Genomic DNA, 111,039 nt, shown 5'->3' on the forward strand with positions numbered 1-111,039 from the left:
CCCCCGGGTCACGTGACCAGTCGGCGGTGAGGTCCGGGGCCGGGGGCGGGTCAGTAGCGGCGGAGGCGGCCGGCGATGGCGTGGCCGATGAAGAGGTGGACGACGGCGGCGAGTCCGTAGCCGGCGACCACACGGGCCCACGCCTCGTCGAAGGTGCTGTGTTCACTGGGGGTGCCCCCAGACCCCCGGGTCACGTGACCAGTCGGCGGTGAGGTCCGGGGCCGGGGGCGGGTCAGTAGCGGCGGAGGCGGCCGGCGATGGCGTGGCCGATGAAGAGGTAGACGACGGCGGCGAGTCCGTAGCCGGCGACCACACGGGCCCAGGCCTCGTCGAAGGTGAAGAGGTCACGGGACCAGGTGGCCAGCCAGTTGGCCGCGTCGTGGACGAACCGCACCAGGTCGTTGCCCCGGTTGGCGTCCAGCAGGTACATCAGAATCCAGAGTCCGAGGATGACGGCCATGATGTCCGCGATCACCGCGATGACCGTCCCTGCGGAGTTGGAACCAGTGCGATATCGAGGGGACATACTTTCCGACTGGCCCCGAACGGGCGGATGAAACCCGGAACGTCCGGGGCCGGCAAGGAAGTTCGGCGTGGGTTCAGCGGTGGGTGAGCAGCAGGCGCCACGCCTCCGGGCCGCGCTGCCGGTAGTCCACCGCGAAGACACCGGGGTGCCGGTCCTCGATCTGCCGCAGCAGCGGCAGCGGGTCGTGCGGTGCCACGAGCACCATGGCCCGCCCGGCCGGTACGGCACCGAGCGCGCCGAAGACCGTGGCGTGCCGCAGCGCGTGCGGGACGTCCCGGACGTCGAGTTCGGGTACCTCCACGTCGTCCGGTCCGCCGCAGCCGCACGTGCCGCCGCAGCCACCGCCCGTGGACTCGCCCGCGGCTTCCTCGCCACCGCCGAGCAGTTCGCGCATGCCGCCCAGCGAGATGTCCGGGGCACCGGCGAGCGCGTACGGATCTGGGTGCTGACGGCGGGACCGAACGTGCCCAGTGCCTTCCACGTCGTGGGCGGCCAGTTCGACACGGTGTTCCGCGAGGGCGCGTACGACCTGCGGCCGGGCAACGCGGAACGCGGCGGCGCGCAGGTCCTCGATCTCGCCCCCGCGTCGGGCGGGTTCGTCGAGCTGTCCTTCCCGGAGGCGGGCGACTACCCGTTCGTCACCCATGTGATGACCGACGCGGAGCGCGGCGCACACGGCGTCGTCCGCGTCGGCTGAACACGCCGGGCCCCCGCCGTACGACAGCGGCCCCCCGCCCAAAGGGCGGGGGGCCGTGATGGGGAAGGGCCGGATCCGGTCAGCCTCGCTGGATGCCCGAGGTGTCCTGGAGGACGCCGCGGCGGCCGTCCTGGGTCTGGGCGACGAGGGCCGGACCGCGCTGCTCGACCGCCAGGTACCAGGTACCGGGGGCCAGTTCGGCGATCGGCGTGGGCGAGCCGTCCTCCGGGAACAGCGGACGGGGCACCGGCACCGCGAACCAGAACGGCGAGAAGTCACCGGCGGGCGCCGCGGCGGGCTGACCCGGCTGCGGCTGACCCGGCTGGGGCTGGCCCGGGAAGGGCTGCTGCGGCTGACCGCCGAACGAGGCCTGCGGCGCACCCGGGTAGCCGTAACCGGCGGGCGGCTGGGCACCGTACGGCTGCGGGGCTGCGGGACGGGCGGCCGGGAGCAGGGCACCCTTGAGGGCGGGCACCAGGGGGGTGGCGACGGCGGCGGCGGCCAGCAGCAGCGCGGCGATCAGGCCGAGGATGAGACCGGCGCCGGTCTCGGGCTCATCGCCCCCGAGGCCGGAGAAGAGGTCGTCGAACGCCCCCAGCGGGTCGATGATCGACCAGAAGGACGTCCACGCGGCGAAAATCGTCAGGGCCACTCCGAGCTGACCGAGGTCGAGGCCGACGACCTTGGGCGGCTGGGGAAGCGCACGGGCCACGACGATGAGGGCAGCGCCGGCGATACCGGCGATGTACATGCTCATCAACAGGCCGAGGTTGTCCCAGGCGTTGGGGATGTCGTCGCCGTCGCCGCCGAACGTGGCGAGAAACGACGCGATGAACAGCAATACCGCTGCTCCGATCACCACGCCGTCGCCTCGAGTGAGAGAGCGGATATTCACTTCAGGTCCTTCGTAGGTCGTCTCGTCGTCGGAAGAGGCGTCGCTGTCACCATGTCGCCCGAAGGCCCCGGTGTGAAGCGCGGGGGTGGCCCCTCATCGTCCGGACGACACTACCGTCCGTGCGATCGGGCTGTCCGCCCGGATCAGCGCGCTGATCCCTACCCGCGCAGGAAACTCACGATTCCGTCGGAAATCCCTTGCGCCGCTTTCTGCCGCCAGGCACCGCTGGTCAGCAGTGCCGCGTCCTTGCTATCGCGCATGTTGCCGCACTCGATGAACACCTTGGGAACCGTTGACAGATTGAGACCGCCCAAGTCCTTACGCGTGACGAGACCGGTACCGCCGCCGACGTAGTTGGAGGGCGCGCTGCCGGTGACGCGGACGAAGTGGCCCGCGATGCGCGTACCGAGGTCCTCGGACGGCCCGACGATGGCACGGGTGTCGGCGGCACCGGCGTCGACGGTGCCGGGCAGGATCACATGGAAGCCGCGGTTGCCGGTGCCCGAGCCGTCCGCGTGGATCGAGACGGCGGCGTCGGCCTTCGCCTCGTTGCCGATCCGGGCCCGCTCGTCCACGCACGGGCCGAACGGCCGGTCCCCGTCCTGGGTCAGCTTCACGGTGGCGCCCTGCTTCTCCAGGAGCGCGCGCATCCGGTGGGCGACGTCGAGGGTGAAGTCGGCCTCGGCGTAACCGTCGTTGGTGGACGTGCCGGTGGTGTCGCACTCCTTGCGGTGGGTCCCGATGTCCACCTGACGGTTGATCTCGGCGGTGTGCTCGAAGTTCTCCGGGTTGTGCCCGGGGTCGATGACGACGACCTTGCCCGCGAGGGGACCGTCCGCGGCAGCCGGGGTGCCGGGCTTCTCGTCCTCGGGACGCGCGGACGGTGCCGGCGACGACGTACGGGGGGAGGCGGGAGCGGATGCGGAGGGAGAGGCGGAAGCGGCGGTGCTCCCCGGCCCCTCGTCGTCCCCGGACCCGCCCACCGCGGCGTACACCGCCCACCCGAGCAGCGCGCCCGGCACCAGCGCGGCGAGTGCCACGGTCAGGGGCCCGCGCCGGGACCGTCGGGGCTGGGGCGGATCGAAACCGGGACCTGTGTACGACACGCAGTCACCCTAGCGGTGTCAGATGCCCGTGCCGGTACGGCGCAGCACACGCAGGGAACCGGTGGCCGAGACCTCGGTGAACGCGCCGGACGCGAGGGCCCGGAGGTGGACGCGGTAGGGAGCCTGGCCGGTGAACTCGTCCACCGGGTCGGGGAAGACGTCGTGGATCACGAGGAGGCCGCCCTCGGCCACGTGCGGGGCCCAGCCCTCGTAGTCGGCGGTGGCGTGCTCGTCGGTGTGGCCGCCGTCGACGAAGACGAGGGCGAGGGGGGAGGTCCACAGGGCGGCGATGCGCGGGGAGCGGCCGACCAGGGCGACCACGTGGTCCTCCAGGCCCGCCCGGTGCAGGGTGCGCCGGAAGGCGGGGAGGGTGTCCATCAGGCCCAGCTCGGGGTCGACCGTCTCCGGGTCGTGGTACTCCCAGCCGGGCTGCTGCTCCTCGCTGCCGCGGTGGTGGTCCACGGTGAGCGCGGTGACACCGGCCGCGCGGGCCGCGTCGGCGAGCAGGATCGTGGAACGGCCGCAGTAGGTGCCGATCTCCAGGAGCGGCAGCCCCAGACGGCCGGCCTCGGCCGCCGCCGCGTACAGGGCCAGGCCCTCGTCCACGGGCATGAAGCCCTTCGCCGCCTCGAACGCGGCCAGGATCCCGGGCCCGGGTGCCGTCGACATGGGGCTTGCCTCTCCCGAGGGGGTACGTGTGTGCACGGGCACCATGCTGCCGTACCCCCTGTGCGGGTGGTGCGACAGGGGGTACCGGCGGGTAACAGGGGGCGGGCGTACGGGCTCCGCGCAGGGCGGCCAGGGCGTACGGGCCCTACGCGGGGACGGCCAGGGCGTACGGGCCGTCACCGGCGGAGACGGCGGCGCCCGCCCGGTGGCCGTGGCGGTCGGTCAGCGTGACCTCGGCGCGGGCGACGGGCGCCCGGCGGCGTCCAGGGCCCGGTCCCGCAAGCCGCCGCGCAGGGCCGCCTCCGCGCGTTCCAGGTTCGCGTCCTCCTCGCTGCTCGCCCGGAGCCGCGAGCGCTGCTCCGACGGGCGCCGGCCGGGCAGGAACAGGGCCAGGACCAGCCCCACGGCCACCGCCGCCGTCGCGATCAGGAAGGAGATCCGGAAGCCGTGGAGGGTCGGGATCTCCACCCCGCCCACGGTGTCCGCCGTGTTGGCCAGCACCATGCCGATGACGGCGCTCGACACCGACGTGCCGATGGACCGCATCAGGGTGTTGAGGCCGTTCGCCGCGCCCGTCTCCGAGGCCGGCACCGCGCCGATGATCAGCGCGGGCAGGGAGGAGTAGGCGAGACCGATGCCCGCGCCGATGACCACCGAGGTGACGACGGTCTGCCAGGCGGCGTCCATCAGGCCGAGGCCGCCGCCGTAGCCGATCGCGATGATCACCAGGCCGAGGACGAGGGTGGTCTTCGGGCCGTACCGGGCGGAGAGACGGGCGTAGACGGGGGCGGTGAACATCATCGTCAGGCCCAGCGGGGCCACGCACAGGCCCGCGACCACCATCGACTGGCCGAGCCCGTGGCCGGCGGGGAGCTGGAGGAGCTGGGGCAGGACCAGGGAGACGACGAAGAAGGAGACGCCGACCATGATCGACGCGAGGTTGGTGAGCAGGACCTCGCGGCGGGCGGTGGTGCGCAGGTCCACCAGGGGCGCGGGGACGCGCAGCTCCATCAGGCCCCAGAGGAGGAGCACCACGGCCGCCGCGCCGAACAGGCCCAGCGTGGTGCCGGAGGTCCAGCCCCAGTCGCCGCCCTTGGAGACGGGGAGCAGGAACAGCACCAGCCCGGCGGACAGGCCCAGCGCGCCCGGCAGGTCGAAGGTGCCCTTCGCGCGCACCGGGGACTCCGGTACGACGGCCAGGGTGAGCGCGATCGCGAGGACGCCGAGGCCGGCGGCGCCGAAGTAGAGGGCGTGCCAGTCGGAGTGCTGGGCGACCAGCGCGGCGGCGGGCAGCGCGAGACCGCCGCCGACGCCTATGGAGGAGCTCATCAGGGCCATCGCCGAGCCGAGGCGCTCGCGGGGCAGCGTGTCGCGCATCAGGCCGATGCCGAGCGGGATGGCGCCCATCGCGACGCCCTGGAGCGTACGGCCGGCGATCATCAGGAGCAGGTCACTGGTGAACGCGCTGACCAGCGCGCCGGCCACCATCACCGCGAGGCTGGTGACCAGCATCCGCCGCTTGCCGTGGAGGTCGCCGAGGCGGCCCATGATCGGGGTGGCCACGGCGCCGGACAGCAGGGTCGAGGTCAGTACCCAGGTCGCGTCGGCGGGGTTGGTGTCCAGCAGTCGCGGCAGGTCCTTGATGACCGGGACCAGCAGGGTCTGCATCACCGCGACAACGATGCCCGCGAAGGCGAGCACCGGGACCACGGCCCCCGCTCTGCCGGAGGGGCGGTCGGTCGTCGTCTGCGTCATGGAAAGGTGCCTCCAGGGCCGGCCGTGTGCGGGGTACGTGCAGTCCGAACCCCGTACACCGAGGCAACTATTCCGATGCTTCGAGCCACTAACGAATTCTTGACCGTTCCTTTGGTGTCGACCGGTGCCGATCCACCCGGTTGAAGTTGAAGCGGAAATCAAAAAATTCCTTTCATTTCTCATATTCATGTCTTTTGAGGGGAGAAAGGGGCACTACGGACGGTGCGAAAGCGACTGCTGGGACCACTGAGATGAGGGAGACAGCAATGCGCAAATTCGTAGGCACCGTCGTCATCGGCGTCCTGCTCGCCATCGCCCCGGTCGGCGCGGCGTTCGGCCAGACCACCGAGCAGACGGCCCAGCCGACCACCGCCACGGTCGTACAGGCGCAGGACGACAACAACGACGACGACGGCGGCAACGGCGGACTGTGGGGCCTGCTCGGCCTGCTGGGACTGGCCGGGCTCATCCCTCGTAAGAACAAGCGCGAACACCGGAACACCAGCGGCGCCACCCGCATGTGACCGCCGGCCCCCGCTCCGACGGGGAATCCCGACCGCCCCCGGCCGGCCGGGGGCGGTGAGTCCGCGTCCGGGCCCGGAGACCGGGTCCGGAGGCCGAGTACACGTCGTACGAAAAGCCGATGCCGGGGCGGGGCCCGGTTGAGAGCATGGCGCACATGCTCGAAACCACCGACACCGCCCGCGGGTCCGCCCGCGCCACCCCGCCCGCGTGGCTGGTGGTGGCGCTCGCCTGTGCCGGGCAGTTCCTCGTCGTCCTCGACATCTCGGTGGTGAACGTCGCCCTGCCGTCCATGCGCGGCGGGCTGGCACTCGACGAGCAGGGCCTGCAGTGGGTGGTGAACGCGTACGCCATCGCCTTCGCCGGATTCATGCTGCTCGGCGGACGCGCCGGCGACCTCTACGGGCGCAAGCGGATGTTCCTCGTCGGTCTCGGCCTGTTCACGCTGGCCTCGCTGGCCGGCGGGCTGGCCCAGGACGGCTGGCAGTTGCTGCTGGCGCGGGCCGTGCAGGGACTCGGGGCGGCCGTCCTGGCACCCTCCACGCTCACCCTCGTCACCTCGGCCGTGCCGGAGGGCGCGGCCCGCGCCCGGGCCATAGCGACCTGGACGGCCGTCGGGGCGGGCGGCGGCGCGGCCGGCGGATTCGTCGGCGGGGTGCTGGTGGAGGCGCTGTCGTGGCGGTGGGTGCTGCTGATCAACGTACCCGTCGGAGCGCTCGTGCTGGCCGGGGCCGCCCGGTGGCTGACGGAGAGCCGGGCCGGGGACGGACGGCGGCTCGACCTGCCGGGCGCGCTGCTGGTGACGGCCGGCCTCGCCACCCTCGCGTACGGCATCTCACAGACCGAGTCCGAGGGCTGGACGGCGGCGGCCACGCTGGTGCCGCTGTGCGCGGGGCTCGTCCTCCTCGCCCTGTTCCTCCTCGCCGAGGCGCGGGCCAAGGCCCCGCTGATGCCGCTCGGACTGCTGCGGCTGCGGTCGGTGGCGTCGGCGAACGTGGCGATGCTCATCAGCGGTTCCGCCATGTTCTGCATGTGGTTCTTCATGACCCTGTACGCGCAGAACGTGCTCGGCTACACCCCGCTGGAGGCCGGACTGGCGCTGGTGCCGAGCTCGCTCGCCGTGGTCATCGGCTCCAAGCTCGCGCCCCGGCTGATGCGCGCGGCGGGACCGCGCACCGTGGCCGTGCTCGGCACGCTGATCGCGGCGACCGGCTTCGGCTGGCAGTCGACGATGACCGCCGACGGGGCGTACCTCACCGCGATCATGTTCCCCGGCATCCTGATGATGCTGGGCGCGGGCATCGCCGCCACCCCGCTGGCCTCGCTGGCCACGTCCGGCGCGGCGCCGGAGGAGGCCGGCCTGGTCTCCGGGCTGGTCAACACCTCCCGCACGATGGGCGGCTCCCTGGGACTCGCGATCATGTCCACGATCGCGGCGGCCCACACGGGCCCCGCCCGCACGCCGCACTCCCTGACGGAGGGCTACGCCCTGGCCTTCCGCACCAGCACGGCACTGCTGGTGGCGGGAGCGGTGGTGATGTGGCTGTGGCTGCCGAGGAGGACGAAGGAGGAGCGCTAGCCTGCGCAACCGTGGGCAGTTGTACCGCTGGGGCGGCACAGGTGGGCGCGACGTCACCGACAAGCGCCGGCGGAGCGACCCGCCCCCACCCCCGGGAACGACGCGACAGGAGCCCCCGTGCCCATCGACGCAGCCAAGGCCCTGGCCGCCCCACCCCGCACCGCCGACATCTCCTGGACCCCCGAGGACGTCCTCCTCTACCACCTCGGCATCGGTGCGGGCCGCCCCGCCACCGACCCCCACGAACTGCGCTACACCCTCGAATCCCGGCTGCACGTCCTGCCGAGCTTCGCCACCGTCGCGGGCGGCGGCCCGCCCGGTGTGACCGGCGCGCTCTCCCTCCCCGGCATCGACGTGGACCTCGCCCACGTCCTCCACGCCGGTCAGTCGCTCACCGTGCACCGCCGCCCCCTGCCGGCCGAGGGCACCGCCACCACCACCGCCCGTATCACCGCCGTCCACGACAAGGACACGGCGGCCGTCCTCGTCATGCGCACCGAGGCCGCCGATGCCGACGGCCCGCTGTGGACGGACGAGGCGCGGATCCACGTACGCGGCGAAGGCGGCTGGGGCGGAGACCGCGGCCCGTCCATGCGGCACGAGCCGCCCGCCGGGAAGCCGGACCGGATCCTCGAACGCGCCGTCCGCGAGGACCAGGCCCTGCTCTACCGCCTCTCCGGTGACCGGAACCCCCTGCACGCCGACCCGGAGTTCGCCGCGCGCGCCGGGTTCGAACGGCCCGTCCTGCACGGCCTGTGCACCTACGGCATGACCCTCAAGGCGGTCGTCGACACCCTGCTCGACGGCGACGTCACCCGCGTCCGCTCCTGTGCCACCCGGTTCGCCGGGGTCGTGTACCCGGGCGAGACGCTGCGGATCCGGATGTGGCGCGGGGACGGCGCGGTACGGGTGGTCGTCGGTGCCGTCATGGGGGTCCCCCCGCTCGAGCGAAGCCGAGAGTGGGGGAGCGGCGACGCGCCGGTGCTCGCCGACACGACGGTCGGACACGACTGAGCCGGGCCCCGGCCGTCATCGAGGACGGCCGGGGCCCGGCTCGGTTGCGGATCGGTGCCCGACGTGGGGTCAGGCGGCCGATCCGGCGTACTCGTTCACCTGTTCCGGCCTGCGGTGCCGGCCGCGCGGGGACGCTTCCGCGTCCTGCGTGGAGACCGGACCCCGGTGCTTGCCGTGTCCGACAGCGGCCTGTCCGTCCTCGGTGGACCGCGACTCGTTCGTGCTGACGTCGTTCATCGGAAGGAACTCACCCCGTAAACATGATCTTTCCTACAGCCGGGCGAGTGTAACCGGCACACCACCACCCGGATCCAGGCGGCCACGCCGACCGCCACTACTTCGTTACAAGCCGTCCCAGAGGCGCCTGTTGCAAGGGGACCGGACGGGGCGCGGAGGGGGCGCCGGGGTCGTGGTGCGCCGGGGGCTCGACGTGGGGCGGGAGCAGGTGGCCGATCATGTCCCCGGAGCAGTAGGGGAGTTGGGATGGAAGGTCCTCGTGCGTGGGCTCGTCGGGGGAGGGCGCCCGGCCGTCCGTCACCGTTCCGGGCCCGAACCCCGCACGCGCCGGGCCCTCGCCGGAACCCGGAGCCTTTGGGCGGTCCACCGGTGGACGGACGTCCAGGCCCGCCCGCCGCCGCTCCTGTCCGGGAGCCCGCAGGCCGGCCACACCGCACGGCACCGCCCCGGTGGCGTACGGCAGCCGCAGCACCCCGTCCGCGGTCCACAGCCCGGCGCCGGCCAGCCACCCCGCCGGCGCCGGGAAATGGTGCACCTGCCGCTCCGCCGGCCGCCACACCCCGACCCAGCTGCCGAACGCGCCGTCGACGCGCAGCGCCACCGCGCAGCCCTCCGGCGTCAGCATCTGCCCCGGCTGGATCGCGAACGGCGTGACCGCGCAGTCCGCCAGCCGCAGGCACTCCGGGAAGCGCACCGGCAGCGTGCTGCCCAGCACCCCCCAGCCCAGCCGGCTCCGCCCGGGTGACGGCGCGTCCGAGCGGATCAGCAGCAGCCCGCTGTCCGGGTCGGCCAGCAGCACCCGGTCGTCGCTCCCGTCGGCGATCTGCAGCAGCGGGGACATCTCGCCGCCGCGCTCCAGGTCCACCACGACCGCCTTGGTGCGCCCGCCGCTCTCCCGGTCCAGCGCCAGCATCCGCCCCTCGCGGTCCAGCCACACCCCGCCCGAGCAGCGCCCGGGAACCTCCGCGAGCTGCTCGGGCCCGAACGCGCCGCCCGCCACCAGCCACACCACCGTCGACCGCCGGCCCACGGCGAGGGCGTACGCCCGCTCCCCGTCCGGCGCGGGCGGCAGCAGCCGCAGCCGGGTGCCCTCGTCCGGGCACTCGACCGTGCCCAGCAACAGCTCACCGGTGCCGGGGCCGGTCGGGTACAGCAGGGAGAAGGCGTGCCGTCCGCCCACCAGCCGGTGGATGAGGACCCGCCCGTCACTCAGGGGCTGCACCTCGGTGCCGGGTTCCTCGGGCTGGTTGCCGGGCAGCGGCACCGCGTAGGGCTCGGGGCCGTCCAGGGTCCAGCGCTCCGGGAAGAAGGAGTCGCCGGCGAGGGCGAGGCGTGCGGCGTAGGAACCGTCGGCGGTGATGGCGCAGCCCGCCCGTCCGGCTCCCTCCTCGTGTCCCGCCGCGGGTTCGATGGCACAGACCGTCATCGTTCGGTCACCTCCGGTGACGAAAGTAGGTCGCGCACGCACGGACGGCGGACCGGTGGGCCCGCACTTCACACGTAAGGGTGCTCCAGGAACGATTCGCCTGAGGGAGAGGCGGACGTGTGCTCCAGGGGTCGTGGCGCCGGCCGGCGAGGGCGGCGCCGGTTCGGGCGCACAGGGCCGCCCAGGTAGCCTTGGCAGCGTGCCCCGTCTGTCAGAAGTCATCGCCGCGCTGGAGAACCTGTGGCCCGCCGAGCGGGCCGAGTCCTGGGACGCGGTCGGCACCGTCGTGGGCGACCCCGATCAGGAGGTCACGCGGGTCCTGTTCGCCGTCGACCCGGTCCGGGAGACCGTCGACGAGGCCGTGAAGCTGGACGCCGACCTGCTGGTCACCCACCACCCGCTCTACCTGCGCGGTACGACCACGGTCGCGGCCTCCACCTTCAAGGGCCGCGTGGTGCACACGCTCATCAAGAACGACATCGCGCTGCACGTCGCCCACACCAACGCCGACACCGCCGACCCGGGAGTCTCGGACGCCCTCGCCGGCGCGCTGGACCTCAGGGTCGTACGCCCCCTGGTGCCGGACCCGGCCGACCCGGACGGCCGCCGGGGCCTGGGCCGCGTCTGCGAGCTCGACCACCCGCTGACCGTCCGCGACCTCGCCGCCCGCGCCGCCGAACGCCTCCCCGCCACCGCGCAGGGCATCCGCGTCGCCGGCGACCCCGACGCGCTCGTGCGCACGGTCGCCGTCAGCGGCGGCTCCGGCGACAGCCTCTTCGACCACGTCCGGGCCGCCGGCGTGGACGCCTTCCTCACCGCGGACCTGCGCCACCACCCGGCCTCCGAGGCCCGCGCCCACAGTCCTCTCGCGCTGCTCGACGCGGCGCACTGGGCCACCGAGTGGCCCTGGTGCGAGCTGGCGGCAGCCCAGCTCGACGAGATCTCCGACCGCCACGGATGGGACCTGCGGGTCCACGTCTCCAAGACGGTCACCGACCCCTGGACCGCCCACGCGGCGTCTCCCGCCACCACCGACACATCTGGAGCCCCCAACTGAACGCCGCGCCCGCCGACCAGATCCGACTCCTCGACGTCCAGGACCTCGACGTCCGCCTCCAGCAGCTCGCGCACAAGCGGAGGTCGCTGCCCGAGCACGCCGAGATCGAGTCGCTGAACCGGGACCTCACCCAGCTCCGCGACCTGCTCGTCGCCGCGCAGACCGAGGAGAGCGACTGCGCCCGCGAGCAGACCAAGGCCGAGCAGGACGTCGACCAGGTGCGCCAGCGGGCCGCCCGCGACCAGAAGCGCCTCGACTCCGGTGCCGTCTCCTCGCCCAAGGACCTGGAGAACCTCCAGCGCGAGATCACCTCCCTCGCCAAGCGGCAGGGCGACCTGGAGGACGTCGTCCTGGAGGTCATGGAGCGCCGCGAGTCCGCGCAGGAGCGGGTCGCCGAACTGACCGAGCGGGTCGGCTCCGTGCAGGGGAGGATCGACGACGCCACCGCGCGCCGGGACGCGGCCGTCGAGGAGATCGACGGCGAGGCGGCCTCGGTGACGAAGGAGCGCGAGGTCGTCGCGGGTTCCGTGCCCGCCCCGCTGCTGAGCCTGTACGAGAAGCTGCGTGCGCAGCAGGGCGGCATCGGCGCGGCGAAGCTGTACGCCCGCACCTGCCAGGGCTGCCGCCAGGAGCTCGCCATCACCGAGCTGAACGAGATCCGCTCCGCGGCGCCCGACACGGTGGTGCGCTGCGAGAACTGCCGCCGCATCCTGGTGCGTACGTCCGAGTCGGGGCTGTAAGGGCTGCCGGGGGTGCGGGAGTTCATCGTCGAGGCGGACGGCGGGTCGCGGGGCAACCCGGGGCCCGCGGGCTACGGGGCCGTGGTGAGCGACGCGGCGACGGGGGAGACCCTGGTGGAGGCGGCCGAGTACCTCGGTGTCGCCACCAACAACGTCGCCGAGTACCGGGGCCTGCTGGCCGGCCTGCGCGCCGCCCGTGAACTGGACCCTCAGGCACGGGTCCACGTCCGGATGGACTCCAAGCTCGTCATCGAGCAGATGACGGGCCGCTGGAAGATCAAGCACCCGGCGATGAAGCCGCTCGCGGCTCAGGCGGCGCTGGTCTTCCCGCCGGAGCGGGTCACCTACGAGTGGATCCCGCGCGCACAGAACAAGCACGCCGACCGCCTGGCCAACGAGGCGATGGACGCGGGCAAGCGGGGCGAGGCGTGGTCGGCGGCGGCCTCCCGCGCCGCCCTCGACCTCCCCCGCCCTGAACCGTCGGGCCCACCGGGCGACGCCACAGCGGGTGCGGCCCGCGCCCGGGCGGCGTTGGCATCGGCGTCCGGGGGTTCCGCCGCCGACGCCCGGCCCGCGGAAGCGACCCCCACGCCCGGCGAAACCGCCGGGCCCGAAGCCGCGTCCGTCGGGGCCACCGTTGCCGGGCCCGACGGCGTGAGAGCCGACGCGGAGGCGCGGGCCGCGCGGGCGATCGGAACCGGCGCCGCACCCGCCTCCGGGGCGGCCGGGACGGGGGCCGAGGCCGAGGGCGCGCGCGCTTCCGGGGCCACCGGTGCCGACGCGGACGCGCGGGCGGCCGGAACCGGCGCCGCACCCGAGGGCACCACCGTCGCCGAGGCCGCCGGCGCCGCCTCAGGCGCGACCGGAACCGGCGCCGCACCCGAGGCCGCCGGCGCCGAAGCCAAAGCCGACGCCGATCTCCGTGCCGCGCGGGCCGTCGCCACGCCCACCGCCGGCTGGGCGCCCGCCGATCTGGGAGCGCCCGCCACCTTCGTGCTGCTGCGGCACGGTGAGACCCCGCTGACCCCGCAGAAGCGCTTCTCGGGCAGTGGCGGCAGCGACCCCTCCCTCTCCTCCGTCGGCCGGGAACAGGCCGAGAAGGCCGCCGAGTTCCTCGCCCGGCGCGGCACCGTCCAGGCGGTCGTCGCCTCGCCCCTCGCCCGGACGCGCGAGACCGCCGGCATCGTCGCCGCCCGGCTCGGGCTCGACGTGACCGTGGAGGACGGGCTGCGCGAGACGGACTTCGGCGCGTGGGAGGGCCTCACCTTCGGCGAGGTCCGCGAACGCCACCCCGACGACCTGAACGCCTGGCTGTCCTCCCCGGACGCCGAACCCACCGGCGGCGGCGAGAGCTTCACGGCCACCGCCGCCCGGGTCGCCGCCACCCGCGACCGGCTGACCGCCGAGTACCGTGGCCGTACGGTCCTGCTCGTCACCCACGTGACACCGATCAAGACCCTCATACGCCTCGCCCTGGGCGCCCCGCCCGAGTCCCTGTTCCGCATGGAACTCTCGGCGGCATCCCTCTCCGCCGTGGCGTACTACGCCGACGGCAACGCCAGCGTCCGCCTGTTCAACGACACCTCGCACCTGCGCTGAGTCCCGCCGCCTCCCGCGCCAGCGCCTCGACCCGCCCCCAGTCCCGGGCGGCCACCGCGTCCGCCGGAAGCATCCAGCTCCCGCCCACGCACCCCACGTTGGGCAGCGCGAGGTAGTCCGGCGCGGAATCGGGGCCGATGCCCCCGGTCGGGCAGAAGCGGGCCTGCGGCAGCGGACCGGCGAGCGACCTCAGGTACGCCGTGCCGCCCGCCGCCCGCGCCGGGAAGAACTTCATCTCCCGCACCCCCCGCTCCAGGAGCGCCACCACCTCCGAGGCGGTCGACACCCCCGGCAGGAACGGCACCCCGGACGCCCGCATGGCCTCCAGGAGTACGTCCGTCCACCCCGGGCTGACCAGGAACCGCGCCCCGGCCGCCACCACCTCGTCCACCTGCGCCGGCGTGATCACCGTCCCGGCGCCGACCACGGCGTCCGGCACCTCGCCGGCGATCGCCCGGATCGCGTCGAGCGCGGCGGGCGTCCGCAGGGTCACCTCGATCGCGGGCAGCCCGCCGGCCACCAGCGCCCGCGCCAGCGGTACGGCGTCGGCGGCGTCCTCGACGACGACGACGGGCACGACGGGGGCGAGGTCCAGCACGGAGGAGGAGTCCGGGGAGGGCAGGGGAGAGCGCATGACGTCATCCTGCCCACACCGATGCGCACCGCGCAAAGCTCATTGCAGATGATGCAATGGATGAGTCAGTGCACCTCGTCCACCAGCACGTCCAGCGCCCACGCCGCCCCCGCCCTGGCCGGCGCCGTCGCCTCCACCTCGTACCCGAGGTCCCGCAGCGCCTCCACCAGCCCGGCGGGGTCCTCCGGCGCGGCCCCGGCGGTCAGCAGGCTCCGTACGATCCGCCCCTTGGTCGCCTTGTTGAAGTGGCTGACCACCTTCCGCGTGGGCGCGTGCAGCACCCGTACGGTCGCCGTCCGCGCCGCCACCTCGCCCTTCGGCCTCCAGGCCGCCGCGTACGCCGCCGACCGCAGGTCCAGCACCAGCCCGTTCCCGGCCGCCTCGGGCAGCACCTCGGCCATCGGCGCACGCCAGTGCCCGCCCAGCGCGCCGAGGCCGGGCAGCTTCACGCCCATCGAGAGCCGGTAGGAGGGAATCCGGTCGGTGACCCGCACCGCGCCCCACAGCCCGGAGAACACCAGCAGGGACGCCGCCGCCCGCCGCTTCGCCGCCGCGTCCAGGGACGCCAGGTCCAGGGCGTCGTACAGCACCCCGGTGTAGATCTCCCCGGCGGGCCGCGCCCCGGCGGTCCGCAGCTCCGTGTTCTTCGCGACCTCGCCCCGCAGCCCCTCGCTCAGCCCGAGCACCTCGCGCGCCTTGTCCTCGTCGCCGGCGCACAGGTCCACCAGTTCGGCGAGGACGGCCTCCCGCGCGGCGGCCAGCCCCGGCAGCGACAGCGACTCGGGCTTCAGCGGGGCGCCGCGGCCGGAAGCGGCCTTTCCCTCGGACGGCGGCAGCAGGACAAGCACGCGTACTCCTTCGATCGAGCTCGACGTCAGCGTACGGCGTGTGCCGGCCGGGTCCGGTTCGGCTCCCTGCCCTCGCCCACCACGTGCCGGGTCCCTCCGGCAGCCGTCCGGCGAGACGCCGTCAGCCGAGGGGAGCGGGTGCGGCGAGCGCGCGGACGAGGTGTACGAGCCCGTCGGAGTCGTCCGCGTGGAAGCGGACCACACGGATCTCACGGGGACGCCCGAAGAAGGTGACGTGGGTGACCGGCTCGGCGAGCTCGACCGTGACGGTCGTCTGCGCACCGACGGCGAGATCGAGTTCCCCCTCCGCCGGCTCGTGCGTCATCCGCAGCTCACGCCGGACCGAGGCGATCCGCCCGAGGGGTATCCGCAGGTCGACGTGGACGGCCCGGCGCACCCGCAGCACACCGTCACCCACCACATGGGGCCGTACGACGGACGCGGCGTGCAGCGCGACGACGAAGACGACGGTGTACACGTCCAGGAAGAGCACCACCGCGTGCACCGCCGGCCAGTCGTCCAGCAGCACGGACATCGCCATCGTCTCGACCACGCACACGAACGCGAACCCGTACGTCATGGCCGCCTGCCCGCGCGCGTACCCGAACGCCGTCCCGCCGCCGACCCCGTGCCTGCGCCGGGCCACCCACAGCCAGAGGCTCATCATCAGCCGCAGCTCGTGCCGGACCAGCGCCCCCGCCACCCGCACACCCTTCATGACCGCCCCTCCGTGACGATCCGCAGCATGCGGCGGAACACCTCCGCCTGGGCCGGCGCGAAGTCGGCGTAGAGGGCCCGCAGGAAGCCGTCGGCCTCACCGAGGCCGGTCCCCTCCGGGACCAGCCCGTCCGGCACGGACGCGGCGAGCGCCCGGGCCGCCTCCTCCACCCGCGGATCGTCCGGCTCGGCGTCGGCGAGCGCGTCGAGCATCCCGTACAGGGCACGTGCCCGCTCCGCCCCGCCCGGCGCGCTCACCACCCCGCCGAGCAGCCCCATCAGCCGCTCCCGCTCCTCCGGCGGCGCCGCGGTCTCGAGGAGCGCGAGCATCTCGCGGTCCTTGACGGCCATGGGGGAGTCGGACAGATGGGCCGTCTCCCGGAACAGCGCGGCCAGCTCCGGCGAGACCGGCCCCTCGGCGCTCGGCCCGCCTCCGCTCTCCAGCAGGGTCCGCAGCCGCGCCCGCCGCTCCCGGATCGCGGCCTCCTGCCGCGCCAGGTCCTCGTCCAGCTCCGTCAGCACCTCGACGAGCTCCTTCCCCGCCTCGTCCGCGAGCACGTCCCGCACCTCGGCGAGCCCCAGCCCCAGCTCGCTCAGCCGCCTGATCCGCGCCAGCACGACGGCGTGCCGCAGGGTGTAGTCCCGGTACCCGTTGCCCAGCCGCTCCGGCTCCGGCAACAGCCCCAACTGGTGGTAGTGCCGCACGGCCCGCGTGGTGACACCGACGGCCGCGGCGAGTTCTCCGATCCTCATGGCCCCAGTAGAGACGTTGACGCTGCGGCAGGGTCAAGCGAACCCCGTCGAGTGAACGACTTCCGTCCGTCCCCGAAGTGAGCCCTCCCTGCGCCAGTCTGGCCGACGACCGAAAGCGAGGCACAGCAGCGTGATCACATACGACCCGATCTCCGAGAACCTCCTCCTGGACTGGTTCGCCGGTCTGAACATCCCGGAGGGTTTCCGGGCAGAACTCGTCGAAGGAGAGTTCCTCCTCAGGCCACTGCCGGACGGGTCGCACGAGCACTGCCTCAGCCGGATCGCGAGCCGGATCCACACCGGCTCCCGCACCGCCATGGCCTTCTCCGGGAACAAGGGCCTGAAGCTGAAGAGCGCGCACGCCCGCCCACAGGACCATGTGATCCCGGACGGCACCCTCGCCCCCGGGGACCTACGGCTCTACAGGGGAGCCGGTCCCTGGATGCCCTGTGCGGGCGTCGCCATGGTGGTGGAGGTGACCGATGCCAGACCCGAGATCGACCGCGAGACCAAGCCGCGCTGCTACGCCCGCGGAGGCATCCCCCTCTACCTCCTCGTCGACCGCGAAGCCTCCTCGATCACGCTGTTCAGCGACCCGGAGAAGGACGAGTACCGCGAGCGGTGCACCCGCCCCTTCGGCAAACCGATCACCCTCCCCGCCCCCTTCGGATTCGACCTGGACACCGCCGACTTCCTCTGATCCCCTGTGAGCGGGGGTGCGCGGTGACGGACGTACGGGAAGAGGCCCGCTGGACCAGGGCGCGGCTCGGGCGGTGCGGTCCTCCCCTCGACCTGCTCACCGCCCGCTTCAGCCGGCACGAGTACGCCCCCCACGCCCACGACGAGTTCACGGTCGGCGTCACCGTCGGCGGCCTGGAGACCATCGCCTACCGCGGCGGGCGCATCGTGTCCGGACCGGGCTCGATCGTCGTCCTGGAACCCGGCGAGACGCACACCGGCGGCCCCGCCGCCCCCGACGGCTACTCCTACCGCGCCCTCTACGCCGCCCCCGCCCTCCTCACCGACGGCACCCTCGGCGGCAGCGGCCTCCCGCACTTCCGCGAGCCCGTCCTCGACGACCCCGAACTGGCCGCCGCCCTGCGCCGCGCCCACACCGACGTGAGCTCCCGCCCGGACCCCCTGGAGGCGGAGTCCCGCATCCCCTGGCTGCTCACCGCCCTCGCCCGCCGCCACTCCACCGCCCGCGCGGACGACACGGCGGTCCCCGGCGCCGGCACCGTCGCCCTCGCCGTCCGCGACCGCCTCGCCGACGAACTCCTCGCCCCGCCCTCCCTCGCCGCCCTCGCCGCCGACTTCGGCCTCTCCCGCTACCAGCTCCTGCGCGCCTTCCGTACGGAGACGGGGATGCCCCCGTACGCCTGGCTCGCCCAGTACCGGGTGACCCGGGCCCGCGCCCTCCTGGACGCCGGATCGCGTCCCGCCGAGGTGGCCGGCCTCGTCGGCTTCGCCGACCAGGCCCACCTGACCCGCTGGTTCCGCCGCGTGCTCGGGGTGACCCCGGCGGCGTACCGCAACAGCGTTCAAGACAGCGCCCGCTGACCCGGCCGACACTCACCGCATGACTGCACGCGGCTGGGCCCTGTTCTCCCTGATGGGAGTGGTCTGGGGCATCCCCTATCTGATGATCAAGGTGGCGGTGGACGAGGTGTCCCCGTCGGCGGTGGTGTTCACGCGCTGCGCCCTCGGCGCCGTCCTCCTGCTCCCCTTCGCCCTGCGCCGGCCGGGTCTGGCCCGGAACGTGCGGGCGCACTGGAAACCGATGCTGGCGTTCGCGGTCATCGAGATCGTCGGCCCCTGGTACACCCTGACCGACGCCGAACGCCATCTGTCCAGCTCCACGGCGGGTCTGCTGATCGCGGGCGTACCGATCGTCGGCGTCCTGCTGGCCCGCTCCTCCGGCGCGGCGGAGTCGCTGGGCGTCCGCCGGATCACGGGCCTGGCGCTCGGTCTCGGCGGCGTCGGTGTCCTCACCGTCCCCCACCTGACCGGCGGCGACGCCCTCTCCCTGGCGGAGGTCCTGGTGACGGTGGTCGGCTACGCCACGGCCCCCCTGATCGCCGACCGCCACCTCAAGGACGTCCCGACACTGCACCTCATCACGCCCTGCCTGGCCCTGGCCGCCCTGGTCTACGCCCCCGCGGCGGTCGCGACCCGCCCGGCGGCCCCGCCCTCGGCCGAGAGCATCGCCGCCCTGGCCGCTCTCGGCGTCGTCTGCACGGCGATCGCCTTCGTCGCCTTCCTGGAACTGATCAAGGAGGCCGGCCCCCTGCGCGCGTCGGTGATCACGTACGTCAACCCGGCGATCGCGGTGGCCGCCGGCGCGCTCTTCCTGGACGAGCCCCTGACCGCTTCCGTCCTGGCCGCCTTCGCCCTGATCCTCACCGGCTCGGTCCTGGCGGCGGCCGCCGCACCGAGGCCCCGCCCGCGCCCGGTACCATGGTCGGCACGGCAGACGAGCCGGGCGGGCGGCCGCGTGGAGTCCCTCACGGGACTTCCCGAGGAACGTCCGGGCTCCACAGGGCAGGGTGGTGGCTAACGGCCACCCGGGGTGACCCGCGGGACAGTGCCACAGAAAGCAGACCGCCGGGGACCTCGGTCCTCGGTAAGGGTGAAACGGTGGTGTAAGAGACCACCAGCGCCTGAGGTGACTCAGGCGGCTAGGTAAACCCCACCCGGAGCAAGGTCAAGAGGAGACGCCTCTTCGGAGGCTTCTCTGCGCGGACGTTCGAGGGCTGCCCGCCCGAGTCCGCGGGTAGACCGCACGAGGCCGGTGGCAACACCGGCCCTAGATGGATGGCCGTCGCCGGCGGGCCCGCGAGGACCCGCCGGAACAGAACCCGGCGTACAGCCCGACTCGTCTGCCGCCAAGCGGCTCGGTGGCGCCCATGAGTACGGAGACCACAGCCGCGATTCCCGCAAGGACCGGTACGACAGCCGGCAGGCACGCGCCTTGTCGGCAGCAACCCTTCGAGCCCGCACCCATGTTCCTCCGGGAGACCCTCATGCCGCTGCCGCTGCGTTCGCCGATGCGCCCAGCCCGTTCGACCGCACTGCCCACCGCACTGCTGCTGGCCGGCGCCCTCGTGGCCGTCGGCCTGACCGGCTGCTCCTCTCTGTCCCCGTTCAACACCTGCGAGGGGACCGAGGCGCGGGTGAAGGAACTGAGCGCGCAGCCCATACTGACCTCCGTCCCTCCCGGTGCGACCGTCCCGAAGGACTTCGCCTCGGTGGACGCGGAATGCCTCGACGACAGCGGTGACGCCTGGTTGTACGCCGAGCGCACCTACGCCTTCCCCGGCTCCCGGCAGGAGGTCGTCGACTTCTACCGCACCACCGCCGAGGCGGGCGGCTGGCACCTGCGGTCCGACCCCATGGACCCGGACGTCGCCGACACGGAGGCCGGACTGTGCTTCACCAAGGGCGGGGACGGCGATGCTCTGATGCTGACCGTGCGGTTCACGACCGCCCGCCAACTCAAGATCGAGTACGACTACGACGCCGGGCCGGAGTTCGACTCGGGCTCCGGATTCCACATCGCGGTCGACTCCGAGACGGACGGGGCGAAGACCGGCTGCTGGAACTGAGGTTCTCCGGGAACCGGAGTGCAGGAGCGGGCCGCGTCCCGCACCGACCGCCGGACGGACGTCCGCTCCGTCGACCGGTCCTTCGCGCGCTCCCGCTGGACGGCCTCTCCCAAGGCGGCGTTCCCGGCGAGACGCCGGAGGGCGAGCAGGCCCGCGGGGGCAGGGGAGGACAGCCGCTCGACGGCCGGCGACCGCCCGGCGGGACGCGGGAGCGCGGGCCGGGCCGGCCGGATCCCGTCGCGGCCCTGTTCCTGTTCACGAGGGGGCGCCACGCTGCCACCGGCTCTCCCGATTCGCACGGACATGACGTCCCGGCATCCCCGGTCCTGGAGCATGCCGCGTGAAGACCCCTCCGGCCAGGAATGCGCGCAGACCCGGGGCACCCGCGCGACGCGCTCCCGGTTTCCGCCGCCCCGGCGAGACGATTCCCCCGGCGTGCGGCTCGGCTTTTCTCCCGCTCCCCACGGGCCGCCGTCACGGAACCTTCACGATCGGCGGAATTCCCGCACTCCGGCGGTCATGCCGTCACGAAGACCCGTGTACGCGATGGATCCGGCGTACGCATGGTTGTCCGAAACTCGACCCTGTGTGCGGGCGAGAGAGCCGGTGGACCCGGGCGGGGAAAGCGATGTGTCCCTGTGTCAGGAAGCGTTCCGCGTGTATTTCCGCCCTCCGGCCGGACTCCTCCGGCGTCGTCCCGGATACCACAGCGGGACGTGCGAGCGATGGGTTCACGACGAACTCGTATTGCTGACGGGCTGTGCAACAAGCGGGGCCTTCTCGCACATCAGGGTGATTAGCATGAGTCGTACGTGGTCGGAAGATCGCCTTCCTGTTGGCTGACCTCCTTCCCGGCCCGCGGCTGCGTCATGCCGCCGCCTCCTGATTCCCCTGTTCTCACCGACCGAGGGACCGCTCCATGCCAGTGCCTGCTTCGCCCAGCCAGCACCCGCCGGCGGAGGTGCCGCGCACCTCGTTCACCGCACGGGCGGCCGTACTGGTGGCGAGCGCCGCCGCCGGCGGCGCGGCGCTCGCCCTGGCGCCGTCCGACGCCACCACATGGGCCCTGGCCGTGGTGGCGGCCGGCTGGGTGTGCGTGGCCGTCACCGTCCTCGTCGACCACCGGCTCGTCCGCCGGGCCCGCGGCGCGGCCGCCGAGCGGGAGTCGGAGAACAGCCGCCTCAAGGCCGAAGCGGCCCGGCTGTCGGCCGAGATGTCCCACCTGGCCGGCGTGACGCTGCCCGCCGTGGCCCAGCGGCTGCGGGAGGGCACGGGCGCGGCCGACGTGCTGGGCAGCGTTCCGCCGCCGTCCGACCCGCAACTGCGGCGGCTCACGCACACCTTCGCCGCCACCGTCGAGGAGGACGTGCGCCGGGCGGCCGCCCTGGACGGCGAATACCGCAGGATGCGGAGCGAGGTGGAGCAGGCGGCGGCCGAGTACGAGCACTTCGTGAAGGAGGCGCTGCCCGCCGCGGTCGCCCGGCTGCGCGACGGCCGGTCCGCCGACACCGTGCTCGCCGAGACCGACCTGCCCCGGCTGCCCGCGCTGCGCGCCCCGGCCGAATCGTTCATCCGCGAACTCGCCCACAGCGAGCGGCGCGCCGCCGCGGCACAGGCCGCCTCCGCCAAGGCGCTCAGCCGCGTCCAGGCCAAGGCCGTGCGGATGCTCGCCGACCTGCGGGAGATGCAGGAACGGCACGGCGAGGAGGTCTTCGGCGACCTGCTGAAACTGGACCACAGCACCTCCCAGCTCGGCCTGATGACCGACCGGCTGGCGCTGCTCATGGGCGGCCGGTCCAGCCGGGCCTGGAACAAGCCGATCGTGATGGAGAGCATCCTGCGCGGCGCCGCCGGCCGCATCGCCTCCTACCAGCGGGTCCGCCTGCACTGCTCCACCCGCGCCGCGGTCTCCGGCTTCGCCGCCGAGGGCGTGATGCACCTGCTCGCCGAGCTGATGGACAACGCCGCGAACTTCTCCCCGCCCATCGACGAGGTGCACGTCTACGTCGAGGACCGCAGCGCCGGCATCGTCGTCACCATCGAGGACAGCGGCCTGAAGATGGCCGACGCGGCGATGCGCCGCGCCGAGGAGGCCGTGACCGGCCGCGTCACCGACCTCGCGTCGCTTCAGGGCACCCGGCTCGGCCTGGCCGTGGTGGGACGGATCGCGGCGAAGTACGGCATCAGCGTCAACTACCGGCCCTCCTCCCGCGGCGGCACCGGCGTCGTCGTCCTGCTGCCGCTGGACCTGCTCGCCCAGCAGCGCGACCTGGTCCCGCACGAGACGACCCCCCGGCCCGAGGCGACGCCCGCCCCCGCCCCCGCCGCGCTCGCACCCGCCCCGGCCCCGCTGCCCGACACCACCGCCCGTCCCGAGGCCGCGGCACCGTCCCCGGCCGCCGGGCACGCGGCCGCACGGCCCGAACTGCCCCCGGCCACCGCACGGCCCGAGCTGCCCGAACCTGGACGGCACCGGCAGCCCGACGGCACCACGCCGAACGGCCTGCCGGTCCGCGCCCCCGGCCGCACCATGGCCGAGGCGGAACGCGAACGCGAACAGCGCCAGGCGGCGTCCGCCCAGGCCGGCGACACGGCGTCGACGCGGCGCCCGGCACGCGACGCGGGCGCGCGCTTCGGCGCCTTCCACCGGGCACGGCGGCCCTCGGGCGACACCGCCGGACCGGATGCCCGGCCCGGGTCACAGCCGCCCGCGGCCCCGTAGTCCCACCCCTTCCCGTACGGGGGCGAGTCCCTTCCTCCCGTACGGCGTCCGGGGCGACGGCGCCCCTTCCCGCTCGAGCTCGTGAGATAGGAGGAACGGGCCGGTGACCGGTCAGCCGGACGACACCACCGTCCCATCACCCACCATGCAGACCACCGACAACAGCCTCACCTGGCTCCTGCAGAACCTCTTGGAACAGACCCCCGGCGCACGTCACGCCCTGGTCCTGTCCCGGGACGGCCTGAAGCTCTGCTGGAGCGAGCACCTGACGCTCGACCGGGCCGACCAGCTCTCGGCGATCTGCTCCGGCATCCAGGCCCTCGCCCAGGGGGCCTCCATGGAGTTCGGCGACGGCACCGGCGGCGTCCGGCAGTCGATGACCGAGTTCCACGGCGGCCTGCTGTTCATCGTGGAGGCCGGCGAGGGCGCGCACCTCGCCGTCGTCGCCCGGGAGGACGCCGATCCCGGAGTGATCGGCCACCAGATGACGGAGCTGGTCGAGCAGCTCGGCGAGCACCTGCGGGCCGAGCCGCGGAACCAGTCCGGAGGGAACGGCACGTCATGACGCGCAAACCCGTCGACACGGGTGACCCGGACCGGCTCTATATCGTCACCGGCGGACGCAGCCGCGCCGACGACTCCTTCGACCTGGTCACCCTCATCGTCAGCGAGAGCGGGCCGGTACCGGGGATGCAGTCGGAGCACGCCCGGATCCTGGAGCTGTGCCGGCACCCCGTCGCCGTCGTCGAGATCGCCGCGGAGCTCGGGCTGCCGGTCACGGTGGTGCGGATCCTGCTCGGCGACCTGCTGGACACCGGCCGCATCACCGCCCGCCATCCGCGCGCGGCGCCGTCCGTCGCCTCCCTGCCTGATTCCGCCCTACTCCAAGAGGTGCTCCATGGGCTCCGCAACCTCTGAGCCGCCCTCCCACCGCACACCGCTGAACGACGCCGCGGAGACCGGTCTGAAGATCGTCGTCGTGGGCGGGTTCGGCGTCGGCAAGACGACCCTGGTCCGCTCCGTGAGCGAGATCCGGCCGCTCAACACCGAGGAGGTGATGACCCAGGCCGGCGTGGGCGTCGACGAGACCGGCGCGGTGACGTCGAAGACCACCACGACGGTCGCGTTCGACTTCGGGCGGATCAGCCTCAACGACCGCATGGTGCTGTACCTGTTCGGGGCACCCGGCCAGGAGCGCTTCTGGTTCCTGTGGGACCGGCTGTTCTCGGGAACGCTGGGCGCCGTGGTCCTCGTGGACACGCGCCGGATGGACGACTCCTGGTACGCGATCGACAGACTGGAGCACCACCGCACCCCCTTCGTGGTGGCCGTGAACCGGTTCGACGGCGACACCGACCGCTACTCCCTGGACGAGATCCGCCAGGCGCTCGCCCTGCCCGCCCACGTGCCGATGGTCGACTGTGACGCACGGGTCCGGCAGTCCGGCAAGGACGTGCTGATCACCCTGGTGAACCACCTCCACGACATGGCCCTCGCCGAGGAGGCGACACTGTGACCGACCCAGGCGGCCCTCACGCGCACCCGGCGCCCCCGGCGTCCTCGGCGCCCCCGGGGTGCCCCGCCCACGCCGGCGCGGTGCCCCTGGCGGGGCTCGAGTACCAGCAGACGCCGTCGCAGCTCTACCGCGCGCTGCGCCGGGAGCACGGCCCCGTCGCGCCCGTGGTGCTCGACGGCGGCATCCCGGCCTGGCTGGTGCTGGGCTACTCCGAGCTCACGTACGTGACCGGCCACGACGAGCTGTTCGCACGCGACTCGCGGCGCTGGAACCAGTGGGAGAACATCCCGCCGGACTGGCCGCTGCTGCCCTTCGTCGGCTACCAGCCGTCGGTGCTGTTCACCGAGGGCGAGGAGCACCGGCGGCGGGCCGGGGTGATCACCGAGGCACTGGAGGGGGTCGACCAGTTCGAGCTGTCCCACGACTGCCTGCTGATCGCCGACGACCTCATCGCCCGGTTCGCCGGCAGCGGCCACGCGGAGCTGATGGCCGACTACGCGCACGCCCTGCCGATGCGCACCGTGGTGCAGCTGTGCGGGATGCCCACCTCGGGCGAGGACACCCGCCGGCTCGTCGACGACCTGCGGATCTCCCTGGACGCCGGGGAGGGCGACGACCCGGTGGCGGCGTACGGGAGGGTCGGCGAGCGGCTGCGGCGGCTGGTGGAGGAGAAGCGGGCCGCCCCCGGCCCGGACGTCACCTCGCGCATGCTGACCCACCCGGCCGGTCTGACGGACGAGGAGGTCGTCCAGGACCTGATCTCCGTGATCGCGGCGGCGCAGCAGCCCACGGCCAACTGGATCTGCAACACGCTGCGGCTGCTGCTGACGGACGAGCGGTTCGCCGTGAACGTGTCGGGCGGCCGGCTCAGCGTGGGCGAGGCGCTCAACGAGGTGCTGTGGCTGGACACGCCGACGCAGAACTTCATCGGGCGGTGGGCGGTACGGGACGTCCAGCTCGGCGGCCGGCAGATCCGGGCCGGCGACTGCCTGGTGCTGGGGCTGGCCGCGGCCAACACCGACCCGCAGATCTGGCCGGAGGGGCACGTGGGCGCGGAGAACGCCGCGCACCTGTCGTTCAGCAACGGCGAGCACCGCTGCCCGTACCCGGCCCCGCTGCTGGCGGACGTCATGGCGCGCACGGCGGTCGAGACGCTGCTGGAGCGGCTGCCCGACCTGGTGCTGGCGGTGGACCCGGGGGAACTCACCTGGCGGCCGTCGATCTGGATGCGGGGGCTGTCGGAGCTTCCGGTGCGGTTCACGCCGGTGGTGCGGTAGCGCGGGTCTCCGGGCCCACGGCGATGGGCCCGGAGACCGGCGGGTCGGGGTCGGTGGACGCGTACCGGCCGGTACGGGTCAGCCGCCCACGGGAGTGAACCGCACCGGCAGGCTCTGCGGTCCCCGGGTGAACACGCCCTGCTCGGCCGGCTCGAAGCCGTCGGCGAGGCGTACGTCGGGCATGGCGTCGAGGAGCTGGCCGACGCCGATCTCCACCTCCGCCTTGGCCAGCAGCGCGCCGACGCAGAAGTGCCGGCCGAGCGCGAACGCGAGGTGGTCGGCGGCGGCGGAGAAGGCGGTCGTGGTGGTGAGGTCGTCGCGGAAGACGTCGAAGCGGTCGGGATCGGCGTAGCGGCGCTCGTCGCGGTTGGCGGCGCCTATCAGACAGGTGACGGTGGCGCCCGCGGGCACGGTGCCGCCGCTGAGCTCCACCTCCGTCGCCGACTGCCGCATGATCATGTGGACGGGCGGGGTGAACCGCAGGGTCTCGGCGAAGGCCCGCGGGATCAGCGAACGGTCCGCGCGGACGGCGGCGAGCTGGTCGGGGTGGAGCAGCAGGTTCGCGAAGATGCCGGCGATGGCCTTGTCGGTGGTCTCGCCGCCCGCGGCGAGCAGCAGGCTGCAGAACGCCTTGACGTCCTCGTCGCTCATCCGCACCCCGTCGACCTCGGCGGCGCACAGCACGGACAGCAGGTCGTCGCCCGGCTTCTCACGGCGCTCCCGGATGATCGGCAGCATGTACTCGGCGAACTCCACCCGGGTCCGCTCACCCGCCGCCGTCACCTCGGGATCGCCCGACAGGTTCCCGAGGAAGGCGATGACGGCCGTGTACCAGCGGTGGAAGCGCGCGTGGTCGGCCTTGTCCAGGCCCAGCATGTCGGCGATGACGTTGACCGGGAAGCGGGTGGCGTAGTCGGCGACCAGGTCGGCGGAGCCGGTGTGCCGGAAGCCGTCGATCAGCTCGCGCGAATTGCGCTCGATGACCGGCAGGAACTTCCGCTCCAGTTCGCTGCCGCGGAAGGCGGGCGCGACGAGGGCCCGCCGCACGGCGTGCTCCCGCCCGCTGAGCTGGAGGATCGTCTTGCCGTGCACGGGCTCGAGCTGCCAGGCGTAGTTGTCGGTGGTGAACTCGCCCGCCTTGTCCTTGAAGACACGCTCGACGTCCTCGTAGCGCGAGACGATGTAGCTCTTCGTGGCCTCGTGCCAGATGAGGGGCGCGGTCTCCCGCATCACCCGGTAGGCGGGATAGGGGTCGGCCGCGAACTCGGGCGAGAGGATGTCGGGCACCTGCTGGGCGGTGGACATGGAGCTCCCTGCGATCGTGACTTCGTGTACTACGCAAGGTTATTGATCAAGCGTCAACTACAACAGGGTGACCGGGACACCGACCGGCCAGGTGCGCGGGCATTGGCCGAAAACCGTTCCTCGTGGGTGCCGTCCGCGAGAGGAGACCTCCAGGAGCGTGAGGCCCGGGGCACCACGGCCCGGCTCTCACCTCGCGTCACCGTGCGCAGGTCACCGGTCGTCGGGCCAGGAGCGGAAGGGATCGGGGTGAGCCGGCTCATGGTGCCGGGGGAGCGGGACGAAGCCACCCCTGTCCGAGACCAGGGCGCGACGGCCGAAGGAGCCGTGCTCGTGCCACTTGACCGAGCCGACGAACCCGATTTCGCGCGCCGGTGACCGGTCCGCTCCGACGAGGTCGACCTCGGGCTTGCTCATGTTGAACATACTCAAGTGAGCCATAGTGTGGAGAAGAGGAGTAACGGTCTCCTCGCTCAGGGTGATGGGTACGGTGTGCCCTGCGGACGCCCCGCCGGTGCGGAGCTCGCCTGCCGCCGATGTCACATGGCGGCGTCGCCGCCGTCGGATCCGGACTCCAGGCGTTCGAGCCAGGTGTCGAGGTGCGGGCGGACGGCACGCAAGGGGTCCAGGCCGAGAAGCTCGATCGCGTCCGGGCCGTCCACGACCTTGCGGTAGGCAGGGTGGGCCTTCAGGAGCCGTTTCGACGGCGCCGTATCGGGTCCGTCGTTGACGAGTTCAGGGCCGCCCGCGTCAGTCACATGGCAACGCAATACGTCGGCCGGCTTGGGTACGGCGACCAGCTCGGCGAGTTCATCCGCGGCCGCCAGTACCCAGGCCTCTGTCTCATGCAGCACGAGGAAGGGCAGAAACCGCTGGTCACCGATGGCCTGCGCCATCGCCTGCTCCACATGACCGACCCGCGCGTACGCGTCCCCGGTCGGGGCGTCGGAAAGTCCGGGAGTGTCGGAGGGCAGCCCGTACAGGTCGAGCATCGTGGTCACCGTGTCGACGGCGGAATTGCGCAGCAGCGCGCGGATGTCGTGTTCGATCTTGGGTCATCTGCTGACACCGCCTTTGTCGTGCGGCCGGCCCGCGGCTCGCCGGGTCTTGAGCGTGACCGGCGTGAGCCAGGTACCGCGCAGCACGAGTTCCTGCTGGAAGACCTGCTGTACCAAGCGCTCCTCGGTGACGCCCTCCACCAGCACATGAACCTGACGCATGGTCTCGACCTCACCGCTTCCGCTCGGGCCGGGGGCGACCACCCAGCAGGTTCTTCAACCACAGGTCACCGAGCGAGTAGCTGTCGAGCCAGGCCCCGAGAGCCCCGCGATCGGGCCGGTCCAGTCGTGTGGAGCCGTCCACGCGCTCCGCGACGACGAGTTCATCGAGCTCGAACTGGTCGACCAGGGTGACGGACTGAGTGGCCGCGAGAATCTGGCTGTGCGCGGACGCCGACCGGAACAGCTCCGCCAGAACGGTGATGACGAAGGGGTGCAGGCCCAGTTCCGGCTCGTCGAGTACGAGCAGCGCCGGTGGATGCGGCTGAAGCAGGAGGACAGCCAGGCAGATGAAACGCAGGGAGCCGTCGGACAACGCGTCGGCTGGAAACACCGTGTCGGATCCGGACTGCTTCCACCGCAACAGCACACGTCCTGCGGCGTCCTCGGTGAGGACGAAGTCGCGGAAGAAGGGCGCTACGGAGCGCACCGTACGCACGATTTGCTGATAATCCGCCGGATGCTCTTCGCGCAGGCGCATCAGGAACGCGGCCAGATTGCGGGCGTCCGGGTGCAAGTTCTCGGTATCCGTGGCGTAGCCCGGCTGCTTCACCGGGGCGCCCGGTGTCGTGTCGTGGAAGTGATAGACGCGACAGCCCCGCAGTATCTCCAGTGTGTGACGAGCAACCCCCACACTGGTCTCGAACGGGGTCCTTTCCGCGGCTTCGGCGAGTCTCGACTCGCGGTGGCCCCGGCCGATCTCCTCCCTCAGCGGCTGCTCGAAGCGCTGAGTGTCGTGGAACTCCACCACCTCGCGCTGAAGACCAGCTCACCCCGATGCGAGGGCACCAGTTTCGCCTCGTAGGCGTTCACGAGGGAGCCGTCGTCGGCCTCGACCCGCAGTTCGATCCCCGCGGACCCCTTGGCCACGTCATGCAGGAGTGCCGCGGCTCCTCCGAGCCTTCCGACCGCCTCTCCCAGATCACCGTCGGCGATGAACCCAAGCAGTTCGACGGCCCCGATGAAGTTGCTCTTGCCCGCACCATTGGGACCGACGAGCACGGTGACCGGGCCCGGAGTCAGCTCGACCTGATCGATTGACTTGCAGCCGCTGACAGTGATGCGTCGAAGCCTGCGTGACATGGGCCTCAATGTAATCGAGGCGCCGGGTCGACAGAGGCGTGTGACACCGACGCCCGGTGTCTTTCGCGCAGTGTCTTCGGTCCGGGCCCGGGGTGAACCGGCTCAGGCTCACTCACAAGCGCGGAAGGCCGGGCACTCGATCTGGTGAACCGTGGTCGTTCACCGGTTCCTCCGTGTACCGGGTCCTGGCGTTGACGCCGGTGAGGGGCCGACCGGGGGTGTTGTACGCGTTCCGACGGCGTGTGTAGGCGGGGCGGGCCGTGCCCTCCGGTGAGGCGGGGGAGTTGGGCGAACCGGCCGATGGGTGGCGGAGGTGTGCGGGCGATGAGCGAGCTGGTGAGTGAGCCGGGGGAGACGACGGCCGGGGAGGGGGAGCAGGAAGCGGCTTCTCCGGAGCCGGGGACGGGGATCCTGCGGGTGTTCGGACGGCAGATGAAGCGGTTCCGGCTGCGGGCGGGGCTGGAGCGGTCGGATGTCGGTGCGCGGACGGGGTATTCGGCGTCCACCATCGCGTCGTACGAACAGGGGCGGCGGATTCCTCCGCCGAGGTTCATCGACGTGGCCGACGAACTGCTGGACGCGGGTGGGGTTCTCCAGGAGATGAAGGAGGAGGAGGTCGCGCGGGCGCAGTACCCGACGTTCTTCCGGGACGCGGCTCGGTTGGAATCAGAGGCCCTGGCGTTGTCCGCCTATGACGCGCAGGTCGTGAACGGGCTGTTGCAGACCGAGGAGTACGCGCGGGCGGTGTTCTCGACCATGCGCCCGCCCTTGGAGGACGGAGTCATCGAGCAGAGGGTGGCTGCGCGTCTGGCGAGGCAACGGATTTTCGACCGGCGGCCGACGCCCTTGGTCAGCTTCATCATGGACGAGTCGGTACTTCGGAGACCGATCGGAGGGTGCGGCGTACTGCGTGGGCAGTTGGAGCAACTGCTCCTTATCGGCCAGAAACGCACGGTTGAGCTACATATCTTGCCGTCGAGTCGGGAGCAGAACGCGGGCCTTGCTGGCCCCTTCATGCTGTTCGATACTCAGGAGGGCGCAGGATCGCGTACGTCGAGGTGCAGAACGTGAGTCACGTCCACGCGGAACAACACCTCGTCCGAGGACTGGAGACGAAGTACGGCACTCTTCGCGCCCAGGCTCTCAGCCCCCAAGAGTCGCTGGCCTACATCGAGAATCTGCTGGGAGGGACATGAACGCCCGCTACAGCGCGTTGCCCGACCTTCCCCTGGCCTGGCGCAAGAGCAGCTACAGCAGCGAAGAGGGCGGCGCGTGCGTCGAGGTGGCCACCCGCCCGCACATCGTGCGCGTACGGGACTCGAAGGACGTGAACCGTCCCGGTCTGGCGGTCGGTTCGCAGGCGTGGGCCGTGTTCGTCGGGTTCGCCGCCGACCGGGGCGGCTGAGCCGGGGCGACAAAAAGGGAGTGCGGGCGTTCGAGCCGGTGGGATACGTTCCTGTCTGTTCGAAGGGGGGCCCGACATGGCGAAGCTGAACCAGATCATCGCGGTCGAGAAGGGTGTCAAGAGCAGGTCGCTCCAGGACATCAACGCCGCGCACACCAAGGTGCAGAAGCCGGCGCTGCTGGCCGGCATCTCGCGCACGTACCAGCCGAAGGACGAGGAGGGCGAGCAGTTGCCGCCCGAGTCGACGCGGGTGCAGGTGCAGGCCGAGGACGTGTTGCGGGAGATGTCCGCGTCGTTGACGCGGCTGTTCGACGTGACCGCGACCAAGGACTGGGCGAACTGCGCGGCCCGCGCGGACGTCACCGTCGACGGACGGACGATCGTGGCCGACGTGCCCGTCAGCTACCTGCTCTTCCTGGAGAAGCAGCTCGCCGACCTGCACACCTTCGTCAAGAAGCTGCCCACCCTCGACGCCGCCGAGTCCTGGTCCCACGACCCGTCCACGGACTGGTGGAAGACGGACCCGGTGCGCACGATCCGTACGAAGAAGGTCCCGCGCAACCACGTCAAGGCGGAGGCGACCGAGAAGCACCCGGCGCAGGTCGAGGTGTACTACGAGGACGTGCCCATCGGATACTGGACCACCGTGAAGTTCTCCGGGGCGCTCCCCGCGCGGCGGGTGAACGAGCTGCTGGAGCGGGTCGAGAAGCTCCAGCAGGCCGTGAAGTTCGCCCGCGAGGAGGCCAACGGCGCCGAGGTCACCGACCAGCGGATCGGCGACGCGGTGTTCGGCTACCTGTTCGGCTGACGCCGGCCGAGGTGGCCACCATGATCGCCCCCGCGTGCGAGCGCGGGGGTGCGCGACAGCGCGGGCCGGAAATGAGGACCGGTCCGCGTAAGGAGCGCAAGCTGACACTGAAGTTCAGCCTGAAGAAGCGGCCTGCCGAACCGGCGGCCGCGGTCAATCTCAGACTCTCGCTCCAGTCTCAGCATCGCCGCCGATCGCCGGACCGACCGGGGACGGACGAACGCCGTCGGATGCGAGTTCGACTCTCGCCTGCGCCTCTTGCCTGGCGCGGTAGTTCAAAGGAAGAACACGACGGCATGATGACTGATCCGTCCTCTTAAACGCCGCCGGCGTGCGCAATTGGGTGGCATCCCCAGGGGCCCGGGAGCTGGATACGACTCCCGGGCTCCGCCACGTCCGGCGACCCGCGGCGGGCCCCGTTCCGGCCACCACGGGATCACTGTCCGTGCACATAAGGTTCGAATGGGTGAAAATGCTGACGTCCCCTACGTGACGGAGGCCGGATGTCCTGGCGCCCTGCGCGGCTGCGGCTGCGACTGTTGCTTCCCCTGGTGATCGCGGGTTTCCTGCTGCCCGCGGAGGGCTCCGTGGCGTACGCCGGCGGGGGCACCCCGGCACCGCGCCACGGTGCCCGGGTCGTCGCCGAGGAGGACGTCGGGGAGCGCCTGGTCGACCTCACGGTCGACTCGCCCGCCCTGGGGCGCACCGCGAAGGTCCGGCTGCTGACCCCGGACGGCTGGGAGGACCGCCGGCCGGACCGGAGCTGGCCGGTGCTCTACCTCCTGGTCGGCGGTGACGGCAACCACAAGGCCTGGACGGAGGACTACGAGGCCCGCCTCCAGGAGCTGCCCGAACTCCGGGACGTGCTCGTGGTGATGCCCGAGATGCCGCTGTTCGGCCTCTACAGCGACTGGTACCACGACGGCCGGGGCGGCCCGCCCGCCGTGGAGACCTTCCACCTCCGGGAAGTGCGCCCCCTCCTGGAACGCCACTACGGCGCCGGGACCCACCGTGTGGCCGCGGGTGAGTCGCAGGGCGGATTCGGCGGGCTCTCCTATGCGGGCCGCCATCCCGGGCTGTTCCGGGCGGTGGCGAGCTACAGCGGTTTCGTGCACCCCTTGCAGCATCCGCACGCGGTCCGGGCCGGGATGACCGCCCTGGGGCTGGACTGGAAGGCGGTGTGGGGAGACCCGGTCGCCCAGCGCGTGAACTGGGAGGCCCACGATCCGTACCACCTGGCCGACCGGCTGCGCGACACCCCCGTGTACCTTTCCAGCGGCGACGGCAGGGCAGGCGTGTTCGACCCGCCGGGCACGCGGCCCGACCCGGAGATCCCCGGCCTTGAGGACCCGTCCGACCCGTTCCCCGACGACGTCATCTCGCCCACCGAGACGATCATGGAGCGGGAGTCCCGTGCCCTGGCCGCACGCCTGGAGTCCGTCGGAACCCTGGTGACGACGCACTTCTACTCCGGCACACACGACCCGCCCTACTGGGTGAGGGAGTTCCGCAGGTCCCTGCCCATGCTCCTGCACGCCCTGCGCGACGCCACCGGCCACGACGGCTGAACGACCGCGGTGCCCGCCCGGGGGCGGTGTCCGGTCGTCGGGTCACCTCGTCGGAGGCGACCCGACGAAGTCCGTCACCCCTGGGCGGGCAGGTCCGCCATCGCCTCCGTCAGGCAGGCGACCGGGTCCTCCTCCATGACGCAGGTGACGAGCGGTTCGAGGAGCTCGGGGAGATCGAGGAGCTCGAGGAGTTCGGGGAGCTCACCGCTGGAGACTTCCTCCGGGAAGCCGATGTGTTCCAGCAGCAGGGGTACTCGGTCGAGCAGTCCGAGGAAGCAGTCACCGATGTCCTCGGGTGCCTCCGCTTCGGGGCAGAGCGAACTGCTGATCAGTCGCGGATGCTGGGCCAGAACGCGGTCCAGGGCCGTACGGACGGCCTTCTCGCCGGCCTTCATCATGGCGGGGTCCGGGACGGCCAGCTCGGTCTCGGGGAAGATCCAGTGGCCGATGCCGCTGCCGTCGCGCCCGTAGTCCTGTGCGGTCTTCTCGATCGTCCCGGCGTTGGCCCCGAAGAGGACCCACCATTTCGTTCCGTCGCCGTAATGGTCGGCGGCGATCTCCCACAGGGTGTTTCCGCTCGCCACGGTATGGGTCTCGTGGCGCGTCGTCCGGTCCTTCGCGTGCCCGGCCGGCCGGTGCCGCTGGGCCGGGTCCTCCGTGGCCGCCGCCTGACTCGTGGCCAACAGCATCGAGACGGCCGCCAGGCCGCTGATGAGGGGCAGAGCCAGACCGCGGCAGCGTATGTGCCGCATGTGTCGCCTCCCGAGGTGAACGCATACTGTGACAAAGCCTCACGCTAGGTCGCGGTGCATGGTGCGGCGCGGCCACTGAGCCGGTCGGCCGCGTTCGTCGATTTCCTTCGGGTGAACCTTTGGCCGTTCCCGAGTATCGGCATGGTCCGGACGCAGGCGCTGAGGTCCGGGCCCCTCTTCCGTTCACCCGGTCCCGGCCGGGCCGTCGGCCGGGCGAAGGCGCGGCGCGCGGCGCACTGTCGGATCTGCCGGGCCCCTGGTCCACCGGTCCGTCCACGTCGTGGAGGACCGTGCCGGTGAGGTCCTGGCCGGAGGGGCTGGGAGGGAGCGGGAGGGACCGGAGGCTGGAAGGGCCGGAGGCGACCGAGGTGCCCAGGCCGGTCCAGGTGTCCGCTTCAGCCGCCGAGCGAGCGTCGCTTCACCCGCTCCAGGTGGCCGGTGAAGACCTCGCGGGCGTCGGGGGTGAGGGTGCGCAGGGCGATCAGCGCCGTGAGGGCGACGTCGCACAGCTCCGCCTGGACGTCGTCCCAGGTGTGCGTGGTGCCCTTGCGCGGGTTCTGGCCGGTCGCGCCGATCACCGCCTCGGCGACCTCGCCGACCTCCTCGGACAGTTTGATGATCCGCAGCAGCAGGCCCTCCCGGCCGTCGGCCGGACGGTTGGCGTCCAGCCAGCCGCACAGGTCGTCGATGGAGTCCCAGAGGCCGGCGGCCGGGGGAGGGGGCGGGGGCAGGTGGTCGCTCATGGGCGCCGAGCCTGGCACACGGCACTGACAGGCCCCGCCGCCGAGCCGGCGGCTTGCCTTCGCGCGCACTCCAACTCCTAGCATTCCGGCGCATGGAGACCACACGGACACTGGGACGCAGCGGTATCGAGGTCAGCGCCGTCGGGTTCGGCTGCTGGGCGATCGGCGGTGAGTGGCAGGACACCACCGGACAGCCCCTGGGATGGGGCAGGGTCGACGACGAGGAGTCGACGCGGGCGATCCGGCGCGCGCTCGACCTGGGGGTCACCTTCTTCGACACGGCCGACGTCTACGGGACGGGGCACAGCGAGTACGTCCTCGGACGGGCCCTCGGACGGCACCGGGACGAGGTCGTCGTCGCCACCAAGTGGGGCAACGTCTTCGACCCGGACTCCCGCACCCTCACCGGTGGCGACGACTCCCCGGAACACCTGCGCCGGGCCCTGACCGACTCGCTGCGCCGCCTCGGCACCGACCACGTCGACCTGTACCAGCTCCACCTCGCCGACGCCGACCCCGAGCGGGCCGCCCGGCTGCGGGACGCCTGCGAGGAACTGGTGGCGCAGGGGCTGATCCGGGCCTACGGATGGAGCACCGACGACCCGGCCCGCGCCGCCGTGTTCGCGAAGGGGCCGCACTGCACCGCCGTACAGCACGCGCTCAACGTCCTCACGGACGCGCCCGAGATGCTCCGGCTGTGCGAGGAGGCGGACCTCGCCTCCGTCAACCGCAGTCCGCTCGCCATGGGCCTGCTCACCGGGAAGCACTCAGGCCGGCGGACGCTGGAGGCCGGGGACATCCGCAGCCGGCCGCCCGCCTGGCTGCGGGGTTTCGGTGCCGGGTCCGGCGCGGACCCGCAGTGGCTGGCGCGGGTCGACGCGCTGCGGGACGTCCTCACCAGCGACGGCCGCACCCTCGCCCAGGGGGCCCTCGCCTGGCTGTGGGCGCGCAGCCCGCGCACGGTGCCGATCCCCGGTTTCCGGTCGGTCGCCCAGGCGGAGGAGAACGCGGGGGCGCTGGAGAAGGGCGCGCTCACCGGCGCGCAACTGGCCGAGGCCGAGCGGATCCTCGCCGCCCGGTAGCGGGCCCGGCCGTTTCGCGCGGCAGCCGTTCCCCCACCGGTGCGCACCCGCGGTCCCGCGCGGGTCCACCCCCGCCCCGGTGGCGTGGAACGGCTGCCGCCTCCCCCCTGGACATGGCCTGCGGAAGCTGTCCGCTCCAACTGTGAAGCTTTGGTGGAGGAGAGTTGAGCATAAGTCCGCGACCGGTCGCGATGGTACGGATTATCAAATTCCGTTTGTGTGGGGGCCGCTGACCGATCGCCCTCAGCCCCGGCCCACGTACGGCATCGTCGTCGCCAGTACGGTCGCGAACTGCACGTTCGCCTCCAGCGGCAGCTCCGCCATGTGCCGCACCGTACGGGCCACGTCCGCGACGTCCATCACCGGTTCCGGGGCGGTCTCCCCGTTCGCCTGGAGCGCCCCGGTCCCCATGCGCCCGGTCATGTCGGTCGCCGCGTTGCCGATGTCGATCTGGCCCACCGCGATCCGGTACGGACGCCCGTCCAGCGAGAGGGACTTGGTGAGGCCGGTCAGCGCGTGCTTGGTCGCGGTGTAGGCGACCGAGAGGGGGCGCGGCGTGTGCGCGGAGACCGAGCCGTTGTTGATGATCCGGCCGCCCTGCGGGGCCTGCTCCTTCATCCGCCGGTACGCCGCCTGCGCGCACAGGAACGCCCCGTTGAGGTTGGTGTCCACCACGTGCCGCCAGGCCTCGTACGGCAGTTCCTCCACCGGCACCCCGCCGGGGCCGAACGTCCCCGCGTTGTTGAACAGCAGGTCCACCCGGCCGAAGCGCTCGACGACGGCCGCGAACAGGGCGTCCACGTCCTGCGGGCGCGACACGTCCGTCCGTACGACCAGCGGCTCGCCGCCGGGCTCCCGCTCCTGCGCGGCGAGCGCCGCCGTCCCCTCCAGGGTCTCCTCGCGGCGCCCCGCCAGCGCCACCGACCACCCCCCGCGCGCCAGCTCCACCGCCACCGCGCGCCCGATGCCGGAGCCCGCGCCGGTGATCACGGCGATCCTCGTCCGTCCGTCCGTCTGCTGCCTGGAAGTCATGAGGCCGGAGCGTAGGGGAGGGGGCCGGGGTCCGGGCAGGCTGCCCGGACCCCGGCTGCCGGGTGGCGGGTGTCGCTCAGCGGGTCTCGCCGGGGTAGCGGACACCGACGCGGTCCCGGATCGCGTCGAGCGTCCGCATCACGGCGAGGGTGCCGTCGAGCGGGACCAGCGGGGACTCGGTCTCGCCGGCCCGCAGGGCCCGCATCACCTCGGCGGCCTCGTGCCGGAGGCTGTCGCGGGGGCCGTCGGCCAGGTCGGCCGTGAACTCCTCGGTGTCACGGCCGTCCCGGTGCAGCACGAACCGCTCCGGGAAGAAGAAGCCGGACGGAATGTCGATGCGGCCCTGCGAACCGGTGATCGAGGCGTAGGTCGCCGTACCGCCCACGATGGAGCAGTGCACCGAAGCGAGAGCGCCGCTCTCCCACGAGAGCAGTGCCCCCGTCTGGAGATCGACGCCCTCCTCCGAGAGCATCGCCCGCGCCGTGACGTCCGACGGCTCCCCGAGCAGCAACTGCGCGAACGACACCGGGTACACGCCCAGGTCCAGCAGGGCGCCCCCGCCCAGCGCCGGGTCCCGCAGCCGGTGCGACGCCGGGAACGGGCCCGAGAGGCCGAAGTCCGCCTGCACGTGGCGCACCTCGCCGATCGCGCCGTCGTCGACCAGTGCCTTCAGCCGCCGCACCATCGGATGGCAGTACGTCCACATGGCCTCCATCAGGAAGCGCCCGCCGCCCCGCGCCAGCGCGACCAGCTCCTCCGCCTCCCGCGTGTTCAGCGTGAACGGCTTCTCGCACAGCACGTTCCGCCCGGACTCCAGCATCAGTCCGGCCGCCGCGCGGTGCGCCGTGTGCGGAGTGGCGACGTAGACGACGTCGACCTCCTCGTCGAGCGCCAGCGACTCCCAGTCGCCGTACGCCCGCGGTATCCCGAACCGCTCGGCGAACGCCTTCGCCGGCTCCGCCGACCGCGACGCCACCGCCACGACCTCCGCGTCCGGCACGTCCGCCAGGTCCGCGGTGAACCTCGCGGCGATTCCCCCGGTCGCCAGGATTCCCCAGCGCACCTTCTGCTCTGTCATGCGTCCCACCCTGCTCGTGTCGTTCGTCACATCCTGAACGGATGTGGATGGAAGCGCTCCCATGACATCGCCGTTGACGCCGAGCACTCCGTACGAGCTGAGAGCATAGGGAGCCGATGGCGTGAAAAGGGAGGGGCCACATGCCCGAGGGTGGGGCGTCCATATCGAACCCGACAGCGAACTCGACAGCACGCCCGGCGACGAACCCGGCAGCGAACCCGGGAGCGGACAGGGCACCGGAGACGGCCGTCCCGGACCTGACGGCGGACGGGGCGGCGCTCCGAACGACCGCCGGCCGTCGCGCCAGCCTCCTGGTCACACTCGTCCTCGGCGGTCTGACCGCCACGCCCCCGCTGGCGATGGACATGTACCTCCCCGCCCTGCCGGCGGTCACCCGGTCCCTGCACGCGCCCGCCGCCACCGTCCAGCTCACACTCACCGCCTGCCTGGCCGGCATGGCGCTCGGGCAGATGGTGGTCGGCCCGATGAGCGACCGGTGGGGCCGCCGCCGGCCGCTGCTCATCGGCCTCGCGGTCTACGTCGTCGCCACCGCGCTGTGCGCCTTCGCGCCGACCGTCGAACTCCTCGTCGCCTTCCGGCTGGCGCAGGGCCTCGCGGGCGCGGCCGGGATCGTCATCGCGCGGGCGGTCGCCCGTGACCTGTACGACGGCGTGGCCATGGCCCGCTTCTTCTCGACCCTCATGCTGATCTCCGGGGTCGCGCCGATCGTGGCGCCGCTCATCGGCGGGCAGATCCTGCGGGTGACGGACTGGCGGGGCGTGTTCGTCGTGCTGACCGTCGTCGGGGCGCTGCTGACGGCCGTCGTCTGGGCGAAGCTGCCGGAGACGCTGGCGCCCGCCGACCGGCACGGCGGCGGGATCGGCGACGTGCTCGGCTCGATGCGCCGCCTGCTCGCCGACCGTGCCTTCACCGGCTACATGCTCGCCGGCGGTTTCGCCTTCGCGTCGCTCTTCGCGTACGTCGCGGCCTCCCCGTTCGTCATGCAGGAGATCTACGGCGCCTCCCCGCAGACCTTCAGCCTGCTGTTCGGGCTCAACTCCATCGGCCTGATGATCATGGGGCAGGTCAACGGCAAGATCCTGGTCGGCCGGGTCCGGCTGGACAAGGCGCTCGGCCTGGGGCTCGTCGTCGTGGTCGTCGCGGCGGTCGTGCTGCTGCTGATGTCGCTGGGCGTGTTCGGCGAGGTCGGGCTGGTGCCCATGGCCGCCGCGCTGTTCGTGCTGATGTCCGCGATGGGCGTCACCCTGCCGAACACGCAGACGCTCGCCCTGATGCGCACCAAGCACGCCGCCGGCTCCGCGTCGGCGCTGCTCGGTACGACGTCCTTCCTCATCGGCGCGATCGCCTCCCCGCTGGTCGGGATCGCCGGGGAGGACACCGCCGTCCCGATGGCCGTCGTCCAGCTCGTCGCCGCCCTCGTGGCGCTGGCCTGCTTCCTGGGAATGTGCCGTCCGCGCGACGGATGGGCCGGTGCGAAGGGCGGGGGCATCTGAGCGCGCCCAGACTGCGCCACGGCACACCGGAACGGGCCGGGCTCGACGCACCGGAACTCCGTCATCTGGTCCGGGAGGTCCATGCCCGGACCCGTGGCGAGCGGCCCTGGGCGGCGGGCGCCGTCGTGGTCGTCGGGCGCGGCCCGGTGCTCGCCGTGTGGGAGGCGGCGGGCTGGGCCGTGCGCTACGCGGCGTACGACGAGGAGACGGACACCCCGGTCGAACTGCCGCCGGCCGAACGCGTCCCGATGACCGTGGACACCCCCTTCGACCTGGCGTCCCTGACCAAACTGTTCACCTCGGTGGCGGCGGTGCAGCAGATCGAACGGCGCACGCTGGGCATCGACGCGCGCGTGGGCGCGTACCTGCCGGACTTCACCGGGGCGGCGCGCCACGGGATCACCGTCCGCCAACTGCTCACCCACACCTCCGGGCTGCGCCCCGAACTCCCGCTGTACGCCTGCGCCGACGACGCGGAACGGCTGGCGCTGCTGCGTGCGGAGCGGCCCGTCGGGGTGCCCGGCACGTACTGCTACTCCGACCTCAACATGCTGCTGCTCCAGCACGTCCTGGAACGCGTCACCGGCCGCACGCTCGACGTCCTCGTGCGCGACGGCATCACCCGGCCGCTCGGCATGACGGCGACCGGCTTCGGGCCGTGCCCGTCCGCGGCGGCGACGGAGGACCAGCGGCGGCCGTGGGCCAAGGCGGACCGGGGGATGCTGCGGGGCGAGGTGCACGACGAGAACGCGTGGGCGCTGGGCGGGGTGGCGGGCCACGCGGGGCTGTTCTCCACGGCCGGGGATCTGGCGGTCTTCTGCCGCACGCTGCTGGCGGGCGGCTCGTACGGTCCCGCCCGCATCCTCGGTCCCGACTACGTGGACCTGCTGTTCACCCCGCCCGGTCTGGGCTTCGCCCTGGACCAGCCGTGGTTCATGGGGGAGCTGGCGGGGCGGGGGGCCGCGGGCCACACGGGTTTCACGGGCACGTCCCTGGTCCTGGACCGGGCCACGGACACGTACGTGATCCTCTTGGCCAACGCGGTCCATCCGCGCCGTTCCTCGACCCCGGACAACACGCTCAGGGCGGGGGTGGCTACGCGGGTGGCTCGTGCGGTGAGAGGGATGTGAGCGGTGCTCTCAGTAGTGATGGGCGCTCTCGATGGTGAGCGGTGTTACCGATGGCGGGCGATGCCATCGTGGTGAATGGTGCTCTTAAAGGTGAGCGCCGCTCTCCTGCGTGAGTACTGCCCTCTGGTGTGAGCACTGCTCTTCGGTGTGAGCACTGCTCTCCGGTGTGAGCATCGTTCCCAAACGCGAGCGGTGCTCCGACCTCGTCCGTCCTCGTAGAATCGCCGGGTGAACGCCCCCGCCCCGCCGCCCACCGCCGACACCCTCCGTACCGCCCTCGCCGGGCTGCTCGACGGGATTCCGGCGCGGCAGGCCGCGCAGGCCGTCGAGCGGCTGATCGCCAATTACCGGGGCGCCACCCCGACCGAGGCACCGATCCTGCGGGACCGGGCCGACGTGGCCGCGTACGCCGCCTACCGGATGCCCGCGACGTTCGAGGCGGTGCGCTCCGCGCTGGAGGCGTTCGCGGACGCCGTGCCCGGGTGGGTGCCCGGCGACCACGTGGACGTCGGCGGCGGCACCGGCGCGGCGGCCTGGGCGGTGAGCGCGACCTGGGACGGGGAGCGCCCCGTGACCGTCCTCGACTGGGCCGAGCCCGCCCTCGCCCTCGGCCGGGAACTCGCCGCCGCCCACCCCGCCCTGCGCGGCGCCCGCTGGCACCGCTCTCGCATCGGAGCGGCGCTCACCATCGAGAGCACTGATCTCGTCACCGTCTCCTACGTCCTCAACGAGCTCACCGCCCCCGACCGCGCCGCCCTCGTCGACGCCGCAGCCGCCGCCGCGCAGGCCGTCGTGATCGTCGAACCCGGCACCCCCGACGGCTACGCCCGCGTCATCGAGGCCCGCGACCGCCTGATCTCCGCCGGCTTCCACGTCGCCGCCCCCTGCCCGCACAGCGCCGCCTGCCCCATCGCCCCCGGCACGGACTGGTGCCACTTCTCCGCGCGGGTCAGCCGTTCCTCCCTGCACCGCCAGATCAAGGGCGGCTCCCTCGCCTACGAGGACGAGAAGTTCAGCTACGTCGCCGCCACCCGCCTCCCGGTCACCCCGGCCCCCGCCCGCGTCGTCCGCAAGCCGCAGATCCGCAAGGGCCAGGTTCTCCTCGACCTGTGCGAGAAGGACCCGGCCCTGCGCCGCACCACCGTCACCAAACGCCACGGCGACCTCTACCGGGCGGTCCGTGACACCGACTGGGGCGACCCCTGGCCGCCCGCCGACGCCTGACCCGGCGCCGCGCCATCCTCCTCCCGCTGCTCCTGCAGCCTGCGCAGCAGCTCCCGCTTCTGAGCCTGGGCGTCGACACCGCCGCCGCCGATCCGGCCCCCGCGTCCGCCCCCGCGCAGGGCCTTGCGGCCCAGGTGCTGCCGGGTTCCGCCGACGCCCAGCATGTTTCCGGCTCCGCCTCGGGTCATGACACCCTCCCCTGATCAATACGAGACGTATCGTCTCGGTATCGGACGCTTCCACTGTCCGGCGAGACGCACCGTCTTGTCAACTGGTAAATTCGACCCATGTCCGCGAACCAGTCCGCACCCGACGTCACCCGCCGCAGCGAGCGCTCCCGGCGGGCCATCTACGACGCCGCCCTCGCCCTGGTCGCCGAGATCGGCTACCCGAAGACCACCATCGAGGGCATCGCCTCCCGCGCCGGCGTCGGCAAGCAGACGATCTACCGATGGTGGTCGTCGAAGGCGGACGTCCTCCTCGAAGCCTTCCTCGACATGGGCGAGCAGGCCGCACAGGCCGCCGGCCAGACCCCGTACGCCTTCCCGGACACCGGCGACCTCGCCGCCGACCTCAAGCACGTCCTGCGCGCCACGGTCGACGAACTGCGCGACCCCGCCCTCCAGGCCCCCTACCGCGCCCTGGCCGCCGAGGGCGTCGTCAACGAGGAACTCGGCCGCCAGTTCGTCGCCAAACTGCTGGAACCCCAGCTCCAGCTCTACGCCGACCGCCTGCGCTCCGCCCAGGACGCCGGAGACGTCCGCCCCGACGTCGACCCGCGCATCGCCCTGGAACTCTTCGTCTCCCCCCTCGCCCAGCGCTGGCTCCAGCACACGGGCCCGATCACCTACGACTACACCGACACCCTCGTCGACTACGCCCTCAACGGCATCGCCCCCCGCTGACCGCACCGGACCGCACCGCACCGGACCGGGCGGCCGGCGCCCTCACCGCCCCAGCGCCGCGCTCACCCTCCCCGGCATCCGCGCCGGATGCCGGGCCAGCCGCCCCGGCGCGTCCGTGATGACGCCGTTGCAGCCCAGCGCCAGGGCACGGTCGCGCTGGCTCGGGGTGACGACCGTGTGGGCCCACACCCGGGGGACGCCGGAGCGCACCGCGCGCCGCAGATCGGCGTCCCGCGCCTTGATGTCGACGTCGAGCAGGTCGACGTAGGAGCGCCACCGCCCGGGCCGGTCGGTGCGCATCTGGCGGGCCGAGCGCCACAGCTGGGTCAGCAGGCCCAGTCGGTGGACGCGGCGGGCGACCTCGGGGTCGTTGGTGTTCACGAACACCGAGCGGGTCAGGCCGCGGGCACGGATCAGCTCGGCCAGCCGCTCCACACCGTGCGGATCCTTCGCCTCCAGCATCAGCACGATCCGCCCGCCGAACCGGTCCAGCACCTCGGCGACCGTCGGCGGCCGCTCCGAGCGCCAGCTCCCCGGCAGCCGGTCGCGCGGACGCAGCCGTACGCCCCGCCACTCCCCGGCGTCGAGGCCGCGCACCTCGCCGCCCAGGAAGGTCGTGCGGTTCAGGGTCGCGTCGTGGAAGACCACCGGCGTGCCGTCCCGCAGCACCCGCGTGTCGAAGTCCAGTACCTGCGCCGTACCGCGTCGGAACGCCGCCATCAGCCCCGACATGCTGTTCTCCGGCACCTCGCGCGCCCCGCCCCGGTGGGCGGCGTACGGAACGCGCGGCAGCGAGTCCACCGTCAGCGGCCCGCCGCCCCACTCCAACGGCCCCGGAGGGCCCGTGAGGGCCAGCGCGACCGTGGAGGCCACGGCCGCCAGACCCGTCGACGCGACACGTGTGACCATGACGACCACGGTAGGTCCGCACAGCGCCGCAGGCCGCCCGACGGCACCCGAAACGGTGCACGCGCCCGCACCGCGCGTGCACCTTTCACCACCCCTCGTCCCCTCGGTGCTCCCTCGCCCCACCTGCGCCGATTGTGCGCTCCGGCCCCCCGGCGCGCACGATCGTGGGACCATGGGGCATGCTGTTGGGCACGACGGCGAGGCGAGGGGATAGATGAGCGCGGAGTTCGGCGGCCGGACCGGCCGACAGGGCAGGCTCTCCCAGTGGCTGCGCGGACGCCGCCCGAAGGAGGCCCCCGCCGACGAGAGCGGTCGCGAGGCCCTGCTGCTCGCCGCCGCAGCGGCGGGACTGCCGCTCGCGCCCGCCGCCCACCCCGCCGCCGGATACGGCTGCTCCTGCGACCGCGTGGGCTGTCCCACCCCCGCCCGGCACCCGGTGTCGTTCGCGTGGCAGACGCAGTCCACCACCGACCGCGTCCAGATCGAGCGCTGGGCCCGCCATCAGCCGCAGGCCAACTTCATCACCGCCACCGGCATGGTGCACGACGTCCTCGACGTCCCCCTCGACGCCGGCCGCGAGGCGCTCACCCGCCTCCTCGACGCCGGTGTCGAGGTCGGCCCCGTCGCCGAGAGCGACGACGGCCGCCTGCTGTTCTTCACCCTCACCCGCGGCACCCCCGAGGACGAGGACGAGTGGTGGCCGTGCGAACTGGACTGCCACCCGGAGACCATGGACGAGCACCCCGGCCTGCGCTGGCACTGCCGCGGCTCCTACGTCCTCGTCCCGCCCGCCCGCCTCCCCGGCGACGACGGCCGGTCGGTGCACTGGGTACGCGGCCCCGAGCATCCGCTCCCGGACCCGCTGAGCCTGCTGGAGGTCCTCACCGACTCCTGCGCCCGCCACGCCGGCGAACAGCCCGACCACGCGGGCACGGCCTGGCCCCTGCGCCACTGATCCGGGCCGGGGACCTACTCGCCCCGCGCCGCCGTCAGCCCCTGGATCCGCCCCAGCACCTCCACCGCACCGTCGCCGGCCGGATCCAGCACCACCTCGTTGGAGACGAACTCCATCGTCAGCGACTGCCGTATCTCCCCGGTCGTCAGCGCCAGCACGTCCTTGTTCGGCGTCGGCACCGACGCCCCGGCCGCCGCGGTCTGCTTCTCGAAGTGGCGGGTGGTGAAGAACACCAGCGCCCCGCCGTCCTCCGTGCGCAGCGCCAGCGGCGCGTAATCGCCGTTCGTCACCGGCTCGTCGATGTACTGCGTGGCCAGCCCCGGCCGCGACGACTTCTTCTCACGCTGCGCCCGCCACTCGCTGGTGTACGGGCCCTCGGCGAAGGAGTCCCCGCCGGCCTTCAGATACGTGACGTAGTCCTTGCTCAACTCGCCCGGCTTCACCGCCAGTCCGGCCGAGTTCGCGGGTACGGCCTCGGCCCACCCGTCCTGGTCGGTCTTGAACTCCGGTATGTCCTGAGGGGCGACCAGCGTGAGATACGCCGCTTCCCAGGTCTCGTCCAGCCCGTTGCGGGTGAACACCAGCAGCCAGCGCGACTCGCCGCCCTTGTTGCCGGCCGCGTCGGCGAGGAACCAGCGCGGCCAGCCGGCCTTCTCGGGGATGGTGAACTTCGCGTCCGTCAGCTCCAGCGGCGTGTGCGAGGCGTTGCCCTCCGGGCTGTTGACCCGCCCGGCCTTCAGCCGCGCCTCGTCGATGTCGGCGAGGGCACCGGTGGTGCGGTCGGCGTCCAGGGAACTGTCGTACGCCTTGTCGGCCTTGTTGTACGCGGCCGTGAACTCCCCGAGCGCCTCGGCGGCTTCGGCGCGGGTGGTGGCCGGGAGCACCTCGCGCTCACCGTGCACCACCACACAGCCGCTCGCCGTCACCGACAGAGCGGTCACGAGTACGCACGTGTCAAGCCTGCGGAGCTTTCGGAGCCTTCGAAGGCCGAGATCCCTGCTCATCCGGTTCCTTCACCTTCCCCTTCCCGGAGGCGAACCCTACCGGGGCGAGGAACAGCGCGAGCGTCGGGACCAGGTACAGCAGCCACACCGTGACCTGGAGGACGGTCGGGTCGGGCTGGAAGTTGAACACGCCCTTCAGCAGCGTGCCGTACCAGCTGTCCGGCGGAATCGTGCCGCTGATGTCGAAGGCCAGGTCGGTCAGCCCCGGCAGCCAGTCGGCCTCCTGCAGGTCGTGGAAGCCGTACGCCAGCACACCCGCCGCGACGACGACCAGCATGCCGCCGGTCCAGGTGAAGAACGTGGCGAGGTTGATCCGCAGCGCGCCCCGGTAGAACAGCCAGCCGAGCAGCACCGCCGTCGCCAGCCCCAATGCCACCCCGATCAGCGGGCGCGGGCTGCCGTCCCCGGCCGCGTGCACCGACGCCCACACGAACAGGGCCGTCTCCAGCCCTTCGCGGCCCACCGCGAGGAACGCGGTGACGACCAGCGCGCCCGTGCCCATCGCGAGCGCGGCGTCCAGTTTGCCGTGCAGCTCCGCCTTCAGATGCCGGGCGGTGCGCCGCATCCAGAACACCATCCACGTCACCAGGCACACCGCGAGGACCGACAGCGAACCGCCGAGCGCCTCCTGCGCCTCGAACGTCAGCTCCTGCGAGCCGAATTCGAGGGCGCAGCCGAAGCCGAGCGCGACGGTGATCGCGACCCCGATGCCGGCCCACACCGGCTTCAGCGCGTCCCGCCGCCCGGTCTTCACCAGATAGGCGATCAGGATGCAGACGACGAGACTGGCCTCCAGGCCCTCGCGCAGACCGATCAGATAGTTGGAGAACACGGCTCAGGCCTCCTCGGTGAACAGCGCCCGGCCCCACCAGTCGTCCTGGTCGCGGACGCCCGGCGGTACGGCGAAGACCGCCGAACCCACGTGCTGGATGTACTCGTTGAGCGCGTCCTGGGCCAGGTTCCGCTGGATGCGGATGAACCCGGTGCGCGGATCGCGCTGATAGGCGAGGAAGAACAGTCCCGCATCCAGGCGGCCCAGACCGTCGGTGCCGTCGGTGAAGGAGTAGCCCCGGCGCAGTATGGTCGCCCCCGCGTTGGCCTCGGGGTGCGCGAGCCGCACATGGGCGTCGGGCTTCATCGCCTTCAGGAACGGCTCGTCCCGCTCCTTCGCCCTGCCGACCGGCGCGCCCTCGCCCTTGTCGCGGCCGAAGACGTCCTCCTGCTCCCGCAGCGAGGTCCGGTCCCAGGTCTCGATGTGCATCCGGATCCGCCGGGCGACGAGATAGGACCCGCCCGTCATCCACCCGGGCCCGTCCTTCTCCCCGACCCAGACGAACTTCTCCAGCCGGTCCTGCTCGGCGCCCGAGATGTTGCGGGTGCCGTCCTTGAAGCCGAAAAGATTGCGCGGGGTCTGCGCGTCGGGCGTGGTCGACGACGTCTTGCCGAAGCCGAGCTGCGACCAGCGCACCACGACCCGGCCGAACCCGATCCGGGCGAGATTGCGGATCGCGTGCACGGCGACCTGCGGATCGTCCGCACACGCCTGCACGCACAGGTCCCCGCCGCTGCGGTCGCGGTCGAGGTTGTCCCCGGCGAACCTCGGCAGTTCGACCAGCGCCTCGGGACGCCGTCCGGCCAGGTCGAACTTCGCGAACAGGGACGGCCCGAAACCGATCGTCAGCGTCAGCCGGGACGGCTTGAGGCCCAGCGCCTCACCGGTGTCGTCCGGCGGCGCCTCGGCGAGGCCGCCGTACGCGCCCTCGCCGACCGGACGCCCGGCCGTCATCCGGCGCGCGGCCCCGGTCCACTCCTTCAGCAGCTCGACGAACTCGGCCCGGTCGCCGGTCGTCACGTCGAACGCGGCGAAGTGCAGCCGGTCCTGCACGGGCGTGGCGATGCCCGCCTGGTGCGCCCCGTGGAACTCCACCGCGGCACCGGCACCCGCGCCCGCGTCGGTTTCGTCACCGGCCCGGGCCACCGCCATCGTCCCGCCGGCCGCGGCGGCACCGAGCGCGAGCCCGGCCCCGCCCCAGCCGAGCAGCGAACGCCGCGAGGGTGCCTGCGCGTCGCCGTCCGTCATCGCCCCGGCCGCCCTTACTTCACCACGGCCGCGGCGAGCCGCGACAGCGGCTCCGCGAGCGCGTTGACCGCGTCCGACAGCTTCTTGCGGTCGGCCTTGCCGACCTTGTCGTACGAGGTGAAGTCGTACGACGCCGGGTCGGGCCGGTACGTGTCGAGCAGCGTGTTCAGCGCGGCGAACTGCTGGTCGAGATCCTTGACCAGCGCCGGGTCGTTCTGCCCGGCGACCGGCTTGAGCAGCGCGTACGACGTCTCGGCGCCCTCGACGTTGGCCTTGAAGTCGACCAGGTCGGTGTGCGAGTAGCGCTCCTCCTCGCCGGTGACCTTGCCGGTGGCGACCTCGTCGAGGAGTTCCTTGGCGCCGTTGGCCATGGAGGTCGGGGTGATCTCGGCCGAGCCGACCCGCTTCTGCCAGTCCTTCAGGTCGGTGACGAGCCGGCCGGCGAGCTCCTTCTCCCGGTCGCCGATCTTCCCGTCCTGCCAGAGGGCCTTCTCCAGGCGGTGCCAGCCGGTCCAGTCGGTCGCCGGGTCCTGGCCGTCCTCCAGACCGTCCTCACGGACGTCGACCTTGGGGTCGACGTCGCCGAACGACTCGGCGACCGGTTCGGTGCGCTCCCAGCCGATGCGGGAGGGCGCGTACGCCTTCTTGGCGGCCTCGACGTCGCCGTCCACGACGGCCTTCGCGAACTCCTCCGCCTTGGGCAGCGTCTCGTCGGCCTGCGCCTGCACGTACTCGCGGTAGGCGGCCACGGCCTTGTCCAGGCGCGGGTCACGCTCGACGGCCTTGCCGCCGGTGGCCTTGACGTCCTGGCGTATGCCCTTGCCGCGCATACCCGGCTTGCAGGCGATCCGGTAGTCACCGGCCTTCACCTCCGCGGTGACGCGCTGCTTCGTGCCGGGGCCGATGTTCTCCCGCTCGGTGACCACCCGGTCGTCGGGGAAGAGGAGGTAGACCTCGGTGACCTTGGAGCCCTTGTTCTCGATGGCGAGCTCGACGTGCCCGGCCGGGAACTCCTTCTTCGACACCTCGCACGTGTCGTCCGTGGCGGTCACCTCGACGACCTGATCGCCGTCCGCGCCGCCGCCCTTCTCGGTGCAGCCGGTGACGGCGGCGAGGGCCGCCGCGGTGGCGACAGCGGTGACGAGCGAGAGTCTGGCGGGTCGCATGAAGGCTCCCAGTGTGGCCGAAATGATGCGCGGTCAGCCTCACGTAAGGAAGGTGAGGCTGACCTAACGTACCTAAGGATTTCCTAAGCGATACCTGTGCAATCGGTGATCCAGCTCTCATGAACGGCGTGGGGGCACGGCCCGATCACGGTGACTCAAAACAATTGCCATGGCCGGGTCAATAACCAGTCAGGCGGAGTCAAGCGGAGGTCAATCCGCCCGCGCCGGAAACACCAGGACCGCCCTGGTACAGGGGTGAGCCGAGCGGTGCATGCGAGCAGCCGTGCCCATGTGCCGCGCCCCACCGCGACGGAATGCCGGGCGGCATACGAGGGTGGAGGCGTCCCCGGCGCGTCGGTGAGAGGACCGGTGCGCACCGCCACTGCTTCCCGACGCATGGCCGCCGGGCACCCGCAGTGGCCCCGGAAATGTTTTCCGCCCGTTCCGGCCGTCCTTCAGACTCGACCCATGCCGAGGTGGACCAGACAGTCCCAGCCGGGAGGCGGGCTGGTACTGACCGTTTCGGGCCGGCCCGGTCCGCCCCCGCTGCGTTTCGAGACGGCGGACGGGGGACGTATGCCGCTGCGGCGGCAGGACCGGCTGTTGCTGCTGGGCCGTGCGCACACCGAGGGTTGCCGCCGTGACCTCTCCCTCCACCGCCTCGGCGCCTACCGCTCCCCATCGGCGGGCAGCCCTGGAGCGCGGGTACGCCGGCACGGTGGCCTCCCTGCCGTACGACGGTGCCCCCACCCTCACTTGGCCCCTCGCCCCTGGCCGGTGGCGCCGTGGCCTGGGACGACCTCGCCGCCCGCGCGGTGCTTGAATGCCCTCCGTGACTGATTACGACGTGGTGCGCGTCTTCTGTGGACCCCGTGGCGGGTACGGCAATGAACTCGGTGTCGTGCGCAACGGCTCCGTGATGCCCGGGCGGGAGGAGCGGCAGGAGTTCGCCGCGAAGCTGGGGTTCAGTGAGACCGTGTTCGTCGACGACCCCGAGCGCGGGGTGATCGACATCTACACCCCCACCCTGCGCCTGCCCTTCGCCGGCCACCCCTGCGTCGGTGCGGCCTGGCTCCTCGACGTGCCCGAACTGGTCGTGCCGGCCGGGGTGATGGGGGCCCGGCAGGACGGGGAGTTCTGCTGGATCGAGGCGCGGGCGGAGTGGGCGCCGCCGCGCACCCTGCGCCAGTACGCGAGCGCCGCCGAGGTGGACGATCTGCCCGTGCCGCCGAAGGGGGAGTGGGTCTACGCCTGGGCCTGGCTGGACGAGCCGGCCGGCCGCGTCCGGGCCCGTGCCTTCCCCGGCCGCGACGACGGCATCGACGAGGACGAGGCGACGGGCGCGGCGGCCCTCCTCCTCACCGACCGCCTGGGCCGCGCCCTGAACATCACCCAGGGCACGGGCTCCCAGATCCTCACGGCACCCCAGCCGGAGGGCTGGACGGAGATCGGCGGCCGCGTCTACCTGGAACGCTGACCGCTCCACTGCGCGACGAAGTCACCCCAGGCGTTCCGTCCGAAGGGGATCACCGGTCCAGCGGGGTTCTTGCTGTCCCGGACAGGCGCGAGGGCGGGCAGACCGTGGGCGAGTTCCAGGCACTCGTTGTTGCCGCCGCTGTGAGTACTGCTACGCCACTCCGCGCCCGTCAAGTTCCGTATGTCGTGGCCTGCGGTGTTCATGCTCTGTGCTCCTTGGCCCTGCGTCGGATGACCGTGCGGGATTCCACGGGGGAGAGCGCAGAGGTACGGGCGGCGTCGAACAACTCTTGGTAGCGGGCGACTTCGGTCTCCCGCTCCAGCCACATCGAGCCGGTGGGGTTGTCCGCCAGCACCACGTCGAGCGCGGCCTCCTCGGGAAAGCCCAGTACTACGTACGGCCCGAACATACTCGCATGGGCTCCACGGGAGAACGGCAGGACCTGGAGGGTCACATTGGGCTGCTCGGACACGGTCAGGAGTTGCTCCAACTGCGCCGCCATCACCTCCGGCCCTCCGACCTGCTGGAGAAGCACAGCTTCTGACAGGACGGCCCAGAACTGGAGTGGGGAGTCACCGACGAGACGTTCCTGGCGAGCGAGGCGTACCCGGACGAACTGCTCGATCTCGTCCGCCGTTTGCCACTGACGCGAGGCAACGGTCACGGCGCGGATGTACTCCGGGGTCTGCAACAGGCCCGGCACCAGTTGCGCCTGGAACGTGCGGATGATTCCCGCCATGGTCTCCAGCGCGATGTAGTCACGATAGGTGTCGGCCAGTACCGATCCGTACTGGTCCCACCACCCTTGCCTGCGTCGGCGATTCGCCTTGCGCGCGAGGGCGCCGAGCCGTCCGCGGAGTTCGATGTCCGTGGCTCCGTATGCGAGCAGCATCGCGGTCAGGTCCGGGATGCGGACGGTCACGCGGCCGTTCTCGATGCGGCTGATCTTTCCCTTGGTGCAGTCGAGAGCTTCGGCTGCCTGCGCGGTGGTGAGCCCGGCGGCCTCCCGCAGCCGACGCAGTTCGTCGCCCAGTTGGCGCCCGAGGACGGTCGATGGGCTTGAGGCAGTGGCGTTCGCAGACATGGCAATACCTCTAGCAGCCGGATAGATGGGATGTGCGTGGCGTAACTCGAAAGATGGAATATCCAGCGCATCTCAACTGGAAACGTTGCTAGCCCACATGATGCCCCTTCACTCTGTCGGTGTGTGCAATCCCAACGGGACTTGCGCAACGCGGATCTCGCCGCTGCCGCCGAATCCTGAGGAGACCCCCATGACCTCATCGAACGCCATCGCCTTCCGGCTCCCGCGCAGCCGCCGCAGCGTCCCCCGCGCCCGGGCGCTGCTGCACGCCGTGCTCGGCGGCTGGGGTGTGGGTCAGGAAACGCTGGACAACGCCGAGTTGGTGCTGTCGGAGCTGGTCACCAACGCGCTGCGCGTTCCCGTGCCGGGTGACCGGCAGGTGGGTGCGCAGATCAGCCGTTCCGTGGCGGACGGGCTGTTGCGGATCGAGGTGAGCGACGCCGGAGGTGGGCGACCCGAGGTGCGGGAGCCCGGGGAGGACGAGACCGGCGGGCGGGGGCTGCTGCTCGTCGCGACGCTCGCGCACCGCTGGGGTCATGAGGCGCGCCCCGGCGGGATCGGCAAGACGGTGTTCGCGGAGCTGAAAGCTCCGGACATCGTGGCCGAACCCGAGGTGCGCGAGGTGGCGGCGGTCATGGTTCGGACAGGGCAGAAGGTACGGGTGTGAGGGGAGTGGCGCACCGTGCGGCACGTGCGCGGTGATCAGTACGCGGCCGGCGGTCCCGCCGTGGTGCTGGAGTTCGACGAGGGCCCCGCGCTGAGGGTGCACGCGGCCGAGCCGTTGGCCGTACGGACAGGAATGAGCGGCGGATGATGTGGCGCAGCGCACATGCGACTGTGCGGAGAGGAGGTGCCAGGGTGATCACGCGGATCGAGGTCGACGGGTATAGGTCGTGGACGTTCGTCACCCCCTGGAGTACGAACGTACCCGGAACAAAAGGGGCCAGGACAGGCAGGCCGGGGCGTGCCAGACTTGAGCCATGACGGCAGCGCACGACTACGAGCACCTGCACCACCTGGTTGACCGGCTGAGCCCGACCCAGGTGCGGCGCTTGCGGCTGATCATCACTGAGGACGAGGAACTCTCCCAGGTCGACCAGCAGATCCCGGACGCGGCCGGAGGGGGCGATGATGGTGACCTCCTGCCCGCCAGCTTCCTCGCACTGTCCGGCAGTATCGAAGCACCAGCCGACTATGCCGAGCGACACGACGACTACATCCGTGAGCGCACGGAACGCGAGCGGAGCGCCGGCGAGTGATCACCACGGTCCTCGACACCGGCCCGCTGGTGGCGTTTTTCAACGCCAGGGACAAGCACCACGAGAACTGCGTCGCCTTCTTCTCCCAGCTACGAGGCCGCAAGCTGCTCCCCGCCACAGTGCTGGCCGAGGTGAGCTGGCAACTGGAACACTGGCCGCGTATCGAAGCCGCCTTCGTCGAGCATGTTGCCATGGGCTTCTTCGAACTTGTCAATCTCACCTCGGACGACCTGCTGCGAGTCAGCAAGCTGATCACCAAATACGCCGACTTCCCCCTCGGCGCGGTCGACGCTTCCGTCATCGCCGTTGCGGAACGGTACGAGGTCGACCGGATCGCCATCCTCGACCACCGCCATTTCCGAGCCGTCAAGCCGCATCACGTGTCCGCCTTGGCCTTGCTGCCGTAGGGATGAGATCACCAGCCTGTTCGCCAAGGGCGGCACTCTCCTGGCCCTCTCTTGATCAGCTTGCCGCCCGGATGGCGCGAGGCTCGGTGGCGCCGGCCGGAGTCACGCCGACAACGGGAACTCCTCGCCCAGTGCCCGGAAGACCTCCGTGTTCAGGGCGAACGCCCGCTTGCACTCGCCCACGATGCGCTGCTTCTCCAGGTCGTCGACCGGGGCCGCGTCCAGCAGTTCGCGGTAACCCCGCTTGAAGGCCGCCGGGTTCGGGATCTCCTCGAAGACGTAGAAGCGGACGCCGTCGCCCTTGCGCTCGAATCCCCAGGTCTTCTCCGCCGTGCCGCGGATGATCTGGCCGCCGGAGAGGTCGCCGAGGTAGCGGGTGTAGTGGTGGGCGACGTAGCCGGACGGCCAGGTGCGGGCGCACTCGGCGACACGGGCCGCGTACGTCCGGGTGGCGGGGAGGGCGGTCAGGGTCGAGCGCCACTCGGGGCCGCGCAGGTGGGCCAGGTCGCGTTCCAGTGAGGGCAGGCGGAACAGCTCCGGCTGGATGAACGGGCCCGCCACCGGGTCCGACGCCAGCCCCCGCGCCCCGGACTCCAGTGCCTCGTACACGAACCACAGTTGCTCGGTGTAGCGCGCGTACGCGTCCACGCCCAGCCGGCCGCCCAGCAGATCGCTCATGAACGTCGACGTCTCCGCCTCCCTGTGCTGCTCGTGGGAGGCGGTGCGGATGAGGGCCGAGAAGGAGTCCATGAGTCCAGATCTTCCATGGTTAGGCTTGCCTAAGTCAATGGGTTGCCGACGGTGTGTCGGTAACTCCCCACCCTGCCACGGCATGGAAAAGCCCGCCCTCCGAGACGGAGGGCGGGCAGGCCGGACGGCCCCTACGGCAGCGTCAGGATGTCCGCGCCCGTGTCCGTCACCACCAGCGTGTGCTCGAACTGGGCCGTGCGCTTGCGGTCCTTCGTCACGACCGTCCAGCCGTCGTCCCACATGTCGTACTCGTGGGTCCCCAGCGTCAGCATCGGCTCGATGGTGAAGGTCATCCCCGGCTGCATCACCGTCGTCGCGTGCGGACTGTCGTAGTGCGGGACGATCAGGCCCGAGTGGAAGGACGAGTTGATGCCGTGGCCGGTGAAGTCACGGACCACGCCGTAGCCGAACCGCTTCGCGTACGACTCGATCACCCGGCCGATGATGTTGATCTGCCGGCCCGGCTTGACCGCCTTGATCGCGCGGGCGAGGGACTCGCGGGTGCGTTCCACCAGCAGGCGGCTCTCCTCGTCCACCTCCCCGACCAGGTACGTCGCGTTGTTGTCGCCGTGCACCCCGCCGATGTACGCCGTCACGTCCAGGTTGACGATGTCGCCGTCGCGCAGCACCGTCGAGTCCGGGATGCCGTGGCAGATCACCTCGTTGACCGACGTGCACAGCGACTTGGGGAAGCCGCGGTAGCCGAGCGTCGACGGGTAGGCGCCGTGGTCGCACATGTACTCGTGCGCCACCCGGTCCAGTTCGTCCGTCGTGACGCCGGGCGCGATCAGCTTCGCGGCCTCCGCCATCGCCCGCGCGGCGATCCGGCCCGCGGTGCGCATCGCCTCGATCGTCTCGGGCGTCTGCACCTCCGGGCCGGTGTACGGCGTCGGGGCGGGCTTGCCGACGTACTCGGGACGACGGATGTTCCCGGGCACGGAACGGGTGGGGGACAGCTCCCCAGGGGTGAGCAGCGACTGGCCAGACATGCCGGCGAGTCTAATTCAGCGGCGACGGGGGACCATCTTCCTGGTGAGATGGCGAGACGGTGAGAGGAGCCGGTCATGCCCCTGTTCAAGAAGCGGACGGTCGGAAAGCCGGGCGAGTGGTACTACTGCCTGGAGCACAGGAAGGTCGAGGAGGGGCCCGACTGTCCCGGCAAGGACCGCTTCGGCCCGTACGCCAGCCGCACCGAGGCCGAACACGCCATGGAGACGGCCCGCGAGCGCAACCTCCAGTGGGAGAACGACTCCAGGTGGCGCGATGCCCCCGCGGGTGACCGGGGCGACGACTGACCGCACCGGCGCGGGCCCGCGCTACCAGCGCGTCGGCGGCGGGGCCGTCAGCAGGTCGGCCAGCCGCGACAGACGGTCCCGGAAGCGGCGGGGGCCCCGGCGGGCCGGCAGCGCGTTCTCACCGGCTGCCGCGCTGACCAGGTGCTGCACGGTGTCCAGGTCCAGCTCGGAGCCGTCGGGCACGGGCAGGACCTCGTGGGCCATCGCCGGGAGCTCACCCTCACCGGGGCCCAGCGACAACACCGTCGCCCCGGCCCGGCGGGCGTCGCACACCCGCTCCAGGAGCGGGGCCGCCGCCTTTCCGGCCGGCTCCCCGGGCGCCACCACCAGCAGCGTCTCACCCCGCCGCACAGCCTCCAGGCGCCCCAGGCCCACCGCCAGATGCGCGGGGTCCGACGGGCGCGCGGCATGCCGTACGAGCGTGGGGGCCAGCTCCGGCGTGCCCGACCAGGCGGCCTCGTCCGCCAGGTGCGCCGCCAGGTGCCACGGCTCGTACGCCGGTGTGCCCACGAGCAGCAGCCCGCCGCCGTGCGAGACCACCGACCCGCGCAGCGTCCCCGCGAAGTGCCGGGTGGCGCCCAGCCATTCCGTCCCGGCGAGCACTTCCCGCAGCAGTGCGACCCGTACCGCATCCATACGGCCGCATCCTGTCCCCACCACGCGCCCGTGTCCCGGAGTTCGGCCCGGATTCGCCCGAACCGGGGACACGGCCCCGGACCGCGTGACAGGGCTCACGTACGCCGGGCGCGGCGCCGTCACGGACGTAGAGTCGGGCCATGACCTCCAGTGACAGTGACAGCGCCCAGCCGCCCGCGAAGGCCCCCGCCAAGGACCCCTGGGACCTGCCCGACGTCTCCGGGCTCGTCGTCGGCGTGCTCGGCGGCACCGGACCGCAGGGCAAGGGTCTGGCCTACCGGCTCGCCAAGGCCGGCCAGAAGGTGATCATCGGCTCCCGCGCCGCCGAGCGCGCCCGGGACGCCGCCGAGGAGCTCGGTCACGGCGTCGAGGGCGCCGACAACGCCGAGACCGCCCGGCGCAGCGACATCGTGATCGTCGCCGTGCCGTGGGACGGCCACGGCAAGACCCTCGAGTCCCTGCGCGAGGAACTGGCCGGCAAGCTCGTCGTGGACTGCGTCAACCCGCTCGGCTTCGACAAGCAGGGCGCCTACGCGCTGAAGCCGGAGGAGGGCAGCGCCGCCCAGCAGGCCGCCGCGCTGCTCCCGGACTCCCGGGTCACCGCCGCCTTCCACCACCTGTCCGCCGTCCTGCTCCAGGACCCGGGGATCGACGAGATCGACACCGATGTGATGGTGCTCGGCGAGGCCCGCGCCGACGTCGAGATCGTGCAGGCGCTCGCCGGGCGCATCCCGGGCATGCGGGGCATCTTCGCCGGACGGCTGCGCAACGCCCACCAGGTGGAGTCGCTGGTCGCCAACCTGATCTCCGTCAACCGCCGCTACAAGGCACACGCCGGGCTCCGCGTCACGGACGTATGAGGCGATGGGGGACACTGGACGCCGTAGCAGTGCCGTAGCAGTGTCCCCCGACAGGAGCCCCCCGCCATGCCCCGCCTCGCCCTCTACGCCCTCGCCGTCTGCCTCCTCGCCGTCGCCGCGGCCGTCGTCTCCTTCGTGCGGGGCAGCGTGTTCATCGGCATCGTCTGGGTGCTGCTCGCGGGACTGTCGTCCAACATGACCTGGTACTACGCGCGGCGCGGGCGGGCGGCGGCGGCGCGGAACGGCTCCGTCACGGGCTGACCGAGCAGTACCCGTCCGTCTCCCGCCAGAAGCGGAACAGGTCGTAGCCGCAGTACGTGTCGAGCTCGTCGATGCCCAGCGTCCCCAGCAGCGAGTCGATCACGTCGAAGAACGCGCCGTTCACCGACGGCACCCACAGCAGCGCGAACACGAACAGCAGACCGAACGGGGCGAACGGCTCCACCTGCCGCCGGACGTTGTACGACAGCCAGGGCTCGATCACGCCGTAGCCGTCCAGGCCCGGGACCGGCAGGAAGTTCAGGATCGCGGCCGTCACCTGGAGCAGCGCCAGGAACGCCAGCGCGAAGCGGAAGTCGGCCGGTACGCCGTCCAGCGCGCCCAGCCAGAACGGCGCCGTGCACACGATCGCGAACAGCACGTTCGTCAGCGGGCCCGCCGCCGAGATCAGGCTGTGCCGCCAGCGCCCCCGGATCCGGCCGCGCTCGATGAACACGGCACCGCCCGGCAGGCCGATCCCGCCCATGATGACGAAGACGACCGGGAGCACGACGCTCAGCAGGGCGTGCGTGTACTTCATCGGGTTCAGCGTGAGGTAGCCCTTCGCGCCGACCGATATGTCGCCGCTGTGCAGGGCGGTGCGCGCGTGCGCGTACTCGTGCAGGCACAGGGAGACGATCCAGGCGGCCGTCACGAACAGGAACACGGCGACCCCGGGCTGCTCGGCGAACCCGGTCCAGGTGGCCCACCCGGTGACCGCCGTCACGGCCAGGATGCCCAGGAAGACCGGGCTGATCCTCCGGTCGCTGTGACGGGTGGCGGCGGTGGTCATGGGACTCCTCGGACGGTCGGGCGCGGACGGGACCGCCCGACGGTACCGGGCGCACGGTGAAAACGTCTCGCGTCGGCCGCCGGTTCCGCGCAGGGTGGGGACGACCAGGACGACCACGCCGGTCACGACGATCATGCCGACCACGCCGGTTACGACGACCGGGCCGACCACACCGATCATGCCGACCACGCCGGTTACGACGACCGGGCCGGCCCCACCGGCCACGCGGACCGGGCCGGCCACGCCGACCGGGCCCCGTGACCCCCGCCACCACCACCGGAGACAATGGACCCCGTGCGCTACCGCATCCTCGGCACCACCCAGGCACTCCGTCCCGACGGCACCGTCGTCCCGGTCGGCGGGGCGCGGCTGCGCGCCCTGCTGACCGTGCTCGCCCTGCGGACCGGGCGCACCGTGCCCGTGGGCCTGCTGGTCGACGAGGTCTGGGGGGACGCGGACCCGCCGGCCGACGCCACCGGGGCGCTCCAGGCGCTGGTGGGACGGCTGCGCCGGACGCTCGGCGCGGACCAGATCGCCTCCGTCGACGGCGGCTACCGGCTGACCGCCGCGCCCGACGACATCGACCTGCACCGTTTCGAGCGGCTGGCCGGCGACGGCCTGCGCGCCCTCGCCGACGGCGACCCGGCGAAGGCGGCCGCCGTCCTCGACGACGCCCTCGCCCTGTGGCGCGGCCCCGCCCTCACCGGCCTGCCCGACCGCACCGCGGAGGCGGCCCGCCTGCGGACCCGGCACCTGGACGTGCTGCGCGCCCGGCACACCGCCGCCCTCGCCCTCGGCGACGCCGAGCAGTCCCTGCCCGAGCTGACCGCACTGTGCGACGGCCACCCCCTCGACGAACCCCTCCAGGCGCTCCGGCTGCGTGCCCTGCGCGACACGGGCCGCACCGCCGAGGCGCTGGCCGCCTACGAGGACGTACGGCGCCTGCTCGCGGACCGTCTCGGCTCCGACCCCGGCGCCGAACTACGCGCCCTGCACGCCGAGTTGCTGGAACCCGAACCGGCGCCCGCGCCCCGCGTCGGCGCGCCGCCCGGCAACCTGCGGGCCCGGCTGACCTCGTTCGTCGGCCGGGAGGCCGACATCGAGACCATCCGCGCCGACCTCGCCGCCGCCCGCCTGGTGACCCTGCTCGGACCGGGCGGGGCCGGCAAGACCCGGCTGTCGCAGGAGGCCGCCGAGACCGTACGGCAGGACCTCCCCGACGGTGTGTGGCTCGCCGAACTCGCCCCCGTCGACGACCCCGACGCCGTCCCCGAGGCCGTCCTCACCGCCGTCGGCGCCCGCGAGACCGTGCTCTACGGCGCCGGCGCCGAGAGCATGCGGGCCGTCACCGACCGGCACGACGACCCCGTGGAGCGCCTCGCCGAACACTGCGGCCCGCGCCGCATGCTGCTGATCTTGGACAACTGCGAGCACGTCGTCGAGGCCGCCGCCCACCTCGTCGAGGCGCTGCTGGAACGCTGCCCCCGGCTCACCGTCCTCGCCACCAGCCGCGAACCCCTCGGTGTGCGCGGGGAGTTGCTGCGGCCGGTGGAGCCGCTGCCCGAGCCGGTCGCGCTGCGCCTGCTCGCCGACCGCGGGGCCGCCGCCCGCCCCGGTTTCCGCCCCGACGCCGACGCCGGCACCGCGGCGGCCTGCGCGGAGATCTGCCGCCGCCTCGACGGACTGCCGCTGGCCATCGAACTCGCCGCCGCCCGGCTGCGGATGCTCACCCCGCGCCAGATCGCCGACCGGCTCGACGACCGCTTCCGCCTCCTCACCTCCGGCAGCCGCACCGTCCTCCCCAGGCAGCAGACCCTGCGGGCCGTCGTCGACTGGTCCTGGGACCTGCTCGACGCCGGCGAACGCGACGTCCTGGGCCGCCTTTCGGTCTTCGCGGGCGGCTGCGACCTCGCCGCCGCCGAGGCCGTCTGCGGACCGGCCGCGCTCGACGCGCTCGGCTCCCTCGTCGACAAGTCCCTCGTGGTGGCCGCCCCCTCGGGCGACGGCGAGATGCGCTACCGGCTCCTGGAGACCGTCAACGAGTACGCCGGCGAACGCCTCGACGAGTCCGGCCGGCGCCCGGAGGCCGAACGGGCGCACCTGACGTACTACCGCGAACTCGCCCGCACCACCGAGCCGATGCTGCGCGGACCGCGCCAGGTGGAGGCGATCGCCCTGCTGGAGCGGGAGTACGAGAACATACGCACCGCCCTGCGCCACGCCCTCGCCCTGCGCGACGAGCAGGAGGCCCTCTGCATCACCCTGTCGCTCGTCTGGTACTGGCAGATGCGCGACCTGCGCATCGAGGCCCGCAACTGGTGCACCGAGGTCATGGCCCTCGCGCCCGACCCGTTCACCGAGCCGTTGCGGCGCGCCGTGCCGTTGTGGGAGCGCTGCACCGACGCCCCGCCCCCGATGGCCGGCGAACTCCTCGCCGAGGCCCGCCGCGGGGTGCACCTCGCCCATCTCGCCCACATGGACACCGAGCTGGACGACTGGCAGACCCCCGAGGCACAGCACAAGCTGCGCCTCGTCGGCGCGACCTACGAGCCGGGCATGCCGCAGGCCTGCCGTCCGCCCGGCCTGCTCTGGGTGTTCGCCGTGATGCTCACCGGCGACATGGACCGGCTGCGCCACGTGGTCGACGCGGCGATCCGCACCTGCCGGGAGAACCCCGGATTCGAATGGGAACTGGCCTCCAACCTCCAACTGCGCGCCAACTTCCTCGCCAACCGCAGCGACTGGGCCGGTGACGCCCGCCGCGACGCCGACGAGGCCCTGGAGATCCACCGCCGGCTCGGCGACACCTGGGGCATCGCCGAGGCCCTCTCCGCGCGCGGCGAGGCCCGCGAACAGGCCGGCGCGTACGAGGCCGCCGCCGCGGACTACGAGGCGGCGATCGAGCACGCCGACCGCCTCGGCGCCCGCGCCCACACGGCCGTGCTCACCGCCCGGCTGGGCAACGTCCTGCTGGAGGCGGGGCAGGCCGAGCGCGGTGAGCGGCTGCTGCGCGAAGTCATCGACGACATGCGCGGCCGGCACATCGAGGCCCTGCCCGCCGCCCGGCTCTACCTGACCGGCTGGCTGTGCACGACCGGCCGTACGGTGGAGGCCCGGCAGCATCTGCGGGAACTGCGCGAGGAGTTCCGCATCGCGCACTACGTCGTCTTCGACGCGTTCATCCTCGGTGCCGAGGGCTGGCTGGAGGTGGCCGACGGCAACGACGAGCAGGCCCTGGTCGTCCTGCGGGAGGCGATCAGGCAGGCGGGCGACCCGCTGTCCGCCGCCATGGCACCCCATATGCGCTCGGCGTACGTCACCATGGGCGCCACCGCCCTCGCCGGAGTCGACGGCGGACGGCACGCGGCGGACGCGGCCCGCTGCCTCGGCGCCGCCGACTCCTGGCTGCCGCCCGAGCACGTCCTGGCGCGCATGGAGCGCGAGGCCCGGGCACGCGCCGAGGCGCGCGCCCGGTCGGTGCTCGGGGACACGGCGTACGAGACCGCGTACGCCGAGGGCGACGGCCTCTCCCCGGCTCAGACCCTCGCCCTCCTCGAACCGGCGTGATCAGCTCTTCGTACGGAACTTGTGGATCGCGACCGGTGCCATCACCGCCGTGATCCCCACCGACCAGGCCAGCGTCAGCCACAGGTCGTGGGCGACCGGGCCGCCCACCATCAGCCCGCGCGCGGCGTCCGCCAGCGCGGACAGCGGGTTGACCTCGGTGAAGGACTCCAGCCAGCCCGGCATCGACTGGGTCGGCGCGAAGATCGACGAGCCGAACTGCAGCGGCATCAGCACCAGGAAGCCCATCGCCTGCACCGACTGCGCGTTCTTCATCACCACACCCAGCGTGAGGAAGATCCACATCAGTGCCGAGCCGAACACCGCGGACAGTCCCACGGCGGCGAACAGCCCCGGCCAGTTGTCGATGTCGAAGCCGACGAGCACACCGACGATCATCAGGATGGCGGTGGCGATCAGCATCCGCACCATCTCGACCGAGATCTTCGCGAACAGCACCGAGCCACGCCCGATGGGCAGCGAACGGAAGCGGTCCATCACCCCGGTGTTGAAGTCCTGGTTGAACCCGGTGCCCACGCCCTGGGCCATGTTCATGCCCATCATGGCCATCAGGCCGGGCACGATGTACTGCACATAGGCGTCCTGCCCGCCGCCCAGCGACTGCCCGATCGAGCCGCCGAAGACGTACACGAACAGCAGGGTGAAGACGATCGGGAACAGCACGGCGTCGAACATCGACTCCGGGTCCTGCCGTATCCACAGCAGATTGCGGCGTACGAGCGCCCCGGTGTGCCGCAGATGGGCACGCAACGGGATACGCGCGTCGGCGCGGAGGTCGGTGGCGGTGGCGGTAGCGGTGGCGGCACTCATACGGCGACGGCCTCCTCGTGGGTCTCGGCGGGTACGGCGTCCTGCGGGGCACTGGCACGGTGGCCGGTGAGGGACAGGAACACCTCGTCCAGGCTGGGCAGTTCGGTGGTGATGGAGCTGAGGGTGATCCCGCGCGCGGTGACCGCGCCGACCACGGCGGTCAACTGCTCGTCGCTCAGCACCGGAACGAGCACGGCACCCCGCTCGGTGTCCACGGTGGTCGTGGCGAGCCCGGTGATGCCGAGGGTGTCGAGGGCGTCCGCCAGCGGGCGCAACTGCAGTGGGTCGGCCGGGCGGACCCGCAGCGTACGGCCGCCGACCTTGGCCTTCAGCTCCTCGATGCCGCCGCTCGCGATGACCTTGCCCCGGTCCACGACGGTCAGCTCGGAGGCGAGCTGCTCGGCCTCCTCCATGTACTGGGTGGTCAGCAGCACCGTCACCCCGTCCCCGACCAGCCGCTTGACCTCGTCCCACACCTCGTTGCGGGTACGGGGGTCCAGCCCCGTGGTCGGCTCGTCCAGGTACAGCACGGCCGGCCGGCCGATCATCGAGGCGGCCAGGTCGAGGCGGCGCCGCATACCGCCCGAGTAGGTGGCGGCCGGGCGCCGTGCCGCCTCGGTGAGCGAGAACCGCTCCAGCAGCTCGTCGGCGCGGGACCGCGCCTCCTTGCGGGACAGGTCGAGCAGCCGCCCGATCAGGTACAGGTTCTCCCACCCCGGGAGCTTCTCGTCCACGGAGGCGTACTGCCCGGTCAGCCCGATCACCCGGCGCAGCTGCCGCGGCTGGCGCACCACGTCGTACCCCGCGACGGTGGCGTGCCCGGCGGTCGGGGTGAGCAGCGTGGACAGGATCCGCACCAGCGTGGTCTTCCCGGCCCCGTTCGGCCCGAGCACCCCCATCACGGTGCCCTCACGCACATCCAGATCGACACCGTCCAGTGCCTTGGTCCCGCCGTAGTGCTTGACCAGCCCCCGCACGGTGACGGCGCTCCCCGCGCCCCTCAGGTCCTTGTCGTTTCGCGTCATGCCCCCGACTCTGCCGCCCCCCACCGACAAACCCCCGACATCCCACCGACAGCTCGGCCGACGGCACCGACAACTCCCCATGGCCACCGCAACCATCAATTGAGGTACCACCACGGCGCGCACCACATCCGCGAGAGCGGCGCCGGTTTAGGCGCAAAAGGTGCCGGCCCCGTCGACGGGGGAAGATCGACGGGGCCGGCAGGTGGTGCGGCAATGGCTCAACAGCGGCGGAGCCGCTCAGTGCACGGAGTGCGCCTCCTCCGGGAAGGTCCCGCCCACCACATCCTCGGCGAACGCCTTCGCCGCCCCGCTCATGACCTCACGCAGATTCGCGTACCGCTTGACGAACTTGGGCACACGCCCTCCCGTCAGCCCCAGCATGTCGGTCCACACCAGCACCTGCGCGTCCGTCTCCGGCCCGGCCCCGATCCCGACGGTCGGGATGTGCAGCGTCCGCGTCACCTCGGCCGCCAGCTCCGCCGGCACCAGCTCCAGCACCACCGCGAACGCCCCCGCGTCCTGGACGGCCTTCGCGTCGCGCAGCAACTGCTGCGCCGCCTCCTCGCCCCGCCCCTGCACCCGGTACCCCATCGCGTTCACCGACTGCGGCGTCAGCCCGATGTGGGCCATCACCGGGATCCCGGACTCCACCAGCAGCTCGATCTGCCGGTGCGACCGCTCGCCGCCCTCCAGCTTCACGGCGCCGACACCGGCCTCCTTCACCAGCCGGGTCGCCGAGCGCAGCGCCTGCACCGGACCCTCCTGGTAGGAGCCGAAGGGCAGGTCGCCCACGATCAGCGCGCGCGAGGTGCCCCGTACGACCGCCGCCGACAGCATGGTCATCTCGTCGAGGGTGACGGGCACGGTGGTCTCGTACCCGAGGTGGCAGTTGCCGGCCGAGTCGCCGACGAGCATGACCGGGATGCCGGCCTCGTCGAACACGGACGCGGTCATCGCGTCGTACGCGGTGAGCATGGGCCACTTCTCGCCGCGCTCCTTGGCGGCGGCGATGTCGCGGACCGTGATACGGCGCGTGCCCTTGCCCCCGTACAGCGTCGCTCCGCCGGAGGGGGAACCGGACGTCGTCCCGGTCTGGGCAGCCGAAAGCTGCGTCATTGAACCGTCTCCCAACACGTCATCTCGAGGCGCCCTGACGGCGTCCCCGGACCACGTCCATGGTGGCACCTCGCCCCGGCGAGGGCCAGAGGACCCCCTGTGAGTTCCGCCGTGCAATATCCCGGCAAGTTCTGGGCAAAACGTTTACGATACGAGACGGTTCCGTATCGTAATTAACTACGCTGGGCCGCATGACTTCTCCTGCCGCCCCTGCCCGCCGCCGGGTCCCGGAAGCCGTGCACCGGCGCCGCTGGGCGATCCTCGGCGTGCTGATGCTCAGCCTGCTGATCGTCGTGCTCGACAACTCGATCCTGAACGTCGCCATCAAGACGATCTCCACCCCCGCCCCCACCGGCCTGGGCGCCACCCAGAGCGAGCTGGAGTGGGCGATCAACTCCTACACGCTCGTCTTCGCCGGTCTGCTCTTCAGCGCGGGGCTCCTCGGCGACCGGCTCGGTCGCAAGAAGGTGCTGATCGGCGGCCTCGTCGTGTTCGGCGTCGGCTCGGCGTTCGCCGCGTTCTCCGGCTCACCGGCCGAGCTGATCGGCTTCCGCGCGGTGATGGGGCTGGGCGCCGCACTCGTCATGCCGGCCACCCTGGCCGTCCTGATGAACGTCTTCGAACGCGACGAGCAGCCCAAGGCCATCGGCATCTGGGCGGGCGGTGTGGGCCTCGCCATCGCCATCGGCCCGATCACCGGCGGATTCCTCCTGGACCACTTCTGGTGGGGCTCGGTCTTCCTCGTCAACGTGCCCATCGTCGTCCTCGCCGTCGCCCTGATGCTGTGGCTGGTCCCCGACTCCCGCGACCCGAACCCCGGCCGGATCGACCCCGTCGGCGTCGTCCTGTCCGTGGCCGGACTGGTCCTGCTGGTCTACGGCATCATCAAGGGCGGCCAGCTCGCCGACTTCACCGACCTCACGGTGGTGTCGACGATCGGCGCCGGTCTCGCCGTACTCGCCGCGTTCGTGGTGTTCGAGAAGCGCAGCGACCACCCGTCCATCGACGTCACCTACTTCAAGAACAAGGTGTTCTCCGCCGCGGTCGTCGCGATCGCGCTGGTCTTCTTCGCGCTGATGGGCGTGACGTTCTTCGCCGTGTTCTACACCCAGAGCGTGCGCGGATACTCTCCGCTGGAGACGGGCCTGCTGATGCTGCCGCTGGCCGCCACACAGATGATCTTCGCGCCCCGGGCCCGCCTCCTGGTGGACCGCTTCGGCAACAAGGTCACCACGACCGCCGGCCTGCTGGTGCTCGCCGCGACCCTGGCGGCGTTCGCCACCCTGGACGCGGACACGCCGATCTGGATCCTGGAGGTCGTCTTCTTCCTCATGGGCGCCGGAATGGCGCACGTCATGACACCGGTCAGCGTCGTCATCATGCAGGCCCTGCCCCGCGAGAAGGCCGGCTCCGCCTCCGCCCTCAGCAACGTCTTCCGCCAGGTCGGCGGCGCCCTCGGCATCGCCGTACTCGGCTCGGTGCTGTCCGCCGCCTACCGCAGCGGCATCGAGGACGAACTCGGCCTGCTGCCGCCCGGCGCCCGGCACGCGGCCGGCGAGTCCATCGAGGCCACCCTGGCCGTGGCGGACCGGCTGGGCGCGCGCGGCGAGCCCCTGATCGGCGCGGCCGACGACGCGTTCCTGCACGCCATGCACGTCACCGCGCTGTGGGGAGCGGGCGTCGCCGTGCTGGGCGCGGTCGTCGTCGCCGTGTTCCTGCCCGGCCGTACGCCGGCGCCCGAAGGGGACGAGGAGAGGCGGGAAGCGGTGCCGGCGACTGGTCGGTGACCCCCGGGCGGTGGACCGCCGACACCGCCCACCGGGAGAATCGTCCCAGCCCGTCTCCGACGTAAGGAGCCCGACGACGTGATCCCGGCCGACACCGACCCCCGGCAGGACGGCCCCGCACGGGGCCGCCCCCGCAGCGAGGCGGTCGAACGCGCCATCATCGAGGGAGTGATGAGGCTCCTGGAGGACGGCGTGCCCCTCGCGGAGCTCTCCATCGAGCGCATCGCCCGCACCGCCGGCGTCGGCAAGGCCACCATCTACCGCCGCTGGCGCGGCAAGGAGCAGCTCTTCGTCGACGTCCTGCGCGCCGCCGAGCCCCCGGACCCCGAACTCCCCGGCACCTCCATGCGCGACGACCTCGTCGTCCTGCTGGAGTCCCTGCGCCTGCGCGGCCTGGCCGGGCGGACCTCGGCGTTCCTGTACAACGTGCGCGCCCAGATGAAGAGCAGCCCCAACCTCTGGGCCGCCTACCACGACACCGTCATCCTGCCGCGCCGCCGGCTCGGCCTGGAGGTGCTGCGCCGGGGCCGGGAGAACGGCGAACTGCGCGCCGACGTCGACCTGGAGATCCTCAACGACATCGTCGTGGGCCCCATCCTCGTCCGCACCGTCCTGCGCCCCGACGCGGAGCTCCCGGACGACCTGGCCGAACAAGTCGTCGACACGCTCCTCGAAGGACTGCGCCCCGTCACCGGCTAGCCGCAATGTGCGCGTTTCGTCACAGAGGACGCTTTCACCACCCCCGTCCGGAACTCCCCGAGTGCCCCCGCACGTCCTCGCCCCCGTACGGCCGTCGAGGGGCGGCGGGAACGGAACCGATCATCCCCTAGTGTCTTACGGACACGGGGGCGACGGTGTGCACGGCAGGTTGTGAGGCGACGGTATGGCGCAGCAGGCGTACAGGACGGAGACGGACAACGGCGGTTCGGAGCCCGAACCGCAGCCGACCCGGCTCCGACGCCTGCGCGAGCGCCTCACCAGAGGCTGGCGCGGTGACCGCCGCGTCTGGCGCCGCGGCTTCGTCCTGGCCGCCTGCTCGGTCCTGACCGCCCTGGTCATGCTGGCCCACGGCCACATCCCGAACGCGATCGGCAACCTGGGCAGCCTGGTGGACACCTTCCTCCCCTGGGTGGGCCTGCTGATCCCCGTACTGCTCGTCCTCGGTCTGATCCGCAAGTCGGCGACGGCGCTGATCGCGACGATCCTGCCGGCGGCCGTCTGGCTGAACCTCTTCGGCGGCCTGCTCACGGACAAGACCGCCACGGGCGGCGACCTCACGGTGGCCACGCACAACGTCAACGCCGACAACCCGGACCCGGCCGCCACCGCCCGCGGCGTGGCCGCCTCGGGCGCGGACGTGCTGGCCCTGGAGGAGCTGAAGGCGTCGGAGGTCCCGACGTACGAGCGGGCGCTGGAGCCGACGTACGCGTACCACGAGGTGGTCGGCACCGTCGGCCTGTGGAGCAAGTACCCCCTGAGCGACGTGAAGGCGGTCGACATCCGCCTCGGCTGGAAGCGCGCGATGCGCGCCACGGTGGCCGCCCCCACCGGCCAGGTCGCCGTCTACGTCGCCCACCTCCCCTCCGTCCGCGTGAAGCTGGAGGCGGGGTTCACGGCCCGTCAGAGGGACAAGAGCGCCGACGCCCTGGGCGAGGCCATCGCCGACGAACCACTGCCGAACGTCGTGCTGCTCGGCGACCTGAACGGCACGATGAACGACCGCGCCCTGAACGCCGTCACCTCCCAGATGCGCTCCACCCAGGGCGCCGTGGGCAGCGGCTTCGGCTTCAGCTGGCCGGCGTCGTTCCCGATGGCGCGGATCGACCAGATCCTGGTCAAGGGCGCCGAACCGGAAAGCTCCTGGACCCTCCCGGCCACGGCGAGCGACCACCTCCCCATAGCGGCCCGTGTGAGGGTCACCACGGGGTGAGCGCGGGGCATGCGGCACGGCTGCCCGCGGATCGCGGGAGCGGTGGTGGCCGCCCGCAATGGCCGGCGCGTCCGTGGATCGCGGGGGCGAGGGCAGGTAGTCGCGTACGGCGGGGAGGGGACGGGGCGGCGGGGGTGGCCGCCCGCAATGGCCGGCGCGTCCGCACCCCAGGCCCCCTCCAGTGAGCGCAGTCGCGCCAGTCCGAGGACGGACACCCCCCCCGACGCGGCCCCGACCCACCCACCGGCCGGGGGCGCTACGCACACCCCCACCGAAGCCGCACAGGCGCCGCAGGCATCCCCCACCGGCCCGAACGCCGCAACCGCAGGGCCGTCCTGCTCACCGGGCCGAACGCCGCGCCGCGGGCACTTCGCCGACGCGCGTCAGACGCGCACTCCTTCGCGCCAGCCGTTCGTGATCGGCAGGCGGCGGTCCTTGCCGAAGCCCTTCGGGGAGATCTTCGTGCCCGGCGGGTACTGCCGCCGCTTGTACTCCGCCCGGTCCACCATCCGCAGCGTCTTCGTCACCAGCTCCGCGTCGAACCCGGCCGCGACGATCTCGTCCGCCCCCCGGTCCCGGTCCACGTACAGCGCCAGGATCGCGTCCAGCACCGGATAGTCCGGCAGCGAGTCCGTGTCCACCTGCCCCGGCCGCAACTCCGCGCTCGGCGGCTTCGAGATCGAGTTCTCCGGGATCGGAGGCGTCTGCCCCCGCTCCACCGCCGCCCGGTTACGCCACCGGGCCAGCCGGAACACCGACGTCTTGTACACGTCCTTGATCGGCCCGTACGCCCCGACCGAGTCCCCGTACAGCGTCGAGTACCCCACCGCCAGCTCCGACTTGTTCCCCGGCGCCAGCACGATGTGCCCCTCCTGATTGGAGATCGCCATCAGCAGCGTCCCCCGCAGCCGTGACTGCAGGTTCTCCTCCGCCAGCCCCGTCAGCCCCAGCGCCCCCATGTACGCGTCGAACATCGGCTCGATCGGAACCGTCCGGTAGTTCAGCCCCGTCCGCCGCGCCAGCTCCGCCGCGTCGTCCTTCGAGTGCTCGGACGAGTACTTCGACGGCATCGACACGCCGTACACGTTCTCCGCGCCCACCGCGTCACAGGCGAGAGCGGCGACCAGCGCCGAGTCGATCCCCCCGGACAGCCCGATCAGCACCGACCGGAACCCGTTCTTCTCGACGTACGCCCGCAGCCCCACGACCAGCGCGGAGTACACCTCCTCGTCGTCGTCGAGCCGCTCGGCGTACCCCCCGGACGACGAGGCGTCGTACGCGGGCACGGGCTCCTCCGACAGTACGACCCGGTCGATCCGCAGCCCGTCGTCGACGATTCCCGTCGGCGCGTCGGCCTCCGCGAGGGGCAGCTCGAGATCGACCACGACGCACGCCTCGGCGAACTGCGGCGCACGCGTCACGACGCCGCCGTCACGGTCCACGACGATCGAGTCCCCGTCGAAGACCAGCTCGTCCTGCCCGCCCGTCATCGCGAGGTACGCGGTCGTGCACCCGGCCTCCTGCGCCCGCTTGCGCACCAGCTCCAGCCGGGTGTCGTCCTTGTCCCGCTCGTACGGCGAGGCGTTGACCGACAGCAGCAGCCCGGCCCGCGCGGACCGCGCCGCCGGCACCCGCCCCCCGTCCTGCCACAGGTCCTCGCAGATGGCGAGGGCGACGTCGACCCCGTGCACCCGCACCACCGGCATGGTGTCGCCGGGCACGAAGTAGCGGAACTCGTCGAAGACGCCGTAGTTCGGCAGGTGGTGCTTGGCGTAGCTCAGTACCACCTCACCCCCGTACAGCACGGCGCCCGCGTTCTGCGGGGCACCGGCCGGCTGCCCGTACTTCGGCTGGGCGACGGCGCTGCGGTCGAGGTACCCGACGATCACCGGAAGCTCCCCGAACCCCTCCTCGGCGAGCCGGGCGGCCAGCGAGCGCAGCGCCGCCCGCGAGGCCTCCACGAAGGACGACCGCAGGGCGAGGTCCTCGACGGGATACCCGGTCAGCGCCATCTCGGGGAACGCCACGAGGTGCGCTCCCTGCTCGGCGGAGTGCCGGGTCCAGCGGACGATCGTGTCGGCGTTGCCGGCGAGGTCGCCGACGCTCGAGTCGATCTGATTCAGGGCGAGACGTAGTTGAGGCACGGGCCCAGTGTAATCGTCACAACGACGCGATGTCCCGGAGCCCCGTCCGCTACGGCCGGGCCGCCGCCCCCCGCTCCTCCAGCATCCCCGCCATCAGCGCGATCTCGGACTCCTGCCCCTCCACCATCCCCCGGGCGAGCCGCTTCTCGGCCCCCACCTCGCACGCGCGGACACACGCCTGGGCCATGTGCACCCCGCCCTTGTGGTGGTCCGTCATGAGTTGCAGGTAGAAGACCTCCGCCCGCTCCCCGCTCAGCGACCCCAGCCGCTCCATCTCGGCGTTGGTCGCCATCCCCGGCATCAGCGCGCCGTCCTTACCGGAAGCGCCGTCACCCATCCCCATCCAGGTCATGGGCGGATCCATGGACACCTTGGGCAGTTCCCACAGGTCGAGCCACCCCAGCAGCATGCCCCGCTGGTTGGCCTGCGTCTGGGCGATGTCGTAGGCGAGCCGCCGGACCTCCTCGTCGTCCGTGCGGTCCCGTACGACGTACGACATCTCGACGGCCTGCTGGTGGTGCACGGCCATGTCCCGGGCGAACCCGGCGTCCGCGGAGTCCGCGACCGGGACCGCGTCCGAGGACCCCTCGTCCCCGGCCACCGCGTAGGTGATCGCCCCGGCCGCGACCAGTGCCAGGGCCGCGGCCCCCGCGACCAGCCCGGCCTGCCTCACTTGGACAGCCCGTTGGTGCAGGCGGCCCCCGGCTCGGGCGTCTGCTCCCCCTGGACGAACTTCTCGAAGAACGCGTCCACGTTCGGATCCTCCGCCCCGGTCACCGTCCGCTGGTGCCCCCAGGCGGACAGCATGATCGGATCCTTCTGGCCGTCCACCGGACTCATCAGCGTGTACGGCGTCTTCTTCACCTTCGCCGCGAGCGCGTCGACGTCCGCCTTGTCGGCCGAGGTGTTGTACGTCACCCACACGGCACCGTGCTCCAGCGAGTGCACGGCATTGGTGTTGTTGATCTCGTCGGCGTAGACGTCCCCGTTGCAGTTCATCCACACCGGGTTGTGGTCACCGCCCACCGGGGGCGAGACGGGGTAGTCCACGGCCTTGGTCACGTGGTTGCGCCCCAGCTCGCCCTCCCACTTCCGCACACCGTCGGCACCCGTGACGAACTTGCCCGAGCTCTTCGAGTCGGCGGCCGCGCCGCCGTCGTCGTCCGACTGGGACTGGACGAGCACCACACTGCCGGCGACGAGCCCGGCGACGACCACCACACTGGCGGCGATGACGAGGAGCCGGTTGCGGCGCTCGCGGGCCTTCTCGGCGCGCCGCATCTCCTCTATACGCGCCGAACGTGACGCGCTGCTCTTCTTGGCGGAGCCCATGGGAGTGCCCTTCGGGAGAGGAAGAGTGTGACGAACGGATCAACTGATCGTAATGGGGAAGGTGGGGCGAGCCGTAGGGGGCGCGGGAATCCGGCCCGGTGCCCACGTGTGCACGCCCTCCGCACACATTCTCCACCCCGGATAATTTGAACCCCAGATACGTATTACCTACGCTGCATGGTATGCGGCTCCTCCGCTCCACCGACCTGGCCCTCCGGGTCCTCATGCGCCTCGCCGTGGCCGGCGACTCCAACCCGACGACACGTGACGTCTCGGAAGCCATGGACGTGCCCTACACCCACGCCGCGAAGGTCGTCGCCGAGCTCCAGCGCATGGGCCTGCTCACGGCCCGTCGCGGCAGGGGAGGCGGCCTCGCGCTCACGGAGGAGGGCCGCACCGCCTCGGTGGGTGCCCTGGTGCGGGCCTTCGAGGGTGAGGGCGACGTCGTCGACTGCGAGGGCACCGCCACCTCGTCCCCCTGCCCGCTGAGCTCGGCCTGCCGGCTGCGCGGCGCCCTGCGCCGGGCCCAGGAGGCGTTCTTCGCCTCGCTGGACCCGGTCACGGTGGCGGACATCGTCTCGGCCCCCACGGGCCCCCTCCTGCTGGGCATCTCCCCGAGGCCGTGAGCCACCGGCTGCGAGCCACCGGCCGTTACGGATGCCGGCCCGAACGGGCAAGATGGGCTCCGGAGCGGTACACCTGGCGTGTGTGAGGCGTTCAGGCCGCGGCAAGCCGGCCGATCAAGGTCGGCAACGCGTATGAAACGCTGGTGTGGTGGGATGCTCGGGACACCCGACCGCCTCCCGGGGGCGTGGGAGCGGACAGGCGGCCTGACCGGCAAGGATGGGGAAGCGGAAGATGGACAAGCAGCAGGAGTTCGTGCTCCGGACGTTGGAGGAGCGCGACATCCGGTTCGTGCGCCTGTGGTTCACCGACGTGCTGGGCTTCCTCAAGTCCGTGGCCGTCGCCCCCGCCGAGCTCGAACAGGCGTTCGACGAAGGGATCGGCTTCGACGGCTCCGCCATCGAGGGCTTCGCCCGGGTGTACGAGTCCGACATGATCGCCAAGCCGGACCCGTCGACGTTCCAGATCCTCCCTTGGCGCGCCGAGGCCCCCGGCACGGCCCGCATGTTCTGCGACATCCTCATGCCGGACGGCTCCCCGTCCTTCGCCGACCCGCGCTACGTCCTCAAGCGCGCGCTCGCCCGCACCTCCGACCTGGGCTTCACCTTCTACACCCACCCGGAGATCGAGTTCTTCCTGCTGAAGGACAGGCCGCTGGACGGCAGCCGCCCGACCCCCGCGGACAACTCCGGCTACTTCGACCACACCCCGCAGAACGTCGGCATGGACTTCCGCCGCCAGGCGATCACCATGCTGGAGTCGATGGGCATCTCGGTGGAGTTCTCCCACCACGAGGGCGCCCCCGGCCAGCAGGAGATCGACCTCCGCTACGCGGACGCGCTCTCCACGGCGGACAACATCATGACGTTCCGCCTGGTCATGAAGCAGGTGGCCCTGGAACAGGGCGTCCAGGCGACCTTCATGCCGAAGCCCTTCTCCGAGTACCCCGGCTCCGGGATGCACACCCACCTCTCCCTCTTCGAGGGCGACCGCAACGCGTTCTACGAGTCCGGTTCGGAGTACCAGCTCTCCAAGGTCGGCCGCTCCTTCATCGCGGGCCTGCTGCGGCACGCGGCGGAGGTCTCGGCGGTCACCAACCAGTGGGTCAACTCCTACAAGCGCATCTGGGGCGGCACGGAGCGCACGGCCGGCGCCGGCGGCGAGGCCCCGTCGTACATCTGCTGGGGCCACAACAACCGCTCGGCGCTGGTCCGCGTGCCCATGTACAAGCCCGGCAAGACCGGCTCGGCGCGCGTGGAGGTCCGCTCCATCGACTCCGGCGCCAACCCGTACCTGACCTACGCCGTCCTGCTGGCCGCCGGCCTGAAGGGCATCGAGGAGGGTTACGAGCTCCCGCCGGGCGCCGAGGACGACGTGTGGGCCCTGTCCGACGCGGAACGCCGCGCGCTGGGCATCGAGCCCCTGCCGCAGAACCTGGGCGAGGCCCTGACCCTGATGGAGCGCAGCGACCTGGTCGCCGAGACCCTCGGCGAGCACGTCTTCGACTTCTTCCTGCGCAACAAGCGCCAGGAGTGGGAGGAGTACCGCTCCGAGGTCACCGCCTTCGAGCTGCGCAAGAACCTGCCGGTGCTGTAAGCGCGGGTCGGAGCGAATTTCCCGCCGATCGAGCGAGGGGGCCGTCGGTTCCACCGCCGGCCCCCTCCGCCTGCGCCCCGGCGGTCAGCCCATGCTCTTGGAGCCGTCCAGCGACTCACGGATGATGTCGGCGTGGCCGGCGTGCTGGGCGGTCTCGGCGATGACGTGCATCAGCGTCCTGCGGGCCGACCACCGCGCGTCGGACTCGAACCACGGGGCCTTCGGCAGGGGCCATGCGGCGTCGAGGTCGGGCAGGGCCGCGACCAGGTCGTCGGTCCGGGCGGCCACGTCGGCGTACTCGGCCAGCACACCGGCCAGCGTCTCGCCGGGCAGCATCCGGAACTCGTCGGCCCGCCGGGCCCAGTCGGCCTCGGTCATGGCGGTGAAGTCCCCCATCACCGAAGGGCCGTTCAGGATGAAGTCCACCCAGTTCCGTTCGACGGCGGTGACGTGCTTGATCAGGCCGCCCAGGCAGAGCTCGCTGCTCGTGGTCCGCAGCCCGGCCTGTTCGTCGGTGAGGTCACGGGTGGTGAAGCGCAGGAAGTGCCGGTGCTTGGCGAGCGTCTCCAGCAGGTCGGCGCGCTCGCCGGTGGGGGCCGGGGCTCCGGCCGGTTCCTGGGTGGCCGGTTCGTTCACGGTCATGATCTCCGCCTTCCGGGGTTCTTCCGTCGGTCGAGGACCACGCTAGGAGCCATTGAGGTCAGATCCTGTCCTAGAACGCCCGGAGGCGGCGGGCCGTATGAAATCGGAAGGTTGTATTCCGTAACTGTGCGGAACCTTGCCAGCCCCTCGGGCGTGCCCCTACTGTCAACGGCAGACCAAAAGAAAGCGCTTTCCCGCCGATGGGCCCGGCTCACCCTGCCCCCCTCTCATCGGCCTTACTGTCATGCTCATGACATTCAGTCCGGCGCAACTCGGAGTACGAAAGGCGAGACGAGAATGAGACGATCAGTCGCCGTACGGCTCTCCGCCGTACTGGCCACGGGAGCCCTCGCGGCAGCGACCGGTGTGGCCCTGTCCAGCTCCACGGCCTCCGCCGCGACCGGCGGTGTCACCGGTTACGCGACCCAGAACGGCGGGACCACCGGCGGCGCGGGCGGCCAGACGGTCCGCGCCACCACCGGCACCGCGATCCACCAGGCCCTGTGCGGCCGGGCCAGCAGCTCGACCCCGATCACCATCCAGGTCGAGGGCACCATCAACCACGGCAACACCGCCAAGGTGTCCGGCAGCAGCTGCAACACCGCCGCCGGCGTCATCGAGCTCAAGCAGATCAGCAACGTCACGATCGTCGGGGTCGGCAACGGCGCCGTCTTCGACCAACTGGGCATCCACATCCGGGAGTCCAGCAACATCATCATCCAGAACGTGACGGTGCGGAACGTCAAGAAGTCCGGCTCGCCCACGTCGAACGGCGGCGACGCCATCGGCATGGAAAGCGATGTCCGCAACGTCTGGGTCGACCACGTCACGCTGGAGGCGTCCGGCGGCGAGTCGGAGGGCTACGACGGCCTCTTCGACATGAAGGACAACACCCAGTACGTGACGCTGTCCTACAGCACCCTGCGCAACTCCGGCCGCGGCGGCCTGATCGGCTCCAGCGAGAGCGACACCTCGAACGGGTATGTCACGTTCCACCACAACCTGTACGAGAACATCGACTCCCGTACGCCCCTGCTGCGTGGCGGCATCTCCCACATCTACAACAACCACTACAAGAACTTGAACGAGTCCGGGATCAACTCCCGGGCCGGCGCCCGCGCCAAGGTGGACAACAACTACTTCGAGGACTCCAAGGACGTCCTCGGCACCTTCTACACCGACGCCGCCGGCTACTGGCAGGTCAGCGGCAACGTCTTCGACAACGTGACCTGGTCCGAGCGGGAGGGCGACAACAACCCGGCCGGCCCGAACCCGACGTCGAACACCTCGGTCGGCATCCCGTACGCGTACACCCTCGACGCGGCCACCTGCGTACCGAGCGTGGTGAGCCAGACGGCGGGCGCCAACAAGGGCCTGAAGGTCTCCGACGGCAGCTGCACCCCGCAGAGCCCGGACCCGACCGATCCCGACCCGACGGACCCGGACCCCACTGACCCGCCCGCCGGCACCAACCTCAGCATCGGCGCGGGTGCCGACGGCTCCTCCAAGGCCTCCGGGACGAGCTACGGCAACGTCGTCGACGGCAGCACGAGCACGTACTGGTCGCCGTCCGGTTCGACCGGCTCCGTCTCGGTCAAGTGGGGCTCGGCCACCACGGTCTCCAAGATCAACATCCGTGAGGCGTCGGGTTCGGGCGCCATCGGCTCCTACCGCGTCCTCAACCACGACACGGGCGCGGTCCTGGCCTCCGGCAGCGGAGCGGGCGTCATCGGCTTCTCCGCGACCTCCCTGAAGAAGATCACCTTCGAGATCACCAGCGCCTCGGGCACCCCGCGGATCGCCGAATTCGAGACGTACGCGAGCTGACACGTACCGGGGGCCGTCCTCGCGGCGGCCCCCGGGCCCCGGCCGGCGTGACGCGTCACGAAGCGGGCTCACGCCCCGCCGTGAGGGCGGGACGGGGCGAACGGGCTTCGGAACACGCCGACGAGTGACATTCCCCGGCGTCCGATGTCAGTGCCGTGTCCTACATTGCGGTTGACCGAGCGAGCGGGAACGAGGAGGAGCCATGGCCGGGATCACGATAGAGATCGCACCCCCGGACGATCCCCACTGGGACAAGGCCTGGCCGGTCGCCCTGGCGACGGGGGAGTACCTGTCGAAGGTGCTGGGGGTGCCAGTGACCGTGAGCGACAACTGCGGAAGCGCGCACGACTTCCAGCCGGAGAGCGGCTGACGGCCGGACGGCCGGACGGCCGGGTCCCTGCCTCCGTACCCGTGCGGGCGCCGGAGGCAGGGCCGCCGCGTCGCTCACCCGGGTCCGGAGCGGCGGCCGGCCTCGTCCTTGAGGCTGCGGCCGGATTCCTTGGCCTGGTCGGTGACCTGGCCGGTCTGGTCGCGGGCCTCGTCCTGGGTGGTGCGGGCCGCCTGTTGCGCGGTGTCCTTCACCTCCGCGGCCGCGCTCTGCGTGACCTCCTTGGCGCCTTCCTTCAGGTGCTGCGCGGACTCGGTGGCGGCCTGCTTCACCGGCTCCAGCGCCTCGGCGCCGCGCTCCATCAGCTCGGACGCCTTCTGCTGCTCCTTCTCGGAGGCGGGCACCATCGAGGCGGCCAGCAGGCCGACGCCGAAGGCGACCAGGCCGGCGGCCAGCGGGTTGCCCTGCGTCTGGCGGCGGGCCATCTCGGGTGTCTGCTGGATGGCCTCTCCCGCCTGACCGGCGACCTCGCGCGCCGAGTCGGCCGCGCGTTCGGTGCCCTCCTGCACCGAACCGGCCGCCGAGCCCGCCGCCGACTGCACCGAGCCGGCCGCCGACCGGGCGGTGTCGGCCACACCGTGCGCCGTGTACGAGGCGGTGCCCATGACGCGGTCACGGACGCCCGAGACCGTGCGGCGCATCCTCGCCTTGCGGCGGCGGGCCATGCGGCGCGGGCTGGCCCGGTCGGCGAGCCGGTCCACGTCCGCGGACAGCTGGTTGCGGGTGGCCGCTATCTCGGCCCTCATTTGGTCGGGTGACGTGCCCATTCCGCGTCCTCCTTCAGGGTCTGGACGGTGCGCTCGGGCTTCGGCGAGACGGTGCGCATCTGCGCGCGGCCCTTCTGGTACAGCACGGCCGCGGCGACGGCCCACAGCGCGGCGATGATCAGCGCGGCCCAGCCGTCGTCCATCACGTTGGCCAGACCGAACATGGCCGCCAGCGACAGGAACAGCAGGACCATGTAGCCGGCGAAGCCGGCGCCGCCGTACATCCCGGCCGCCTTGCCCGCCTTGGTGCCCTCCTCCTTGACCTCGGCCTTGGCCAGCTCCACCTCCTGACGGAAGAGGACCTGGAGGTCGGAGGTCACCTGTGACAGCAGCTCACCCGCGGACCGCTCCCCTTCGTACGGCTCGGCCGAGCGGGCCCGGGACAGCGGTGACATCGTGGCCATCTCACGCCTCCGGGAACGGGCGGCCCGGCGTGCCGAGGCTCGGCGGAGTGGACGGCGCGGGCGGTGCGGTCCCCGGCGGGGGAGCGACCGGCAGGGCCTCGGAGGCCGGGGCCGCGGTGACCCGCCGCTGCCCGTTCCCGTCGGCCCGGGAGGCCGTCTGCGCCACCTTCGCCAGGCGGCCGACGGCCAGTCCGGCCAGCAGCGCGCCGCCGAGGAAGGCGCCGGGACGGCGCCGGGCGAAGCCCTGGAGGTCGGCGGCGATGCCTTCGACCCCCTGCCGCTCCAGATAGTCGGCCGCCCGCATTCCCTTGTCGCCCGCGCGGGCCGCCATGCTGCGGGCGGGCGAGTCGTGCTCGGCGTGCGCGGCCAGGCTCGAGAAGTCGTTCGCCCACTGCCGCAGCGTGCCGGCCGCCCGCCTGGTCTGCCCGTCCGCCTCCTCCATGGCGCGGCCGCGCAGGTCCTCGATGACCGTACCGGCCTGCTGCCGCGCCTCGTCCACGACGGTCCGGGCCTGTTCCGCCGCGGTCCCCGCCACCTGACCGGCGGCCTGCCTGGCCTGACCGGCCGTCGCGGAGGTCTCTGCCTTGACCTTGTCTCCGGTGCTCCCGGATCCGGTTCGTACGGACTCACTCATCGGCGACTTCCCCTCATCGGATGTGTGCGTACGGCCCGTGCCCGGTGACCCGGTGTGGGCCGGAACTCGCGTTCCGGACCGCACACGTGGCCGTCCGTCCCGGCCCGAGTGGCCATTTGTGACGGTTTGACACGCCATGAGGGAAACCTGTGCCGCGCCGTGTCGTGTCATGCAGTGGGGCGAGTGTGACGGAGCGGTTCGCCGCCCGCTCCCACCGCGCCTGCTCGATGAGCGAGCCGTACCGTGCGGGCACGGCTCCGAGGCGCACCGTCGTCGGCGCGGACGACGGTGGCCGAGGGGCGTGCGGGGACGCTACAGATCGTCGGGCAGGAGCCGGAACGCCGGGTGTGCGGTGAGTGGGCGGATGGCGCGGAAGTCCTTCCGGTCGAGCGTGAGCACGGCGTCCGTCGCGTACGCGCGGGCCATGACCGCGATCACCGAGTCGGTCAGGCCGAGTGCGAGTTCCCGGTACCTGCGCTGAACGTGCCTGGCGTCCGAGAGGAGATCGGCGTGCGCGTCACCGAAGACGTAGCGCCCCGTCCTGGCCTGCGCCACGAGTGAGTCCATGACCTGCCCTGCGGCATCCTTGTTGAACCGGCGGCTCAACAGGTGGTCCAGTTCGGCGAGGACGAGTTGGGGGATCACCAGAAGGCCGGCCGTGTCCATCACGTGACGGGCGGTCTTGTGCTCGGGGCAACTGTGATCGAGGGAGGCGATGACCCCCGACGTGTCGGCGATGACGATCACTTATGAGGCCTCGCTCCAGCGACCGAAGCCCGTCTCGCCCAGTATCTCGTCACCTCGCTCCGCGAAGGTGGGGTCGCCGCTGTCGAGGACGGGAAGCCCCGCGGGCTCGTCCCAGACACGATTGCGGGCGATGGCGAGGCGGACGCCCTCACGAATCAGTTCGGCTTCGCTGATCCCTCTCCGCGCGGCCGTGTCCTTGAGGTCGTGGAGATCGTCTTCCTCGAGGTAGACCGTCGTTCGCTTGAGGCTCATGGCGGTTTGGTACTCCCGCCATACGTTGCCCTACCCCTCCGCCGGACCCCCCAGCACCTTGTGCAGCGGCTCCGTCGCCCGCCGCCGGTACTCCTGGACCGCCCAGCCGTTGCCGTCCGGGTCCGTGAAGTACATGAAGGTGGCGCCGTCGGCGTCGGCGTACCGGACCGGTTCGGAGACGTCCAGGCCGCGGGCGGTCAGTTCCGCGTGGGCCGCCCCGATGTCGGCGACGCAGAGCTGGAGCCCCCGGTAGGAGCCGGGGGCCGGGGCGGGCCCCGGGGTCATCTCCCAGATGCTGTTGCCCAGGGCGATCGAGCAGCCGGAGCCGGGCGGGGTGAGCTGCACGATGCGCATGCCCGGCATGACCTCCTGGTCGATGTCGACGTGGAAGCCGACCTTGTCCCGGTAGAAGTCCCTGGCGCGGTCGATGTCGCTCACCGGGAGCGGGATCACTTCGAGGGTCATGTCCATGGAACAGCGACTCCTTCGTCGGCGTATCGGCTGCGCATCGCCCGGACCGTCACCCGGTCCGGCCGGACGGCTGCCCCCACCGAATCCGAAAACCGTCCGTCGCGCCACCGAAATGCCGACAGTGGCATGTCTCACCGCGTCCCGGGCCGGGGCCCCGTACTCCGGATAGGCTCATGGCCGTACGACCCTGATCCGGGGCATGTGCGGCAGGCACAGCCACGAGGCACGAGGGAGGCCGGGGATGACGTCGGCGCCGGGGCGCAGGAGCAGTACCTTCACGCGGCTGCTGCGGCACGGCTTCACCGATCCGTCCGCAGCGGAGCGGCTGCTCGACAGCGCCGGACTCGCGCTCGTGCGCAACGACCCCGTGCTGCTGGACGCCCTCGGCGCCACCGCCGACCCCGACCTCGCGCTGCGGGGTCTGGTGCGGCTGCTGGAGGCGCAGGACGGGCCCGTCGCCCGTCAGGAACTGCTGGACACGCTGATAGCCGCCAAGCCGCTGCGGGACCGGCTGCTCGGGGTGCTCGGCGCGTCCGAGGCGCTCGCCGACCACCTGGCCCGGCACCCGAGCGACTGGCAGGCCCTGGTCACCTACGAGCCGCGCGACCTGCACCCGGGCGTCGAGGAGTTCGAGCGGGGCCTCGCCGGGGCCGGCGACCCGGTCTCGCTGCGCGTCGCCTACCGGCGCTGCCTGCTGTCCATCGCCGCCCGTGACGTCTGCGGCACCATCGAGGTCGCCCAGACCGCCGCCGAGCTCGCCGACCTCGCCACCGCCACCCTGCGCGCCGCCCTCGCCCTCGCCCGGGCCGCCGCGCCCGAGGACGCCGCGCTGTGCCGGCTCGCGGTGATCGCGCTGGGCAAGTGCGGGGGACACGAGCTGAACTACGTCTCCGACGTCGACGTCGTCTTCGTCGGCGAGGCGGTGGACGGGGCCGACGAGGACAAGGCGCTGCGCGCCGCGACCCGGCTCGCCGCGCACCTGATGCGGATCTGCTCCGAGACCACCGTCGAGGGCTCCATCTGGCCCGTCGACGCCAACCTCCGCCCCGAGGGCCGCAACGGGCCACTGGTGCGCACCCTCGCCTCCCACCTCGCCTACTACCAGCGCTGGGCCAAGACCTGGGAGTTCCAGGCGCTGCTCAAGGCCCGCCCGGTCGCCGGTGACCTCGCGCTCGGCGAGGAGTACGTCGCCGCGCTCCAGCCGCTGGTGTGGGGGGCCGCCGAGCGGGAGAACTTCGTCGCCGACGTGCAGAAGATGCGCCGCCGGGTGGTGGAGAACATCCCCGCCGCCGAGGTCGACCGGCAGCTCAAGCTGGGCCCGGGAGGCCTCAGGGACGTCGAGTTCGCGGTGCAGCTGCTCCAGCTGGTGCACGGCCGCTCCGACGCCTCGCTGCGCAGCGGCACCACCCTCGACGCGCTGAAGGCCCTCGCCGCCGGCGGCTACGTCGGCCGCGCGGACGCCGCCCAGCTCGACGACGCCTACCGCTTCCTGCGCTCCATGGAGCACCGCATCCAGCTCCACCGGCTGCGCCGCACCCACCTCGTCCCCGAGGACGAGGCCGACCTGCGCCGCCTGGGCCGCTCCCTCGACCTGCGCACCGACCCGGTCGCCACCCTGACCCGGGAGTGGAAGCGGCACGCCTCCGTCGTACGGCGGCTGCACGAGAAGCTGTTCTACCGGCCGCTGCTCGACGCCGTCGCCGCGCTCGCCCCCGGCGAGGCCCGGCTCAGCGCCGAGGCCGCGCGGGAGCGGCTGATCGCGCTCGGGTACGCCGATCCGGCCGCCGCGCTGCGCCACCTGGAGGCGCTGGCGTCCGGTGTCACCCGCAAGGCCGCCATCCAGCGCACCCTGCTGCCGGTGCTGCTCGGCTGGTTCGCGGACTCCGCCGACCCGGACGCCGGTCTGCTCACCTTCCGCAAGGTCTCCGACGCGCTCGGCAAGACGCCCTGGTACCTGCGGCTGCTGCGCGACGAGGGCGCCGCCGCCGAGAACCTGGCCCGCGTGCTGTCCGCCGGACGGCTCGCCCCCGACCTGCTGATGCGCGCCCCCGAGGCGGTGGCGCTGCTCGGCGACGGGGGCGGCGGGCTCGAACCGCGGCCCCGCGCCCATCTGGAGCAGGAGATCCTCGCCGCCGTCCGCCGCGCCGACAACGCCGTCCAGGGCGTCACGGCCGCCCGCGGAGTGCGCCGCCGCGAGCTGTTCCGCACGTCCGCCGCCGACATCGTCGGCTCCTACGGCACCGAGTCGCAGCCCGCCGAAGCCGACCAGGGCGCCCTGGTGGACCTGGTGGGCGGCGCGGTGTCCGACCTGACGGCCGCCACCCTCGCCGGCACGCTCCGCGCGGTGGTCCGCGAGGGCTGGGGGGACACCCTCCCCACCCGGTTCGCGATCATCGGCATGGGCCGCTTCGGCGGGCACGAGCTGGGCTACGGCTCCGACGCGGACGTCCTGTTCGTGCACGAACCGCGCGACGGCGTGGACGAGCGGGAGGCCGCCGAGGCTGCCAACAAGGTGGTCTCCGAGATGCGCCGGCTGCTGCAGATACCGAGCGCCGACCCGCCCCTGCTCGTCGACGCCGACCTGCGCCCGGAGGGCAAGTCCGGCCCGCTGGTGCGCACGCTCAAGTCGTACGAGGCGTACTACCGCCGCTGGTCGCTGGTGTGGGAGCGGCACGCGCTGCTGCGCGCCGAGCACGTCGCCGGGGACGAGGACCTGGGCCGCCGCTTCACCGAGCTGATCGACCCGCTGCGCTATCCGGCCGCCGGGCTCGGCGAGGAGGCCGTCCGCGAGATCCGGCGGCTGAAGGCCCGTATGGAGTCCGAGCGGCTGCCGCGCGGCGCCGATCCCAAGCTGCACGCCAAGCTCGGACCGGGCGGGCTGTCCGACGTGGAGTGGACCGTGCAGCTCCTCCAGTTGCGGCACGGTGCCCGGGAGCCGGGCCTGCGCACGACCCGCACGCGGCAGGCGCTGGCCGCCGCCCGCGCGGCCGGGCTGATCTCCGAGGACGACGCCGCCACCCTCGACGAGGCCTGGGTGCTCGCCACCCGTGTGCGCAACGCGGTGATGCTGGTCCGGGGCCGGGCCGGGGACACCTTCCCCACCGTGCCCCGCGAACTGGGCGCCGTCGGCCGCTACCTGGGCTACGGCCCCGGTCACGCCGGCGACATGCTCGACGCGTACCGGCGTACGGCACGGCGGGCGCGGAGCGTGGTGGAGGAGCTGTTCTACGGGGGGCTGTGATCCCCGACAGGGCCCGGCCTCCCTGAGGAGGCGCCGCCCTGGCCCTGCTTCGGCACCGGGATCCGCTCCGGTCCCCGTCTCCGCTGTTCGGGCACCCGCCTCGGCAGGGTGTACGGCCGGCGTCCGTACCAGAGCAGTGCGATGCCGTAGCCGAAGGACAGGCAGAGGACGCCGCCCACCGCGTCCAGCCAGAAGTGGTTGGCGGTGGCGACGATGACCACCAGCGTGGCCGCCGGGTACACCAGGCCCAGCACCCGCACCCAGGGGACGGTGGCCAGCGCGAAGATCGTCAGCCCGCACCACACCGACCAGCCGATGTGCATCGACGGCATCGCGGCGTACTGGTTCGACATGTTCTTCAGGTCGCCGGAGGCCATCGACCCCCACGTCCGGTGGACCAGGACGGTGTCGATGAAGTCCTGGCCGTTCATCAGCCGGGGCGGGGCGAGCGGATACAGGTAGTAGCCGACGAGGGCGATGCCGGTGGTGGTGAAGAGGACCAGGCGGGCCGCCGCGTACCGGCCGGGATGACCACGGTAGAGCCACACCAGGACACCCAGCGTCACCACGAAGTGCAGGGTGGCGTAGTAGTAGTTCATGCCGACGACGAGCCAGGTCACCGAGTTCACGGCGTGGTTGACGGACTCCTCGACGGCGAGGCCCAGTTGCTGCTCCAGGCGCCAGATCCCGTCGGCGTTGCGCAACGCCTCGGCCCGCTGTTCCGGCACGGCGTTGCGGATCAGCGAGTACGTCCAGTAACTCACCGCGATCAGCAGGATCTCGAACCACAGCCGGGGCCGGCGGGGCGCGCGCAGACGGCGCAGGCGGACCGGCCCCGTCTTCTCCGCGACAGGGTGCACTGCGGCCTCTTCCCGGCCTTCCAGCGTTGTCACCGTCGTGTCACCCATGGGCCAGAGTCTGCCAGAAAAGACCCTCCCGCCAGATCATCCCCCGGTCGGGCCCGACCCGCACGTTCTCCCCCGGGGGCAGGCCCGCCCCTTCCTCCTGTGGCAGTGCGCCGAGGGCCCTCCTCTCCACCCTAGGGACGATTGCGGTCCCCAGGGGCCGAAGCGGTCGAACCGCGCACCACCAGTTCCGGCATGAACACGAACTCGCTGTGCGGCGCGGGCGTCCCGCCGATCTCCTCCAGCAGCGTGCGCACCGCGGCCTGGCCCATCGCCGGGACCGGCTTGCGGACCGTGGTCAGCGGCGGGTCGGTGAAGGCGATCAGCGGGGAGTCGTCGAAGCCGACCACCGAGATGTCCTTCGGCACGTCCAGACCGCGCTGCCGGGCCGCCCGTATCGCGCCCAGCGCCATCATGTCGCTCGCGCACACCACCGCCGTGCAGTCGCGGTCCATCAGCGCGGTGGCGGCGGCCTGGCCGCCCTCCAGCGTGTACAGCGAGTGCTGGACCAGCTCGGTCTCGACCGTCTCGGCGCTCAGCCCGAGCTGCTCCTGCACGGTGCGCACGAAGCCCTCGATCTTGCGCTGCACCGGCACGAACCGCTTCGGCCCGAGCGCCAGCCCGATCCGGGTGTGGCCGAGGGAGACCAGGTGGGTGACGGCGAGCGCCATCGCGGCCCGGTCGTCGGGGGAGATGAACGGCGCCTGCACCTTCGGCGAGAAACCGTCCACGAGCACGAACGGCACGCCCTGCGCCCGCAGCCGCTCGTAGCGCTGGGTGTCGGCGGTGGTGTCCGCGTGCAGTCCGGAGACGTAGATGATGCCGGCCACCCCGCGGTCCACGAGCATCTCGGTGAGCTCGTCCTCCGTCGACCCGCCCGGCGTCTGGGTGGCGAGCACCGGCGTGTAGCCCTGCCGGGTCAGCGCCTGCCCGATGACCTGGGCCAGCGCCGGGAAGATCGGGTTCTCCAGCTCCGGGGTGATCAGACCGACCAGGCCCTCGCTGCGCTGCCGCAGCCGCACCGGGCGCTCGTAGCCGAGGACGTCGAGGGCGGCGAGCACGGACTGGCGGGTGGTGGCGGCGACGCCCGGCTTGCCGTTGAGGACGCGGCTGACGGTCGCCTCGCTCACCCCCGCCTGAGCAGCGATGTCGGCAAGGCGTGTGGTCACAGGACTGGACTGTAGCTGCCGGTTCTCCCCTTGCACACCGATCGGACGCCTGGTGCGTGCCGTCGAACGGCCCGCTGCGGGCTGCTGGGTCATCGCGGTCCCTCAAGTCGTGGTCGGCGTCCGCTCCGCAAGGGATGATTCCCCCGGCGGCAACGGATGGCAAGTGCTTGCAGAGTCTTGCACAACCGTCCGAACCCCTGTCGTACGGGCGGAAACCCGGGGTGCCGGGCGGTCGGGGACAGGTCACGGCGGCATAACTCCCGGCGTCGCTTGCAAAACTTTTCTGCAAGGTCTTTCGGAAAAGTTCCGGCGCTGTTACGTTCACGTCGCCCGGCGGCGGCAACGGCGCGGTCGGCAAGTTCGCAGGACGGCAGACGGGGCCGCACCTGCGGGCCCTGTCGTCACATTCCCGTCTGCCTCGCGACGCCTGGCACGCACGCTCGCCGCGTTGCCGAAACGCCCACGTGGCTCCGCCACGAGGGCGCTCCGGCGCCTTGCGATCGCACGCACCGGACGCCGCGAGGCCCGCCCTTCGGGCGGACGACGCGAATGTGACGACAGGGCCCACCACACGGGCTTTAACCCTCAAGGAGAACCTCATGCGGCGTGGCATAGCGGCCACCGCGCTGGTGGCGTCCCTCGCCCTCGCGGCGACGGCCTGCGGCGGAGACAGCGACAGCGGCGACTCGGCCGGCGGCCCGGTCACCATCACCTGGTGGGACACCTCCAACGCGACCAACGAGGCGCCGACCTACCAGGCCCTGGTCAAGGAGTTCGAGGCCGCCAACAAGGACATCAAGGTCGAGTTCGTCAACGTCCCCTTCGACCAGGCGCAGAACAAGTTCGACACCGCCGCCGGTTCCAAGGGCGCCCCCGACGTGCTGCGCTCCGAGGTCGGCTGGACCCCCGCCTTCGCCAAGAAGGGCTTCTTCCTGCCGCTGGACGGCACCGAGGCCCTCGCCGAGCAGGACAAGTTCAAGCCCAACCTGATCGAGCAGGCCAAGTACGAGGGCAAGACCTACGGCGTCCCCTTCACCACGGACACCCTCGCCTTCGTCTACAACAAGGAGATCTTCGAGAAGGCCGGCGTCGAGGCCCCCAAGACCTGGGACGACCTGAAGAAGGCCGCCGCCACCGTCAAGGACAAGACCGGCGTCGACGGCTACTGGGGCTCCACCGCGGGCTACTACGCCCAGCCGTTCCTGTACGGCGAGGGCACCGACATGGTCGACGCCGACGCCAAGAAGGTCACCGTGAAGTCGGCCGAGGCCGAGAAGGCGTACGGCACCTGGCTGGACCTCTTCGACGGCAAGGGCCTGCACAAGGCCGACGTGACCGCCGACGCCTACGCCCACATCCAGGACGCGTTCGTCAACGGCAAGGTCGCCTCGATCATCCAGGGCCCGTGGGAGATCACCAACTTCTACAAGGGCTCCGCCTTCAAGGACAAGAACAACCTCGGCATCGCCACCGTCCCGGCCGGCTCCACCGGCAAGGCCGGCGCCCCGACCGGCGGCCACAACCTCTCCGTCTACGCCGGCTCCAGCAAGGACAAGCAGGAGGCCGCGCTGAAGTTCGTGAACTTCATGACCTCGGCCAAGGCGCAGGAGACCATCGCGCTGAAGAACTCCACGCTGCCCACGCGCGACGACGCCTACACCGACCAGGTCAAGGCCGACCCGGGCATCGCCGGCTACCAGACGGTCCTCTCCGCCGCGCAGCCGCGCCCGGCCCTGCCCGAGTACAGCTCGCTGTGGGGTCCGCTGGACGACGAGCTCCCGCAGATCGCGAGCGGCAAGGAGTCCCTGGACAAGGGCCTCGGTGACGCGGAGACCGCGATCGCCAAGCTGGTGCCGGACTTCAGCAAGTAACGCCCGCGTGGCCGCCGGACCCGCTTCCCGCCGGGTAGGGTCCGGCGGCCGCCGGCCTGTGTGCCGTACCCCTTGATCATCCAGAAGGTGCCGAACCATGACAGTCGCCATCGACCGCGCGACCGGCAAGCGCCGCGGTGACCGCGCGCCCCGCCCCGGGCCGGTCAGCCGCCTGAAGCGCAGTTTCCAGAAGCACTGGTACGCCTACGCCATGATCGCGCCGGTGGCCCTCGTGCTCGGCGTCATCGTGCTGTATCCCCTGGGGTACGGCCTCTACCTCACCCTCACCGACGCGGACAGCCTGAACTCGGCCCGCACCATCGGCGTCAACGAGATCGAGGCCACCTACGAGTTCATCGGCATCGACAACTACGCCGACATCCTGTGGGGCGAGACGGCCTACGACCGCTTCTGGTCCAAGTTCCTCTGGACGATCGTGTGGACGGCGGCCTGCGTCGGCCTGCACTACGGCATCGGCCTGGGCCTGGCCCTGCTGCTCAACCAGAAGCTGCGCGGCCGCACCCTCTACCGGCTGGTCCTCATCCTGCCGTGGGCCGTGCCGACCTTCGTCACCGTCTTCGGCTGGCGCTTCATGCTCGCCGACGCCGGCATCGTCAACACCGCCCTGGACTCCCTCGGCCTGCCCTCGCCCGCGTGGCTGGAGGACACCTTCTGGCAGCGGTTCGCCGCGATCATGGTGAACACCTGGTGCGGCGTGCCGTTCATGATGGTCTCCCTGCTCGGCGGACTGCAGTCCATCGACGCCAGCCTGTACGAGGCGGCCGAGATGGACGGCGCCAACGCCTGGCAGCGGTTCCGCCACGTCACCCTGCCCGGCCTGCGCTCGGTCAGCTCCACCGTGGTCCTGCTCGGCGTCATCTGGACCTTCAACCAGTTCGCCGTCATCTTCCTGCTGTTCGGCAACACCGCCCCGGAGGCACAGATCCTCGTGACCTGGGCCTACCAGCTCGGCTTCGGACAGCAGCCGCGCGAATTCGCCGAGTCCGCGGCCTACGGCATGCTGCTGCTGGCCATCCTCGTCGTCTTCACCTCCTTCTACCGCCGCTGGCTGAACCGCAATGAGCAGCAGCTCGCGATCTGAGGCAGGAGTCCCCATGAGCACATCCACCGTCACCCCCACTGCTCCGGCGGACCGGCCTGCCGACGACACCACCCCGCCCCGCCCGTCCCGCCGGCGCGGCGAGAGCGGCCCCCTGGCGCGCCTCACCACGCACGGCGTGCTGACCGTGGCGAGCCTGATCGCCCTGTTCCCGGTCGCCTGGCTGGTCTTCCTCTCCCTCGGTCCCGACAAGGACGACTATCTGCGCCCCGGCGGCATCTGGGGCAAGATGACGCTCGACAACTACACGTTCGTCCTGCAGCACACGAACTTCTTCGACTGGCTGAAGAGCTCGCTGATCGTCTCGCTCGGCACCACGGTCATCGGCGTCCTGGTCGCCGCCACCACCGGCTACGCGGTCTCCCGCATGCGCTTCCCGGGCTACCGGAAGTTCATGTGGGTGCTGCTGCTCACCCAGATGTTCCCGGTGGCCGTCCTGATGGTCCCGATGTACCAGATCCTCTCGGACCTGCAGCTCGTCGACAGCTACCTTGGACTCGTCCTCGTCTACTGCTCGACGGCGGTGCCGTACTGCGCCTGGCTGATGAAAGGCTATTTCGACACCATCCCGTTCGAGATCGACGAGGCTGGACGCGTCGACGGGCTGACCCCCTTCGGCACGTTCGCACGGCTGATCCTGCCGCTCTCCAAGCCGGGGCTGGCGGTCGCCGCGTTCTACAGCTTCATCACCGCGTTCGGCGAGGTCGCCTTCGCCACGACGTTCATGCTCGACGACGAGAAGTACACCCTCGCCGTCGGTCTGCAGAGCTTCGTCAGCGAGCACGACGCACAGCGCAACCTCATGGCCGCCACCGCGGTCCTGATCGCGATACCGGTCTCCGCGTTCTTCTACCTCGTGCAGAGGAACCTGGTGGCCGGCCTCACCGCCGGCGGCACGAAGGGCTGACCCCCTCCGTGGAACGACTCCCGCGCGCCTGACGTGCGCGGGTAGGCGGCCGCGGGTGTCCATCCGACCCCGCCGACCCCCGCGGCCGCCTCGTCTCCCCGCCGCACCCCACTCGCCTTCCCGACCGAACTCGCATCAAGGACGACATGAGCCAGCAGCACTCCGCCGCCCCGGCCCCGACCCCCACGACCGACTCGGCCGTCGCCACCGTCGCACGGCGCCGCGACTGGTGGCGGGACGCGGTGATCTACCAGGTGTACCCGCGCAGCTTCGCCGACAGCAACGGCGACGGCATGGGCGACCTGGAAGGCATCCGCTCCCGCCTGCCGTACCTGCGCGACCTCGGCGTGGACGCCGTGTGGCTCAGCCCCTTCTACGCCTCCCCGCAGGCCGACGCCGGCTACGACGTCGCCGACTACCGCGCCGTCGACCCCATGTTCGGCACCCTGCTCGACGCGGACGCGCTGATCCGGGACGCCCACGGCCTCGGCCTCAGGATCATCGTCGACCTGGTCCCGAACCACTCTTCCGACCAGCACGAATGGTTCAAGCGCGCCCTCGCCGAGGGCCCCGGCTCACCCTCCCGCGACCGCTACCACTTCCGCCCCGGCAAGGGCGCGAACGGCGAGCTGCCGCCCAACGACTGGGAGTCGATCTTCGGCGGCCCCGCCTGGACCCGCGTCACCGAGCCCGACGGCACGCCCGGCGAGTGGTACCTGCACCTGTTCGCTCCCGAGCAGCCCGACTTCAACTGGGAGCACCCGGCCGTCGGCGACGAGTTCCGCTCCATCCTCCGCTTCTGGCTCGACATGGGCGTGGACGGCTTCCGCATCGACGTCGCCCACGGCATGGTGAAGGCGGAAGGGCTTCCCGACCTTGGATCCCATGAGCAGCTCAAGCTGCTGGGCAACGATGTCATGCCGTTCTTCGACCAGGACGGCGTCCACGACATCTACCGCCAGTGGCGGCTCATCCTCGACGAGTACAGCGGCGAGCGCATTTTCGTCGCCGAGGCCTGGACCCCGACCGTCGAGCGCACCGCCAACTACGTCCGCCCCGACGAACTGCACCAGGCGTTCAACTTCCAGTACCTGGGCACCCACTGGGACGCGTCGGAATTGCGCGAGGTCATCGACCGCACCCTGGACGCCATGCGCCCGGTCGGCGCCCCCGCCACCTGGGTGCTGTCCAACCACGACGTCACCCGGCACGCCACCCGCTTCGCCAACCCGGCGGGCCTCGGCACCCAGATCCGCCTGGCCGGCGACCGTGAGCTGGGCCTGCGCCGGGCACGCGCGGCGACCCTGCTGATGCTGGCGCTGCCCGGTTCGGCCTACGTCTACCAGGGCGAGGAGCTCGGCCTGCCGGACGTCGTGGACCTGCCGGACGAGGTGCGCCAGGACCCGGCGTACTTCCGGGGGGCGGGCCAGGACGGCTTCCGCGACGGCTGCCGCGTCCCGATCCCGTGGACGCGCACCGGTTCCTCGTACGGCTTCGGCGACGGCGGGAGCTGGCTGCCGCAGCCGGCGGAGTGGGGCGAGCTGAGCGTCGAGGCGCAGACCGGTGACCCCGGCTCGACCCTGGAGCTGTACCGCTCCGCGCTCGCCGTGCGACGGGACCGGGCCGACCTGGGCGCCGGTGACGCGGTGGAGTGGCTGCGTGCCCCCGAGGGAGTCCTCGCCTTCCGGCGCGGCGACTTCGTGTGCGTCGCCAACACCACGGGGGAGTCGGTGACCACTCCGTCGTACGGCCGTGTCCTGCTCGCCAGCGGTGAGGTGGACGAGACGGCCGGCGAGGCGAAGGTGCCCGCCGACACCACCGTGTGGTGGACCACGGGCTGAGGTCCGGCTCGCAACTTTTTTCGTTCAAGTCGGTACGGCCCGCTGCCCTTTCGGGTGGCGGGCCTCTAACATCTGCGTTGCCGCAAGGTTGCTGAAGATTTCTGCAAGAAGATTCAGCCTGCTTGAGCGGTATCCCCACACCCTTCGATGAAGAAGGTAACCCCACATGGCACGCAGAACCCTCGCCGCGGCCGCCGCGCTCGCGGCAGCCACGGTTGTCATGACCCCGACCGGGGCGCAGGCCTCCCCGCCCGGCGGCAAGGACGTCACCGCCGTCCTCTTCGAGTGGAACTTCGCCTCGGTCGCCCGGGAGTGCACCACCACCCTCGGCCCCGCCGGGTACGGATACGTCCAGGTCTCCCCGCCCGCCGAGCACATACAGGGCGCGCAGTGGTGGACGTCGTACCAGCCGGTGAGCTACAGGATCGCCGGGCGGCTCGGTGACCGCACCGCGTTCAAGAACATGGTCGACACGTGTCACGCGGCCGGCGTGAAGGTCGTCGCCGACACGGTCATCAACCACATGTCCGCGGGCAGCGGCACCGGCACCGGCGGTTCGTCGTACACGAAGTACAACTACCCCGGGTTGTACTCCTCGTACGACTTCGACGACTGCACCGCGCAGATCAGCAACTACGGCGACCGCGGGAACGTCCAGAACTGCGAGCTGGTCGGCCTCGCCGACCTCGACACCGGTGAGGAGTACGTCCGCGGCGCCATCGCCCGGTACATGAACGACCTGCTGTCGCTGGGCGTCGACGGCTTCCGCATCGACGCCGCCAAGCACATGCCGGCCGCCGACCTGGCCGACATCAAGTCCCGGCTGAGCAACCCTTCCGTGTACTGGAAGCAGGAGGTCATCCACGGCGCCGGCGAGGCCGTCCAGCCCACCGAGTACACCGGCAACGGGGACGTCCAGGAGTTCCGGTACGCCTACGACCTCAAGCGGGTCTTCAACAGCGAGAACCTCGCCTACCTGAAGAACTACGGCGAGGGCTGGGGCTACATGAACAGCTCCGTCTCCGGCGTCTTCGTCGACAACCACGACACCGAGCGCAACGGCTCCACCCTCAACTACAAGGACGGCGCCACCTACACCCTGGCCAACGTCTTCATGCTGGCCTGGCCCTACGGCGCCCCGGACGTCAACTCCGGGTACGAGTTCTCCGACCACGACGCCGGACCGCCCAACGGCGGCCGGGTCGACGCCTGCTGGCAGAGCGGCTGGAAGTGCCAGCACAACTGGCCGGAGATCAGGTCCATGGTCGCCTTCCGCAACGCCACCCGGGGTCAGTCGGTCACCAACTGGTGGGACAACGGCGGCGACGCCATCGCCTTCGGACGCGGAAGCAAGGGCTTCGTGGCCGTCAACCACGAGTCCGGCTCCCTGACCCGCACCTACCAGACCTCCCTGGCCGCGGGGACGTACTGCGACGTCCAGAACAACACCACGGTCACCGTGAACGGTTCCGGACAGCTCACCGCCACCCTGGGCTCCCACACGGCCCTCGCGGTGTACGCCGGCAAGTCGTCCTGCTGAAGGCGCGCGGGCCGCGCCGCCGTTCACGGGGCGGCGGCGCGGCCCGCGTCCGCGTGCAAGTCCTTACCGTTACTTTCACAACCCTTGCTGTAAAGCTTTCAACGGCGATACGGTCACGCCGACGCTCCGGTGACGTGGCCGAAACAGGCCGTGCCGCGGCGTGCGGGGTCGGACCCGAATCGAGCCGTAAGCGCAAGGAGTTCTCGCCTTGATACCCAGATGGCCCGCGCCCCCGGGGCGCCGCACCGCGCGCGGCGGACGTATCGCCGCCGTCACCGTGGCCGCGCTCGCCGCCGCCCTGGTGCAGCCGGTCACCGCCGGCGCCGCGACCCCGCCCGCACCGCCCTCGGACGCGAAGCTCGCCACGTCGCCCGCGCGGCACGACCTGACCCGCGAGCAGTTCTACTTCGTCCTGCCGGACCGTTTCGCCAACGGGGACGCGAAGAACGACCGCGGCGGACTGACCGGTTCCCGCCTCACCACCGGGTACGACCCCACCGACAAGGGCTTCTACCAGGGCGGCGACCTCAAGGGCCTGACGAAGAGGCTCGACTACATCAAGGGGCTCGGCACCACCGCCATCTGGATGGCGCCCATCTTCAAGAACCAGCCCGTGCAGGGGACGGGGGAGAACGCCTCCGCCGGCTACCACGGTTACTGGATCACCGACTTCACCCAGGTCGACCCGCACTTCGGCACCAACGACGACCTCGAGACCCTCATCGACGCGGCCCACGACAAGGGCATGAAGGTCTTCTTCGACGTCATCACCAACCACACCGCCGACGTCGTCGACTACGAGGAGAAGTCCTACGGCTACCTCTCCAAGGGCGCCTTCCCGTACCTGACGAAGGACGGCGAGCCCTTCGACGACGCCGACTACGCCGACGGCTCCCGCGGGTTCCCGCGCGTCGACGAAGGCTCCTTCCCGCGCACCCCGGTGGTGCCCGAGGCGAAGAAGGACCTCAAGGTCCCGTCCTGGCTCAACGACCCGGACATGTACCACAACCGGGGCGACTCCACCTTCGCCGGAGAGTCCGCCGAGTACGGCGACTTCTCCGGCCTCGACGACCTGTGGACCGAGCGTCCCGAGGTCGTCGACGGCATGGAGAAGATCTACCAGCGGTGGGTCAGGGACTTCGACATCGACGGCTTCCGGATCGACACCGTGAAGCACGTCAACATGGAGTTCTGGACCCAGTGGGCCACCGCCCTGGACGCCTACGCGGCCAAGAAGGGCCGCGACGACTTCTTCATGTTCGGCGAGGTGTACTCCGCCGACACGGACGTCACCGCCCCGTACGTCACCCGGGGCCGCCTGGACGCCACGCTCGACTTCCCGTTCCAGGAGGCGGCGCGGCAGTACGCCTCGCAGGGCGGCAGCGCGAAGAAGCTGGCCTCGGTCTTCGGTGACGACTACAAGTACAGCTCCGCCCGGGCCAACGCCTACGAGCAGGTCACCTTCCTCGGCAACCACGACATGGGCCGCTTCGGGACGTTCCTGAAGCAGGACGACCCGGAGGCGTCCGAGGCGGAGCTGCTGAAGAAGGACATGCTCGCCAACGAGCTGATGTTCCTCAGCCGCGGCAACCCGGTCGTCTACTACGGCGACGAGCAGGGCTTCACCGGCGCCGGCGGCGACAAGGACGCCCGCCAGACCCTGTTCGCCTCCCGCACCGCCGACTACCTCGACGACGACCTGATCGGCAGCGACCGCACCCACGCCGAGGACACCTACGACACGCGAGCACCGCTCTATCAGCGGATCAGTGCTCTCGCGAAGCTCCGCAAGGCCCACCCCGCCCTGACCGACGGCATCCAGCAGGAGCGGTACGCGGCCGACGGCGCGGGCGTCTACGCCTTCTCCCGCACCGGCACGGGCAAGGACACCACCGAGTACGTCGTCGCCTTCAACAACTCCGGCGAGGCCGAGGAGGCCACCTTCGCGACCGGTTCCGCCCGGATGACGTTCAAGGGCCTCCACGGCACCGACGCCACCGCCACCAGCGACGCCGACAAGAAGATCACCGTCACCGTCCCGGCCGGCTCGGCGATCGTCCTCAAGGCGTCCGGCCCGCTCGCCGAGCCCGCCGCGAAGCCCACGGTCACCCTCAAGACCCCCGAGGCGGGCGCCACCGGCACCGTCGAGGTCACCGCCGACGTCGAGGGCGGCCGGCTCAACCGGGTCGTCTTCGCCGCCCAGACCGGCAACGGCAGGTGGCAGACGCTCGGCTCCGCCGACCACGCCCCCTACAAGGTCACCCACACCATCGGCGAGGACGTCCCCGCCGGTACCGCCCTGCGCTACAAGGCCGTCGTGATCGACTCGGCAGGGCGTACCGCGAGCGCCCTGGCCGCCTCCACCACCGGCACCCCGCCCGTCGAGGAACCACCCACCGCCGCATCCCGCGACTACGCGATCGTCCACTACAAGCGCGCCGACGGCGACTACGACGACTGGGGCCTGTACGCCTGGGGCGACCTCGCCGACGGCGAGGCCACCGAGTGGCCGGACAGCCACCCCTTCACAGGCCGCGACGCCTACGGCGCCTTCGCCTACGTCAAGCTCAAGCCGGGCGCGTCCGACCTCGGCTTCCTCGTCATCGACAAGGAGGGCGGCAAGGACGTCGCCACCGACCGCACGATCGACCTCACCAGGACCGGCGAGATCTGGATCGAGCAGGGCAAGGAGACCGTCACCACCGAGCGGCCCGAGTACCCGGCTCAGGACACCACGAAGGCGGTGCTCCACTACCACCGCGCCGACGGGAACTACGACGGCTGGGGCCTGCACACCTGGACCGGTGCCGCGAACCCCACCGACTGGTCGAAGCCCCTGGAGCCGGTGAAGACTGATGCCTATGGCGCTGTCTTCGAGGTGCCGCTCGCCGAGGGTGCCACCAGCCTCAGCTACATCCTCCACAAGGGCGACGAGAAGGACCTCCCCACCGACCAGTCGCTGGACCTCAAGGCGAACGGCCACGAGGTGTGGCTGTTGAACGGCCAGGAGAAGTACCTGCTGCCGCAGCCGGCCGGCTCCGCGGCGGCCCTCGACCCGACCACCTCCAAGGCGGTCTGGATCGACCGGGACACCATCGTCTGGGACGGTTCGGAGGCCGCCGCCTCCACCCAGCTCCTCGCCTCCCGAACCGGTTCCGTCAAGGTGCGGGACGGTGCGCTGACCAGCGACGACGCGCGCTGGCTCCGGCTGACGAGTACGACGCTCACCGACGCCCAGAAGGCGAAGTTCCCGCACCTGAAGGACGGCACCGCCTGGTCCGTCGACCCGCGTGACCGGGACCGGGTGCGCGAGGCCCTGCGCGGCCAGGTCGTCGCCGCCCAGCACGCCGCCAACGGTGCCGTGCTCGCGGCGACCGGCGTGCAGATCGCGGGTGTCCTGGACGACCTCTACGCCGCCGGCGCCACGAAGGCGAAGCTCGGCCCGACCTTCCGCCACGGCCGCCCCACCCTCTCCGTGTGGGCGCCGACCGCGCAGGACGTCTCCCTGGAGATCGGCGACCGCACCGTCCGGATGCGCCGCGACGACGCCACCGGCGTCTGGTCCGTCACCGGCCCGCGCTCCTGGAAGGGCGAGGAGTACCGGTACCGGGTGAAGGTGTGGGCGCCCAGCACCCGCGAGATCGTCACCAACGTGGTCACCGACCCCTACTCGGTCGCCCTGACCACCGACTCCGAGCGCAGCCTCGTCGTCGACCTGGCCGACCGGGACCTGAAGCCGCGCGACTGGTCGACGTACGACAAGCCGAAGGCCGTACCGCTCAAGGACGCCCAGATCCAGGAACTGCACATCCGCGACTTCTCCGTCGCGGACCGCACCGCGGAGCACCCCGGCACCTACCTCGCCTTCACCGACCAGGACAGCGACGGCAGCAGGCACCTGCGCGAGCTGGCCGAGGCCGGCACCTCGTACGTGCACCTGCTGCCCGCGTTCGACATCGCCACCATCCCCGAGAAGAAGCCCGACCAGGCCACCGTCGACTGCGACCTCGCCTCCTACCCGGCCGACTCCGCCAAGCAGCAGGAGTGCGTGGCGAAGGCCGCCGCCGAGGACGCCTACAACTGGGGCTACGACCCGTACCACTACACGGTCCCCGAGGGCTCCTACGCCACCGACCCGGACGGCACCGAGCGCACGGTCGAGTTCCGGAAGATGGTCAAGGCGCTCAACGAGGACGGCCTGCGGGTCGTCATGGACGTGGTCTACAACCACACCGCCGCGAGCGGCCAGGCGGAGACGAGCGTCCTGGACCGCATCGTCCCCGGCTACTACCAGCGGCTCCTCGCCGACGGCTCGGTCGCCGACAGCACCTGCTGCGCCAACACGGCCACCGAGAACGCCATGATGGGCAAGCTGGTCGTCGACTCGATCGTCACCTGGGCCAAGGAGTACAAGGTCGACGGGTTCCGCTTCGACCTCATGGGCCACCACCCGAAGGCCAACATCCTCGCGGTCAGGAAGGCGCTGGACGAGCTGACCCCCGCGAAGGACGGCGTCGACGGCAAGAAGATCATCCTGTACGGCGAGGGCTGGAACTTCGGCGAGATCGCCGACGACGCCCGCTTCATGCAGGCCACGCAGAAGAACATGGCCGGCACCGGCATCGCCACCTTCTCCGACCGGGCCCGTGACGCCGTGCGCGGCGGCGGCCCCTTCGACGAGGACCCCGGCGTGCAGGGCTTCGCCTCCGGCCTCTACACCGACCCCAACTCCGCGGCGGACAACGGCACCGAGGCCGAGCAGAAGGCCCGCCTGCTGCACCACCAGGACCTGATCAAGGTGGGCCTGAGCGGCAACCTCGCCGACTACACCTTCACCGACACCAGCGGCAAGGAGGTCAAGGGCTCCCAGGTCGACTACAACGGCGCCCCCGCCGGATACGCGGCCGCCCCCGGCGACGCCCTCGCCTACGCGGACGCGCACGACAACGAGACGCTGTTCGACGCGCTCGCCTTCAAGCTGCCGAAGGACACCCCTGCCGCGGACCGGGCCCGGATGCAGGTCCTCGCCATGGCGACGGCCACCCTCTCGCAGGGCCCGGCCCTCTCCCAGGCGGGCACCGACCTGCTGCGCTCCAAGTCCCTGGACCGCAACTCCTACGACAGCGGCGACTGGTTCAACGCCATCCACTGGAACTGCGCGGACGGCAACGGCTTCGGCCGCGGTCTGCCGCCGGCCGCCGACAACGAGGCCAAGTGGCCCTACGCCAAGCCCCTGCTCGGCACGGTCGAGGTCGGCTGCCCGCAGATCGAGGGCACCTCGGCCGCATACCGGGACCTGCTGAGAATCCGTACGACGGAGCAGGCCTTCTCCCTCGACACGGCCGCCCAGGTGCAGTCCCGGCTCGCCTTCCCGCTCTCCGGGAAGGACGAGACACCCGGCGTGATCACGATGACCCTCGGTGACCTGGTCGTCGTCTTCAACGCCACACCGGAGCGGCAGGGGCAGCGCGTCGCCGCGCTCGCCGGGACCGGCTACCGGCTGCACCCGGTGCAGGCGGCGGGCGGGGACGCGGTCGTGAAGACCTCGTCGTACGCGAAGGGGTCCGGCACGTTCACCGTCCCGGCGCGCACGGTCGCGGTGTTCACCACCGCCGGCTGACCCTCTGAGGAGCTGCGGCTAGTGTGAGCCCTCCCGACCCGGATCAGGAGGGCTCATGCCGCAGATCACCGTCGACTACTCCGAGCGACTGGCGGACGGCTTCGACCGGCCCGCCTTCGCGCGGGACCTGCACACCGCCGTGGTGGAGATCGCGGCGGCCAGGCAGCCGGCGTGCAAGACCCGGTTCCGGCGGACCGAGGACGTCGTGGTCGGCCCCGACACCGACGGGCACGCCCTCGTGCACGTCCACATCGCCCTGCTGCCCGGCCGCACGGACGAGACCAAGGCCCACCTCACCGAGACCGTCCTGGAACTGCTGCGGCAGTACGTCAAGCCGGCCGGAGGACTGATGCTGCACGCCTCCGCCGAGGTGCGCGACCTCGACGCCTCGTACCGGAAGTTCGAGGAGTAGGGGCCCGCTAGGAAGCGGCCAGTGAGATCAGCCGGGTGGCGAGGTCGGTGAACGGCCCGTCGCCCGGCTCGTTCTTGAGCAGGTCACGGAGGAGCGCGGCCAGTTCCTCGTCGCGGGCGGCGGCCACGGCGGCGAGCGCGGCGAAGTCCTGCACCAGCTGCGCCTCCAGCTCGGCGCGCGGGATGCGCCTGCCGTCCAGCCAGATCAGCGCCGTCGACTCGACGAGCGAGATCCAGGACCGTACGACCAGTTCCAGCCGCACCGGCGCCGGGCCCACCACGCCCATGTGCGCCACCATCTGCTCGTACGCGGCCTGCCGTACGGAGTCGATCAGCGCGTTCGTGGCCGAGGAGCCCACCGCCGGGCCGCCGCGCATCAGGGCGGCGAAACCGGGCCCGTGCTCGTCGACGAAGTCGAAGAAGCGGGCCATCACCCGCCGCAGCCGCGACCCCAGCGGGCCCTCCCGCGGCTCCGCGAACCGGGACGCCAGATCATCCGCCGCACGCCTCAACGCCGCCTCGTACAGGCTGAGTTTGCCGGGGAAGTAGTGGTAGACCAGCGGGCGGGAGATGCCCGCCCGTGACGCTATCTCGTCGATGGAGACCTCGTCGGGGGAGCGCCGGCTGAACAGTTCGAGGGCCACGCCGATCAACTGCTGCCGCCGCTCCTCGACTCCCATCCTGCGCCGCACCCCGCTCGTCATACGAACACCTTACCGATCGATTCCGGCCGTGAACGGTCCGGACCGGACAGTGGTGTTCGTCCGGTCAATGCAGTCCGTCGACCGACCGCCCGTTCCCGAGCGTGCCCTTGAGCTCGGCGCGGGCGCTTCTCTCGGCGCGGACGGCCAGCAGCCGGCCCCGCGCCGAGCCCTCGACCCCGCCCGTCGCCCTGACGGACGCCAGGTCGCGACTGCCGGCGGCGAGCAGGTACCAGGTGCCGGATCCGGACTTCCACAGCACCCCGGCCAGCACCCGCGGTTCGCGCTCCCCGCAGGCCGGCGCGGACTCGGCCTTCGCCGCCACCGCCCCGAACCGCGCGCCCGGGGTGTGGAACTGCGCCAGCACCCGCGCCCCACCGCCCCGCCAGGTCTCCGCCCGCGTGCACACCCACGCCGCCTCGCCGCTCCGGTCGGGCAGCGGCTGCTCGGCGAACGCCCACGCGTTCACGCTCCGTACGCCCGCCGAGCGCATCGCGCTCAGCGAGCAGGCGTACGGCGCCCAGAGGCGCAGCGCCCCGGCGCCGGAGGCCTCACGCGTCTCGCCGGGACGCCCGGCGGTGAGGTGGGCCGGGACCAGTTCACCGAGGTCGGTCACCAGCCGGGTGCCGGTGCCGTCGGTCAGCCGCAGCACGTTCCAGGAGGCGCACGGCCCCGATCGGAGGGCGGGACTCGCCAGCGGTGAGGTCACGCCGTCGGTGAAGGCGAGGGCCGTCGCCTCCGAGCCGGGCTCGCGCAGGTTCTGTTCACCCGCCTCACGCACCCAGGGCGCCAGCAGATAACGGACGTTGCCGTCGACGCGGCTCAGCACCACCGCGCTCGACCCGGCCCGCCCGGCACCGTCGACGCGGGCGAGGTCGAACACGGCCCCCCGCGCGCCGTCCTCCGGCTCGGCGTACCTGGCCAGGCGCAGACCGTCGTACAGCACCACCACGCGCGCGGTGTCGACCGTCCCCGCGTACAGCAGCCGGGGCGGTCCGGCGGGACCGCCGGACGGGGTGCCCGGGGTCGCCGACACCCGCACGCCCTCCCCGGGCCGGGCCCAGACGGCGAGGGCGCGGCGCAGCAGGGCCTCGTCGCCGGTGCGGTCGCCGCGCGCCGGCCACACGGAGAAGTCGGTGCGCGCGGAGGTCCGCCACGCGGTGGGGGAGACCCGGGTCAGCTTCCCCGGGTCCAGCGCGGCCTGCGCGGCCGGGTTGCGCGCGTACGGGGGCGCGGCGGCGCCGTCCGGTCCCCAGCCGTCGCCCGGCAGCCCCAGCAGCGTCCCGCACACCGCCAGCGCCGCCCCGCCGACCAGCGCGGCCTTCAGACGCCGGCGGCGGCGCAGCAGATCCGTCGGCCGGGCCTGGAGCACGCAGGGGTCGAACTCGGGGGAGTCGAGCAGCCGGTACGGGTCGGGGATCCGGTCGGCCTCCTCCAGCGCGGCGTCCACGTCGGCGACGCCCGCCGCCGCGAGCACCTCCCGCACGTCCCCGTCCGGGAGCCGCTCCAGGCCGCGCAGGGCGTGGGCGGCGCGGGCCGGCCCGGACAGCTCGGACAGCCGCTGCTCCAGCGCGAGCTCGTCGGCGCCTCCCGAGCGCGGGAACAGCTTCAGCCCCCACACCCGCGGAAGCGGCGACGGCAGCCGCGCCCCGCGCCCCAGCGCCGTACGCAGCACCTGGAGGCGGAGCAGCGCGTACCCGGGGTCGCCGTCGCGGCCGGTCCGCTGGGCGGGGACCGGCGGAGCGGGCGTGCGGCCCCGGGGCAGTGCCCGCTGGACCAGGGAGTGCGCGGTGAGCACCCGCCTGCTCCGGCCCCTGCCGGACGGCAGCACCAGGTAGGCGAGCCGGACGAGCCGCGGATAGTGCTCGACGAGCGCGGCCTCGGCCTGCTCGACGCCCACGACCGGACCGGCAGCGGAGGAGGCGGGGGAGGGCGGGACGACATCCTGTGACTGCACGTCCAGCAGAACGAGCGGACCGGGGGATGGTCACCGGGAATTGAGCATCGCGGGCGTTGCGGCCGTATCGAAGGGCGAGGGCCCCGAGCCGGGGCTCCGTGCGGCATGTCGCCCGTGAGGGACCGGAGGAACACATGAGGCTGACCCGACCGATGCTCGCGCTGGCCGGTGCGGCGGCGGCACTGGCGCTGACCGCCTGCGGATCCGGCGGGGGCGGCGAGGACGAGGTGCCGCCCACCGCGACCGGCAGCCTGGAGCACCTGGCCGCCGAGGCGGAGTGCGACCCGAACATGCAGACCGACGCCGACACCATCCGCCAGGCGCTGTGCGAGAAGGGCGACGAGAAGTACGTCCTCGCCACCTTCGCCACCGACCGGGGCCAGGCCGAGTGGCTCAGCACCGCCAAGGACTACGGCGGCTACTACCTCGTCGGCCGCAAGTGGGTGGCCGTCGGCGAGGAGCGGACCGTCACGGCCCTGCGGAGCACACTCGGCGGGACCATGGAGGAAGGGTCCGAGCACATGAACCCCGGCGGCAGCCACAACCAGGGCGGCCACCACGGCTGACCCGCGGTCCTCGGGCACACGAAGGGGCCGGCGGTGGGATCTCCCACCGCCGGCCCCTTCTCCGGTTACCGGACCGCCGCTACTGGCAGTCCTGGCCGCTGTTGATGCACTCGACCATCTGGTTCATCAGATCCTCGTCGAAGAAGTTGATGAAGTCGTTGTGGTCGGTGATCGGCTTGTGCAGCTGCTCCGGGAAGGAGTCCACCGCGAACGGGTTCACGACCTGCCCGTTCTCGATCCGCGGGGCCGGGATGTTGTCGTAGACCAGGCGGACCTGGAGCTGGGGGATGGCCTGGAAGCCGTTCGAGCAGGTGCCGTCCGCCTCGACGAAGTCGACGTGCGTGCGGTGGTTGGCGCTGTCGATGTTCTGGCCGTCCCAGCAGCTCTGGAAGGCGGACGTCCGGACCACGCTGCTGCCCTCGGGGCAGACCGGGTACTTGTCCGTCACCTGCCGGTCCTCGAAGCCGGTGCAGCTCCAGGCGGTGTTGGCGTTGTTCAGGCCGTTGGTGAAGGCCTTCGCGTCACCGGTGATGATGCGCAGGGCCGTCGGCATGGCGACGACGTCGCTCGTCCGGTTGCCGACGAACTTCAGCTCCACGTCGGTGGGCGCGACGATCTTGCCGACGTTGCCGTCCTGCCCGCCGCCCGGCTGGTCCTGGTCGATGTCCTGCGTACCGTCCTGGATCCGCAGGACCGGCCAGAAGTACGTCGACCGGTCGCCCTGGTTCTGGCAGGTCGTCTCGCCGTTCGCCAGGTCCTCGTCGCTCGCGAAGGCGGTGTTGGCCTGGTTGCCGACGTAGTCGTGCTGGTGCTGGGCGCCGTTGCTGACACCGGGAGCGACGATCACGTTGTCCGAGTTGCGGAGCTCGTTCTCGTTGGTGCCGCACTCGGTGGTGAAGCTGCCCGTCGAACCGCCGTCGCCGTTCGCGGCCAGACCGTTCGGCAGGTTGCGGGAGTTCGGCTGGACGTCCTCGATCCTGATGAAGTCGTCCGCCACGGGGCCGTTGTCGGCCTGACCGCCGTTGCCCTGGTCCTGGCCGTTGTCCTGGCCGCCGTCGCCCTGGTTCTGACCGTTGTCCTGGTCCTGGTCCTGGTCCTGGCCGCCGCCGTTCCCCGGCTGCTCGGCCGGAACGCCCTGGCACCGGGCGAACCGGCCCAGGTCGCGCGGCGCCTTGCCGCCCGCCCGGTTGATGTTGACGCCGATCCGGTCCAGGGTGGCCGTCCGCTTGGACTTCAACGGTCCGAGGATGGCGTTGTCGACGTAGCTCGCGTCACCCGCCTGGGCCTGGCGCGTCTCCGCGAGACGCGTGTAGGCGTCCGTGATCTGCCGGTCCAGCAGCGCCAGTTCCTTCGCCACACCCCTGCGTGCCTTCCTCGGCACCTTCGTCAGCTTCTGGCCGACGTCGGGGCAGTTGATCGTGGCGACCTGCGCCCCCCTCGACTTCGTCCGGTTGTGGCCTCCGTCCTCGTGCGCCGAGGCATAGAAGTTGGCCCAGACCAGCCCGCCCCCACCGAGCGCCAGGGCCGCCGCCCCGGCTGTCACTTTGGTGGCCAGCGGCATACGGCGTTTTCTTGTGTTGCGTCCCATGGAACTCCCTCTTGACCTTCCTTACGGGGGCATCCCTTTGCGGGGCATCGAGCGGCCCGACAGGAGTGAAGCGGCTCCCTTGAGTACGGGAACCGCCCCACGGGTGTTCACCCGTCACGGAAATCGGTGAGAAGTCCGTACGCCACACTGGTTTCAACAGGCTCTGGAATACCGGGAGTTGTCGACCGTCCACCCGGAGTGAAGGGGCGGCGGGCCCGGTTTCACCGGCCGTGGTCGAGATACGCGAGAACCGCCAGCACGCGCCGGTTGTCGTCGTCCGAGACCTCAAGACCCAGTTTGGCGAAGATGTTCGCGGTGTGCTTCGCGATCGCCCGTTCCGTCACCACCAGCTTGGCCGCGATCGCCGCGTTGGTCCGCCCCTGCGCCATCAGCTCCAGCACCTCCAGCTCGCGGGGCGTCAGCCGCGCCAGCGGCCGGTCGTTCCCCGACTGCCGTGCCAGCAACTGCTGGATCACCTGCGGATCCATCGCCGTACCTCCCCGCGCCACCCGCCGTACCGCGTCCACGAACTGCTCCGCGTCGAACACCCGGTCCTTCAGCAGGTAGCCCACCCCGCCGCTGCCGTCCGCCAGCAACTCCCGCGCGTAGAGCTGCTCCACATGCTGCGAGAGCACCAGCACCGGCAGCCCTGGCCGCCTGCGGCGCGCCTCCAGCGCGCACTGCAGCCCCTCGTCGGTGTGCGTCGGCGGCAGCCGTACGTCGACCACGGCGACGTCGGGCTCCCGCTCGGCCAGCGCCCGTGCCAGCTCGGGCCCGGACTCCACGGCCGCCGCGATCTCGAAGTCGTGCGCTTCGAGCAACCGGACGAGTCCGTCGCGCAGCAGGAACAGGTCTTCGGCTAGGACAACGCGCAAGGCATCTCCATGGTGACCATGGTGGGACCGCCGGCGGGGCTGCTGACGGCCAGGACGCCGTCGAATGTACCCAGTCGCCGCTCCACCCCGGTCAGTCCCGAACCGGTGCCGATCACCGCACCGCCCCGCCCGTTGTCGGTGACCGTCACCCGCAGATGGCCGTCGGCGTGGTGCAGGTCGACCCAGACACGGTCCGCCCCGGAGTGCTTCACCGCGTTGGTGAGCACCTCGCTCACCGCGAAGTACGCCGCCGACTCCACCGGCGCCTCCGCCCGTCCGGGCAGCTCCACGGTCACCTCGGTGGCCACCGGCAGCCGCAGCGCCAGCGCCCGCACCGCGTCCCCGAGCCCGCGCTCGGCCAGCACCGGCGGGTGGATGCCGCGCACCAGCTCCCGCAGCTCGGTCAGCGCCTCGGCGGAGGACCGCCGGGCGTGCGCCAGCAGCTCACGCGCCTTCGCCGGGTCCTTCTCGATCAGCGCCTCGATCGTCCCCAGGTCCATGCCCATGGCGACCAGCCGCGCCTGCGCCCCGTCGTGCAGATCCCGCTCGATGCGCCGCAGTTCGGCGGCGGAGGTGTCCACGGCGTCCCGCCGGGTCTCGGTCAGCACCCGCACCCGCTCGGTCAGCTCGCCCCGGCCCGAGCCGAGGACGGCCCGCGTGAGCAGGAAGTGCGCGTGCAGCAGGCGCGGGACGAGGAAGTGCGCGAGGAGCAGCAGGGCGAGGGCGAGGACGCCGGCGCCCAGCGCGGACGTCTGGCCGGAGACCGGCACGAAGCCGTACCAGTACCCGTCGGGCAGCACCCGCCACAGTCCGGCCGCGATGGCCACGCCCTCCAGCGGGTAGACCAGCAGCACGAACGGCAGCAGCGCGGTGAGGAAACCGGCGGTCATGTCGACCGGCAGCCACCGCAGGTCCCGCCAGGTCGCCGGGTCACCCAGCATCCCGAACGTCCGCCCCCACGGATTGGCGTCCTCCGGTATCGGCCGGTACGACGGCGGGATCCGCACCCCGCCCCACTCGGCCGCCAGCACCCGCCGCCAGTTCGCGAACGCCCGCACCCCTTGCAGTACGTACGGGGTGGTGACGATGCCGACGCCGATGGGGATCAGCGCGATGGACACGGCGGACAGCACGAACCACAGCACCGCCCCCGGCAGCGCCACCAGGGCGAGCGCCAGCCCTCGTATCGCGGCGAGCGCGATGCCCCGCCCCCTGGTCCGTCCGCTGTCGTTCTTCGTGTCGGTGGTCATGGCACAAGTCTGGCCGGGCGGGACCGGCGGGGCACTGGGCCGGGCACCCGGCCTGGGGGTGGTGCTGGCTACACCCCTCCGGTGGCCCCCAGCACCTTCGCCTCCACCTCCGGATCGAGCCCCTTGACGGTCCGGTCCGGGCGCCGGGGCGCGGTGCCGCCGATGTCCTTCAGCCAGGCCCAGGTGTCGGCCACGGTCCCGGCGACCGGGCGGCAGCGCAGCCCCGCCGCGACCGCCCGGGAGACGTCCGCCGAGTGCAGCGCGTCGTACCCCTCACTGCCCGGCGGCACCCACACCGGCAACTGCGTCCACGGCTCGATCCCCGCTTCGAGGATCACCTCCGGCGCGGTCCACCGCAGCTCGGCCGCGCCCCCGGTCACCTCGGCGCACGCCTCCAGCAGCCCGCCCATCGTGGTGTGCCCCTGCGGCGACATCAGGTTGTACGGCCCGCCCAGCCCCTGCTCCGCCGCCCCGAGGATCCACTCCGCGAGGTCGCGGACGTCGACGTACTGGAGCGGCAGGTCACGCGGGCCCGGCGCGAGGACCGGCCCGCCGCGCGCCATCCGGTCCAGCCACCAGGGCAGCCGGCCCACGTTCTCGTACGGCCCGAGGAGCAGCCCCGCCCGCACCAGCAGCGACCGGTCCGCGCCGAAGGCGTCCACGGCGGCCAGCTCACCGCCCCGCTTGTCCCGCGCGTAGTCCGTGAGGCCGGCGTCGGCACGGGCGCCCTCCACCACGGGTGCCCGCTCGGTGTACCCGGCGGGCGGGGCCCAGTCGTACACCGAGCAGCTCGACACGTACACGTACCGTCCCGCGCGGCCCCGCAGCAGCCGCGCCGCGTCCCGCACCGCGCGCGGCGCGGCCGACCAGGTGTCGACGACGACGTCCCACTGGCCGGGCTCCTCGTCGAGCGCGGCCAGGCCGTCCGGCGCGGTGCGGTCGCCCCGCAGCGTCCGCGCGCCCTTCGGGGCCTCGTGCCGCCCCCGGTGGAAGACGGTCACCTCCCAGCCCCGCCCGAGGGCCGCCTCGACGACGGCCCGGCCCGCGAACTCCGTACCACCCAGCACCAGAAGTCTCATACCGGTGACTCTGCCCGGCCGGGCGGCATGGGGGAACGGGAATCTGCTGACGGCAGACCGGCCGCGGGCCGGCTCAGCGTCCCGCCGGCGGCACGTACTGGTAGCCGACCCGGCGCACCGTGCGGATCGCGTCCCGGTGTCCGGAGCCCAGTTTGCGGCGCAGCCGGGCGATGTGGACGTCGACGGTACGGCCGTCGCCGACGTGGCCGTAGCCCCACACCGTGCCGACCAGGTGGTCCCGGGTGTGCACCCGGTTCGGGTGCGCCACGAGATGGGCGAGCAGCTCGAACTCCAGGTAGGTGAGGTCGAGTTGCCGCCCGTCGACGTGGGCGGTGCGCTGCGCGGGGTCGACCCGGATCAGCGGGTCGCCGGCGGCTTCGGGACCGGGGGAGCCGGCCGGGAAGGGCGGCCGCCGGTCGGCGGGGACCAGCACCAGGTAGCCGACCATCGGCGGGCGGCCGGGCAGGACGGGCAGGGCGCTCTGCGGCGCGGGCAGCCAGGTGGCACCCGGCGGCAGCAGGTCTGCCACGGTCACCACCTCGTCCCGGTCGACGGCACGCAGCCGGGGAGGAACGGTGGGGGAGACGGGGGACAGGGAACGGGGGGTCGCCATGAGTCGTCAGCTCTTTCGCGCGAAGGAGTTCGTCGAGGACGTACGCGGTGCGCGCCGGCCGAAGGCCGGAAGGGGATCCGGGCGTCAGAGAGCCGGCGCGTTCGTCGCGCGACAACACACCCGGTCGAAGTCGTGGTGCTGACGGGAAGGCCAGAACGGTTCCAGGTCACGGCGACCCGTCGCGTCGTACTTCCGGAAGCTGGCCATACTCCCATTGAAGCAGACACCCGCGGTCCGCAGGAGCCCCCTTCCACGGCTCGGACAACGCGCGAGGGCGCCCACCCCCCCCCACGGTGGACGCCCTCGCGCGCGGACTGCGGTACGGATCAGACCTGGCCGGCCTTCTCCAGCGCGGTGCAGCACGTGTCGACCAGCAGGCGGGTCACCACGTACGGGTCGACGTTGGCGTTCGGACGGCGGTCCTCGATGTAGCCCTTGCCGTCCTTCTCGACCTGCCACGGGATGCGGACCGAGGCGCCGCGGTTCGAGACGCCGTAGGAGTACTCGTTCCACGGGGCGGTCTCGTGCAGACCGGTCAGGCGGTCGTCGATGCCGGCGCCGTAGTTCTTGACGTGGTCCAGCGGCTTGGAGCCCTCACCGAGGGACTCGCACGCGGTGATGATCGCGTCGTAGCCCTCGCGCATCGCCTTGGTGGAGAAGTTGGTGTGCGCGCCCGCGCCGTTCCAGTCGCCCTTGACCGGCTTGGGGTCGAGGGTGGCGGAGATGTCGAAGTCCTCGGCGGTGCGGTAGAGCAGCCAGCGGGCCACCCAGAGCTGGTCGGAGACCTCCAGCGGGGCCAGCGGGCCGACCTGGAACTCCCACTGGCCGGGCATGACCTCGGCGTTGATGCCGGAGATGCCGAGGCCCGCCTTCAGGCAGTTCTCCAGGTGCGCCTCGACGACGTCACGGCCGAAGATCTCGTCCGAGCCGACACCGCAGTAGTAGCCGCCCTGCGCGGCCGGGAAGCCGCCCTCGGGGAAGCCGAGCGGGCGGGCGCCCTTGAAGAAGGTGTACTCCTGCTCGATGCCGAAGATCGGCTCCTGGGCGGTGAACTTCCCGGCGACCTCGGCCAGCGCGGCACGCGTGTTGGTCGCGTGCGGCGTCATGTCCGTGTTCAGGACCTCGCACAGCACCAGGACGTCGTCACCGCCGCGGATCGGGTCCGGACAGACGAAGACCGGCTTGAGGACACAGTCGGAGGCGTGGCCCTCGGCCTGGTTGGTGGAGGAACCGTCGAAGCCCCAGATCGGCAGCTCCGCGCCCTTGGCGTCGTCGGCCAGGATCTTCGTCTTGGAACGCAGCTTGGCGGTCGGCTCGGTGCCGTCGATCCAGATGTACTCGGCCTTGAAGCTCACGGTCCACATCCTTCGGGGGTGGTCTGGGCGCTGGTGCGGGTGCTGCGGCGCTGCGGCACTGGGGCGCCGCCGTCGATGTCCCGCAGCCTGTCAACAGGCGATTTCCCGGCCATTGCCCGTGTGTGAACCCCGTGTTACCTGACACCGCCGCGTCCCGCCCCGCCGTGTGAGCACGCGTGCCCGGTCGCGGGGGGCGCGGACGGGCCCGCCGCCCCGATGGGGGAGCGGCGGGCCCTGGGAATCCGCGACGAACCCGGACCTCACCCCACCTTCTCGATCACCGCGCGGCGGATCAGGAACTTGCCGGCCTCCCGGACCTGCTCGAAGGCCGCGTTGTTGAGCAGCACGCAACTGCCGGAGACCGAGGTGACCTCCACCGTCGTGGACTTGTTGTTGTCCAGGTTGGTCACCTTCAGCTTCGTGCCGGCCGGGAACCGGTTGCTGGACGCGGCCGGGGCGCCGTCCTCGCCGGAGAGGGTGACGGTCGACCCGTTGCACACCTGCTCACCGGAGGCCTGCGCCGCCCCTTCCCCCTCCTCCGCCGCGGCCGGCGGCTGCGAGGGGGCGGGCTGCTGCGGCTGCGCGGCCTGGGAGTCCTGAGCCGACTCCCCCACCGTGCACCCGGACGCCTCCTGCTGGACCCGGATCTGGGCGATGACCGCCTCGCGGTTGGCGATCCGCGCCTCCGACTGCGCGTCGGGGGCGGCCCGCTGGCCCTCGATGAACTTCTCGTTGTTGCCGAGCGCGGTGGCCAGGCCCTGACAGACGGTCGAGTCCGCCGCCGACTTGGTGGTGGCCGACGGCGGGGTGGCGTTCGACGTGGTCGCCATGACGAAGGCCCCGCCTCCCGCCACCGTCGCGGCACTGACCAGCAGCGCGAGCTTCTTCTTCGGACCGAGCGTTCTCCTGCGCGACATCCGCGCCTCCTGAAGAGGTAGGGGGGCGTACGCCGCTATGTACGAGATACCGAACAGAGTTGCTCAGTGGTCGGTCCGGGCAATCGAAGTGGCTTGCGTCACACGGCCGTCAGCGGGAGAGGGCGTCCCGTACGGCGTCCTCCGTGCGGCCCACGACCGCCGTGCCGTCGTCCGCCGTGATGATCGGCCGCTGGATCAGCTTGGGGTGCGAGGCGAGCGCCGCGATCCAGCGGTCCCGCGTGCCGGCCTCCCGCGCCCACTCCTCGATCCCCAGCTCCGTCGCGACGGCCTCCTGGGTCCGGGTGATGTCCCACGGCTCCAGCCCGAGCCGCTCCAGCACCGCCCGGATCTCGTCCTCGCTCGGCACGTCCTCCAGGTATCGGCGGACGGTGTAATCGGCCCCCTCGGCGTCGAGCAGGCTGAGGGCGCTACGGCACTTGGAACAGGCCGGGTTGATCCAGATCTCCATGCCGCCCACGGTACGCCTCCACCCCCGCTGTTCGAATTTCCAGCCCCTTGGGCGTGTCCCGCGGGACTCCTGTGACACGACGGCAAAACCCTTGCTCACCAGCGCGTTTATTGGCCGGAGCGGGTCTGCTGATTGTCGGTGGAGGGCAGTAGACTGTAAGCAGTGTTCGAGGGTGGTACCGGGGTCGTCGGGGATCCCGGCGGGCCGCCCCGACCGCGACAGGAGGATGCCCGTGCCCGCTGCCGCACTGAAGCCGAAGCCCCTGCCCACCCAGTCCACCGCGAAGCGCCCCGTGCCGCTCGAACTGCCCTGCGCCCCGGTGGAGAAGCGCCCGCTCCCGGCGGGCCGCCCGCGCGAGTGGTACGTCACGCACAACCGCCGGCTCAAGGCGATGCGGCTCGCCATCGCCCTGCTCGACTCCGGCGTCTACCTGCCGAACCAGGCGCGCAACGAGAAGATCCGGAGCACGGCGGACCTGATCGGCGTCCACCCGCCGTCGGACACCACGTGCCACATGGTGCGCGCGTTCATGCGCTACAACCGCTGAGCCGCGGGCCGGTGCCGGGCGGCCTCCGTGTGCGGGGCGCCCGGCACCGGTGTGCCGTGCGCTGAGGCAGTATGGGCGGGTGAGGGCGCCGTCCTCGCACCGAAGTCGCCGCGGTCCGGCGGCACTTGCGCCGGCAGGTCGCGCGGTCGCGGCCCCGCCGGAGGAGAAAGGTACGACGGTTGGCTGAGGAGAGGACGGTCCTGGTCCCGTCGGCCTGGATGACGCCGTCCGGCCGGTACGGACGCGCCGTCGCCCGGGCGTGCGACATCGGCATCGCGCTGGTGGTCCTGGTGGCGGCGGAGTACTACAGCGTCGAGTACGACCTGCTCCTGGGCGGGCTGATGGCGCTGTGCCTGCTGGCCCGCAGACGGTTCCCCGGCACGGTGCTGGCGGCCGTCCTGGGGCTGGGCGTCGTCCAGTTCGTCCTGTACGACCTGCCCGACCTGCCGCTGGCGTCGGCGCCCGCCTCGTACGACGTGGCCGTACTGTTCGCCATGATGTCGGTCGTCCACCACTCCCGGACCACCTGGATGCCGTACCTCGCGGGCGCCGTGGTGCTGCTGGCCACGGCGGCCGGGACGGTGGGGATGCCGGCCCTCGGCATCGAGCCGTTCGTCGACCTCGAATCGCTCCTGGTCTTCTGGGGGCTGACGCTGACGGTCTGGCTGACGGCCTTCGCCCTGCAC

Annotated in this window: 110 protein-coding genes, 1 other RNA gene and 3 pseudogenes (1 of these 114 cut by a window edge); 54 read left to right on the forward strand and 60 right to left on the reverse strand. The window is 71.9% G+C overall.

Annotated features, from left to right (window positions below; genetic code table 11):
• Positions 1–50: 50 nt before the first annotated feature.
• From ACF1DX_RS03480 to ACF1DX_RS03490, 3 genes are all read right to left on the reverse strand, one after another.
• Positions 51–194 (reverse strand): hypothetical protein, encoded by a 144-nt coding sequence (locus ACF1DX_RS03480; RefSeq protein ID WP_391789743.1) that lies wholly within the window; start codon positions 192–194, stop codon positions 51–53.
• Between the two features lie 38 nt (positions 195–232).
• Positions 233–526, reverse strand: a complete 294-nt coding sequence (locus tag ACF1DX_RS03485) for a hypothetical protein (RefSeq protein WP_391789559.1) — start codon at positions 524–526, stop codon at positions 233–235.
• 73 nt (positions 527–599) lie between these two features.
• Positions 600–920, reverse strand: coding sequence for a DUF2249 domain-containing protein (locus tag ACF1DX_RS03490; RefSeq protein WP_391789560.1), 321 nt, complete (start codon positions 918–920; stop codon positions 600–602).
• A 69-nt stretch (positions 921–989) separates the two neighbouring features.
• On the opposite strand from ACF1DX_RS03490, the gene ACF1DX_RS03495 reads away from it, so the two are divergent.
• A complete protein-coding gene (locus ACF1DX_RS03495; protein WP_391789561.1) occupies positions 990–1,223 on the forward strand; it encodes a hypothetical protein in 234 nt (77 codons plus the stop codon).
• Positions 1,224–1,302: 79 nt separating this feature from the next.
• Here the strand turns inward: ACF1DX_RS03495 and ACF1DX_RS03500 are convergent, their stop codons facing one another.
• The 4 genes and pseudogenes from ACF1DX_RS03500 to ACF1DX_RS03515 form a co-directional block, all read right to left on the reverse strand.
• Positions 1,303–2,118, reverse strand: coding sequence for a hypothetical protein (locus ACF1DX_RS03500; RefSeq protein ID WP_391789562.1), 816 nt, complete (start codon positions 2,116–2,118; stop codon positions 1,303–1,305).
• Positions 2,119–2,276: 158 nt separating this feature from the next.
• Entirely contained in the window at positions 2,277–3,224 is a 948-nt protein-coding gene (locus tag ACF1DX_RS03505) for an N-acetylmuramoyl-L-alanine amidase (RefSeq protein WP_391789563.1), read from the reverse strand.
• A gap of 18 nt (positions 3,225–3,242) precedes the next feature.
• Positions 3,243–3,893 carry a class I SAM-dependent methyltransferase gene (locus ACF1DX_RS03510; RefSeq protein ID WP_391789564.1) on the reverse strand — a complete coding sequence of 217 codons (651 nt, stop codon included), beginning with the start codon at positions 3,891–3,893 and terminating at the stop codon, positions 3,243–3,245.
• A gap of 148 nt (positions 3,894–4,041) precedes the next feature.
• Positions 4,042–5,648, reverse strand: a pseudogene (locus tag ACF1DX_RS03515) (MFS transporter); the annotation flags it as partial.
• 266 nt (positions 5,649–5,914) lie between these two features.
• Here ACF1DX_RS03515 and ACF1DX_RS03520 point away from each other — a divergent pair.
• The 3 genes from ACF1DX_RS03520 (at position 5,915) to ACF1DX_RS03530 (ending at position 8,763) form a co-directional block, all read left to right on the forward strand.
• Entirely contained in the window at positions 5,915–6,172 is a 258-nt protein-coding gene (locus ACF1DX_RS03520) for a WGxxGxxG family protein (protein WP_391789565.1), read from the forward strand.
• 146 nt (positions 6,173–6,318) lie between these two features.
• Positions 6,319–7,749, forward strand: a complete 1,431-nt coding sequence (locus ACF1DX_RS03525; protein WP_391789566.1) for an MFS transporter — start codon at positions 6,319–6,321, stop codon at positions 7,747–7,749.
• Between the two features lie 117 nt (positions 7,750–7,866).
• The gene (locus tag ACF1DX_RS03530) at positions 7,867–8,763 is read left to right on the forward strand and encodes a MaoC/PaaZ C-terminal domain-containing protein (RefSeq protein ID WP_391789567.1); all 897 of its coding nucleotides are present in this window, start codon (positions 7,867–7,869) and stop codon (positions 8,761–8,763) included.
• 69 nt (positions 8,764–8,832) lie between these two features.
• Here the strand turns inward: ACF1DX_RS03530 and ACF1DX_RS03535 are convergent, their stop codons facing one another.
• Complete coding sequence (locus ACF1DX_RS03535; protein WP_391789568.1) at positions 8,833–9,000, reverse strand: hypothetical protein; 168 nt, start codon at positions 8,998–9,000, stop codon at positions 8,833–8,835.
• A gap of 97 nt (positions 9,001–9,097) precedes the next feature.
• Positions 9,098–10,426: a hypothetical protein gene (locus ACF1DX_RS03540; RefSeq protein WP_391789569.1), complete on the reverse strand. Its 1,329-nt coding sequence runs from the start codon at positions 10,424–10,426 to the stop codon at positions 9,098–9,100.
• Between the two features lie 199 nt (positions 10,427–10,625).
• On the opposite strand from ACF1DX_RS03540, the gene ACF1DX_RS03545 reads away from it, so the two are divergent.
• From ACF1DX_RS03545 to ACF1DX_RS03555, 3 genes are read left to right on the forward strand one after another with little or no spacing between them, the layout of a single operon-like run.
• The gene (locus ACF1DX_RS03545; RefSeq protein WP_391789570.1) at positions 10,626–11,483 is read left to right on the forward strand and encodes a Nif3-like dinuclear metal center hexameric protein; all 858 of its coding nucleotides are present in this window, start codon (positions 10,626–10,628) and stop codon (positions 11,481–11,483) included.
• Complete coding sequence (locus ACF1DX_RS03550) at positions 11,480–12,223, forward strand: zinc ribbon domain-containing protein (RefSeq protein ID WP_391789731.1); 744 nt, start codon at positions 11,480–11,482, stop codon at positions 12,221–12,223. Before ACF1DX_RS03545 ends, ACF1DX_RS03550 begins: the two co-directional genes overlap by 4 nt.
• Positions 12,224–12,235: 12 nt before the next feature.
• The gene (locus ACF1DX_RS03555) at positions 12,236–13,822 is read left to right on the forward strand and encodes a bifunctional RNase H/acid phosphatase (RefSeq protein WP_391789571.1); all 1,587 of its coding nucleotides are present in this window, start codon (positions 12,236–12,238) and stop codon (positions 13,820–13,822) included.
• Here the strand turns inward: ACF1DX_RS03555 and eda are convergent.
• The 4 genes from eda to ACF1DX_RS03575 form a co-directional block, all read right to left on the reverse strand.
• On the reverse strand, positions 13,797–14,456 hold the full coding sequence (gene eda / locus ACF1DX_RS03560) for a bifunctional 4-hydroxy-2-oxoglutarate aldolase/2-dehydro-3-deoxy-phosphogluconate aldolase (RefSeq protein WP_391789572.1): 660 nt from the start codon (positions 14,454–14,456) through the stop codon (positions 13,797–13,799). The genes ACF1DX_RS03555 and eda overlap by 26 nt on opposite strands.
• 65 nt (positions 14,457–14,521) lie before the next feature.
• Positions 14,522–15,304 (reverse strand): peroxide stress protein YaaA, encoded by a 783-nt coding sequence (yaaA, locus tag ACF1DX_RS03565; RefSeq protein WP_391789573.1) that lies wholly within the window; start codon positions 15,302–15,304, stop codon positions 14,522–14,524.
• A 121-nt stretch (positions 15,305–15,425) separates the two neighbouring features.
• Positions 15,426–16,022 carry a hypothetical protein gene (locus ACF1DX_RS03570; protein WP_391789574.1) on the reverse strand — a complete coding sequence of 199 codons (597 nt, stop codon included), beginning with the start codon at positions 16,020–16,022 and terminating at the stop codon, positions 15,426–15,428.
• Positions 16,019–16,774, reverse strand: a complete 756-nt coding sequence (locus ACF1DX_RS03575) for a MerR family transcriptional regulator (RefSeq protein WP_391789575.1) — start codon at positions 16,772–16,774, stop codon at positions 16,019–16,021. The genes ACF1DX_RS03570 and ACF1DX_RS03575 overlap by 4 nt, the downstream gene beginning before the upstream one ends.
• Before the next feature lie 133 nt (positions 16,775–16,907).
• On the opposite strand from ACF1DX_RS03575, the gene ACF1DX_RS03580 reads away from it, so the two are divergent.
• From ACF1DX_RS03580 to ACF1DX_RS03625, 10 genes and pseudogenes are all read left to right on the forward strand, one after another.
• On the forward strand, positions 16,908–17,474 hold the full coding sequence (locus tag ACF1DX_RS03580) for a Uma2 family endonuclease (RefSeq protein ID WP_391789732.1): 567 nt from the start codon (positions 16,908–16,910) through the stop codon (positions 17,472–17,474).
• Positions 17,475–17,497: 23 nt separating this feature from the next.
• Positions 17,498–18,334 carry an AraC family transcriptional regulator gene (locus ACF1DX_RS03585; protein ID WP_391789576.1) on the forward strand — a complete coding sequence of 279 codons (837 nt, stop codon included), beginning with the start codon at positions 17,498–17,500 and terminating at the stop codon, positions 18,332–18,334.
• An 82-nt stretch (positions 18,335–18,416) separates the two neighbouring features.
• Positions 18,417–19,133, forward strand: a pseudogene (locus ACF1DX_RS03590) (DMT family transporter); the annotation flags it as partial.
• A gap of 115 nt (positions 19,134–19,248) precedes the next feature.
• Positions 19,249–19,656, forward strand: an RNA gene (rnpB, locus tag ACF1DX_RS03595) — RNase P RNA component class A.
• A 120-nt stretch (positions 19,657–19,776) separates the two neighbouring features.
• A complete protein-coding gene (locus tag ACF1DX_RS03600; RefSeq protein ID WP_391789577.1) occupies positions 19,777–20,379 on the forward strand; it encodes a hypothetical protein in 603 nt (200 codons plus the stop codon).
• Positions 20,380–21,298: 919 nt separating this feature from the next.
• Positions 21,299–23,101: a sensor histidine kinase gene (locus ACF1DX_RS03605; RefSeq protein ID WP_391789578.1), complete on the forward strand. Its 1,803-nt coding sequence runs from the start codon at positions 21,299–21,301 to the stop codon at positions 23,099–23,101.
• Between the two features lie 145 nt (positions 23,102–23,246).
• Positions 23,247–23,666 (forward strand): roadblock/LC7 domain-containing protein, encoded by a 420-nt coding sequence (locus ACF1DX_RS03610; protein ID WP_391789733.1) that lies wholly within the window; start codon positions 23,247–23,249, stop codon positions 23,664–23,666.
• Complete coding sequence (locus tag ACF1DX_RS03615; RefSeq protein WP_391789579.1) at positions 23,663–24,019, forward strand: DUF742 domain-containing protein; 357 nt, start codon at positions 23,663–23,665, stop codon at positions 24,017–24,019. Before ACF1DX_RS03610 ends, ACF1DX_RS03615 begins: the two co-directional genes overlap by 4 nt.
• Complete coding sequence (locus ACF1DX_RS03620; RefSeq protein WP_391789580.1) at positions 24,000–24,617, forward strand: ATP/GTP-binding protein; 618 nt, start codon at positions 24,000–24,002, stop codon at positions 24,615–24,617. The genes ACF1DX_RS03615 and ACF1DX_RS03620 overlap by 20 nt, the downstream gene beginning before the upstream one ends.
• Positions 24,614–25,894, forward strand: coding sequence for a cytochrome P450 (locus ACF1DX_RS03625; RefSeq protein ID WP_391789581.1), 1,281 nt, complete (start codon positions 24,614–24,616; stop codon positions 25,892–25,894). Before ACF1DX_RS03620 ends, ACF1DX_RS03625 begins: the two co-directional genes overlap by 4 nt.
• A gap of 78 nt (positions 25,895–25,972) precedes the next feature.
• Here the strand turns inward: ACF1DX_RS03625 and ACF1DX_RS03630 are convergent, their stop codons facing one another.
• From ACF1DX_RS03630 to ACF1DX_RS03655, 6 genes are all read right to left on the reverse strand, one after another.
• Complete coding sequence (locus tag ACF1DX_RS03630) at positions 25,973–27,199, reverse strand: cytochrome P450 (RefSeq protein ID WP_391789582.1); 1,227 nt, start codon at positions 27,197–27,199, stop codon at positions 25,973–25,975.
• Between the two features lie 210 nt (positions 27,200–27,409).
• Entirely contained in the window at positions 27,410–27,613 is a 204-nt protein-coding gene (locus ACF1DX_RS03635) for a hypothetical protein (protein ID WP_391789583.1), read from the reverse strand.
• A 122-nt stretch (positions 27,614–27,735) separates the two neighbouring features.
• Positions 27,736–28,245 carry a DUF4276 family protein gene (locus tag ACF1DX_RS03640; RefSeq protein ID WP_391789734.1) on the reverse strand — a complete coding sequence of 170 codons (510 nt, stop codon included), beginning with the start codon at positions 28,243–28,245 and terminating at the stop codon, positions 27,736–27,738.
• Between the two features lie 6 nt (positions 28,246–28,251).
• On the reverse strand, positions 28,252–28,416 hold the full coding sequence (locus tag ACF1DX_RS03645) for a hypothetical protein (RefSeq protein WP_391789584.1): 165 nt from the start codon (positions 28,414–28,416) through the stop codon (positions 28,252–28,254).
• A 10-nt stretch (positions 28,417–28,426) separates the two neighbouring features.
• Positions 28,427–29,221 carry an AAA family ATPase gene (locus ACF1DX_RS03650; protein WP_391789585.1) on the reverse strand — a complete coding sequence of 265 codons (795 nt, stop codon included), beginning with the start codon at positions 29,219–29,221 and terminating at the stop codon, positions 28,427–28,429.
• Positions 29,182–29,556: an AAA family ATPase gene (locus tag ACF1DX_RS03655; protein ID WP_391789586.1), complete on the reverse strand. Its 375-nt coding sequence runs from the start codon at positions 29,554–29,556 to the stop codon at positions 29,182–29,184. Before ACF1DX_RS03655 ends, ACF1DX_RS03650 begins: the two co-directional genes overlap by 40 nt.
• A 432-nt stretch (positions 29,557–29,988) precedes the next feature.
• On the opposite strand from ACF1DX_RS03655, the pseudogene ACF1DX_RS03660 reads away from it, so the two are divergent.
• The 4 genes and pseudogenes from ACF1DX_RS03660 to ACF1DX_RS03675 all read left to right on the forward strand — a co-directional run bounded on the left by ACF1DX_RS03660 (position 29,989) and on the right by ACF1DX_RS03675 (position 33,337).
• Positions 29,989–30,752: pseudogene (locus ACF1DX_RS03660) on the forward strand (helix-turn-helix domain-containing protein).
• Positions 30,749–30,961 carry a DUF397 domain-containing protein gene (locus ACF1DX_RS03665; RefSeq protein WP_391789587.1) on the forward strand — a complete coding sequence of 71 codons (213 nt, stop codon included), beginning with the start codon at positions 30,749–30,751 and terminating at the stop codon, positions 30,959–30,961. Before ACF1DX_RS03660 ends, ACF1DX_RS03665 begins: the two are co-directional and overlap by 4 nt.
• 76 nt (positions 30,962–31,037) lie before the next feature.
• Positions 31,038–31,769: a hypothetical protein gene (locus ACF1DX_RS03670; protein ID WP_391789588.1), complete on the forward strand. Its 732-nt coding sequence runs from the start codon at positions 31,038–31,040 to the stop codon at positions 31,767–31,769.
• A gap of 503 nt (positions 31,770–32,272) precedes the next feature.
• Positions 32,273–33,337: an alpha/beta hydrolase gene (locus ACF1DX_RS03675; protein WP_391789589.1), complete on the forward strand. Its 1,065-nt coding sequence runs from the start codon at positions 32,273–32,275 to the stop codon at positions 33,335–33,337.
• Between the two features lie 74 nt (positions 33,338–33,411).
• Here ACF1DX_RS03675 and ACF1DX_RS03680 read toward each other — a convergent pair whose 3' ends face one another.
• Together ACF1DX_RS03680 and ACF1DX_RS03685 are read right to left on the reverse strand one after the other, a co-directional pair.
• The gene (locus ACF1DX_RS03680) at positions 33,412–34,089 is read right to left on the reverse strand and encodes a LysM peptidoglycan-binding domain-containing protein (RefSeq protein ID WP_391789590.1); all 678 of its coding nucleotides are present in this window, start codon (positions 34,087–34,089) and stop codon (positions 33,412–33,414) included.
• Positions 34,090–34,484: 395 nt separating this feature from the next.
• On the reverse strand, positions 34,485–34,832 hold the full coding sequence (locus ACF1DX_RS03685; protein WP_391789591.1) for a MazG-like family protein: 348 nt from the start codon (positions 34,830–34,832) through the stop codon (positions 34,485–34,487).
• A 92-nt stretch (positions 34,833–34,924) separates the two neighbouring features.
• Between ACF1DX_RS03685 and ACF1DX_RS03690 the strand changes: the two genes are divergently transcribed.
• A complete protein-coding gene (locus ACF1DX_RS03690) occupies positions 34,925–35,914 on the forward strand; it encodes an aldo/keto reductase (RefSeq protein ID WP_391789592.1) in 990 nt (329 codons plus the stop codon).
• Between the two features lie 243 nt (positions 35,915–36,157).
• On the opposite strand, the gene ACF1DX_RS03695 is transcribed toward ACF1DX_RS03690, so the two are convergent.
• Together ACF1DX_RS03695 and ACF1DX_RS03700 are read right to left on the reverse strand one after the other, a co-directional pair.
• The gene (locus ACF1DX_RS03695; protein WP_391789593.1) at positions 36,158–36,946 is read right to left on the reverse strand and encodes an SDR family oxidoreductase; all 789 of its coding nucleotides are present in this window, start codon (positions 36,944–36,946) and stop codon (positions 36,158–36,160) included.
• A 76-nt stretch (positions 36,947–37,022) separates the two neighbouring features.
• The gene (locus ACF1DX_RS03700; protein WP_391789594.1) at positions 37,023–38,024 is read right to left on the reverse strand and encodes a Gfo/Idh/MocA family protein; all 1,002 of its coding nucleotides are present in this window, start codon (positions 38,022–38,024) and stop codon (positions 37,023–37,025) included.
• A gap of 140 nt (positions 38,025–38,164) precedes the next feature.
• On the opposite strand from ACF1DX_RS03700, the gene ACF1DX_RS03705 reads away from it, so the two are divergent.
• The 3 genes from ACF1DX_RS03705 to ACF1DX_RS03715 all read left to right on the forward strand — a co-directional run bounded on the left by ACF1DX_RS03705 (position 38,165) and on the right by ACF1DX_RS03715 (position 41,892).
• On the forward strand, positions 38,165–39,538 hold the full coding sequence (locus ACF1DX_RS03705; protein ID WP_391789595.1) for a multidrug effflux MFS transporter: 1,374 nt from the start codon (positions 38,165–38,167) through the stop codon (positions 39,536–39,538).
• Positions 39,508–40,668: a serine hydrolase domain-containing protein gene (locus ACF1DX_RS03710; RefSeq protein ID WP_391789596.1), complete on the forward strand. Its 1,161-nt coding sequence runs from the start codon at positions 39,508–39,510 to the stop codon at positions 40,666–40,668. The genes ACF1DX_RS03705 and ACF1DX_RS03710 overlap by 31 nt, the downstream gene beginning before the upstream one ends.
• Positions 40,669–40,896: 228 nt before the next feature.
• Positions 40,897–41,892: a small ribosomal subunit Rsm22 family protein gene (locus tag ACF1DX_RS03715; RefSeq protein WP_391789597.1), complete on the forward strand. Its 996-nt coding sequence runs from the start codon at positions 40,897–40,899 to the stop codon at positions 41,890–41,892.
• On the opposite strand, the gene ACF1DX_RS03720 is transcribed toward ACF1DX_RS03715, so the two are convergent.
• Entirely contained in the window at positions 41,835–42,080 is a 246-nt protein-coding gene (locus ACF1DX_RS03720; RefSeq protein WP_391789598.1) for a DUF6243 family protein, read from the reverse strand. The genes ACF1DX_RS03715 and ACF1DX_RS03720 overlap by 58 nt on opposite strands.
• A gap of 99 nt (positions 42,081–42,179) precedes the next feature.
• On the opposite strand from ACF1DX_RS03720, the gene ACF1DX_RS03725 reads away from it, so the two are divergent.
• A complete protein-coding gene (locus ACF1DX_RS03725) occupies positions 42,180–42,797 on the forward strand; it encodes a TetR/AcrR family transcriptional regulator (RefSeq protein ID WP_391789599.1) in 618 nt (205 codons plus the stop codon).
• 42 nt (positions 42,798–42,839) lie between these two features.
• Here the strand turns inward: ACF1DX_RS03725 and ACF1DX_RS03730 are convergent, their stop codons facing one another.
• Positions 42,840–43,706, reverse strand: a complete 867-nt coding sequence (locus tag ACF1DX_RS03730) for a glycerophosphodiester phosphodiesterase (RefSeq protein ID WP_391789600.1) — start codon at positions 43,704–43,706, stop codon at positions 42,840–42,842.
• A 214-nt stretch (positions 43,707–43,920) separates the two neighbouring features.
• Here ACF1DX_RS03730 and ACF1DX_RS03735 point away from each other — a divergent pair, with 214 nt between their 5' ends.
• Positions 43,921–44,661, forward strand: coding sequence for a bifunctional DNA primase/polymerase (locus ACF1DX_RS03735; RefSeq protein ID WP_391789601.1), 741 nt, complete (start codon positions 43,921–43,923; stop codon positions 44,659–44,661).
• Between the two features lie 14 nt (positions 44,662–44,675).
• Here ACF1DX_RS03735 and ACF1DX_RS03740 read toward each other — a convergent pair whose 3' ends face one another.
• Genes ACF1DX_RS03740 through efeO form a run of 4 tightly spaced genes read right to left on the reverse strand, consistent with a single transcriptional unit; the run spans position 44,676 to position 48,911 of the window.
• Positions 44,676–45,665, reverse strand: a complete 990-nt coding sequence (locus ACF1DX_RS03740) for a hypothetical protein (protein WP_391789602.1) — start codon at positions 45,663–45,665, stop codon at positions 44,676–44,678.
• A complete protein-coding gene (gene efeU / locus ACF1DX_RS03745; RefSeq protein WP_391789603.1) occupies positions 45,616–46,497 on the reverse strand; it encodes an iron uptake transporter permease EfeU in 882 nt (293 codons plus the stop codon). The genes ACF1DX_RS03740 and efeU overlap by 50 nt, the downstream gene beginning before the upstream one ends.
• Before the next feature lie 3 nt (positions 46,498–46,500).
• Complete coding sequence (efeB, locus tag ACF1DX_RS03750; RefSeq protein WP_391789604.1) at positions 46,501–47,745, reverse strand: iron uptake transporter deferrochelatase/peroxidase subunit; 1,245 nt, start codon at positions 47,743–47,745, stop codon at positions 46,501–46,503.
• Between the two features lie 14 nt (positions 47,746–47,759).
• Positions 47,760–48,911 carry an iron uptake system protein EfeO gene (gene efeO / locus ACF1DX_RS03755; RefSeq protein WP_391789605.1) on the reverse strand — a complete coding sequence of 384 codons (1,152 nt, stop codon included), beginning with the start codon at positions 48,909–48,911 and terminating at the stop codon, positions 47,760–47,762.
• 832 nt (positions 48,912–49,743) lie between these two features.
• Here efeO and ACF1DX_RS03760 point away from each other — a divergent pair.
• A complete protein-coding gene (locus tag ACF1DX_RS03760) occupies positions 49,744–50,388 on the forward strand; it encodes a PhzF family phenazine biosynthesis protein (protein ID WP_391789606.1) in 645 nt (214 codons plus the stop codon).
• On the opposite strand, the gene ACF1DX_RS03765 is transcribed toward ACF1DX_RS03760, so the two are convergent.
• Positions 50,373–50,591: a DUF397 domain-containing protein gene (locus ACF1DX_RS03765; protein ID WP_391789607.1), complete on the reverse strand. Its 219-nt coding sequence runs from the start codon at positions 50,589–50,591 to the stop codon at positions 50,373–50,375. The two genes, ACF1DX_RS03760 and ACF1DX_RS03765, sit on opposite strands and share 16 nt — an antisense overlap.
• Positions 50,588–51,472 carry a helix-turn-helix domain-containing protein gene (locus tag ACF1DX_RS03770; RefSeq protein ID WP_391789608.1) on the reverse strand — a complete coding sequence of 295 codons (885 nt, stop codon included), beginning with the start codon at positions 51,470–51,472 and terminating at the stop codon, positions 50,588–50,590. The genes ACF1DX_RS03765 and ACF1DX_RS03770 overlap by 4 nt, the downstream gene beginning before the upstream one ends.
• A gap of 190 nt (positions 51,473–51,662) precedes the next feature.
• On the opposite strand from ACF1DX_RS03770, the gene ACF1DX_RS03775 reads away from it, so the two are divergent.
• From ACF1DX_RS03775 to ACF1DX_RS03790, 4 genes are all read left to right on the forward strand, one after another.
• Positions 51,663–52,139 carry an ATP-binding protein gene (locus ACF1DX_RS03775; protein WP_391789609.1) on the forward strand — a complete coding sequence of 159 codons (477 nt, stop codon included), beginning with the start codon at positions 51,663–51,665 and terminating at the stop codon, positions 52,137–52,139.
• 24 nt (positions 52,140–52,163) lie between these two features.
• Complete coding sequence (locus tag ACF1DX_RS03780; RefSeq protein ID WP_391789610.1) at positions 52,164–52,286, forward strand: hypothetical protein; 123 nt, start codon at positions 52,164–52,166, stop codon at positions 52,284–52,286.
• 166 nt (positions 52,287–52,452) lie between these two features.
• A complete protein-coding gene (locus ACF1DX_RS03785; RefSeq protein WP_391789611.1) occupies positions 52,453–52,731 on the forward strand; it encodes a hypothetical protein in 279 nt (92 codons plus the stop codon).
• Positions 52,728–53,138 (forward strand): type II toxin-antitoxin system VapC family toxin, encoded by a 411-nt coding sequence (locus ACF1DX_RS03790; protein WP_391789612.1) that lies wholly within the window; start codon positions 52,728–52,730, stop codon positions 53,136–53,138. Before ACF1DX_RS03785 ends, ACF1DX_RS03790 begins: the two co-directional genes overlap by 4 nt.
• 102 nt (positions 53,139–53,240) lie before the next feature.
• Here ACF1DX_RS03790 and ACF1DX_RS03795 read toward each other — a convergent pair whose 3' ends face one another.
• Positions 53,241–53,888 carry a heme oxygenase (biliverdin-producing) gene (locus tag ACF1DX_RS03795; RefSeq protein ID WP_391789613.1) on the reverse strand — a complete coding sequence of 216 codons (648 nt, stop codon included), beginning with the start codon at positions 53,886–53,888 and terminating at the stop codon, positions 53,241–53,243.
• 131 nt (positions 53,889–54,019) lie between these two features.
• Entirely contained in the window at positions 54,020–54,877 is an 858-nt protein-coding gene (map, locus tag ACF1DX_RS03800) for a type I methionyl aminopeptidase (RefSeq protein ID WP_391789614.1), read from the reverse strand.
• Between the two features lie 75 nt (positions 54,878–54,952).
• On the opposite strand from map, the gene ACF1DX_RS03805 reads away from it, so the two are divergent.
• On the forward strand, positions 54,953–55,183 hold the full coding sequence (locus ACF1DX_RS03805) for a hypothetical protein (protein ID WP_391789615.1): 231 nt from the start codon (positions 54,953–54,955) through the stop codon (positions 55,181–55,183).
• Positions 55,184–55,204: 21 nt separating this feature from the next.
• Here the strand turns inward: ACF1DX_RS03805 and ACF1DX_RS03810 are convergent, their stop codons facing one another.
• Positions 55,205–55,819, reverse strand: a complete 615-nt coding sequence (locus ACF1DX_RS03810) for a hypothetical protein (RefSeq protein WP_391789616.1) — start codon at positions 55,817–55,819, stop codon at positions 55,205–55,207.
• 140 nt (positions 55,820–55,959) lie between these two features.
• On the opposite strand from ACF1DX_RS03810, the gene npdG reads away from it, so the two are divergent.
• Together npdG and ACF1DX_RS03820 are read left to right on the forward strand one after the other, a co-directional pair.
• Positions 55,960–56,679 carry an NADPH-dependent F420 reductase gene (gene npdG / locus ACF1DX_RS03815; RefSeq protein ID WP_391789617.1) on the forward strand — a complete coding sequence of 240 codons (720 nt, stop codon included), beginning with the start codon at positions 55,960–55,962 and terminating at the stop codon, positions 56,677–56,679.
• A 66-nt stretch (positions 56,680–56,745) separates the two neighbouring features.
• A complete protein-coding gene (locus ACF1DX_RS03820) occupies positions 56,746–56,940 on the forward strand; it encodes a hypothetical protein (RefSeq protein ID WP_391789618.1) in 195 nt (64 codons plus the stop codon).
• On the opposite strand, the gene ACF1DX_RS03825 is transcribed toward ACF1DX_RS03820, so the two are convergent.
• Entirely contained in the window at positions 56,930–57,730 is an 801-nt protein-coding gene (locus tag ACF1DX_RS03825; RefSeq protein ID WP_391789735.1) for a site-2 protease family protein, read from the reverse strand. The genes ACF1DX_RS03820 and ACF1DX_RS03825 overlap by 11 nt on opposite strands.
• A gap of 285 nt (positions 57,731–58,015) precedes the next feature.
• Between ACF1DX_RS03825 and ACF1DX_RS03830 the strand changes: the two genes are divergently transcribed.
• Positions 58,016–61,297, forward strand: a complete 3,282-nt coding sequence (locus ACF1DX_RS03830; RefSeq protein ID WP_391789619.1) for a BTAD domain-containing putative transcriptional regulator — start codon at positions 58,016–58,018, stop codon at positions 61,295–61,297.
• On the opposite strand, the gene ACF1DX_RS03835 is transcribed toward ACF1DX_RS03830, so the two are convergent.
• From ACF1DX_RS03835 to panB, 3 genes are all read right to left on the reverse strand, one after another.
• Positions 61,298–62,125, reverse strand: coding sequence for an ABC transporter permease (locus ACF1DX_RS03835; RefSeq protein ID WP_391789620.1), 828 nt, complete (start codon positions 62,123–62,125; stop codon positions 61,298–61,300).
• Positions 62,122–63,150, reverse strand: coding sequence for an ATP-binding cassette domain-containing protein (locus ACF1DX_RS03840; protein ID WP_391789621.1), 1,029 nt, complete (start codon positions 63,148–63,150; stop codon positions 62,122–62,124). Before ACF1DX_RS03840 ends, ACF1DX_RS03835 begins: the two co-directional genes overlap by 4 nt.
• Before the next feature lie 237 nt (positions 63,151–63,387).
• Positions 63,388–64,266 (reverse strand): 3-methyl-2-oxobutanoate hydroxymethyltransferase, encoded by an 879-nt coding sequence (panB, locus tag ACF1DX_RS03845; protein ID WP_391789622.1) that lies wholly within the window; start codon positions 64,264–64,266, stop codon positions 63,388–63,390.
• 191 nt (positions 64,267–64,457) lie between these two features.
• Here panB and ACF1DX_RS03850 point away from each other — a divergent pair, with 191 nt between their 5' ends.
• The 3 genes from ACF1DX_RS03850 (at position 64,458) to ACF1DX_RS03860 (ending at position 67,983) form a co-directional block, all read left to right on the forward strand.
• Positions 64,458–66,053 (forward strand): MFS transporter, encoded by a 1,596-nt coding sequence (locus ACF1DX_RS03850; protein WP_391789623.1) that lies wholly within the window; start codon positions 64,458–64,460, stop codon positions 66,051–66,053.
• Between the two features lie 78 nt (positions 66,054–66,131).
• Entirely contained in the window at positions 66,132–66,752 is a 621-nt protein-coding gene (locus ACF1DX_RS03855; RefSeq protein ID WP_391789624.1) for a TetR/AcrR family transcriptional regulator, read from the forward strand.
• A gap of 184 nt (positions 66,753–66,936) precedes the next feature.
• Complete coding sequence (locus ACF1DX_RS03860) at positions 66,937–67,983, forward strand: endonuclease/exonuclease/phosphatase family protein (protein WP_391789625.1); 1,047 nt, start codon at positions 66,937–66,939, stop codon at positions 67,981–67,983.
• Between the two features lie 383 nt (positions 67,984–68,366).
• Here the strand turns inward: ACF1DX_RS03860 and ACF1DX_RS03865 are convergent, their stop codons facing one another.
• From ACF1DX_RS03865 to ACF1DX_RS03875, 3 genes are read right to left on the reverse strand one after another with little or no spacing between them, the layout of a single operon-like run.
• Positions 68,367–70,127, reverse strand: a complete 1,761-nt coding sequence (locus tag ACF1DX_RS03865) for an NAD+ synthase (RefSeq protein WP_391789626.1) — start codon at positions 70,125–70,127, stop codon at positions 68,367–68,369.
• Between the two features lie 49 nt (positions 70,128–70,176).
• Complete coding sequence (locus ACF1DX_RS03870) at positions 70,177–70,800, reverse strand: DUF305 domain-containing protein (protein WP_391789627.1); 624 nt, start codon at positions 70,798–70,800, stop codon at positions 70,177–70,179.
• Entirely contained in the window at positions 70,797–71,459 is a 663-nt protein-coding gene (locus tag ACF1DX_RS03875) for a DUF3105 domain-containing protein (protein WP_391789628.1), read from the reverse strand. Before ACF1DX_RS03875 ends, ACF1DX_RS03870 begins: the two co-directional genes overlap by 4 nt.
• A 182-nt stretch (positions 71,460–71,641) precedes the next feature.
• Here ACF1DX_RS03875 and ACF1DX_RS03880 point away from each other — a divergent pair, with 182 nt between their 5' ends.
• Together ACF1DX_RS03880 and glnA are read left to right on the forward strand one after the other, a co-directional pair.
• Entirely contained in the window at positions 71,642–72,085 is a 444-nt protein-coding gene (locus ACF1DX_RS03880; RefSeq protein ID WP_391789629.1) for an RrF2 family transcriptional regulator, read from the forward strand.
• 232 nt (positions 72,086–72,317) lie between these two features.
• Positions 72,318–73,679, forward strand: a complete 1,362-nt coding sequence (glnA, locus tag ACF1DX_RS03885; RefSeq protein WP_391789630.1) for a type I glutamate--ammonia ligase — start codon at positions 72,318–72,320, stop codon at positions 73,677–73,679.
• An 84-nt stretch (positions 73,680–73,763) separates the two neighbouring features.
• On the opposite strand, the gene ACF1DX_RS03890 is transcribed toward glnA, so the two are convergent.
• A complete protein-coding gene (locus tag ACF1DX_RS03890) occupies positions 73,764–74,321 on the reverse strand; it encodes a DinB family protein (RefSeq protein ID WP_391789631.1) in 558 nt (185 codons plus the stop codon).
• 297 nt (positions 74,322–74,618) lie between these two features.
• Between ACF1DX_RS03890 and ACF1DX_RS03895 the strand changes: the two genes are divergently transcribed.
• Positions 74,619–76,148 carry a polysaccharide lyase family 1 protein gene (locus ACF1DX_RS03895; protein WP_391789632.1) on the forward strand — a complete coding sequence of 510 codons (1,530 nt, stop codon included), beginning with the start codon at positions 74,619–74,621 and terminating at the stop codon, positions 76,146–76,148.
• 202 nt (positions 76,149–76,350) lie between these two features.
• Entirely contained in the window at positions 76,351–76,518 is a 168-nt protein-coding gene (locus tag ACF1DX_RS03900; RefSeq protein WP_158801176.1) for a hypothetical protein, read from the forward strand.
• A 74-nt stretch (positions 76,519–76,592) separates the two neighbouring features.
• Here the strand turns inward: ACF1DX_RS03900 and ACF1DX_RS03905 are convergent, their stop codons facing one another.
• The 6 genes from ACF1DX_RS03905 to ACF1DX_RS03930 form a co-directional block, all read right to left on the reverse strand.
• The gene (locus ACF1DX_RS03905) at positions 76,593–77,303 is read right to left on the reverse strand and encodes a DUF3618 domain-containing protein (RefSeq protein WP_391789633.1); all 711 of its coding nucleotides are present in this window, start codon (positions 77,301–77,303) and stop codon (positions 76,593–76,595) included.
• Positions 77,279–77,707 carry a phage holin family protein gene (locus ACF1DX_RS03910; protein WP_391789634.1) on the reverse strand — a complete coding sequence of 143 codons (429 nt, stop codon included), beginning with the start codon at positions 77,705–77,707 and terminating at the stop codon, positions 77,279–77,281. The genes ACF1DX_RS03905 and ACF1DX_RS03910 overlap by 25 nt, the downstream gene beginning before the upstream one ends.
• Position 77,708: 1 nt before the next feature.
• Positions 77,709–78,341, reverse strand: coding sequence for a hypothetical protein (locus tag ACF1DX_RS03915; protein ID WP_391789635.1), 633 nt, complete (start codon positions 78,339–78,341; stop codon positions 77,709–77,711).
• 312 nt (positions 78,342–78,653) lie between these two features.
• Positions 78,654–79,088: a PIN domain-containing protein gene (locus ACF1DX_RS03920; protein WP_391789636.1), complete on the reverse strand. Its 435-nt coding sequence runs from the start codon at positions 79,086–79,088 to the stop codon at positions 78,654–78,656.
• Positions 79,089–79,340, reverse strand: a complete 252-nt coding sequence (locus tag ACF1DX_RS03925) for a CopG family transcriptional regulator (protein WP_391789637.1) — start codon at positions 79,338–79,340, stop codon at positions 79,089–79,091. It abuts the gene before it with no gap.
• Between the two features lie 30 nt (positions 79,341–79,370).
• The gene (locus ACF1DX_RS03930) at positions 79,371–79,811 is read right to left on the reverse strand and encodes a VOC family protein (protein ID WP_391789638.1); all 441 of its coding nucleotides are present in this window, start codon (positions 79,809–79,811) and stop codon (positions 79,371–79,373) included.
• 241 nt (positions 79,812–80,052) lie between these two features.
• Here ACF1DX_RS03930 and ACF1DX_RS03935 point away from each other — a divergent pair, with 241 nt between their 5' ends.
• Positions 80,053–83,052: a bifunctional [glutamine synthetase] adenylyltransferase/[glutamine synthetase]-adenylyl-L-tyrosine phosphorylase gene (locus tag ACF1DX_RS03935; protein ID WP_391789639.1), complete on the forward strand. Its 3,000-nt coding sequence runs from the start codon at positions 80,053–80,055 to the stop codon at positions 83,050–83,052.
• Here ACF1DX_RS03935 and ACF1DX_RS03940 read toward each other — a convergent pair.
• Together ACF1DX_RS03940 and ACF1DX_RS03945 are read right to left on the reverse strand one after the other, a co-directional pair.
• Entirely contained in the window at positions 83,037–83,960 is a 924-nt protein-coding gene (locus ACF1DX_RS03940; RefSeq protein ID WP_391789640.1) for a phosphatase PAP2 family protein, read from the reverse strand. The two genes, ACF1DX_RS03935 and ACF1DX_RS03940, sit on opposite strands and share 16 nt — an antisense overlap.
• Positions 83,961–84,091: 131 nt before the next feature.
• Positions 84,092–85,126, reverse strand: coding sequence for a LacI family DNA-binding transcriptional regulator (locus ACF1DX_RS03945; RefSeq protein ID WP_383347743.1), 1,035 nt, complete (start codon positions 85,124–85,126; stop codon positions 84,092–84,094).
• 599 nt (positions 85,127–85,725) lie between these two features.
• Between ACF1DX_RS03945 and ACF1DX_RS03950 the strand changes: the two genes are divergently transcribed.
• The 7 genes from ACF1DX_RS03950 to ACF1DX_RS03980 all read left to right on the forward strand — a co-directional run bounded on the left by ACF1DX_RS03950 (position 85,726) and on the right by ACF1DX_RS03980 (position 98,437).
• Complete coding sequence (locus tag ACF1DX_RS03950) at positions 85,726–86,997, forward strand: extracellular solute-binding protein (RefSeq protein ID WP_391789641.1); 1,272 nt, start codon at positions 85,726–85,728, stop codon at positions 86,995–86,997.
• A 97-nt stretch (positions 86,998–87,094) separates the two neighbouring features.
• The gene (locus ACF1DX_RS03955; RefSeq protein WP_391789642.1) at positions 87,095–88,099 is read left to right on the forward strand and encodes a carbohydrate ABC transporter permease; all 1,005 of its coding nucleotides are present in this window, start codon (positions 87,095–87,097) and stop codon (positions 88,097–88,099) included.
• A 13-nt stretch (positions 88,100–88,112) separates the two neighbouring features.
• Positions 88,113–89,024, forward strand: coding sequence for a sugar ABC transporter permease (locus tag ACF1DX_RS03960; RefSeq protein ID WP_391789643.1), 912 nt, complete (start codon positions 88,113–88,115; stop codon positions 89,022–89,024).
• 146 nt (positions 89,025–89,170) lie between these two features.
• On the forward strand, positions 89,171–90,865 hold the full coding sequence (locus tag ACF1DX_RS03965) for a glycoside hydrolase family 13 protein (RefSeq protein WP_391789644.1): 1,695 nt from the start codon (positions 89,171–89,173) through the stop codon (positions 90,863–90,865).
• A gap of 166 nt (positions 90,866–91,031) precedes the next feature.
• Entirely contained in the window at positions 91,032–92,405 is a 1,374-nt protein-coding gene (locus ACF1DX_RS03970) for an alpha-amylase family protein (RefSeq protein ID WP_391789645.1), read from the forward strand.
• Between the two features lie 208 nt (positions 92,406–92,613).
• Complete coding sequence (gene pulA / locus ACF1DX_RS03975; protein ID WP_391789646.1) at positions 92,614–98,025, forward strand: pullulanase-type alpha-1,6-glucosidase; 5,412 nt, start codon at positions 92,614–92,616, stop codon at positions 98,023–98,025.
• A gap of 55 nt (positions 98,026–98,080) precedes the next feature.
• Entirely contained in the window at positions 98,081–98,437 is a 357-nt protein-coding gene (locus ACF1DX_RS03980; RefSeq protein ID WP_391789647.1) for a 5-carboxymethyl-2-hydroxymuconate Delta-isomerase, read from the forward strand.
• Between the two features lie 7 nt (positions 98,438–98,444).
• On the opposite strand, the gene ACF1DX_RS03985 is transcribed toward ACF1DX_RS03980, so the two are convergent.
• Together ACF1DX_RS03985 and ACF1DX_RS03990 are read right to left on the reverse strand one after the other, a co-directional pair.
• Entirely contained in the window at positions 98,445–99,140 is a 696-nt protein-coding gene (locus tag ACF1DX_RS03985) for a TetR/AcrR family transcriptional regulator (RefSeq protein WP_391789648.1), read from the reverse strand.
• A gap of 64 nt (positions 99,141–99,204) precedes the next feature.
• Positions 99,205–101,094, reverse strand: a complete 1,890-nt coding sequence (locus ACF1DX_RS03990) for a hypothetical protein (protein WP_391789649.1) — start codon at positions 101,092–101,094, stop codon at positions 99,205–99,207.
• A gap of 134 nt (positions 101,095–101,228) precedes the next feature.
• Between ACF1DX_RS03990 and ACF1DX_RS03995 the strand changes: the two genes are divergently transcribed.
• Entirely contained in the window at positions 101,229–101,660 is a 432-nt protein-coding gene (locus tag ACF1DX_RS03995) for a hypothetical protein (RefSeq protein WP_391789650.1), read from the forward strand.
• 79 nt (positions 101,661–101,739) lie between these two features.
• Here the strand turns inward: ACF1DX_RS03995 and ACF1DX_RS04000 are convergent, their stop codons facing one another.
• The 8 genes from ACF1DX_RS04000 to ACF1DX_RS04035 form a co-directional block, all read right to left on the reverse strand.
• On the reverse strand, positions 101,740–103,248 hold the full coding sequence (locus ACF1DX_RS04000; protein ID WP_391789651.1) for a DUF1996 domain-containing protein: 1,509 nt from the start codon (positions 103,246–103,248) through the stop codon (positions 101,740–101,742).
• Positions 103,249–103,469: 221 nt separating this feature from the next.
• On the reverse strand, positions 103,470–104,123 hold the full coding sequence (locus ACF1DX_RS04005; RefSeq protein ID WP_391789652.1) for a LuxR C-terminal-related transcriptional regulator: 654 nt from the start codon (positions 104,121–104,123) through the stop codon (positions 103,470–103,472).
• Positions 104,108–105,373 carry a sensor histidine kinase gene (locus ACF1DX_RS04010; RefSeq protein WP_391789653.1) on the reverse strand — a complete coding sequence of 422 codons (1,266 nt, stop codon included), beginning with the start codon at positions 105,371–105,373 and terminating at the stop codon, positions 104,108–104,110. The genes ACF1DX_RS04005 and ACF1DX_RS04010 overlap by 16 nt, the downstream gene beginning before the upstream one ends.
• 68 nt (positions 105,374–105,441) lie before the next feature.
• The gene (locus ACF1DX_RS04015) at positions 105,442–106,452 is read right to left on the reverse strand and encodes an SDR family oxidoreductase (protein ID WP_391789654.1); all 1,011 of its coding nucleotides are present in this window, start codon (positions 106,450–106,452) and stop codon (positions 105,442–105,444) included.
• Positions 106,453–106,525: 73 nt separating this feature from the next.
• On the reverse strand, positions 106,526–107,065 hold the full coding sequence (locus tag ACF1DX_RS04020) for a winged helix-turn-helix domain-containing protein (protein WP_391789655.1): 540 nt from the start codon (positions 107,063–107,065) through the stop codon (positions 106,526–106,528).
• 326 nt (positions 107,066–107,391) lie between these two features.
• The gene (gene glnII / locus ACF1DX_RS04025) at positions 107,392–108,420 is read right to left on the reverse strand and encodes a glutamine synthetase (RefSeq protein WP_391789656.1); all 1,029 of its coding nucleotides are present in this window, start codon (positions 108,418–108,420) and stop codon (positions 107,392–107,394) included.
• A gap of 260 nt (positions 108,421–108,680) precedes the next feature.
• The gene (locus ACF1DX_RS04030) at positions 108,681–109,337 is read right to left on the reverse strand and encodes a hypothetical protein (protein ID WP_391789657.1); all 657 of its coding nucleotides are present in this window, start codon (positions 109,335–109,337) and stop codon (positions 108,681–108,683) included.
• Between the two features lie 109 nt (positions 109,338–109,446).
• Entirely contained in the window at positions 109,447–109,806 is a 360-nt protein-coding gene (locus ACF1DX_RS04035) for an arsenate reductase family protein (protein WP_391789658.1), read from the reverse strand.
• A 232-nt stretch (positions 109,807–110,038) separates the two neighbouring features.
• On the opposite strand from ACF1DX_RS04035, the gene ACF1DX_RS04040 reads away from it, so the two are divergent.
• Together ACF1DX_RS04040 and ACF1DX_RS04045 are read left to right on the forward strand one after the other, a co-directional pair.
• On the forward strand, positions 110,039–110,353 hold the full coding sequence (locus ACF1DX_RS04040; RefSeq protein WP_391789659.1) for a hypothetical protein: 315 nt from the start codon (positions 110,039–110,041) through the stop codon (positions 110,351–110,353).
• Positions 110,354–110,532: 179 nt separating this feature from the next.
• On the forward strand, positions 110,533–111,039 hold the 5' end (the start) of the coding sequence (locus tag ACF1DX_RS04045; protein ID WP_391789660.1) for a sensor histidine kinase. Its footprint extends 741 nt past the window's final position; 507 of the gene's 1,248 nt are visible here — the first part of the coding sequence; it begins with the start codon at positions 110,533–110,535; its stop codon lies off the right edge, out of view.

The organism is Streptomyces sp. NPDC014676 (genome assembly GCF_043084105.1).
In the GTDB taxonomy this organism is placed as follows: domain Bacteria; phylum Actinomycetota; class Actinomycetes; order Streptomycetales; family Streptomycetaceae; genus Streptomyces.

Bases quoted from the DNA above. Each gene is read 5' to 3' on its own strand.
- ACF1DX_RS03725 (WP_391789599.1), top strand. From the start codon at position 42,180: ATGTCCGCGAACCAGTCCGCACCCGACGTCACCCGCCGCAGCGAGCGC.
- ACF1DX_RS03510 (WP_391789564.1), bottom strand. From the start codon at position 3,893: ATGTCGACGGCACCCGGGCCCGGGATCCTGGCCGCGTTCGAGGCGGCG.
- ACF1DX_RS03730 (WP_391789600.1), bottom strand. From the start codon at position 43,706: ATGGTCACACGTGTCGCGTCGACGGGTCTGGCGGCCGTGGCCTCCACG.
- ACF1DX_RS03645 (WP_391789584.1), bottom strand. From the start codon at position 28,416: ATGCGTCAGGTTCATGTGCTGGTGGAGGGCGTCACCGAGGAGCGCTTG.
- ACF1DX_RS03740 (WP_391789602.1), bottom strand. From the start codon at position 45,665: ATGAGCAGGGATCTCGGCCTTCGAAGGCTCCGAAAGCTCCGCAGGCTT.
- ACF1DX_RS04020 (WP_391789655.1), bottom strand. From the start codon at position 107,065: ATGGCGACCCCCCGTTCCCTGTCCCCCGTCTCCCCCACCGTTCCTCCC.
- glnA (WP_391789630.1), top strand. From the start codon at position 72,318: ATGGACAAGCAGCAGGAGTTCGTGCTCCGGACGTTGGAGGAGCGCGAC.
- ACF1DX_RS03890 (WP_391789631.1), bottom strand. From the start codon at position 74,321: ATGACCGTGAACGAACCGGCCACCCAGGAACCGGCCGGAGCCCCGGCC.
- ACF1DX_RS03795 (WP_391789613.1), bottom strand. From the start codon at position 53,888: ATGGACTCCTTCTCGGCCCTCATCCGCACCGCCTCCCACGAGCAGCAC.
- ACF1DX_RS03680 (WP_391789590.1), bottom strand. From the start codon at position 34,089: ATGCGGCACATACGCTGCCGCGGTCTGGCTCTGCCCCTCATCAGCGGC.
- ACF1DX_RS03695 (WP_391789593.1), bottom strand. From the start codon at position 36,946: ATGACTTCCAGGCAGCAGACGGACGGACGGACGAGGATCGCCGTGATC.
- ACF1DX_RS03875 (WP_391789628.1), bottom strand. From the start codon at position 71,459: ATGGGCTCCGCCAAGAAGAGCAGCGCGTCACGTTCGGCGCGTATAGAG.
- ACF1DX_RS03950 (WP_391789641.1), top strand. From the start codon at position 85,726: ATGCGGCGTGGCATAGCGGCCACCGCGCTGGTGGCGTCCCTCGCCCTC.
- ACF1DX_RS03620 (WP_391789580.1), top strand. From the start codon at position 24,000: ATGGGCTCCGCAACCTCTGAGCCGCCCTCCCACCGCACACCGCTGAAC.
- ACF1DX_RS03810 (WP_391789616.1), bottom strand. From the start codon at position 55,819: ATGGATGCGGTACGGGTCGCACTGCTGCGGGAAGTGCTCGCCGGGACG.
- ACF1DX_RS03860 (WP_391789625.1), top strand. From the start codon at position 66,937: ATGGCGCAGCAGGCGTACAGGACGGAGACGGACAACGGCGGTTCGGAG.
- ACF1DX_RS03770 (WP_391789608.1), bottom strand. From the start codon at position 51,472: ATGTCTGCGAACGCCACTGCCTCAAGCCCATCGACCGTCCTCGGGCGC.
- ACF1DX_RS03830 (WP_391789619.1), top strand. From the start codon at position 58,016: ATGGACCCCGTGCGCTACCGCATCCTCGGCACCACCCAGGCACTCCGT.
- ACF1DX_RS03980 (WP_391789647.1), top strand. From the start codon at position 98,081: ATGCCGCAGATCACCGTCGACTACTCCGAGCGACTGGCGGACGGCTTC.
- ACF1DX_RS03670 (WP_391789588.1), top strand. From the start codon at position 31,038: ATGGCGAAGCTGAACCAGATCATCGCGGTCGAGAAGGGTGTCAAGAGC.
- ACF1DX_RS03775 (WP_391789609.1), top strand. From the start codon at position 51,663: ATGACCTCATCGAACGCCATCGCCTTCCGGCTCCCGCGCAGCCGCCGC.
- ACF1DX_RS03600 (WP_391789577.1), top strand. From the start codon at position 19,777: ATGTTCCTCCGGGAGACCCTCATGCCGCTGCCGCTGCGTTCGCCGATG.
- ACF1DX_RS04015 (WP_391789654.1), bottom strand. From the start codon at position 106,452: ATGAGACTTCTGGTGCTGGGTGGTACGGAGTTCGCGGGCCGGGCCGTC.
- ACF1DX_RS03900 (WP_158801176.1), top strand. From the start codon at position 76,351: ATGGCCGGGATCACGATAGAGATCGCACCCCCGGACGATCCCCACTGG.
- ACF1DX_RS03720 (WP_391789598.1), bottom strand. From the start codon at position 42,080: ATGACCCGAGGCGGAGCCGGAAACATGCTGGGCGTCGGCGGAACCCGG.
- ACF1DX_RS03705 (WP_391789595.1), top strand. From the start codon at position 38,165: ATGCCCGAGGGTGGGGCGTCCATATCGAACCCGACAGCGAACTCGACA.
- map (WP_391789614.1), bottom strand. From the start codon at position 54,877: ATGTCTGGCCAGTCGCTGCTCACCCCTGGGGAGCTGTCCCCCACCCGT.
- ACF1DX_RS03985 (WP_391789648.1), bottom strand. From the start codon at position 99,140: ATGACGAGCGGGGTGCGGCGCAGGATGGGAGTCGAGGAGCGGCGGCAG.
- ACF1DX_RS03895 (WP_391789632.1), top strand. From the start codon at position 74,619: ATGAGACGATCAGTCGCCGTACGGCTCTCCGCCGTACTGGCCACGGGA.
- eda (WP_391789572.1), bottom strand. From the start codon at position 14,456: ATGCGCTCTCCCCTGCCCTCCCCGGACTCCTCCTCCGTGCTGGACCTC.
- ACF1DX_RS04000 (WP_391789651.1), bottom strand. From the start codon at position 103,248: ATGGGACGCAACACAAGAAAACGCCGTATGCCGCTGGCCACCAAAGTG.
- ACF1DX_RS03925 (WP_391789637.1), bottom strand. From the start codon at position 79,340: ATGAGCCTCAAGCGAACGACGGTCTACCTCGAGGAAGACGATCTCCAC.
- ACF1DX_RS03700 (WP_391789594.1), bottom strand. From the start codon at position 38,024: ATGACAGAGCAGAAGGTGCGCTGGGGAATCCTGGCGACCGGGGGAATC.
- ACF1DX_RS03930 (WP_391789638.1), bottom strand. From the start codon at position 79,811: ATGGACATGACCCTCGAAGTGATCCCGCTCCCGGTGAGCGACATCGAC.
- ACF1DX_RS03915 (WP_391789635.1), bottom strand. From the start codon at position 78,341: ATGAGTGAGTCCGTACGAACCGGATCCGGGAGCACCGGAGACAAGGTC.
- ACF1DX_RS03825 (WP_391789735.1), bottom strand. From the start codon at position 57,730: ATGACCACCGCCGCCACCCGTCACAGCGACCGGAGGATCAGCCCGGTC.
- ACF1DX_RS03970 (WP_391789645.1), top strand. From the start codon at position 91,032: ATGGCACGCAGAACCCTCGCCGCGGCCGCCGCGCTCGCGGCAGCCACG.
- panB (WP_391789622.1), bottom strand. From the start codon at position 64,266: ATGACGCAGCTTTCGGCTGCCCAGACCGGGACGACGTCCGGTTCCCCC.
- ACF1DX_RS03935 (WP_391789639.1), top strand. From the start codon at position 80,053: ATGACGTCGGCGCCGGGGCGCAGGAGCAGTACCTTCACGCGGCTGCTG.
- ACF1DX_RS03960 (WP_391789643.1), top strand. From the start codon at position 88,113: ATGAGCACATCCACCGTCACCCCCACTGCTCCGGCGGACCGGCCTGCC.
- ACF1DX_RS03685 (WP_391789591.1), bottom strand. From the start codon at position 34,832: ATGAGCGACCACCTGCCCCCGCCCCCTCCCCCGGCCGCCGGCCTCTGG.
- ACF1DX_RS03655 (WP_391789586.1), bottom strand. From the start codon at position 29,556: ATGTCACGCAGGCTTCGACGCATCACTGTCAGCGGCTGCAAGTCAATC.
- ACF1DX_RS03905 (WP_391789633.1), bottom strand. From the start codon at position 77,303: ATGGGCACGTCACCCGACCAAATGAGGGCCGAGATAGCGGCCACCCGC.
- ACF1DX_RS03850 (WP_391789623.1), top strand. From the start codon at position 64,458: ATGACTTCTCCTGCCGCCCCTGCCCGCCGCCGGGTCCCGGAAGCCGTG.
- ACF1DX_RS03630 (WP_391789582.1), bottom strand. From the start codon at position 27,199: ATGTCCACCGCCCAGCAGGTGCCCGACATCCTCTCGCCCGAGTTCGCG.
- ACF1DX_RS03540 (WP_391789569.1), bottom strand. From the start codon at position 10,426: ATGACGGTCTGTGCCATCGAACCCGCGGCGGGACACGAGGAGGGAGCC.
- ACF1DX_RS03785 (WP_391789611.1), top strand. From the start codon at position 52,453: ATGACGGCAGCGCACGACTACGAGCACCTGCACCACCTGGTTGACCGG.
- ACF1DX_RS03610 (WP_391789733.1), top strand. From the start codon at position 23,247: ATGCAGACCACCGACAACAGCCTCACCTGGCTCCTGCAGAACCTCTTG.
- ACF1DX_RS03840 (WP_391789621.1), bottom strand. From the start codon at position 63,150: ATGACGCGAAACGACAAGGACCTGAGGGGCGCGGGGAGCGCCGTCACC.
- ACF1DX_RS04030 (WP_391789657.1), bottom strand. From the start codon at position 109,337: ATGTCGCGCAGGAGAACGCTCGGTCCGAAGAAGAAGCTCGCGCTGCTG.
- ACF1DX_RS03520 (WP_391789565.1), top strand. From the start codon at position 5,915: ATGCGCAAATTCGTAGGCACCGTCGTCATCGGCGTCCTGCTCGCCATC.
- ACF1DX_RS03525 (WP_391789566.1), top strand. From the start codon at position 6,319: ATGGCGCACATGCTCGAAACCACCGACACCGCCCGCGGGTCCGCCCGC.
- ACF1DX_RS03605 (WP_391789578.1), top strand. From the start codon at position 21,299: ATGCCAGTGCCTGCTTCGCCCAGCCAGCACCCGCCGGCGGAGGTGCCG.
- ACF1DX_RS03535 (WP_391789568.1), bottom strand. From the start codon at position 9,000: ATGAACGACGTCAGCACGAACGAGTCGCGGTCCACCGAGGACGGACAG.
- ACF1DX_RS03485 (WP_391789559.1), bottom strand. From the start codon at position 526: ATGTCCCCTCGATATCGCACTGGTTCCAACTCCGCAGGGACGGTCATC.
- ACF1DX_RS03575 (WP_391789575.1), bottom strand. From the start codon at position 16,774: ATGAGGATCGGAGAACTCGCCGCGGCCGTCGGTGTCACCACGCGGGCC.
- npdG (WP_391789617.1), top strand. From the start codon at position 55,960: ATGACCTCCAGTGACAGTGACAGCGCCCAGCCGCCCGCGAAGGCCCCC.
- ACF1DX_RS03665 (WP_391789587.1), top strand. From the start codon at position 30,749: ATGAACGCCCGCTACAGCGCGTTGCCCGACCTTCCCCTGGCCTGGCGC.
- ACF1DX_RS04035 (WP_391789658.1), bottom strand. From the start codon at position 109,806: ATGGAGATCTGGATCAACCCGGCCTGTTCCAAGTGCCGTAGCGCCCTC.
- efeB (WP_391789604.1), bottom strand. From the start codon at position 47,745: ATGACGGACGGCGACGCGCAGGCACCCTCGCGGCGTTCGCTGCTCGGC.
- ACF1DX_RS03690 (WP_391789592.1), top strand. From the start codon at position 34,925: ATGGAGACCACACGGACACTGGGACGCAGCGGTATCGAGGTCAGCGCC.
- efeO (WP_391789605.1), bottom strand. From the start codon at position 48,911: ATGCGACCCGCCAGACTCTCGCTCGTCACCGCTGTCGCCACCGCGGCG.
- ACF1DX_RS03820 (WP_391789618.1), top strand. From the start codon at position 56,746: ATGCCCCGCCTCGCCCTCTACGCCCTCGCCGTCTGCCTCCTCGCCGTC.
- ACF1DX_RS03955 (WP_391789642.1), top strand. From the start codon at position 87,095: ATGACAGTCGCCATCGACCGCGCGACCGGCAAGCGCCGCGGTGACCGC.
- ACF1DX_RS03910 (WP_391789634.1), bottom strand. From the start codon at position 77,707: ATGGCCACGATGTCACCGCTGTCCCGGGCCCGCTCGGCCGAGCCGTAC.
- ACF1DX_RS03965 (WP_391789644.1), top strand. From the start codon at position 89,171: ATGAGCCAGCAGCACTCCGCCGCCCCGGCCCCGACCCCCACGACCGAC.
- ACF1DX_RS03710 (WP_391789596.1), top strand. From the start codon at position 39,508: ATGGGCCGGTGCGAAGGGCGGGGGCATCTGAGCGCGCCCAGACTGCGC.
- ACF1DX_RS03805 (WP_391789615.1), top strand. From the start codon at position 54,953: ATGCCCCTGTTCAAGAAGCGGACGGTCGGAAAGCCGGGCGAGTGGTAC.
- ACF1DX_RS03675 (WP_391789589.1), top strand. From the start codon at position 32,273: ATGTCCTGGCGCCCTGCGCGGCTGCGGCTGCGACTGTTGCTTCCCCTG.
- ACF1DX_RS03880 (WP_391789629.1), top strand. From the start codon at position 71,642: ATGCGGCTCCTCCGCTCCACCGACCTGGCCCTCCGGGTCCTCATGCGC.
- ACF1DX_RS03940 (WP_391789640.1), bottom strand. From the start codon at position 83,960: ATGGGTGACACGACGGTGACAACGCTGGAAGGCCGGGAAGAGGCCGCA.
- ACF1DX_RS03490 (WP_391789560.1), bottom strand. From the start codon at position 920: ATGCGCGAACTGCTCGGCGGTGGCGAGGAAGCCGCGGGCGAGTCCACG.
- ACF1DX_RS04010 (WP_391789653.1), bottom strand. From the start codon at position 105,373: ATGACCACCGACACGAAGAACGACAGCGGACGGACCAGGGGGCGGGGC.
- ACF1DX_RS03995 (WP_391789650.1), top strand. From the start codon at position 101,229: ATGAGGCTGACCCGACCGATGCTCGCGCTGGCCGGTGCGGCGGCGGCA.
- ACF1DX_RS03615 (WP_391789579.1), top strand. From the start codon at position 23,663: ATGACGCGCAAACCCGTCGACACGGGTGACCCGGACCGGCTCTATATC.
- ACF1DX_RS03570 (WP_391789574.1), bottom strand. From the start codon at position 16,022: ATGAAGGGTGTGCGGGTGGCGGGGGCGCTGGTCCGGCACGAGCTGCGG.
- ACF1DX_RS03765 (WP_391789607.1), bottom strand. From the start codon at position 50,591: ATGAACACCGCAGGCCACGACATACGGAACTTGACGGGCGCGGAGTGG.
- ACF1DX_RS03735 (WP_391789601.1), top strand. From the start codon at position 43,921: ATGAGCGCGGAGTTCGGCGGCCGGACCGGCCGACAGGGCAGGCTCTCC.
- ACF1DX_RS03635 (WP_391789583.1), bottom strand. From the start codon at position 27,613: ATGAGCAAGCCCGAGGTCGACCTCGTCGGAGCGGACCGGTCACCGGCG.
- ACF1DX_RS03835 (WP_391789620.1), bottom strand. From the start codon at position 62,125: ATGAGTGCCGCCACCGCTACCGCCACCGCCACCGACCTCCGCGCCGAC.